Here is a 113,368-nt window from a genome sequence, read left to right as displayed (position 1 = left end):
GCTTCCGGGGCGGGGGCCGGGGCCGGGGTGAAGGCCGGGGGCGCCGGGCGCGGGGGTGCGGGGGTGCTGACCGCCGAGCAGGAGGCGGCGATGCGGAAGGTGAGCGGCGTACTGCCCCAGCTGTCGTTCGGAACGCTGGTCACCGCCGCCGTGGTGCCGCTCGCCGCCGGGCTCTACCTGCTGACGACCACCGCCTGGTCGGTCGCCGAGCGGGCCTGGCTCCAGCGGGGCACGGCGCGCGGCTGAGGAGGGTGGCGTTCCAGTCCGTGAACAGGGTCTTGCAGATTGGCCGGACATCTTGGAGGATCGGCCAATCCTCCGATGGCCGCAACCCATCGTCCGGCCCGGGGCATGCCCATGGGCCGACCACCCTCGACCACGGGAGAATGCCCATGAAGCTGCTGCGTGTCGGACCCGTCGGGTCGGAGCGCCCCGCGCTGCTCGACCAGGACGGAACCCTGCGGGACCTGTCCGGCCTGATCACGGATGTGGACGGCGCGCTCCTCGCCGACGACTCCGTGCTGTCCCGGGTACGGGACGCGGCCGCGGTGCCCGGGGCACTCCCGGCGCTCGACGCCGAAGGGCTGCGCGTGGGCTCTCCGATCGGCCGCGTCGGCAAGGTCGTGGGCATCGGCCTGAACTACTTCGGGCACGCCGCCGAGATCGGCGCCGAGCCGCCGGCCGAGCCGATCCTGTTCCTCAAGGCGGCGGACACGGTAGTGGGCCCGGACGACACGGTCCTCATCCCGCGCGGCAGCGTGAAGACGGACTGGGAGGCCGAGCTCGGCGTCGTCATCGGCGCCACCGCCCGCTACCTGGCTTCCGCAGAGGAAGGCCTGGCGCACGTGGGCGGGTACACGGTGGTCAACGACGTCTCGGAGCGCGAGTTTCAGATAGAGCGCGGCGGCACCTGGGACAAGGGCAAGAACTGCGAGACCTTCACCCCGCTCGGCCCCTGGCTGGTCACGGCCGACGACATCCCGGACCCGCAGGCGCTCGGCGTCCGCCTCTGGGTCAACGGCGAGCTCAAGCAGGACGGGAACACCTCGGACCAGGTGTTCCCGGTCGGCGAGGTCGTGCGGTACCTGAGCCAGTTCATGACCCTGTACCCCGGCGACGTCATCGTCACGGGTACCCCGGCGGGCGTGGCCATGGGCCAGCCGGAGCCCAAACCGTACCTGCGCACCGGTGACGTGGTGGAGGTCGAGATCGACGGCCTCGGGCGTCAGCGCCAGGAGTTCAAGGGCGCGTAACGAGCCGGCGGCCGGGAAGGCAGGACGGCCGGGAGCGGGCGGACCCCCGGGGGGCGGCCCGCCCCTCCCGGCTGCCTGCGCTCCCGGTCGCCCCGCCGCCCCGGTGGCCCCTCGGCCGGCCTGCCCAAGTGGCCGGCGGCCGGCCGCGCCTCAGGTGCCGCGACGGAGTGCCGTCCCCGAGTGTCCGGCCAGAGTGCCCGGCCGGAGTGGCCGCCCGGGGTGCCGCGCTCTGAGTGCCGCGCCGGGAATGGCCGGCCGCTCTACGCCGCGTCGCCGGGGGCGAGTGTCACCGTGACGCCGTCGCGCGACGACCGGCGGGCCGCTTCCAGGACCGCCAGGCAGTGCGCCGCCTCACGTGCCGTCACCGGAGCCGGCCCGCCCTCGCGCAGTGCCGCGGCCACCGCCGCGTAGTACGCCGGGTAGTCGCCCGGCACGGTCGGCACCGGGGTCCCGCCGCCGGTCAGCGGGGATTCCCCCGCGCCCAGCCGGCCCCACAGGTGCTCGGGCTCCACGCCCCACTCCTGGCCGTCCCCGCCCGGCCGCAGCCCCTCGCGCAGCGCGGCCTCCTGCGGGTCGAGGCCGTACTTGACGTAGCCGGCACGCGAGCCGAGCACGCGGAAGCGCGGACCGAGCTGGGCGGTGGTCGCGCTGACGTACAGGTGCGAGCGGACCCCGCCGGCGTGCGTGATCGCGATGAAGGTGTCGTCGTCGGCCTCCGCGCCCGCGCGGCGCACGTCCGTCTCCGCGTAGACCCGTACGGCCGGGCCGAAGAGCACCAGCGCCTGGTCGACGACGTGGCTGCCGAGGTCGTACAGCAGTCCGCCGATCTCCTCCGGCGCCCCGGACTCCCGCCATCCGCCCTTGAGCTGCGGCCGCCAGCGCTCGAAGCGGGACTCGAAGCGCTGGACGTCGCCGAGTTCGCCGTCGGCCATGAGTCGGCGCACGGTGAGGAAGTCGTTGTCCCAGCGGCGGTTCTGGAAGACGGACAAGAAGGTGCCGGTCCGCTCGGCGAGCGCGGCGAGTTCCTCCGCCTCGGCGGCGGTGGCGGCCAGCGGCTTGTCCACGACGACGGGGACGCCGGCGGTGAGGGCGGCCGTGGCCAGCGGGACGTGCGTCTTGTTGGGGGAGGCGATGACGACGAGGTCGACGGGGTCCGCTCCGTCCGAGCCGTCCCAGAGCGCGGCGGCGGAGCCGACGATCCGGACGCCGGGATACTCCTCGCGCGCCTGGGCCTGGCGGCCGGGGTCGGAGGTGACGACCGCGTCGAGGGTGAGTCCTTCGGTGGCGGTCACGAGGGGGGCGTGGAAGACGGAACCGGCCAGTCCGTAGCCGACGAGTCCGACGCGGAGGGGGGAGGTGGCGTTCAGGGGCATGGGTCATACTTTGGCAACAGTGTTGCGTAAGTGCAAGGAGAGGCGGCGGGGTGAATCGGGGCAACGGGGTCAACCTGCCCGTGGTGCGGGGGCACAACGAGGCGCTGCTCCTGGGGTTGTTGCGGGGGGCCGGACCGGGCGGGCTGGGCCGCGCCGACCTCGCCGACGGTACCGGGCTCACCCCGCAGGCCGTCAGCAAGATCACGGCGCGGCTCGCGGCGGAGGGCCTGGTGGCGGAGGCCGGCCGGGGCGCGTCGACGGGCGGCAAGCCGCGGACCCTGCTGCGGCTGGTCCCGGCAGCGCGGTCAGCGGTGGGGGTGCACCTGGACCGCGACGAGCTGACGGCCGTACGGGTCGACCTGGCGGGGGGCGTTGTCGCGCGGTGGCGCGGGCCGCTGGACTTCGCGGCGGGGCCGGTGGCGGCGGTCGACGCCGTGCTACGGGCGGTCGCGCGGGTCCGCGAGGCGGGCGGGGCGGGGGCGCCGCTGCTCGGGGTGGGCGTCGCGGCGCCGGGTCCGCTGGACTGGCGGGACGGGGTACTGGGGCGGGTCACGGGGTTCCCGGAGTGGGAGGGGTTCCCGCTACGGCAGGTGCTGGCGGGGCGGCTGGGGGCGGGGGTGCCGGTGGTGGTGGACAAGGACACCAACGCGGGGGTTGCGGCGGCGGGCGGGAGCGGCGCGAGCTGCGTCTACGTGCACGTCGGGACCGGGGTGGGGGCGGGGCTTCGGCTGGACGGTGCGGTGTTCCGGGGGCCGCGCTCGCTGGCGGGGGAGTTCGGGCACCAGGTGCTGGAGCTGGACGGACCGCCGTGCCGGTGCGGGGGGCGGGGGTGCGTGGAGGCGCTGTGTCTGTCGGCGCTCGCGCGGGGGGATGTGGCGGGGGCGGCGCGCGTGCTGGGGGAGGGGGCGGCGAACGTGGTCGCGCTGCTGGACGTGGAGCGGGTGGTGCTGGGCGGGAGGGTGGTGGAGGCGGAGCCGGGGGCGTTCGTGGAGGGGGTCGGGGCGGTGCTGGTGAGGCGGGCCGGGGTGGCGGTGGCCGTGGCCGTGGCCGGGGTGGGGGTGGCGGAGGGGGCGGCGGAATTGGTGCTGGGGCCGGTGTTCGATCGGGGGGTTTGACGGGGCGCCCTGCGGCGCCGTCGCGCGGGGCGGTCTCGGCTGCGCCGGGCTTTGTGGGGCTCCGCTCCAGGCCCCGCGCCTCGAATTCCCCCGGCTGCCGCTGGGAGGTGCTCCCACGAGGTCGGATTCGGCTGGTGTGGGTGGTTGGGTGCGGCGCCGTTGCGTGGGGGTCCCGGCTGCTCCGGGCTTTGCGGGGCTCCGCTCCAGGCCCCGCGCCTCGAATTCCCCCGGCTGCCGCTGGGAGGTGCCCCCGCGAGGCCGGTTCCTGTACCCGCGCCTCAGACTCCCCGGTGCCGTTGCGCGGGGTGGTCCCGGGTTTGGGGCCGGGGGTGGGGCCGCGTCCGATCAGGCGTAAAGGCGGGGGCCGTCCGCGCGGATGGGCGGGGGGCGGGGTGGGCCGTGGGAGAGTGCGGGGGCGGGGTGATTGTCGCCTCGTCTGATCATCGTCATCACCGTTTCCGTCCGGCGAGCTGCGAAGGCCCTCCATGCGACTGCGCGAAGCCCTTGCCCCTCCCGCCCTGCTGGCCGCCGCGTTCCTCTCCCTCCTCGCGCCCGGCACCGCCAGCGCCGACATCGGCAACGGCGGCGGGGCGCGCCCCGCGCCCGCGCTGCCCTCCCGCGCGAAGGCCACCTGCGGGGACGCCAAGAGCAGCGCCTTCCCCATCGGAGCCCGCATCCGCGGCGGTCCGGCCGTGTACCGCACCGGCGACGGCGCCCAGACCTGGTACCTGGACCTGACCAACACCACCGCCGGCGAGTGCACCGCCATCCACCCCGTCGTGGTCTTCACCGACAAGGCCCGCACCCTGCGCCCCTCCCACCTCCGGATGGACTTCGAGACATCCGGCGGCCCCCGCCCCGTCACCCTGGAACGCAGCGACCGCGACGAGATCATCGCCGTGTTCGACGGAGGCGGCGGTGGCGGTGGCGGTGGCGGTGGCGTTGGCGGCGGCGGCGGTGAAGCCTTCTCCGGGTTCGCCATCGGCGCCGGCGGCTCCCGTACCGTCCGCGTCTCGCTCGCCTTCGCCCCCGACGCCCCGCACGGCGAGGTCCTCGCCGACGCCGCAGTCGTCCAGCGCAAGGGCGACGACGGGGACTGGGTCGGCGAGGCGGGCGGCTACCGGTTCTCCGTCGAGGGGCCCGAGGACGAAGCCGGCGAGGCGGGCTCGCTCGCGCACACCGGTCCCCGCCCCTGGGTGTCCGCCGCGGCCGCCGTCGCCACCCTCGCCACCGGCGGCGGCCTGCTGCTCGGCGCCCGCCGGCTGCGGGCCCGCGCCGCGGACTGACGTACACCTGTCCCGCGTACAGTCCGAGGGTGGAACATCCCAGTCAGAGCCAGCCCCACCGCCCCGGACAGGCCGTGCGGTCCGGCATCCCCGAGCACGGGCGCATCCCCAAGTACTACGCGGTCAAGGCCCGTGTCTCCGTCCTGGTCGAAGAACTCGGGGAGGGTGGCCTGCTGCCCACCGAGCGTGATCTCGCCGAGCAGTACGAGGTCTCCCGCGAGACCGTCCGCCAGGCCTTGCGCGAGCTGCTGCTGGAGGGCCGGCTGCGCCGCTCCGGCCGCGGGACCGTCGTCGCCGGGCCCAAGCTGGAGCAGCCGCTGTCCCTCGCGAGCTACACCGAGGGCGTACGCCGCCAAGGCCGCCGCCCGGGCCGTCACCTCATCGGCCTGGAGCGGTTCCCCTGCCCGCCCGAGCTGGCCCGCGGCATCGGCGCCGAGGCCGGTGAACCCGTCTGGCACCTGGAGCGCGTCCTGCTCGCCGACGACGAGCGCGTCGGCCTGGAGAGCACGTACCTGCGCGTCGCCCGCGCGCCCCGCCTCGACAGCGATTTCCAGCCGGACTCGTCCTTCTACGAGTACCTCCGCGACCGCCTCGGCATCTCGTTCGGCGACGCCGACGAGAAGCTGGAGACGGTCCTCGCCACCCCCCGCGAAGCCCTGCTGATCGGCACCCCGCCAGCTCTGCCCATGCTGCTCATCCACCGCTTCTCCCGGGACCAGGACGGCCGCCCGCTTGAGCGGGTGCGTTCGCTCTACCGTGGCGACCGGTTCAGCTTCACGACCCGGCTGCGTCCCGAGTAGCCTCCGTAATCCGCACCAGAGCGACCGAAAGGGACGTAGTGTTGTCACAGAAAGATAACGGGTCTAGTCCAAACGTCGAGGCATGTTCACCGCCCCTCCACCACGCCGACCCCTCCGGGCCACGGCCCGCGCCCACCGTGGACGGCGTGAGAGTCATAGTCGTCGGAGGCGGCGTGGTCGGCACCATGCACGCCTGGCAAGCAGTCGAACGCGGCCACGAGGTGGTCCAGATCGAACGGGAGGCGGAGGCCCGCGGCGCGTCCCTGCGCAATTTCGGCCAGATCTGGATCAGCGGACGGGCCGGGGGCGAGGAGCTCGACACCGCCCTGCGCGCCCGCGAACTCTGGGAGCGGATCGGCGCACGGGTGCCCGGCCTGGGCTTCCGCGCCATCGGCTCCCTCACCCCCGTCCGCAACCCCCGTGAACTCGCGGTCGCCGAAGCGGCCGTGGCCCGTCCCGACGCCGCCGCCCGCGGATACGAGCTGGTCACCGCCGAGGAGGCCCGGGCGATCAACCCGGCGCTGCGCGGCACCTTCGAGGCCGCCCTGTGGTGCGAGCGGGACGCGGCCGTGGAACCGCGCACCGCGCAGCCCCACCTGCGCGACGCCCTGCGCGCCACCGGCCGTTACACCTTCCTCCCCGGACGCGAGGTGCGCGAGGTCGTCGGGACCGGAGCGGTACGCGACGACCACGGTGATGTCTACCGCGGCGACGCCGTCGTCCTCGCCACCGGCGCCTGGCTGTCCGGCCTGGTCCGCGAGCTGGTCCCCGACCTGCCCGTACGCCGCGTCCGGCTCCAGATGATGCAGACCGCCCCGCTCGGCGAGCCGCTGACCACCTCGGTCGCGGACGCCGACAGTTTCCGCTACTACCCCGCGTACCGCTCGGAGGCCCTCGACGCCCTGAGCGCCGGACAGGCGCAGACGCCGGTCGCCGCCGCGCACAAGATGCAGCTGCTCATGGTCCAGCGCCACGACGGCGGACTGACCATCGGTGACACCCACGAGTACGAGCACCCGTTCGCGTTCGACACCGTCGAGGACCCGTACGAACACCTCACCGAGGTGGTCGAGTCCTTCCTGGGCCGCCCGCTGCCCAGGATCCGACGCCGGTGGGCGGGCGTGTACGCGCAGTGCACCGACACCACCCGCGTGGTCCACCGCCAGCAGGTCGCCGACGGCGTCTGGCTGGTGACCGGACCCGGCGGGCGCGGCATGACCTGCTCGCCCGCGATAGCCGAGACCACCGCGAACGAACTGGGCTGGTAAGCGACATGACAGACACGAACACCCACGTGACGGACACCGACACCCACGCGACGGACACCGGCACCGGCATGGCAGACACCGACACCGGCGTGGCAGACGCGAACACCCCCACCGGAGCCCGGGCCCGCAACCTGGTCGTCCTCGACATGGCCGGCACCACCGTCTCCGACGGCGGCCTCGTCGAGCGCGCCTTCGAACGTGCCGCCGAACGCCTCGGCGTCGAGCCCGGCAGCGCCGACCACACCGCCAAGCTCCAGTACGTCCGCGACACCATGGGCGAGTCGAAGATCTCCGTCTTCCGTCACCTCTTCGGTACGGAGGACCTCGCCGTGCGCGCCAACACCGCCTTCGAGGAGGCTTACGGGGAACTCGTCGACGGCGGCCTCATCGCCCCCGTCCCCGGCGCCCGCGAGACCATCGAGAAGCTCCGCGTCGACGGCCGCACCGTCGTGCTGACCACCGGCTTCGCCCGCGTCACCCAGGACGCCATCCTCGACGCACTCGGCTGGCGCGAGCTGGCCGACCTCACCCTCTGCCCGGCCGACGCCGGCGGCCGGGGCCGTCCCTACCCCGACATGGTGCTGGCCGCCTTCCTGCGCACGGGCGCGGTGGCCGACGTGCGGGACGCGGTGGTCGTGGGCGACACGGCGTACGACATGCTCAGCGGTGTCCGCGCCGGCGCCGGGATCGTGGCCGGCGTCCTCACCGGCGCCCACGGCCGCGAGGCACTGACCGCCAACGGCGCGACCCACGTCCTCGGCTCCGTCGCCGAACTCCCGGCCCTGCTGGCGGAGTCGGCGTGAGCGGCATCCGCTTCGACTCGGTCTCGGTCGCCTACCACGGCACGACCGTCCTGGACCGGCTCGACCTCACCGTCGAGCCGGGCGAGGTGATGGCGCTGCTGGGCCCCTCCGGCTCGGGCAAGACCACCGCCCTGCGCGCGGTCGCCGGCTTCGTGCGGCCCGTCGCCGGGCGGGTGCTGATCGGCGGCCGGGACGTCACCGGCCTGCCGCCGCACAAGCGCGGCATCGGCATGGTCGTCCAGCAGTACGCGCTGTTCCCGCACATGCGGGTCGAGCAGAACGTCGCTTTCGGCCTCAAGGCGCAGAAGGCGTCCAAGGCCGAGATACCCGGGCGGGTCGCCGAGGCCCTGGAGATGACGGGGATGGCCTCCTATGCCGCCCGCTACCCGCGCGAGCTCTCCGGCGGCCAGCAGCAGCGCGTGGCCATCGCCCGCGCCCTCGCCATCCGCCCCGGCGTCCTGCTGCTGGACGAGCCGCTGTCCGCGCTCGACGCGCAGCTGCGTTCCGGAATGCTCGCCGAACTGGCCCGGCTGCACCGCGAGTTGCCGGACGTCTCGATCCTCTACGTCACCCACGACCAGGTCGAGGCGCTGACCCTCGCCGACCGGATCGCGGTCATGGACCGGGCCCGGCTCCAGGACTGCGGCACCCCGCAGCAGCTGTACCGGGCGCCGGGTACGGAGTTCACCGCCGCGTTCGTCGGCAACGCCAACCTGCTCCCGGTGACCGTGGCCGAGGGCGGGGCGGTCTTCGAGGGGCACGCGCTGGAGCTGGACCGGGGCCTGGCCGCACCCGGCGCGGGGGCCACGCTGTGCGTACGGCCGCACCTGCTCGCCCTGGGCGAGGGGCCGAACGCGCTGCGCGGCAAGATCACCGAGGTGCAGTGGCGGGGTTCGACACACCGGCTGTACGTCGACGTCGACGGCCACCGGGTCAAGGCGGACCTGCCCGAGCTACGGGAGACCCCGGCGCTGGGCGACGAGGTGACCCTGCACTTCGAGCCCCGGGACGCGGTGCTGCTCTCGGCGGGAGTGTCCGGTGCCTGAGGCCACGGACAGCCGCCCCCAGCCCTCCCCGCAGCCGGCCCCGGCCCCGCAGCCGGCCCCGGCCCCGGCCCCGGCCCCGGCCCCGACCGTACCGACCCCGGCCCCGCCCCCGGCATCCGCCCCGACCCCGGCCGTACCCGTCCCCGCCCAGCCGTCCGGCGCGGACCGGGGGGCGGAGCGCCCCGGCACCCCCCGGCCCCGGCCCCGGCAGGCGCGCGCGGTGCCCGCCTGGGTGTGGTCGCTGCCGCCGCTCGCCGCGCTCGCGCCGGCCTTCCTGTACCCCCTCGCCCTGGTCGTCCGGCAGTCCTTCACCCCCGACAACGGCGGCGGCGCCCTCGACGCCTACTCCTCCGTCTTCGCCTCCACCGCCTTCCGCGAAGCGCTCGGCACCACCGTGTGGCTCGCCGCCGGCGCCACCGTCGGCTGCCTCCTCCTCGGCTTCGTCCTCGCGCTGGTCATCGCTTTCGTGCCCTTCCCCGGGGCCAAGGCGGTCGCCAAGTTCATCGACGTCTTCCTCTCCTTCCCCTCCTTCCTCATCACCCTCGCCCTCCTCTTCGTCTACGGCACCGCCGGCATGGCGAACGAACTGTGGCGCGATGCCTTCTCCACCCCGGACGGCCCGTTCCGCTTCCTCACCACCCCCTGGGGAGTCCTGCTGGCAGAGATCACCTACTTCACGCCGTTCGTGATGCGCCCACTGCTCGCCGCCTTCTCCCAACTGGACACCGCCCAGCTGGAGGTGGCCTCCTCGCTCGGCGCGAGGCCCGCCCGGATCATCCGCAAGGTGATCCTCCCCGAGGCCCTGCCGGCCCTCGCCGCCGGCGGCAGCCTCGTCCTCGTCATGTGTCTCAACGAGTTCGGGATCGTCCTGTTCACCGGCGCCAAGGACGTCACCACGCTCCCGATGCTCATCTACGGCAAGGCGATCCTCGAATCCGACTACGCGGGCGCCTGCGTGGTCGCCGTCGTCAACGTCGCCGTATCCGTCGGCCTGTTCGGCCTCTACCGGGTGGTGGGCAAGCGTGCTGGTGCATAGCAGGACCGGCCGCTGGGCGGCCTGGGCGCTGTTCGGCGCCCTCTTCCTCCCCCTCTTCGCGCTGCCGCTGCTCGTCGTGGTGGCCGCCTCCTTCGCGACCCACTGGTCCGGCGCCTTCCCCTCCGGCCCGACCACCCGGAACTACGCCTCCGCCGTCCAGGGTGAATCGCTCCAGGCCCTTACGGCCTCCCTGGTCACCGCTCTCGTCGCGAGCCTCGTCGCGCTCATGGTCGGCAGCTGGGCGGCACTGGCCGCCGCGAGCCTCAGGAAGCGCGGGAAGCGGACCATGGACGGCCTGTTCATGCTGCCGGTGGCCGTGCCGTCCGTCGTCGTGGGCCTGGCCGTGCTCGTCGCGTTCAGCAAGCCCCCGCTGCTGCTCAACGGCACGAGCTCCATCGTCGTCCTGGCGCACACGGTTCTTGTGACGGCGTTCGCCTACCAGTCCCTTTCGGCCGCCATCGTCCGTCTCGATCCCGCGTACGAGCAGGCGGCGGCCTCTCTGGGCGCCCGCCCCTCGTACGTCCTGTGGCGGGTCAAGTTCCCGTTGCTGCTGCCGTCCCTGACAGCGGCCGCCGGGCTCTGCTTCGCCCTGTCCATGGGCGAGCTGAGCGCCACGATGATGCTCTACCCGCCGGACTGGATGCCCCTCCCGGTCCGGATCTTCACCGCCACCGACCGGGGTTCGCTGTTCAGCGGCTCCGCGATCGCGGTGGTCCTCATGGGCGCCACCCTGCTGGTCCTGCTGGCCGTCTCCCGCGTCCGCACCAAGGCGTCCTACCGCTGAATCCCCGCCCCGGCCCCGCCCGACCCCGTCCCCGTCCCCGGCCCCAGCCCCCGCCCGACCCCGTCCCCCGCAGACTCCCTTTCCCCGTAAGGAAGTTCCATGCCCAGATCCCGCATGCCCCTGCGCACCGCCGCCGCCCTCACCGGCAGCCTCGCCCTCGCCGCCTCCCTCACGGCCTGCGGCGGCTCCGCCTCCTCCGCCGACTCCGACGACGGCGCGAAGACCGTCACCGTCTACAGCGCCGACGGCCTCAAGAGCGACAAGGGCGACGGCTGGTACGACAGGGTCTTCGCCGACTTCACCAAGAAGACCGGCATCGAGGTCAAGTACGTCGAAGGCGGTTCGGGCGAGATGGTGCAGCGCGCGCTCCGCGAGAAGACCAACACCCAGGCGGACGTCCTCGTCACCCTGCCGCCCTTCATCCAGCAGGCCGACGGCAAGGGTCTGCTCCAGGCGTACAAGCCGCAGGGCTCCGACAAGGTCAAGGGCGGCGACAAGGCCCCCGACGGCAAGTGGACCTCGGTCGTGAACAACTACTTCGGCTTCGTCTACGACAAGAAGGAGCTGCCCGAGGCCCCCAAGACGTGGGAGGAGCTGCTCGACGCCAGGTACAAGGGCAAGCTCCAGTACTCCACCCCGGGCGTCGCGGGCGACGGCACCGCCGTCCTCGTCAAAGCGATGCACGACTTCGGCGGCAAGGAGCCGGCGATGGAGTACCTGAGGAAGCTCCAGGCCAACAACGTCGGCCCCTCGTCCTCGACCAGCAAGCTCGCGCCCAAGACCGACAAGGGCGAGCTGCTCGTGGCCAACGGCGACGTGCAGATGAACTACGCGCAGTCCAAGTCCATGCCGAACCTCGGCATCTGGTTCCCGGCCAAGGACGGCGGCAAGCCCACCAGCTTCGCCCTGCCGTACGCGGCCGGTCTGGTCGACAAGGCCCCGCACACCGAGAACGCCAGGAAGCTCCTCGACTACCTGCTCAGCGAGGACGCCCAGAAGCTGGTCAGCGAGGTCGGCGGCGGCTTCCCGGCCCGTACCGACGTCAAGCCCACCGACGCCAACGCCGTGGAACTCGCCAAGCTCATGACGGGCGTCGAGGTCTTCGAGCCGGACTGGGCGGACATCGACAAGAACCTCTCCGCCTACGTCGACGCGTGGAAGTCGGCAACCGGCAGCTGACCGGTCCCTCCCGGTCACCCGCGACCGGCAAGGACTCCCTGTCCGGGCCGTGGACGCCCTCCGCGCCCACGGCCCGTGCCGGATAGGGTGGCGGTGACCAGCACCCGAGGTCAGAGGCCCCGCAGAGCGGAGAACAGTCCCGTGGCAGAGCGCAAGCCGATCGAATCCTGGCTCACCGACATGGACGGCGTCCTCATCCACGAAGGAACCCCGATCCCGGGCGCCGATGCGTTCATCAAGCGGCTGCGCGAGTCCGGCAAGCCCTTCCTGGTCCTGACCAACAACTCCATCTACACCCCGCGCGACCTGCACGCCCGCCTCAACCGGATGGGCCTGCACGTCCCCGTCGAGAACATCTGGACCTCGGCGCTCGCCACCGCCAAGTTCCTCGACGACCAGCGCCCGGAAGGCACGGCGTACGTCATCGGCGAAGCCGGTCTGACGACCGCCCTGCACGACATCGGCTACATCCTGACCGACCACGAGCCCGACTACGTGGTCCTCGGCGAGACCCGTACGTACAGCTTCGAGGCGATGACCAAGGCCGTCCGCCTGATCAACGGCGGCGCCCGCTTCATCTGCACCAACCCGGACGAGACCGGCCCCTCCGTCGAGGGCCCGCTGCCCGCCACCGGCGCCGTCGCCGCGCTGATCACCAAGGCGACCGGCAAGCAGCCCTACTTCGCGGGCAAGCCCAACCCGCTGATGATGCGGACCGGCCTGAACACCATCGGCGCGCACTCCGAGAGCAGCGCCATGATCGGCGACCGGATGGACACCGACGTACTGGCCGGCCTTGAGGCGGGCATGCAGACCTTCCTCGTACTGACCGGCCTGACCGCGATCGAGGACACCGAGAAGTTCCCCTACCGCCCCACCAAGACGGTCGACTCCATCGCCGATCTGATCGATCTGGTGTAAATCGATCCGGCGCGGCCCTCGGCCGCCCCTCGGCCGCCCCTCGGCCGGTGGTCCCTTGGTGCGTACGGCTGACTCGTACGGTCCAAGGGTGCGCCGCTCCGGATGCGGAGCGGCGCGCCGCGCGTGAATCTCCTTGTTGAGGAGGTTCACCATGCGCAGTGCTCTGATCGCTCTCCGTGCCACCGGGGTGGCCGTCGCCCTGACGGCCCTGACCGCCGTGACCGCACCCGCAGCCGTCGCCGAGGACTGGGGTCGCGGCGGCGTCTCGGTCAGGCCGGACCCCGCCGAGCCCGGTGACCTGGTCAAGCTGGAGGTGCGGGGCTGCGACGGGGGCTGGGCGTCCGCCAGGTCCTCCGTCTTCGTCTCCGAGGTCCACCTGTCCTCCGGCCACGACGACCGCCACGCCCTGTGGGGCGACGCGCTCATCGCCTCGCACGCCCAGCCCGGCTCGCACGAGATCCGCGTCAAGTGCGACGGGCGCGACGACCGGGTCAGCGGCTCCATCCGGATCCAGGAGCGGCGCCACCACCCCGATCCGCACCACTCGCCCGTCTGGCCGGTCCACGCGGGCGGCGGCGCGATGGCCGCCGACGTCGCCGCGAGGACGACGGAGCTGGCCGCGCCCACGAAGAAGAACCACGGCGGCGACGGCCCGGGGCTGCCCCAGACCGTGATCGGCGCCGTCCTCGCCGGCGTGGCCACCCTCGCCGTCGCGGGCAGGGCGCTGGCGCTGCGCCGCCGTCGCAGCGGCGAGTGAGGGCCCGCCGGTGAACGAGGAGCCCCGCGGCTCCGGCGGCTCCCGGTTGCTGATCTTCGCCGCGTGGACCGTGCTGGTGTTCGGGCTGTGGCTGTGGGGGCGGGAGATCACCGGAGTTCCCGCCGCGCCCGCGGGTCAGGCGGGCGGCAGCGGGGCCGTGGTTCCCGGCCTGCCCGCGGTGCACTCCCCGCTGGCGGCGGCCCCGCCCGCGCGGCTGGACGTGCCGTCCCTGGGCATCCAGGCGCCGGTGATCTCGCGCGGCCTGGACCGCGAGGGGGCGATCGAGCCGCCCCCGTACGAGAACCCGGGCACGGTCGGCTGGTGGAGCGGCGGCACGCAGCCGGGCAGGGCCGGGACCGCCCTGCTGGTCGGCCACGTGGACACGCGCTCGAAACCGGCGGTGTTCTACGGGCTGAGCACGGTGCAGCGGGGGGAAAAGGTCGGCGTGGTCCGGTCGGACGGCTCGGTGGCCGAGTTCACGATCGAGGACGTACGGGTCTACGAGCGCGCGGGCTTCGACCCGGGGAAGGCGTACGGCCCCAAGGTGCCCGGCCGCGCCGAGCTGCGGCTGGTGACCTGCGGCGGTACGTACGACAAGAAGGCCAAGCAGTACTCGGCGAACGTGGTGGTCGCCGCCTACCTGACGGGCGTGAAGGGCGGACCCGGTACGGCGGTGTGAGGGACCGCCGTCCGGTCCGGAACGAAGAAACCCCCGCAGCTTTCGCTGCGGGGGTTTCTCCCGTCTGTGCGCCGCCAGGGACTCGAACCCCGGACCCGCTGATTAAGAGTCAGCTGCTCTAACCAACTGAGCTAGCGGCGCTTGCTGACAGGGAAAACTCTACCCCACCTGCGGGGGTGCTCATGACCAGCCGCGCCCGCGTTGTCCGATTAACCCATGTTTGGGGGGTTTATCGTGCACGATATGTCTGGGCCGAGCCGAATCTGATGCCCCGCCAGATACGTGCGCGGCCGGACGAGTGGACGAGCAAGGGGAGTGGACGGACGCATGACGACGCAGCCTCCGGTGCATGTGCAGACGGCGCCATCGGTGCCGATGCCGATGCCGGTCTTCGAGGAGTACGAGCCCGCGGGCGACTGTGTCTGCCTGGGCTGTGTGCACCGGCGCCGCACCCTCGCCCGCGGGCGGGCCATAGCGCTTCGCGACGGCGGGCCCCTGGGCGCGCGCGGCGCCCGCCACGCGCTGGTGCTGGCCACCGCGGCGGGTGTGGTGCTGAGCGGTGGCGGCACGACCGCGCTGGCGACGGCTCGCCCCGCGCCGGGCCCGAGCCCGGTCCCGGTGACGCCGACGCCGCCGAGGCCCCCGTCGGACGGGCCCGGGTCTCCGCAGGGCGGACCGGCGCCACTGCACGGGCCGAAGGGATCACCGGCCAAGCCGCCGGGCCGGCCGGGGGCGCCCGCGACGGTGAGGCGGATCGACCGGTCGACGATCATCAACCGGGCGAAGGTGTGGCTGGAGGAGCAGGTCCCGTACAGCATGTCCGACTACTGGTCGGACGGCTATCGGCAGGACTGCTCGGGCTTCGTCTCCATGGCCTGGAACCTCGGCACGAACGAATGGACCGGCAGCCTCGACAAGTTCGCGAAGAAGATCACCAAGGAGGAGCTGCTGCCGGGGGACATGCTCCTCTTCCACAACCCCTCCGATCCCAACAACGGCTCGCACGTCACCCTCTTCGGCGGCTGGGTCGACGAGACCCGCACGAGCTACATCGCCTACGAGCAGACCCGCCCGACGACGCGCAAGCTGGCCACGCCCTACGGGTACTGGAGCAACGCGACGAAGTACCTCCCGTACCGCTTCACCGGTGTGACGGGCGGGATCCTGCCGGACGGCCCGGGCACCGACCCGAAGCCGACGGCTCCGTCCGCGTTCCCCGGGGCGAAGATGTTCGGGCCGGGTGCGAACAACGAGTACGTGGCGCGCCTGGGCCGGATGCTGATCGACCGGGGCGGGCGGCGCTTCTACCCCAAGGGTCCGAGCACCAAGTGGAGCGAGTCCGACCGGCTGGCGACGCAGGCCTTCCAGAAGGCGCAGGGCTGGACGGGCGCCGAAGCCGACGGCATCCCGGGTGCGCACACGTGGCGGCTGCTGGTCGAGGGGCAGGGCAACGACATCGTGCCGACACCGGATGCCGCGCCGGGGCCCGGCGGGCACCCCGCGTACCCCGGACCGGGGGCGTTCCGGCCGGGGCGGTCCGGCCCGGCGATCGCCGCGCTGAGCCGGCAGCTGATGGCGAAGGGGTTCGGCAAGTACTACACGTCCGGGCCGGGCTCCGTGTGGAGCGAGGCCGACCGGCGCAACGTCGAGGCCTTCCAGCGCGCGCAGGGCTGGCGCGGGGCGTTGGCCAACGGTTATCCGGGCCCGGAAACCTGGCGCCGGCTGTTCGCATGACGGAGGCAACGATGTACCCCACGCGCACCACGACCACGACGGGCACCTTCCCCGTCCCGCCGGCCACCCGCCCCGCCCGCCCCCCGCGCCCGGGCCGCTGGACCACCCACCGCCCGACACCGGTCCCGCTCCCGGGCCCCGCCCTGGGGGAGTGCCCGGGCCTGACCCCGGCCGGGGCCCGGGCGGAGGATCCGGCGGCGGCTTCGGCATCCGCCTCGGCCGCGGTGCCGGGGGAGTGCCCGAATCTGGGCCCGTTCCCGGCCCGGGCGGAGGATCCGGTGGCGGCTTCGGCAGCGGCCTCGGCCTCGGCCCCGACCTGGACGCCGGGCCCGGTGCCGGGGGAGTGCCCGGACCTGAGCCCTGCCCGGGCCCGGGCAGCGGACTCGGCTCCGGTCTGGTCCGCACCGTCGGCCCGGACGGCGGTTCCAGCCGGTCCGGCTGAGACGCCGCGCTCGGCCTCGGGGGCGGCCGCGCCCGACGGCTCGTCCGTGCAGCCGGGTCGGCCCTCTGCCGGGGCGGCGGCTGCGGCCTCGGCCGGGGCGCGGGGAGCGGCCCCCGTTGCGGCTCCTTACGCTCAGGCCCCGGCCTGGCCCGCGTCTCCGGACCGCGCGGTGACCCCGTTCCCGGCCCGGGCGGAGGTACCGGCGGTGGTTCCGGTCCCTGTCCCGGTCCCGGCTCCGGCGGACAGCCCGGGGCCGGCTCCGGCCCGGACGGCCTCGGCCGGGATGGCTTCGCCTCCGGCCCCGGCAGGGGCCCCGTCGCAGGACCCGGCCCAGATGGAAGCCACGGGTCCGACTGCGGCCCCCCTCAGCCCTTCCTCGCAGGCGGGCCCTTCTGCCGGGACGGTGACTCCGCCCCAGTCCGCGGGCCCGTTGGCGGCTCTGACGGCCGCTTCGGCGCCCTCCTCGGAATCGGCTCCGCCCAAGGCTTCGGCTACGGCCCCAGCTTGGTCTGCATCGCCAGCCCGATCCGAGGTACCGGCTGCGGTCGCCGCCCCGCGGGACTCGGGCGGGTCTTCTGCCGGGGCGGCTGCCTTCTCCGCGGCGGAGGCTGCGGCCGGATTCCCGAGGCGGTCCCAGGAGTCGGGCCCGTCGTCTGCCGGGGCGGCTGCCTCGGCATCGGTCCCGGCGGTGGCTTCGCATCAGTTCCCGGCTACGGGCGCAGCATCGGCGGCACCCCCGGCCCGGGGGGAGGCTGCGGCCACGACCGCGTCTCCGGCCCCTAGCGAGGCGGTGGCCCCCTCTCAGGCGCCGGCCCCGGTCCTGAACCCCGGCCCGACTCCGGACGCGGGTCCCGGAACCGGCCCGGCGCCGGTGCCGCAGGCGGTTGCGGTGCCTACTCGGGCGCAGTCCCGGGTCGGGGCCCCTGCCGTCGCGGGCGCTGGAACCGGCTCGGCGCCAGCGCCGGCGCCGGTGCCGCAGGCTGTCGCGGTCCCTGCTCGGACGCAGGCTTCGGCGCCGGCCCCGGCCGGGGCGACTGCCGTCGCGGGCGCTGGAACCGGCTCGGCCCCAGCGCCGGCGCCGATGTCGGTGCCGGTGCCGCAGGCGGTTGCGGTGACTGCTCGGGCGCAGTCCCCGGCCGGGGCCACTGCCTTCGCGAATCCCGGAACCGGCTCGGTGCCGGTGCCGCAGGCGGGCGCTGTGCCTGCTCGGACGCAGGCTTCGGCGTCGGCTCCGGTCGGGGCCACTGCCGTCGCGGGTCCCGAAACCGGCTCCGCGCCGGTCGCGCAGGCGGGCGCTGTGCCTGCTCGGACGCAGGCTTCGGCGCAGTCCCCGGTCGGGGCCACTGCCGTCGCGGGTCCCGAAACCGGCTCCGCGCCGGTCGTGCAGGCGGGCGCTGTGCCTGCTCGGACGCAGGCTTCGGCGTCGGCTCCGGTCGGGGCCACTGCCGTCGCGGGTCCCGGAATCGGCTCGGTGGCGGAGTCGGCCTCGGGTTCCGGCCGGATGCAAGCTCCTGCCCCCACCGGGACCCCGCACCCGGCCCCGGCGCCGCAGGACGGCGCAGCCCCCGAGCGGCACGAGCGGCACGACCGGCTCGGCGGGGAGGGGGGCCGCGGAGACGGTGGGGCAAGGTCGCATCCCGAGGGGATTCCGGCCGCCCGGGGGCAGGCCGCCGCCGGGCAACGGCACCGGCCCGTCGCCGATCTCGTGGCCCGGGCCGTCGCGCGGGTGATGGACCCCGGGGTCAAAGAGGGCCCCGCCCCCGAACCCGCCCCCGAACCCGTACGCGGGACCGCCGTCACCGAGGTCCCCGTACACCTGCCGTTCCTCGGCCAGGCCCTTCCGGCCCCGCACCCCCGCCGGCAGCCCCCCGCGCCCCCGGCCGCCAAGCCGGCCACCGCCGGCCGCCGCGTCCCCCGGGGCGACGACGGCCTCCGCGAGCACCGCGGCCCCGTCCTGCCCGGCTGGTGCGCCGTCGGCATCGGCGCGCTCGCCCTCACCGGCTGCACGGCAGTGCTCTGGCGGGCCGGCGCCACCCCCGACGTCCTCGCCGTCGCCTTCGGCATGCCCCCCCGCGCCTACCACGGCCTGCCCGCCACCTCCTGGCCCCCGCTCGCCTTCCTCGGCATCGTGGCCCTGCTCGCCCTCGGCGGACTCGGCCGCGCCAAAGCGGGGCACGCCTGGGTGCTCACCCTCTTCGGCCGCTACCGCGGCACCGTCCGGCGGACCGGCCTCACCTGGGTCAGCCCGCTCCTGCTGCGCCGCCGGGTCGACGTACGGCTGCGCCACTGGCGCAGCGAGCCCATGCCCGCCGTCGACGCCGGCGGCCTCGCCCTCCGGGTCGTCGTCCAGGTGGTCTGGCAGGTCAAGGACACCGCCCGGGCCACCTTCGCCGTGGCCGACCACACCGCGTACCTCGCCGAGCAGGTGGAATCGGCCATGGCCCGGGTCCTGTCCCGGCTCCCGGCCGACGCCTTCCACGAGGACGCCCCCACCCTGCGCGACGCCGAGGCGGTCGGTGACGCGCTGACCCGGATGGTGGCGGCCGAAACCGAGGCCGTCGGGATCGAGGTTTTCTCCGCCCAGCCCACCCGCATCGAGTACGCCCCCGAGGTCGCCGAGGCGATGCGCCGCCGCCGGGTCGCGGCGATCGACGCCAAACACCGGGACACCGTCCTGAGCTCGGTCGTGGACGCCGTCGACGACACCGTCCACCGGCTCACCTCGCGCGGGATCGTCGAACTGGACGACTACGAGCGCAAGGCCCTGGTGAAGGACCTGACCGTCGCCTTCTACACCGGGCGAGCCGACCAGTAACAAACACAGGACATCACCACGGAACGGGTGGCCGGTTGTGACCGGACCACCCGTTCCCCGTTTGGTATGGACATGGCCAACTCCCGTCAATAACCTGGAACTTGGTCTAGACCTGCACCCGCACAACCCGCACAACCCGCACGACCCGAACGCCATCCCCACCGCGTGCGCACGCTCTCCCGCCCGACTCCCCCCACGTCCAAGGAGCATCATGCGTCTCCTCCGCATGCCCAAACGGTCCGCCGCCGCGCTCGGTCTCGGCGTCCTGGCCACCGTCACCTTCGCCGGCGCCCCCACCGCCAGCGGCCACGGCTACACCGACACCCCCATCAGCCGCCAGAAGCTCTGCGCCAACAAGACCGTCCCCGACTGCGGCCCCATCCAGTGGGAGCCGCAGAGCGTCGAGGGCTACAAGGGCTTCCCCGCGGCCGGCCCCGCCGACGGCCAGATATGCTCCGGCGGCCACAGTGAGTTCGCCCAGCTCGACGACCCGCGCGGCGGCGCCTGGCCCGCCACCGCCGTGAGCAGCGGCCAGAGCTATTCCTTCCGGTGGCAGTTCACCGCCAACCACTCCACCACCGACTTCAAGTACTACGTCACCAAGAACGGCTGGGACCCCAAGAAGCCCCTCACCCGGGCCTCGCTCGACCCCCAGCCCTTCCTCACCGTCGCCTACAACGGCGCCCGCCCCGCCATGACCACCGTCCACCAGGGCACCATGCCGAGCGGGAAGACCGGCCGTCACATGATCCTCGCGGTCTGGACGGTCAACGACACCCCGATGGCCTTCTACGCCTGCTCCGACGTTCAATTCTGACGTCTCGTCAGCTAACCTCCGGCGGCATGCGGACGACACCCGAAACCGTCGCGGAGCTCATAGCGCGCCAATGGGGCGACCACCGGCCCGGGCTGAGGTACGAGAGCACCGTCCTCACCCACCACCAGAGCGCCCGGGCGACCGCCGCACGCGCCGCGCTGCTCGTCGACCTCTTGCCGCCGGGGGCGGAGCCGCACATCGGCGTGCTGCTCGACAACACCCCGGAGTTCCCGTTCTGGCTCGGCGCGGCGGCCCTCGCGGGGGCCGCCGTCGCCGGGATCAACCCCACCCGGCGCGGCCCCGAACTGGCCCGCGACATCCTGCACACCGAATGCCGGATCCTGGTCACCGAACCCGCCCACCTTCCCCTGCTGCGCGGCCTCGACCTGCCCGGCGTACGGATCCTCGTGACCGGGAGCGAGGAGTACGCCGCCCTCCTCGCCCCCTTCGCCACCGCCACCCCGGGCGAGGCGGTCCTCGGCTCCGGTCCTGGCCCCGGCTCCCGCCTCCTCCTCTACTTCACCTCCGGCTCCACCGGCGCCCCGAAGGCCGCCGTGTGCCGCCAGGGCCGGCTGGCCGCCGCCGGAGCCTCCCTGGCCCGCACCTTCCGGGTCACCCCGGACGACGTCCACTACATCTGCATGCCGCTCTTCCACGGCAACGCCGTCATCGCCGACTGGCTGCCCGCCCTCGCCGGGGGCGCCTCGGTCGCGCTGCGCCGCCGGTTTTCGGCCACCGCGTTCCTCGACGACGTACGGGCCCACGGGGCGACGTACTTCACCTACGTCGGCCGGGCCGTCCAGTACCTCCTCGCCACCGAGCCCCGCCCCGACGACCGTGACCACACCCTTCGCCTGGGCTTCGGCACCGAGGCCGGAGCGGTCGACGCGGCCCGCTTCGCCGAGCGGTTCGGGGTCCGGCTGGTGGAGGGCTACGGGGCGACCGAGGGCGGCGCCTCCGTCCAGCGGACCCCCGGCACCCCGGCGGGCGCCCTGGGCCGGGCCGCACCCGGGGACGACCTCGCCGTCATCGACCCGGAGACGGGCAAGGAGTGCCCGCCGGCCCGACTGGACGGGCGGGGCCGCCTCCTCAACGGGGAGGAGGCCATCGGCGAGCTGGTCAACCGGGGCCGCAGCCTCTTCGAGGGCTACTGGCGAAACCCCGAAGCCGAGGCGGCCCGCACCCGCGACGGCTGGTACTGGACCGGGGACCTCTTCTTCCGCGACCCGGAGGGCTTCCTCTACTTCGCGGGCCGCACCGACGACCGGCTGCGGGTCGACAGCGAGAACCTGGCGGCGGCGGTGATCGAGAACATCCTGGCACGCTGGCCCGAGGCCTCGGCGGCCGCCGTGTACGCGGTCCCCGACGAGGTCGCGGGGGACCAGGTGATGGCAGCCCTGGCCCTGCGCGGGGGCGCGGCCTTCGACCCGCGCGCGTTCGAGGCCTTCCTCGCGGCCCAGCCCGACCTCGGTACGAAGATGGCCCCGCGTTACGTCCGCGTCCTCGACGCACTGCCGGTGACGGCGACGAACAAGGTCCACCGGGTCGCCCTGCGCCGCGCGGGTTTCCTCGTGCCCGAACCGGTCTGGTGGCGCCCGCCCGGCGCCGACGGCTACCGCCGCCTCGACGAGGAAGGCCTGCGCGCGCTGCTCGCGGCGTACGAGACCCGGGGCCGCCGGGACCTCCTGGACCGCTGAGGCAACCGACCGGGGCGGCCGCCCGTCTTGAAGGAGAAAGGCGACAAGGGGGGTGGTGCGATGAAGGCGAGGACGACGACGGCCGCGGTCGGCCGGTCGGTGGTGGCCGGGGCGCTGTGCGTGCTGCTCGCGGCATGCGGCACGCGCGTGGCGGGCACCGCCTCCCCGTCCGCCGACCCGGCCCCGCCGACCTGCGCGCCCAACCTCCCCACGGAGGAGGAGACGGGCGGTCCGCCCAACCTCCCCACGGAGGAGGAGACGGCGACCACGCCGAACATCCCGACCGAGGAGGAGACGGGGACCACCCCGAACATCCCCACGGAAGAGGAAACGGGCCGCACCCCGGACATCCCCACCGAGGAGGACACGGCAGGCCCGCCGAACCCGCCGACCGACCAGGACGGCGGGACTCCCGGGCCGCCCACCGACGGCGCGCCGGCCTGCCAGGTGGTCGACGGCTGGTACGACATGACCCGCGACTTCAACGAGTACTACGCCCGCCACCGCACGGAGGAGGACACCTTCATGCCCGCGGGCAGCGTCACCCAGGTGCGGATCCGCAAGACGGCCCACAACACCGAGGCCTGGATCACGTTCTCCACCGGGGCGGTCGGCAAGGGCGAGGGTGAGGACGCCCGCCGCGTCGCCCGGGTCTTCGGCGCCTGGCGCCAGGAGGTCTTCGGGGACCGGGGCACGGTCGGGGTGCGGACCGAGCGCGAGGTCAAGGTCAGCACCACCTGGTGATCGCCTGAGGCGCCGGTAGTGGTTTTGAGCACCCCACGGGACCAGGTAGTATTTTCTCTGTCAGGCGCCGCTAGCTCAGTTGGTTAGAGCAGCTGACTCTTAATCAGCGGGTCCGGGGTTCGAGTCCCTGGCGGCGCACCTGTACTTCGGGCGGTTCCCGGTTCACCGGGAACCGCCCGAAGTGTTTTCCGGCCTCACGCCCCGGCCTTCACGCCCCCGGCCTCCACGTCCCGCCCGTCACAGGGTGAGCGACAGCAGCAGCGGCGCGGCCTTCCGGTTCAGCGCGTCCGCGGCGGCCCGCAGGCGGTGCGCGTGCTCGACCGGCATCGACAGGGCCAGGCAGCCGACGGAGGCCCCGGCGGTGATCGGGACCGCTGCGCAGACGGTGCCGACGGCGTATTCCTGGAGGTCGAGTACCGGGACGGTGGCCGGCTGGCTGTCGAGCTTCGAGAACAGGATCCGCTCGTTCACGATCGTCTTCGAGGTGAGCCGGGCGATCTTGTGCCGGGCCAGGTGGTCACGGCGCCCGTTCTGGTCGAGCTGGGTGAGCAGGCACTTGCCGACCGCGCTGGCGTGCGCCGCCGAGCGGAAGTCGACCCACTCGTGCACCTTCGGGGTGCGGGGGCTGTCCGCGAACTGCGTGATGCGGACCTCGCCGTCCACGTACCGGCTGATGTAGACCGCCGCGCCGACCGAGTCCCGCAGTCGGTCCAGGGTCTCCTGGAGCTTCTCCTGCAGCGCCTGTTTCCGGTCGCTCCCCGAGCCGAGCAGGACCAGTGAGTCCCCTATGGCGTAGGCGCCGTCGGACACCTGCAGGACGTACCCCTCCCGGCGCAGCATGAGGAGCATGGGCGCGAGGTGGGCCGCGGGCAGGCCGGTCTCACGTCCGATCTGTGCGTCCGTCACGCCACCGGTGTGGCGCGCGATCGTTTCGAGTACGCGAAGCGCGTACTGCACCGAGTGGAACGGCGCGGTCGGCTCGGGCTTCAGCGCCACGGTTTCCCCCTACCAGGTTGTTACCGCTTGCCCTACCACGATAGCCATCAAGAGGCCCATCCGGAGCGCCTGTTGATGAGATTGATGGCTCAATCAAGTCGCTTCGCCAGCAGGTATCCGAGTGGCATATGCCTATGGCAAGTCCTCGGTATGAACATCTTCCCGGTCTGCCGGGAATGCCCGGCCTCGGCCCATGGTTCGAATTCTTCGTACGGACGTGAAGGAGAGCGGCATGGGACGGGAGCGACGATGAGTGACGCCGGGGACGCGAGGGACGCGGGGAAGGGTGCAGACGCGGCCGGGAGCCCGAACGTGAGTACGGGGGAGGTGCCGGGCGCGCGGGCGGGCGCGGAAGCAGGCGCCGACCCCGCGGACCCCGTTCGCGGGCGGGCTCGGGGCCGGGCGCCGGTGCCGCTGTCGGTGCTGGACCTCGTCACCGTCGGGTCCGGCAGCACCGCGTACGAGTCGCTGCGCACCAGCGTGGCGATCTCCCGCCTGGCGGAGTCCCGCGGCTACCACCGCCACTGGGTCGCCGAGCACCACTCCATGCCCGGAGTGGCCAGCTCCTCCCCGGCGGTGATCCTGGCCCACCTCGCCGCCCACACCTCCCGGATCCGGCTCGGATCGGGCGGCGTCATGCTGCCCAACCACGCCCCGCTGACCGTCGCCGAGCAGTTCGGGACCCTGGAGGCCTTCGCCCCGGGCCGGATCGACCTCGGCCTCGGCCGCGCCCCCGGAACCGACCCCGGCACGGCGGCCGCATTGCGCGGGCCCGCGCGGGCGGAGGAGGCGCACGACGAGTTCCCGCGCCGCCTCGGGGAGTTGGTCCGCTTCCTGGACGACAGCTTCCCCGACGGGCACCCCTACGCACGGGTCCATGCCGTACCGGGGCCGGTGCAGGGTCCCGTCGGGCGGCCACCGGTGTGGCTGCTCGGCTCCTCCGGGTTCAGCGCCCGCCTCGCCGGCGAGCTGGGCCTGCCCTTCGCGTACGCCCACCACTTCTCGGCGGCCGGGACGCTGCCCGCGCTCGACCTGTACCGGCAGAGCTTCCGCCCCTCGGCGGTGCTGGACGCCCCGTACGCCGTCATCGGGGTCTCGGCGCTGGCCGCGGACACCGAGGAGGAGGCGCGGGCCCAGGTGTTGACGGGCGCGCTGTCGATGCTCCGGCTGCGCTCCGGCCGGCCCGGTCTCGTCCCGACGCCCGAGGAGGCGGCCGCGTACCCGTTCTCGCCGCTGGAGCGGGAGTTCGTGGACGGCTGGACGGCGAACATCGTGCACGGCACGCCCGATGAGGTGCGTTCCGGGCTCGACGCGCTGGTCGCGCGGACGGGGGCGGACGAGCTGATGCTGACGGCCAACGCCCACGGCGGAGCAGCCCGGTTGCGCTCCTACGCTCTCGTAGCAGATGCGTACGGGATGCCCGTGGAGGGCTCGCTTCCGGCTTGAGTCCGGGAGAACGGGGTTCGGCTGGTTCGTTGCCGAAACCTTGCGGGAGTGTGGCTTAGGGGAGTCTTAAACCGCTCGTCACCAGGGGTGGCGGGCGGTTTCCCGTATGCGCCCAGGGCTCTGACGAGCGAGTTTGACCGCCGAGTGGTCTAGTCCTTGTTTGGTCCAAACCATTGACTGGGGCATCGGGTGATCGCTATCACTTCTCTCACCCGAAGCTGACGCATCCCCTCCCACCCCCACGGAGTCAGTTCATGCACATCCGTAAACCCCTCATCGCGGCCGCCGCCACGGCCGCGCTGGCAGCCGGAGCGCTGGCCACCTTCGCGGGACTCGGCACCGCACAGGCCGCGGGCGCCGCCGGCACCACCGCGGCGGCCGCGGGCAACGTCAAGATCGCCTACTACGACCAGTGGAGCGTGTACGGGAACGCCTTCTACCCCAAGCACCTCGACACCCGCGGCATAGCGGGCAAGCTGGACGTCATCAACTACTCGTTCGGCAACATCCACCCCACCGACCTCACCTGTTTCGAGGCCAACAAGGCGGCGGGCGACGACAACAACGCCGGCGCCGGTGACGGGGCGGGCGACTCCTACGCCGACTACCAGAAGTCGTTCGGCGCGGCGGACAGCGTCAGCGGGGTCGCCGACAAGTGGGACCAGCCGATCGTCGGCGTCTTCAACCAGTTCAAGCAGCTCAAGGCGAAGTACCCGAACCTCAAGATCAACATTTCGATCGGCGGCTGGACGTACTCGAAGTACTTCAGCGACGCGGCGAAGACCGACGCCTCCCGCAAGAAGCTCGTCTCCTCCTGCATCGACCAGTACATCAAGGGCAATCTGCCGGTCGAGGGCGGCTACGGCGGCCCGGGCAGCGCGGCCGGGATCTTCGACGGGATCGACATCGACTGGGAGTACCCCGGTTCGGCGGGCGGCCACCTCGGCAACCACTACGCCCCCGAGGACAAGCAGAACTTCACGCTGCTGCTCAAGGAGTTCCGTACCCAGCTCGACGCCTACGGCCAGGCCAACGGCGGCAAGAAGTACCTGCTGACCTCGGCGCTCCCGGCCGGCCAGGACAAGATCAAGTACATCGAGACGGACAAGATCGGCGCGTACCTCGACTACGCGAACATCATGACCTACGACATGCACGGCGCCTGGGACGGCGACGGGCCGACGTACCACCAGTCCCCGCTCTACCCCTCGGCGGCCGACCCGACCGACCCCATCGCGCCGGGCACCGAGAAGTACAGCATCAAGAACGCCATCGACTCCTGGCTCGACGGCAACCCGGCCTACGGCATCGCGGGCGGCTTCCCCGCCAACAAGCTGACGCTCGGCTACGAGTTCTACTACCGCGGCTGGAAGGGCGTCCCCGCCGGAGCCGCGGGCGGCCTCGCCCAGACGGCGACCGGTCCCTCCGCCGCCCGGCCCACCAGCCAGCAGGCGGGCATCGCCAACTACAAGGAGCTCGGCGGGATCGTCGACAACCCGGCGGTCACCTTCTGGGACGACCAGGCGAAGGCCTCGTACTTCTACAAGGACGGCGAGTTCTTCACCGGCCTCAACCAGAAGTCGATCCAGGCCCGGGTCGACTACGGCAAGCAGCGCGGTCTGGCCGGCGCGATGATGTACTCCCTGCTCGGCCTGGACGACAAGACCACGCTGCTGAACCAGATCTCCACCGCCCTCGGCGGCTCCACCCAGCCCCCGGTCACCCCGACCGCGACCCCCACGCCCACCCCCACGCCCACCGCGACGGCGACGCCGACCCCCACCGCCACGCCCACGACGGGCTGCACCGCCCCCGCCTACGCCGCGGGCACGGTCTACACCGGCGGCAACGAGGTCTCGCACAAGGGCCACAAGTGGAAGGCCCAGTGGTGGACGCAGAACGAGGAGCCCGGCACCACCGGTGAATGGGGTGTCTGGAAGGACCTCGGCGCCTGCTGATCTCCCCCCACCCCGCGCCGAGCGGCCCTGCGTCCCGACCCCAGCCAGGGGTGCGGGGCGCAGGCGTGCGCGGCGCCGGTCCGTCAGGGGCCGGTGCCCTCGGGGCGGGTGCCGATCATCTCCGCGATGCGTTCCGGGGCCACCGCGCGGGAGTAGAGCCAGCCCTGGCCGGTGTCGCAGCCGACGCGGCGCAGGCGGGCCGCCTGGCCGGCCGTCTCCACGCACTCCGCCGTCACCGTCAGGCCCAGCCGGTGCGCCAGCTGCACCAGCGCCTCGACGATGGTCTCGTCGGCCGGGTTGGGGTGGGCGCCCTCCTCGTAGCGGAAACCGCGCACGAAGGAGCCGTCCAGCTTGAGCACCGACACCGGCAGCCGGCTGAGGTAGGCGAGGTTGGAGTACCCGGTGCCGAAGTCGTCGATGGCGATCCGTACGCCCATGTCGCTCAGCGCCTGGAGCGCCTGCAACGGCCGTCCCGCCGAACCCATGACCGCCGACTCCGTCAGCTCCAGCTGGAGCAGCTGCGGGGCGAGGCCCGTCTCGGCGAGGATCTCCGCGACGTCACCCACCAGGTCCGAGTCCCACACCTGCCGCACCGCGACGTTCACCGACACGAACACCGGCGAGTCGCTGGGCTGCTCGATCTGCCAGCGCCGCGCCTGCCGGCAGGCGGTCCGCAGCACCCATTGACCCAGCTGGACGATCGAGCCGTCTTCTTCCGCAATTCCGATGAACCGATTCGGCGTCAACGTCCCGAACTGCGGGTGGTTCCAGCGCACCAGCGCCTCCACCCCGCGCACCGCGCCGCTCTCCAAGTCCACCAGCGGCTGGTACTCCAGCTCGAACTCGCCCCGCTCCACGGCCGGCCGCAGCGTGGACGAGAGCGCCTGACGGGTCATGCGGTGCGCGTTGCGTTCCGGGTCGAACAGGGTCCAGCGGGCCTTGCCGTCCGCCTTCGCCCAGTACAGGGTCGTGTCCGCGGCCTGCATCAGGCCGGTCGCCGAGGTCCCGGCGGCGGCCCGTTCCACCACGCCGATGGACGCCGACACCGACAGCCGCTGCCCGGCCAGGTCGAACGGCTCCTGTACGGCGGTCAGTACGCTGCGGGCCAGCTCCGCGAGCTGCTCCGTGCCGGTGGAGTCCTCGACCAGCAGTGCGAACTCGTCGCCGCCGAGCCGGGCCACCAGGTGCCCGCTGGTGCGCCCGTAGCCGGACTGGTCGGCGCACTGCGTCAACCGGGCCGCGACCGCGGTCAGCAGCCGGTCGCCGACGCGGTGGCCGAGGGTGTCGTTGACCGCCTTGAAGCCGTCGAGGTCCAGGTAGCACAGGCCGATCCGGCCCGTGCCGCCGTCCTCGTACGAGGCGGCCTCCAGGGCGGCGGAGAGCCGCTCGAAGAACAGCGCCCGGTTGGGCAGCCGGGTGACGGGGTCGTGCATCTGGAGGTGGCGCAGCCGGGCCTGGAGGTCGCGGCGGTCGCTGATGTCGGCAACGGACAACAGGACGTCCCGGGTTCCGGGTACGGGCCCCAACGTCACCTCGGTCCACAGCGAGTGCCCGTCGGGGTGCTTGAGCCGGCGGGTGCAGCGCAGTCGCGCCTGGCGCCCGCGGAGCACCTCCTGGTACGCGTGCCAGGTCCGGGCCTCCGCCGCCAGGTCGACCAGCTCCGCCGCGGCCCGCTCGACGAGTTCGTGCGGGTCGGCGCCCAGCAGGGCGGCGAGGGCCTTGTTGGCGGCGACGACGTAGCCCTCGCGGTCGACCACGGCCATCGCGAGGTGCGCCGCGTCGAAGGCGGCCCGGAAGTCGCGTGCTCCCGGGGCGGGCCGGGTGGGCGAGGCCATCGACGCGACCTCCGGCTCGCTCGACATGCCCGGCAGGGCCGGCACTGCTGGGTGACGCTCCGTAATGGCCGATCGGATGCTGTCGGCCGCCGAACCGGTTCCCTCTGAGGTTCCGCTCACCGTTGGCTCCCGCAGTGCTCGTGAGTGTCCGTGCAGGAAAGTGTGCCGATCATAGAGGCTGCCGGACGGCCCTATCCAGCGGCGTCGCCGGGCGGACGGACCTACTTCGGTGGGATGACGCCGTGATGACGGTTCGTCGGCCTGACCACGGGTGATCGTTTCTGCGCGGCTGTGAGCATGCGGAGCCCGTCATTGATCTCCGGTGACCGGTCGTGACGGTCCGTAGGCAGTGCCGTGAAGTCCGGGGGTCACCGACTTGCCCTACTGCTCACTCATGTGGGGCACCGGAACAGGGCATAAGTAAGACAATCGCCTCAAGGTGGACGAGATGGTACGAATCCACCACCGGAGGTCGATGTGCCGCCCCAGCAGACACCCGGGGGAGTGGACCATCCCGGCATCCGAAGTGCCGCGGCGGTTCTCACCTCCATGGCCGCGGTCGCCGCCATGTCGCTCGTCGCCACCCCCGCGGCCGCCGCGTCCGGCGCGGGCCCCTGCGCCCTGACCCGCACGGCCGCCCACCACTCCCTCGGCCTGGACACCTGGAACCGCGCCTACCCCAGACCCGTCCGCACCCTGCACGCGGTCATGGTCTTCCTCTCCTTCCCCGACCACCGCGCCGCCGTCACCCCGCAGCAGCTGACGGCTGACTACTTCCCCGCCACCAGCGAGTTCTTCGAGCGCGCCTCCTACGGGCGCTTCCGGCTGGTTCCGCATCCGCAGAAGCAGTGGGTCGCGATGCCCAGGCCGTCCACCGCGTACGGGATGCAGCGCGACTGGGCGCCCGAGGCCCGCGCGGCCTACCTGCGGGACGCGGTCGCGGCCGCCGACCCCTCGGTCGATTTCAGCCAGTACGACGTCGTGTACTTCGTCGCCGACCCCAACGCGCCCGGAGTGGACTCGGACGCCACCAAGGTCGTCAACTTCGACCGGCCCCTCGTCGCCGACGGCACGCAGCTGCGGCGGATCGTGACCGTCTTCGAGCGGCACCCGCCGGACCGCAACGTCCTGGCGCACGAGACCGGGCACGTCTTCGACCTGCCCGACCTCTACCACCGGCCGACGGACGGCAAGGGCGACTGGGACACGTACGTCGGGGACTGGGACGTCATGGGCAGCCAGTTCGGGATGGCGCCGGACCTGTTCGCCTGGCACAAGTGGAAGCTGGGCTGGCTCGACGCCTCCCAGGTGGACTGCGTGCCCTCGGGCACCTCCCTGCACACCCTCCAGCCGATCGCCGAGGGGGTCCCGAGGGGCGGTTCCGGCGGGACCCGGCTCGCGGTGGTGCGCACCGGCCCGGGCAGCGCCATCGCCGTCGAGGCCCGCGGCTCCGCCGGCAACGACGCGGACACCTGCACCGAGGGCGTACTGGTCTACCGGGTCCGCAACGAGGCGGCCTCGGGCGGCGGCCCGATCGAGGTGATGGACGGCCACCCGCGCACGGAGGCCTGCTGGGACCGCTCGGTCTACCCGCCGCTGGCGGACGCCCCGCTGGAGGTGGGCGAGGCGTTCACGGTGCCGGGAGAACGGATCCGCATCGAGGTGGCGGACCGGACGCCCTCGGGCGCCTACACGGTCAAGATCACGACATAGGGACCCGGGAGCGGCCGTCCGGGCACACGAAGAAGGCCCCCACTCGCGTGGGGGCCTTCTTCCGTCTGTGCGCCGCCAGGGACTCGAACCCCGGACCCGCTGATTAAGAGTCAGCTGCTCTAACCAACTGAGCTAGCGGCGCCTGCTGACGTCGTAGACATTAGCATCCCGATCGGCGGAACGAAAAATCGATACCTGCAGGCGGGCGGCGTGCAAGAACGCCCACAGCAGCGTGTCGGGCCCGGGCAGCCGGGGCCGCCGGGAGTCCGGTGCCACCAGCCAGCGCGAGGGTCCGGCCACCGCGAGGAGCGGCGGAACGGTGACGGCGTCGCCCGGCCCGTGACAGATCGGGGCCGCCGCGTCCGCGCTCCACCCTCCCCCCGGCTTCGTCGGGGGTTCCCCCACCCAGGCGAGCAGGGCGGGCAGCCGCTGCGCCGTGCCGGGGGCGGCGAAGAGCAGCATCCGGCCGCGGTGCACGGCGGCGGGCCCGCAGCCGGGACCCTCGGCCCAGAGCAGGTCGAGCATCCGCCGGCCGAGCACGAGCGGGACGTTGACGACGTCGAAGGCGACCCCGCAGGGCAGCACCGCCGGGGCGGCGGGCCGCTCCTCCCACACCGTGAGGGCGCTGCGCGGGTGGGTGCACGCGGAGGCGAGCCAGGCGGCGCCCTCGTGGGTGACCTGGGTTGCGGGCTCGGGGCGGACGTCGAGGGCGGGAGCGGGGCAGCCGGTCAGGGTCGTCATGCCCCAGGTCTACCGCCGGTAGTGGCGCGACTCCCCCGGGTTACCGAAAATCCGGACACGGCGGAGGGAACCGGAGTATGGTGCGCCCCGCATATGCCACGGGCCGCGGCACCCGACAGCGCTTGCCGTGCCGCGACCCCGCCCGTCGCCCGGCCGGCAGCGCTCACCCGGGCCCTACGCCTCGTCCGGGCCGCCGCCGCGCTGGAGGCTCTCGCCGAACTCGATCATCTTCACGGCGTAGTCCTCGGTCCACTCCGCCCGTTCCGCGATCTCGGAGGCGGGCAGCCGGTCGAACCGGCGCGGATCGGCCAGCTGCGCCGCCGCCAGCGCCTGGAACTCGACGGCCCGGTCCTGCGCCGCCCGGAAGGCCAGCGTGAGCTCGGTGGCGCGGGTCAGCAGCTCCCGCGGGTCCTCTATCGACTCCAGGTCGAAGAAGTGCTCGGGGTCCGAGGCCGCCTCCGAGGGCTCGAAGAGCAACGGCGCGGGCCGCAGCCTCCGCTCGGTCCGCTCGGGCTCTGCCATGCCTGTCCTCCTGTGTGCTGCGCGCGAATCCTTCCGGGCCACCCTCCATTGTCCAACGTCCCGCAAGGGCGCACTCGCGCCCGCGCGCGCCTCAGGCGGAGACGGGTTCCGAGGCCAGGGCGGCGACCTCGTCCAGCATCCCGGCCAGCTCCTCGGCGAGGCCTTCCGGGGCCTGGAAGCCGTCCGGGCCGATGAGGGCGTTGATGCCGGGGACGGCCACCCGGCGCTCGGTGGGGAGCATGCCGAGGCGGGTCAGGACCGGCAGCAGCATCTCGGCGGCCGGGGCGCCGCCCGTCGGGCCCGCGCTGTAGCTGAACAGGGCGACCGGCTTGCCGCCCCACTCCTTGTAGAGGAAGTCGATGGCGTTCTTGAAGGGCGCGGTGAAGCCGCCGTTGTACATCGGCAGGACGAAGACGAACGCGTCGGCGGAGTCGACCAGGGCGCTCCACTCCAGGGTGTGCGGGTTCGTGTAGACGCCGCTGGAGGCGTACTCGGGCTCGTCGAGGAAGGGCAGGGCGATCTCGGCGAGGTCGACGGAGGTGACCTCGAAGCCGCCGTGGGCGCGCGCCCGTTCGCCGACCCATGCGGCGAGCGGGCGGCCCGAGGAGGTGGGGCGGGTGGCGGCGGAAATGACGTGCAGGCGGGTCATGGTCGAACTCCCGTGTGGCGTGGGTGTGCTGTCTCGGCGACAGTCTGGTCGCTGCCGCGCCCCGCACAAAGCCGCGTCCGCCTGCTGTGTCACACCCGCCGGGCAACCCTCAGGTGAGCGCCAGGGCCCTGACGCCCGAGAGCAGGGGGATCGGCTCGTAGTTCCCGTCGCCCGCGCCGCAGGACGGCTCGGCGCCGGCGGTGTCGGAGACGTTCGTGCCGGCCCTGAACCGCCCGTCGTCGCTGGGCGCCACCGTCGTGAAGTGGTCGTTGAAGCGGGTGAAGTAGTACACGCACTGCTCCAGGTTCAGGTACTTCCCGGCCCTCAGGTCCAACGCCTTGACGGCCGACAGCAGGGGGATGAGCCGGTAGCCCTCGGCGCCCGGTTCGCAGGACGGCTTGGTGTCGGCGGTGTCGGAGACGTTCGTGCCGGCCGAGAACCCGCTGGTGGTGTCCGGGATCACCGTGGTGAGGTGGTCGGTGCCGCTGTCGGAGTAGTAGACGCACTGGTGGAGGTTCAGGTAGCGCCCGGTCCTCAGGTCGAAGGTGGTGAACCACGACCTGTTGACGTTCTCCCGGTAGTTGCCGTCACCCCGACCGCACGACAGCGTGTGGTCGGCGGTGTCCGAGACGTTCGTCCCGGTCCTGAACCGCCCGTCGTCGCCCGGTCCCACCATCGTGATCGTGTTCGTGTTGGGGAGCAGCGCGAAGTACACGCACTGGTGCAGGTTCAGGTAGGCGCCCGCGAGCCGGTCCCGCTCCGCGCCGGAAGCCGGTGCCGTCACGAGAGTGAGCACGGCGGCGCCGACGGCGGTGGCGAGCCACCTCCTGGCGTGTCCCGTAAAGCGCACGACCGTCCCCTTTCCGCTGTTCCGTCCACGCGGACGCAGGGGTAGCAGAACACGTACCACGGCCGGGGGGCCGGCGGTTGCGCGCGCAGTTCACCCCAAGGGGTGCAGGGCCCCGGGCGCGGAATCCGTGGGTCAGGGCCGCCACGGGATGCGGTGGTCGGACCAGAAGTCCCAGGTCGACATCATCGCCTCCCAGCCGTCCGGGAACTTCACCGTCACGCCCAGCTGGACCGGTTCCGTCGACGGGTGGTCGTCCAGGAGGGCCGCGATGCCCGCGCGGGCCACGATCACACAGGCGTGGCGGTGGCGGGAGGCCAGGACGCACAGGCGGCCCGTCTCCAGGTGGAAGGCCGTGGCGTCGGGGCGGCCCGACAGGGGGTGCAGGACCACCGTCAGGTCGTACTCGCGGCCCTGGAGGCGGTTCGCGGTGTCCACGGTGACGCCCGTGACGCCGAGGCCGGCCAGGGCCGTACGGACGGCGGCCGCCTGGTCGCGGTGGGCGGTGCCGACGGCGATCCGGTCCGCCGTCAGCGGGGTCGGGCCGCCCGGGTGCTCGTCCTGCGTCACCGCGCCGCGGTCCAGGGCCCGGCGGACCACCAGCGCCACCGCCGCGACCGCCTCCGGATCGGTGCGCGGGGCGTGCCGCGCGGGCAGCTCCAGCAGGCCCCACCCCGACTCGGCGGCCTCGTCCAGCACCCGGTCCGGGCCCGACCCGTCGGAGGCGACCCCGTACGACAGCCGCCGCTCACCCGGGCCCGTACCGCTGCGGAACCGGCTGTAGGGGTAGAAGGCGCGCGAGACCAGCGGGGCCGCCGATGCCGGCAGCCGCCACGACACCGGCAGCCGGTGCTGCGGCAGCCCTGGGTTGTGCGCCAGCAGCGTGGACACCGCCGACGCCGAAGGGTCGTAGGACAGCCCCGCCCACTGCTCGGCGCCGACGACGCTGAACGGGTCCAACTGCCCCGGGTCGCCCACGAACAGCGCCCGCTCGAACAGCCCGGCCACGGCCAGCAGCGCGTCGGAGCGCATCTGGTAGGCCTCGTCCACGATGGCGTGCTCCCACGGCTCGGCGTCCTTCACGTACGCCCACTTCGCCGCCGTCGACACGGTGACCGGAAGCTCCGTGAGGTCCCCCGGCTTGGCAGAGAGGGTGACCGAGGGCAGCTCGCGCAGCGCGGGATCGTAGGCGTCGCCCTCACTGCTGTGCAGCCGGCCGACCTTCAACCCCGGATCCTTCTCGTGCAGCCGCAGCACCAGGTCGTCCACCTGGGCGTTGGTCTGCGCGACGATCATCAGCCGGCGCCCCGCGGCGGCGAGTTCCCGGGCGGCCCGCACCACCAGCGTGGACTTCCCGGCCCCGGGCGGGGAGTCCACGACCACACCCCGGTCGGTGCCGTGCAGGGTGTCGTGCAGGATGGCGGCGGTCGCCTGGGCGGCCGCGGCCCCCGGGTCGAAGGCGGTCAAAGGATGTCTCCGTCGGTGACCGGGTCGGGGAGGGGAAGCGCGGCGGTCGCCGATCCCGGGGGGCCGCCGTGGGTCCACGGGGTCTGCTCCGGGTCCGGCAGCTTCGGGCCGCCGCGCGCGTCGTGCTCGAACAGCGTCCAGCAGAGCCGGTCGCCCTTCTCCGGGACCGTGCCCGGCGCCGGTTCCCGGCCCGAGCCCATCTTGTCGAGCAGCCGCAGCACGATCCCCCCGGCCCCTTCGAAGCGTACGAACTCGGCGGCCTGCGGGCGCCCGTCCAGCGACCGGAACACCTTCGCGGCGGCCCCGTCGGCCAGTTGGGGCCGGTCCTCGGTGACCACCGTCACCAGTGGCCGCGGGCGCGGGCGCGCCGACTCGCTCCACTCCATGACCACTTCGGTGACCTCACCGGCGAACGCCTCGCCCGCCAGGCGCCGCCCCGCCATCACCAGGGGGTCGTCCAACGCCTCCTGGGCGTCGAGCCGCACCTGCTCCGTCTCCCGCGTGGCCAGCTTCTGCGCCGCCGTCACCGCGTCGTCGCGGCGCGGCTGCGGCGGCTCACCCGCCCGTACGCGGTCGCGGTGGGCGGTGTACGACCAGCGGTCGCGGGTCCAGCGTTCACCGGTCCGCTCACCAGCGGGCAGGGCGCGCAGCAGGTCCAGGGAGCGCCACACCGCGTCCCACGTGGGCCGCAGCTGCCCCTCGACCAGCTCGCGCAGCGTCCGTCCGGCCCGGTCGGCGGCGTCCCGGTCGTCCGCGGCGCGCGCGGCGTCGTAGCGGGCCATCGCCGGGGCCAGCAGCTTGTTGTCGAAGGCCGGGTCGGTGGCGGGCCCGGCGGGCGGGACCAGCAGCTGCCCGTCCCGGTCGCGGGCCAGTTCCGCGCGCAGGGCGGCTTCCGCGCCGGTCCCCGGGCCGTTTTCGCCGCCCGGCGGGGCGATCCAGGCGAGCAGGGCGCCCAGGTGCTGGTCCTCGACGCTGCTCTGACCGGTCGCCCAGTGCCGGGCCAGCAGCTCGGTCGCCGACAGCAGGAGTGCGGACCCGGGCACCCGGGAGCGTTCGGCGAGGTGGGTGAACCAGCGTCCCAGCAGCGGCACCTGAGTGGGCACCGGATACGGGTTCTCGGGATCCTCCTCCGCGGTGCGCCGGAACCGCATCGACCGCCCGAGCAGCCGCACGTACTCCACGCCCGCCCGGCTCGGCACGATCAGCTGCGGCGCGTCCACGCACAGCTCGGTCTCCACCTTGACCCGCTTGCCGGTCTCGGGGTCGGTCTCGGTGCGCTCGGCCGGCTCGACGTCGTCGGCGTACGCGTCGATGTACGGCATCACCTGCCGCGCCAGCTCCGCCAGGAACTCCCAGCGCAGGTCCCGGTCACGCGGCTGCGGTATGACCAGCAGGCACGGGTCGTGCCGGTCGGTGCCGACCAGCGCGCCGAGCGGCGCCCCCGCCTCGCCGGAGGTCGTCAGCGGTACGAGGACCAGCGGGCGCCCGCTCAGATGCCGGTGCCGTACGGTCGCCAGGGGCCGGGCCCGGCCCGAGCGGACCGCCTCCAGCCGCGCGAGGGTGTTCAGCAGGGGCATGCGGAGTCCTCCGACGGGGTGCGGGCGGGCGCGAGCGCCAGCGCCTCGGCGCGCAGCCGGGCGGCCTGACGCAGTGCGGCCGCGGTCGGGTCCTCGGCGGGCCCGGCTCCGGCGGCGGCCGCCAGGGCCTCCCCGACGGTGCCCAGCCCGCCCAGCTCGGCCCGCAGCGACCGGCCGAGTGCGCCCACCTCGTCGGCGGCGCGGGCCCGCTGCCGGCAGTGGAAGGCCAGCTCGCAGGCGGCCAGGCACTCGGGGGCGTAGGCGGCGGGCACCGCCGAGACGGCCCGGTCGAGTTCCTCGGCGGGGCGCGCGGGATCGAAGCACAGGTCCTCGGGCAGCAGGGCGGCCAGTTCCTCGACCCGGGTCAGCCGCTCCAGCTGGCGCCGGGTGACGGAGCGCTCCCGGCGCACGTCGACCGGCGCGGCGGTGGGCAGGTTGGAGAAGTCCTTGGGGCAGACCAGCAGCACCTCGTGGCCCACGGCGGCCCCGGGCAGCTTCCCGGCGGTGTTCTCCAGGGCCAGCACGTACACGGCCGCCTGACGTGCGGCGGCCCCCACCTTCGCCGGGTCGGCGCCCCCGTCGATCATCGGGAACGACTTGATCTCCACCACCGTCCAGCGTCCGTCGGGGTGCACCACGACGGCGTCCGGCTCCAGGTACGCGGGGGAGCCCGCCACCTCCAGGGCCAGCATCGGGTGGTCCAGCAGTGTCCAGGCGCCGGCGGAGGTCGCCTCGCGCAGCGCGAGGGCGGTGCGGGCGGCGCGTCCCTGGGGGCCGGCGGCGGTGAGGTCGGGGACGAGGGCGGCCGCGCCGGGCGGCTCGGCTCCGGCGCCGAGGTGTTCGTGGACCAGGCGCAGCAGCTCCGCTCCGCCGTCGCCCTTGACCTTGGCCTCGAAGGAGTTGCCCCGGACGATGGCGAACTGCGACTGCCCGAAGGCGGAGGGCGAACCGAGGGCCGTGGCGAGGGCGGTCTTGTCCACGCCGGCGCCGTCGAGCAGGGCCCGTCTGCCGCAACCCGGGTTGGCGGCGAGGGCGGCGAGCGCGCGGGCGTCGAGCGGACGGGGCGGCACGGCGGGGCCGCGCAGGTCGGCGAGCCGCTGCCGCAGGGGGGTCGTCTGCGGAGTCGTCTGCGGGGGGACGCTGGGCGGGTAGGAGCTCACGGGCGGAAGTGTCCCATCCGCCACTGACAATCGTGGCCCTACGCCTGAAATCCGGCTGCGTCGCCCGGGCGCGGCTGCCGGTGTGCGGGACGCGGCCCGGCGTCCCGGGCGATGCGGCCCGGCGTCCCGGGCGATGCGGCCCGGCGTCCCGGGCGACGCGGTCCGGTACCGCGTCGGCGATGATGGAGGGGCGCGACGGACGCATCCGTACCGGTACGGGCGTCATGTCCGCCGGTACGTCCATCCACCCCGACCGGGAGAAACGCACATGGCCCCCCGCATCCTGCTGGCCCGCCACGGCCAGACGGCGTGGTCCCAGCTCGGCAAGCACACCGGACGCACGGACGTGCCGCTGCTGGAGGAGGGCCGGCGGGGCGCGAAGCTGCTCGGCGAGCGGCTGGCGCGCGACCCGTGGGCGAGCCTGCGCGGCCTGGAGGTGCGCACCAGCCCGCTGGTCCGGGCCAGCGAGAGCTGCGACCTGGCGGGCTTCGGGGCGCAGGCCGAGGCGTGGGACACGTTGATGGAGTGGGACTACGGCGACTACGAGGGCATGACCCCGGCCGAGATCCAGGCGGTCCGGCCGGGCTGGCTCATCTGGCGCGACGGGGTGCCGGGCGGCGAATCCGTCGCCGACGTCGCGGCCCGCGCGGACGAGGTCGTCGCCTGGGCGCGCTCGGCGGAGCGGGACGTCCTCGTCTTCGCGCACGGCCACATCCTGCGCACCCTCGCCGCCCGCTGGCTCGGCTTCGAGGCCTCCTTCGGCGCCCGCATCCGCCTGGACCCCACTTCCCTGTCGGTCCTGGGCTGGGCTTATGGCGCCCCGGCGCTGGAACGCTGGAACGACACGGGCCACCTGGACGCCTAGGCCGTCAAGTGCCGTAAGGCATGACGCCGTCGAGCCCCGACTGCGAGGATCGGCGTACGGCGATCGCTTCCGTGGCGCTGCGGCGCCGAGTGGACGCCTCGAACAGGCCCTGCCCTCCTACGAGAAGCTGACGGGCGAGGCACCGGCCCGGTGCGCCTCCGCCGGGCCGGAGCCGGCGAGCGCCGGACCGTTCCTCCTGTTCGCGGGGCCGCCGCAGGTCGCGGCGCCGGCGGACACCCCCAACGGGCGCCGGGCCGTCCTGCGCCACCCCGACGGGGCGGTGTACGAGTACGTCGGCACCTGACCGGGCGCCGTCACGTCAGAGCGCCGCCTGGCGTGCGAGGAACTCGGCCACGTGCGGGGAGCGCTGGTGGGGCAGCAGGGTACGGGCGGTCGTCGCGAGCATGGAGCTGATCCGCGTCGACTGCACCGCGGCGAGCAGGTCCAGCACCCGGCCCCCCGCCCAGGCGGCCTCGTCGGGCGCCCCCGCGTTGGCCAGGTCCCCGGCGAGTTCGGCGGTGTAGAAGGCCACGTTCCGGGCGAAATGCGGATCCTGGAGGTCCGCCGCCCGCCGGGCGTGCCGGGCCGCGCGCGCGTGCTCCCCGAGCGCCGCCCAGCACCGGGACTCCAGGGACTCCAGTTCGGCCTCGCCGAAGAAGCTCATCCACTCCGGGTCGGCGGCCGCCTCACCCCGCGCGAACTCGGTGTGCGCCCGTGTCAGCGCCTCCTCGCAGGACTTGCGGTCGCCCAGCCCCGCCCAGCCGCCCGCCTCCCGCAGCGCGAGGAGCGAGAGCAGCCGCGGGGAGCCCAGCGAACGCGCTGCACGGCGGCCCGCCTGGGCGGCCCGTACCGACTCCCGGGCCCGCCTGCAGTCCCGGGCCAGGAACGCCATGTTGCTGAACGCGTGCGCCTCCAGGGCGGGGTTCCCCGCCACCCGGGCCGTGGCCAGGGCTTCCGCGTAGTGCGAGCGGGCGTCCTCGAAGCGGCCCGAATCGTGGGCCAGCCAGCCCACCGAGACGGCCAGTTCCCCGGCGCCCGCGTGCAGCCGGTCCTCGGTCGACTGGCGGGTGGCCCCCGCGTCGAGCAACGCGTAGGCGGCGCACAGCGGTTCGGCGGCCCGCCGGTACAGGGCATCGGCGCCGTGCCGGTCGTCGAGCAGCCGGATCTGCCGCACGGCGTCCTCGACGGCGGCGGCCTCCGCCGCCCCGGCGCGGGAGGGCGGCCGGCGGGAGTCGCCGAGCAGGGGGGTGAGTCCGAGCGTCGCGGCCGCCACGGTCGCGGAGCCGCCCGCCATGAACGCGCGACGCAGCACGTCACTCTCCTTGGAACGGGGGACGGGGTGGGAGGGGACGGGCGGCGCGGCCACGGCGCGCCGCCCCGAGCGGCCGCGCACCGACTCGCGCGGGGAGAACCCGAGGTCGGCCGGGGTGCGGCCGGGGAACATGTGCAGGAACACCCGCTCGTAGGCGTAGTTGGGGCAGCGGATCTCCCCCGATTCGACCCGGCCGATGTAACGGGCGTCGCAGCAAACCGTTTCGCCGATCTCGCGTGCCGCGCGGCGCACCAAGGCCGCGAACTCTGCGGGGGAGTGGGAGCCGCGCAGCCGCCGGAAGGCGGTATTGGGTGAGTGGGGGAACGCCGCCATGGACGTGGCCTCTCTGGACTTCGGGCTTTGTACACACTGGTGCCCGGCGGGCACGAACGTACCGTCGCCGGAGGACCGTTCATGCGATGTTTGCCTACAAAACGGATATCTCACCCGTGATCTGCCATGAACTGCCATCCTTTGCGGCATCGTTGCGCCGCACCCGTTGACGTTCCGCCGCGTTGAACCCATGCGGAGTGGCTCGTACGCGGATCGAGGAGGGGTTCCCTTGATGGAGGGCGGCATGGAGAGCACTGGAACGAACACCGCGCCCCGGCCGGGCGCGCCCCTGGCCGCTGGCCTGTCCCTGACCGCGGAGGCGTATCCGGCCGCGGACTCCCACCCGGCCGTGGGTGCGTACCCGGCCGCGGGGGGACCGGCCGACGCGCCCGACCTGGTGACCGTACCCACCCGCCAGGGCCTGGAGGCGGTCGACATCATCCGCCGGACCACCGGCCACACCGCCCCCGGAGTCGGGCCCGTCCTGCACGACGGCTCCGGCGACACCCTGGGCTTCCTCGTCCCGCCCGGCACCGCCGACGCCTGGGACCTGCCGGGCAGCGCCTGTACGCACACCAACGGGCGCGGCATGCGCTTCGGTGACCTCGCGGGCGGGAACCCCAACGGTGCGGACGGCGCCGACGCGGCCCCGCCCACGGCCGGGGCCGCGGCCTGGCTGCTGCCGCCGGAGGCCGTGGGGCCGGTCACCGACCCCGACGTGCTGCGCGCCGCGCTCGGCGAGGCCGCCCGGCTGATCGAAGCGGCGGACAACTGCCGCTGAGGCCCTGACCAGCCAAGACGCGACCCGGGGCCGGCGGGCCCGGCATACTGGGGCCATGGCTGGCAAGAGCAAGGGCAAGCGGCGCGGGGCCTGCGAGGCGGTCGTCGGGCAGGTGGACGGCGGCCGCGCGGAACTGGCACCCGACCGCGAGCGCGCCCAGGCGTGGACCCTGCTCATCGACGGGGCCCCGCAGTCCCACGTCGACCTGGCCGACCCCCTCCACCTCGACTTCGCCTACCAGCGGCGCATCGGCCACCTCATCGACCTCGTCGCGCCGGCCCGCCGCCCCTTGAACGTGGTGCACCTGGGCGGCGGGGCCCTGACCCTGGCCCGCTACACCGCGGCGAGCCGCCCCCGCTCGACCCAGCAGGTGGTGGAGATCGACGCCGCGCTGGTGGCCTTCGTACGGGAACACCTGCCGCTGGACCCCCAGACGCGGGTCCGGATCCGGGCGGTGGACGCGCGGGCGGGGCTGGCCAAGGTGCCGGACGGCTGGGCGGACATGGTCATCGCGGACGTGTTCAGCGGCTCCCGCACTCCCGCGCACCTGACCAGCACCGAGTTCCTGGACGACGTACGCCGGGCCCTGGCGCCCACCGGGTGGTACGTGGCGAACCTGACGGACGGCCCGCCGCTCACCCACCTGCGGGGCCAGATCGCCACCGCCGCCTCCCGCTTCGCCGAACTGGCGCTGGCGGCCGACCCGGTGGTGTGGCGGGGCAAACGCTTCGGCAACGCGGTCCTCGTCGCCGCCGACCGGGAGCTGCCGGTGGCGGAGTTCACCCGCCGGGTAGCGAGCGACCCCCACCCCGGCCGCGTGGAACACGGCCGCCCCCTCTCGGACTTCGCCGGCGGCGCCACCCCGGTGGCGGACGCCTCAGCCGTCCCCTCCCCGCAGCCCCCGCCGTCGGTGTTCCACTAGGGCGCGTTTCGAAAGTCCCGCCTGCCCCGCGACGCCCGGTACGCACGCTCGCCGCGTTGTCGGGATCGCCCGTGTACGGCCCGGTACGAGGGCGACCCTCCGCCTTGCGGTCGCACGCACCGGACGCCGCGGGGCCCGCCCTTCGGGCGGCCGGCGCTACTTTCGAAACACGCCCTAGTCCGGCCCCCCTTCGCCGGCCTCCCGCCGGCGCTCCGCGTCAGTGCTGTGGCCGCGATGTGCGGCGGCGGTCGCGCGCAGGCGGGTCTTGTCCGGCTTGCCCCGGGCGGTCAGCGGGAGGGAGGGGAGCCAGAAGAACGCCGTCGGGCGGTGGGCCGGGGCGAGGCGGGTGGCTGCCAGCGCGCAGGCGGAAGCGGCGGTCGCCTCGTCGGGGGTGTGGCCGGGGGCCGGGACGAGGAAGGCGCAGAGCTGTTCCCCGGTGACGGGGTGCGGCCGGCCGACCACCGCCGCCTCGGACACCGCCGGGTGGCGGGTCAGGGCCGCCTCGACCGGGCCGCAGTAGATGTTCTCCCCGTCCACCATCACCACGTCCTTGACCCGGTCGTCCAGGTACAGGTAGCCGTCCGCGTCGAAGTGGCCGAGGTCGCCCGTCCGCAGCCAGCCGTCGCGCAGCACCTCGGCCGTCAGGGCGGGCTGCTTCCAGTAGCCGGCCATCACCGTCCGGGAGCGCACCCACACCTCGCCGGTGGCCCCGGCCGCCGCGCGGACCTCCACCTCCACCCCGGGCGCGGGCCGCCCGACGGAGCCCAGCAGGGCCGGCCGCGCGGCCCGTGCGGCGTCGTGGTCGGCCTCCGACAGGCGGCAGATCACCCCGGCCTCGTTCATCCCGTACCCCTGGCGCCAGCGCACTCCCGGACCCCAGCGGGTCAGGGCCTGCCGCAGCCGTTCGGGGGCGATGGGGGAGTCCCCGTACGAGACGCGCTCCAAGCCGGGCACGCCGTCTGCGGTCACCGGGTCGTCCAGCAGCCGGTACACCATCGAGGTCGTCAGGTACGTGGACACGGGCCCGAGCAGCCGGCACGCGGCGGCGAACTCCCGCGGGACGAACGGGCCGTCCAGGACCTGCGACCGGCCGCCCGCCCGCAGCTGCTCCAGGCACCGGCCCCCCGAACGCTGCGCCAGGGAGGTCACCGACAGGTAGACCGTCTCCGCGCTGCGGGCGGAGTCCCGGGCGGCCATCGCCGCGAACGTGGACGCGACCCCCTTGGGCCGGCCCGTGGTGCCGCCCGTGTACGTCACCCGGGCCACGTCCTCCTCGCGCGCCCGCACCGGCACCGGCCGCGCCTCGCGGGCGGCGGCCCGCTCCAGCAGCGCCGCCAGGGTGACCCGCGGGGCCCCGCCCTGCGGCACCGGGGTGTCGTGGACCACCAGGACGGGCTCGCAGTCCCGCAGGAGGAAGTCCAGACCGTGGGTGGCGGGGCCCACGCTCACCTGGGTCAGCCGCGCCCCCAGCACGTGCGCGGCCAGCCGCACCAGCAGCGCCTCGTGCGGGTTCCCGGCCGTCACGCAGGCCAGTCCGGCCGCCCGCCGCACGCCGAGCTCCTCCAGGGCACCCGCCAGCCGGTACGCCCACGCCAGCACGTCGGCGTACGTCAGCAGCACCGGACCGGCGCCGACGGCGGGCCCGTCGGCGTACCGCTCGCAGGCCTCCACCAGCTCCGTGACGTACCGCGCTCCAGCACCCATGTCCGGCTCCCCGTCGTCCGCCCCGCCCCTGGTGACCGTATCCCTACCGGTCGTCGACCTGCACCCGCGGCGCCTCGTTGTACCAGGTGCAGAACACCGACACCTCGCGGCCGTTCAGGGTGAAGGTGACGCGGATCCAGTAGTCCTGCTTCCACACCTGCATGCGCCAGCCGCCCGCCGGGGTCGCGGAGACCAGCTCGGCCGAGGAGGCGCCGATGTCGAAGACCACCCGGCCGCCCGCGACCGTGTACCCCTTCACGTCCCCGGACTCCTCGTCCCCGGCCACCCTGCGGGGCGGCGGCGGGGACTTCGGCTTCCCGGCGGGCGGCGAGGGCGAGGCCGAAGCCGCCGACGCGGACGCGGACGGCGAAGGCGGCCCGGGCGCGGGAGCCGGCGTATCGGAGGGCGCCGCCGGAGACGCCTGCGAACCCTGCGCGGAGGGGGCCGGCGGCAGCGCGGCCAGCGGAACGGCGCGCGGGGGATCGTAGGCGGTTCCGGACATGACGGTGTGGACGCCCCACCACGACAGCGTCACCGCTGCCCCCGTGGCGAGCGTCCAGGCGAACGCGTGCAGAAGTCCCCGGTGCATCGGGGCACATACTGCACCACTCGTCCCAGGGGTGGTCCGACACCCCGCCCGGTCGGCCGAATGGACTACGGTGCCGCCATGGCAAGTGTGCTCGTGGTCGAGGACGACCAGTTCGTACGTTCCGCCCTCATCCGGCACCTGACCGACGCCTCCCACGCCGTGCGCAGCGTCGGCACCGCCCTGGAGGCGCTGCGCGAAGTCGCCCACCACCGCTTCGACGTGGTCATCCTGGACCTGGGCCTGCCCGACCTCGACGGGTCCGAGGCGCTCAAGATGCTGCGCGGCATCACCGACGTACCGGTCATCATCGCGACCGCCCGGGACGACGAGGCGGAGATCGTGCGCCTGCTCAACGACGGCGCCGACGACTACCTCACCAAACCCTTCTCGGTGGAGCACCTCTCCGCCCGGATGGCCGCCGTCCTGCGCCGCGCCCGCGCCGCCGGGGCCGAACCGCCCTCGCGGGTGCTGCGGGTGGGCGGGCTCGCCATCGACCCGCTGCGCCGCCAGGCCGAGCTGGACGGCGCGGTACTGGACCTGACCCGACGGGAGTTCGACCTGCTGGCCTTCCTCGCCGGGCGCCCCGGCGTCGTCGTGGCCCGGCGCGAACTGCTCGCCGAGGTGTGGCAGCAGGCGTACGGCGACGACCAGACCATCGACGTCCACCTGTCCTGGCTGCGCCGCAAGCTGGGCGAGACGGCCGCGAACCCCCGCTACCTGCACACCCTGCGCGGGGTCGGGGTCAAGCTGGAGCCGCCGCGGTGAGGCGGCGGCCGTGAGGTGGGCGCTGGTCAAGGTGTGCCTCGCCGTCACCGCGATGGTGGTCATCGCCTTCGCCGTCCCGCTGGGGCTGGTGGTCCGGGAGATGGCGAGCGACCGGGCGTTCTCCAATGCGGAGCGGCAGGCCGCGAGCATGGCGCCGACCCTGTCCATCACCACCGACCCGATGCAGCTGCGCAAGGCGGTCGAGTCCACGCAGATGGGCGCCGCCCAGCGGATGGCCGTCCACGTCCCGCCGATCGGCGGCCGGGTGGCGGTCGACATCGGGGCGGGCTGGGCGGGCCCGCACGCCGTGGAGGAGACCCGCCGGATGGGCCGGGCCACGACCGCATCGGTGGCGGGCGGCGGATCGGCGCTGCTCCAGCCGACCGCGCTCGGCTCCGGCGACATCGCGGTGATCGAGATCTACGTACCGGAGAGCGAGGTCAGCAACGGCGTTACCACCGCCTGGCTGGTCCTCGCCGGGGTCGGCCTCGCCCTGATCGTGGGCTCGGTGGCGGTCGCGGACCGGCTCGGCGCCCGCCTGGTACGGCCGGCGGAGCGGCTCGCGGACGCCGCGCACCGGCTCGGGCAGGGGCGGCTCGGGGTGCGGGTGCCGGAGCAGGGGCCGAAGGAACTGCGCTCGGCGGCCGTGGCGTTCAACGCGATGGCGGACCGGGTGGTGGAACTCCTCGCCAACGAGCGGGAACTGGCGGCCGACCTCTCGCACCGGCTGCGGACCCCGCTGACGGTGCTGCGGCTCAACGCGGCCTCCCTCGGGGACGGCCCGGCCGCCGAGCAGACCCGGGAGGCCGTGGAGCAGCTGGAGCGGGAGGTCGACACGATCATCCGTACCGCCCGTGAGCAGCGCGCCCCGGCCGTCGCCGGCGGCCCCGGCGCCGGGGCGGGCTGTGACGCCGGCGAGGTGATCCGGGACCGGATGGCGTTCTGGTCGGCGCTCGCGGAGGACGAGGGCCGCGAGGTCCGCCTCGCCGGGGTGGACCGGCCCGTCCGGATCCCGGTGGCCCGGCCCGAGCTGGCGGCCGCGCTGGACGCGCTGCTGGGCAACGTGTTCCGGCACACCCCGGAGGGGACCCCCTTCGCGGTCGACGTGCATGACGCGGGGGACGCCGTCATCGTGCTCGTCTCGGACGCCGGTCACGGGATCGCCGACCCGGAGGAGGCCTTGCGGCGCGGCAACGACGGCGGCCGGGACGGCTCGACGGGGCTCGGCCTGGACATCGTGCGGCGGGTCGCGGAGTCCACGGGCGGCGACGTCCGGCTGGGGCGCTCGGTGCTCGGCGGTACCGAGGTCCGGATGTGGATCGCGCTGGACGGCCGGACGCGGGGCGAGGACCGCCGCAGCCGCCGCAAGGGCCGCGGCACGCGGTAGTGGCGTCCGGTGGCGCCGCCGCCCGGACGGCCGCGGCCGGGTCGCCGCCCCCACCGGCCGCCCCGAGGGCGGCCGGGAAGGACCGACCCGCTGAGGCAGCCGTTCACTCCAGCCGGCCGCTGCGGGCCAGACCGGCGTACCAGCGGGCGCTGGAGCGCGGGGTGCGGGCCTGCGTCCCGTAGTCGACGTGGACGATGCCGAACCGCTTGCCGTAGCCGTAGGCCCACTCGAAGTTGTCCATCAGCGACCACAGGAAGTAGCCCTCGACCGGGGCGCCGTCCGCGATGGCGCGGTGGACCGCCGCGAGGTGTTCGCGCACGTACCGGATGCGCTGCGGGTCGTGCAGGTCGGGGGCGTAGGCCGCGCCGTTCTCGGTGACCATCAGCGGCAGCCCGGGTGCCTCGCGGGAGAAGCGGGTCAGCAGCTCGTGCAGGCCGCTCGGGTCGATGGACCAGTCCATGTCGGTCCGTTCGCCCGGCGGCTGGTGGAAGGCGACCGAATCCGCCCCCGGCCAGGGGGAGTGGCCGCTGGAGCCGTGACCGTCCGCGCGGGGGCCGCCCGGGGCGGTGGACGCGGAGACCACCGCCGGGGTGTAGTAGTTGACCCCGAGGAAGCCCAGCGGCTGCCGGATCAGCGCCTCGTCGCCGGGCCGCACGAACGCCCAGTCGGTCACCCCGGCGGTGTCCTCCAGCAGGTCCTGCGGGTAGGCGCCGTGCAGCAGGGGCCCGGTGAAGATCCGGTTCGCCAGGGCGTCGATCCGGCGTGCCGCGTCCGCGTCGGCCGTCGATCCGGTCAGCGGCCTCACCGCGCTCGGGTTGAGCGCTATGCCGGCCCTCGCCGAGGAGGGCAGGACGGCCACCGCCAGGCCGTGCGCGAGGTTCAGGTGGTGCGCGGCCCGCAGGGAGTCGGCGGGACTGGTGCGGCCCGGCGCGTGGACCCCGGAGGCGTAGCCCAGGAAGGCGCTGCACCAGGGCTCGTTGAGGGTCGTCCACAGCCCGACCCGGTCGCCCAGCACCCGCGCGACCTGCTCGGCGTACGCGGCGAAGGCGTAGGCGGTCCCGCGCTCCGGCCAGCCGCCCGCGTCCTCCAGTTCCTGCGGCAGGTCCCAGTGGTAGAGGGTCGGGCAGGGCTGGATCCCGTACGAGAGCAGCTCGTCCACGAGGGCGTCGTAGAAGCCGATCCCGCCGGAGCGCACCCGCGGCCACGACACCGAGAACCGGTAGGCCCCCAGGCCCAGTTCGGCCATCAGCGCCACGTCCTCGCGCCACAGCCGCAGGTGGTCCGTCGCCACGTCGCCGGTGTCACCGCCGCGCACCTTGCCCGGCGTGCGGCAGAACGTGTCCCAGATGCAGGGGCCGCGCAGCTCGGCGCCGCCCTCGATCTGGAACGCCGCAGTGGCCGCGCCCCACAAGAACCCCTCGGGGAACTCCATCGCGCTCAACCCTTCACCGCCCCCTGCATGATGCCGCCGACGATCTGGCGGCCGAAGACCAGGAACACCAGCAGCAGCGGGAGCGTGCCCAGCAGCGCACCCGCCATGATCACGGACTGGTCGGGGATGTAGCCGCGGCCCAGCCCCGTCAGGGCCACCTGCACCGTCGGGCTGCCGTTCTGCGTCAACGCGATGATCGGCCAGAAGAAGTCGTTCCAGGTCATCACGAAGGTCAGCATCCCCAGCACGGCCATCGCCGGGCGGGCGGCCGGGAAGACCACGTGCCACACGATCCGCAGCGAACTCGCCCCGTCCGTCCTCGCCGCCTCCACCAGCTCCACCGGCAGCGCCTGCGCCAGGTACTGCCGCATGAAGAACACCCCGAAGGCGGACACCAGCGCCGGCAGGACCACCGCCTGGAGCCGGTCCGTCCACGACAGCTCTGCGATCAGCATGTACAGCGGTACGACGCTCAGCTGTGGCGGGATCAGCATCGTCGACACCACCAGTGCCAGCAGGCCCTTGCTGCCCCGGAACCGCAGCCGGGCGAACGCGAAGCCCGCCAGGGTGGACAGCAGCACGGTCCCCGCCGCGACCGTGCCCGCGACCACCAGCGTGTTCAGCAGGGCGGTGCCCATGTGGGCGTCGGTCCAGGCGATCGACAGGTTGCGGCCCAGGTTCCCGCCGAACCAGAACGGCGGCGGGGTCTGCGCGAGCCGGGTGTTGGTGCGGGAGGCCGCGATCGCCGTCCACACCAGCGGGAAGAGGGAACCGGCCGTGAACAGCGCCAGGACGACGTACGTGGGCTTTCCCGCGCGCAGGACCTTCACCGCGGTCCTCCCCGCACCAGCCGGACCGCGCCCGCGACCAGCAGCAGCATCAGGAACATCGCCCACGCGATCGCCGACGCCCGCCCCAGGTGCAGGTTCACCCAGCCCTGTTCGTAGAGGTACAGGCCCAGCGTCTGGAACTGGTGGTCCGAGCCTCCCGTGGCGCCCGAACCGCCGTTGAACAGCAGCGGTTCACCGAACAGCTGGGTGGCGCCGATCGTGGACACCACACAGGTGAAGAAGATCGTCGGCCGTAGCGCAGGCACCGTCACGTGCCGGAACTGCTGCCACCGCGAGGCGCCGTCCAGCGCGGCGGACTCGTACAGGTCCCCGGGGACGGCCTGCATGGCCGCCAGGTAGATCAGCGCGTTGTAGCCGGTCCACCGCCACACCACGATCGTGGACACCGCCACCTGGGAGGCCAGGGTGCCGTTCTGCCAGTCGACGGGCCCGAACCCGACCGTGGACAGCGCCCAGTTGACCATGCCGTAGTCCCGGCCGAAGAGCAGCACGAAGACGAGCGTGGCGGCGGCCACCGAGGTCGCGTACGGGGTCAGCACCGCGACCCGGAAGAACGCCGAGCCCCGCAGCCGGTAGTTCAGCAGGTGCGCCAGGCACAGCGCGATCAGCAGCTGCGGCACCGTCGACAGCAGGCCGATGGTGACCGTGTTGCGCAGCGCGTTCCAGAAGAACGCGTCGTCCCACAGCCGGGTGAAGTTCCGCAGCCCCACCCACGTCATGGCGCCCGGGTCGGTCAGCTCCACCTGGTGCAGCGCCGCCCACCCCGTGTACAGCAGCGGGAACAGCCCGAAGGCGGTGAAGAAGAGGAAGAAGGGCGCCACGAAGGCGTACGGGCTCAGGCGCAGGTCCCACCGGTAGCGGCGCGAGCGCCACACCTGGCGCCGGCCGCCGGCGTCCCGCCCCGTGGCGGGGGAGGACGCGGGCGACAGCAGGACGGTCTCGTCGCTCACCGCCGCCTCACTGGTCCAGGGCGTTGTCGATCGCGGCCACCGCGGCGTCCCAGCCCTCCTGCGCAGACCGGCCCTTCTGGTCCACCTGGAGCATCCCGACGTCCGCCAGGTTCTGCGCGATGACCAGGTCCTTCGGCCCGAGCACCGTCACCGGTACGCCCTCGGCCGCCCGGGCGAAGATCTCCCCGATCGGGGCGTCGCCGAAGTACGCGTGGTGCGCGCCCGCCACCGTCGGCAGCCGGTACGCGGCGCTCGCGCTCGGGAAGCTCCCGCGCTTCTCGAACAGCTTCGCCTGCTGCGCCGGGGCAGTCAGCCAGGCGGCCAGCTTCGCCGCCTCCTGGGCGTGTTTGCCCGCCTTGGGCACCACCAGGAACGAGCCGCCCCAGTTGCTCGGCTTCGGGGCCGCCGCCACGTCCCACTTGTCCTTGCCCGCCGGGCCCGCCTTGTCCTGGATGTAGCCGAGCATCCAGGCCGGGCAGGACACGGTGGCGAAGTTTCCGTTGGAGAAGCCCTGGTCCCAGGCCGGGGTGAACTGCTGGAGCTTCGCGCTCAGCCCTTCGGAGGCGAACCGGGCGGCCAGGTCGAAGGCCCCGCGCACCGCCGGGTTCGTCTTGTAGGCGACCTTGCCCTGGTCGTCGTAGAACCGCTGGGCGCTGCCGCCGGTGACGGCCGCCATCACGCCGGACGCCGAGTCCACGAACGCCTTGCCGTCGCCCGCCTTCGCCTTGTAGGCCTTGCCCGTCTCCAGGTACTTGTTCCAGTCGCCCGCCCAGAGCGCGCCGACCGCCGCCCGGTCGGTGGGCAGCCCGGCCGCCGCGAAGAGGTCCTTGCGGTAGCAGATTCCCTGCGGGCCGATGTCGGTGCCGAGCGCGACGGTCGCACCGTTCTTCGCGGTGCCCTGCGCCCACTTCCACGGCAGGTACGCCGCCTTGTCCACGCCCGGCGCCCTGCCGAGGTCGACCAGCTTGTCGGCCTGCGTCGCGGTGATCTCCGCGATGTTGTTGACCTCGACGGCCTGGACGTCTGCGAGGCCGCTGCCCGTGCCGAGGTGGGTGAGGAGCTGCGGGTAGTAGTTCTCGTTGCGCTCGATGGAGGTCTGCTCGATCCGCACGCCCGGGTTCTGCGCCATGTACTCGTCGTACAGGCCGGCCTCCTTGAGCCCGAACGCGCCGAACACCCCGACGGTGAGGGTCGTCGTCGCCTTGCCGCTCCCCGCGCCACCCTGCCCCGGGGGGTCGGCGGGGTCCTGGGAGCAGCCCGCGAGGAGCAGGGCCGCCGCGGCGGCGACGGCGAGGGCTCCGAGGGGCGCGGGGGAGCTGGGACGGGATCGGGCTCGCATCAGGATCCTCCTGGAAGGACAGGACGTGCCGGGTGTCGTGTGCCACAGTGTGGGAGCGCTCCCATCGGCGTCAAGAGGCGGTCAAGAGGTAGATTCACAGCCGGGAGGAAGCCATGAGCGGGCAAGGGCGCAGCGGGGGACGGCCGACCCTCGAGGAGGTCGCGGTCCGGGCCGGTGTGGGACGCGGCACCGTCTCCCGGGTCATCAACGGATCCTCCAAGGTCAGCGAGCACACCAGGGCCGTCGTGGAGGCCGCCGTCGCCGAGCTGGGATACGTGCCCAACCGCGCCGCCCGGGCGCTTGCCGCCAACCGTACGGACGCCATCGCCCTCGTCATCCCCGAGCCCGAGGCCCGCTTCTTCGCCGAGCCCTACTTCTCCGACGTGGTGCGCGGTGTCGGCGCCACCCTCGCCGAGACCGACGTCCAGCTGGTGCTCACCCTGGCGGGAGGCGAACGGGAGCGCCGGCGCCTGGCCCAGTACCTGTCCGGACACCGGGTCGACGGGGTCCTGCTGGTCTCCGTACACGCCGGGGACCCGCTGCCGGAGCTCCTGGCAGAGCTGGGCATACCGGCGGTGATCAGCGGGCGCCGCTCGGCCGACGAGACCTTGCCCTGCGTGGACTCCGACAACCTGGCGGGCGCCGCCGGGGCCGTGCGCCACCTCCTGGGGCGCGGCCGCCGGGCGGTGGCCACCATCACCGGGCCGCTGGACGTGTACGGGGCCCAGTGCCGCCTCGACGGCTACCGCCAGGCCCTCGCCGCCGCCGGGCACCCCGTGGACGAGCTGCTGATCGCGCCCGGCGACTTCACCGAGGAGGGCGGCCGCCGGGCCATGCGGGAGCTGCTGGAGCGCCGCCCCGCCCTAGACGCGGTCTTCGCCGCCTCGGACGTCATGGCGGCGGGCGCCCGCCTGGAGCTGCGCGCGGCGGGGCGCCGGATACCGCAGGACGTGGCGCTGGTGGGCTTCGACGACTCGGTGGTGGCCCGGCACATGGACCCCCCGCTGACCAGCGTGCGCCAGCCGATCGAGGAGATGGGCCGGACCATGGCGCGGGTGCTGCTGGAGCGGATCGCGGGCGGCCCGGCGGACGCCGCCGTCGTCCTGCCGACCGAGCTGGTGGTCCGGGAGTCCTCCTGAGGCGGCCCCGGACGTGCCCGGACATGCGGAAGGCCCCGGCCGCTTCCGCGTACCGGGGCCTTCCCACAGGGTGAGTGACGGGACTTGAACCCGCGGCCACCTGGACCACAACCAGGTGCTCTACCAACTGAGCTACACCCACCATGTCCGGTCGCGTGAGCGACCGGCCGAAGAAAAGGGTACAGGGTCCGGGAGGGTGCTCGCTCCACCCTTTCCCCGCGCCCCCTCCGCCCGGCCGCCCGACCGGCTCCTACTCGCCGGCGACGACGTACTTCGCGGCGATGGTGCGCGCCGTGTCCGAGTCGGGCCCGGGCTGCGGGACGAAGACCGCCTCGCGGTAGTAGCGCAGCTCGGCGATGGACTCCTTGATGTCCGCCAGCGCCCGGTGGTTGCCGTTCTTCGGCGGACTGTTGAAGTAGGCCCGCGGGTACCAGCGGCGCGCCAGCTCCTTGACCGAGGACACGTCCACGATCCGGTAGTGCAGGTACGACTCCAGCGCGGCCATGTCCCGCAGCAGGAAACCGCGGTCGGTGCCGACCGAGTTCCCGCACAGCGGCGCCTTGCCGGGCTCCTTCACGTGCTCCCGCACGTACGCCAGGACCTGGGCCTCGGCGTCCGCGAGCGTGGTCCCGCCCGCCAGCTCGTCCAGCAGGCCGGAGGCGGTGTGCATCTGGCGCACCACGTCGGGCATGGTCTCCAGGGCCGCGTCCGGCGGGCGGATCACGATGTCCACGCCTTCGCCGAGCACGTTCAGCTCCGAGTCGGTGACCAGTGCGGCCACCTCGATAAGTGCGTCGTCCGTCAACGAGAGCCCGGTCATCTCGCAGTCGATCCACACCATGCGATCGTTCATGAACCCCACCTTAGGGGGTCCCGCGACGCGAAGGTCCCCCACATCGGGGACACCGATGTGGGGGACCTTCGTCACCTGCTCGCGGCAGGGCTACGCGTGCTCGCGCAGCACCCGGCCCGGCGAGTACAGCTCGGTGACCGTGGGACCGGCCGCGGCCAGGGCCGCCGCCGCCCGCTGCGGAGTGCGCTGGTGCGGCACCGGGCCACCGGAGAGCTCGGCCACGTGCGGTACGTCGGCCTGCGGCCGGCGCGCCCGGTAGGCGGAGCGGTAGGCAGCCGGGGAGGACCCCAGCTGGCGCCGGAAGTGACCGCGCAGCGCGACGGGCGAACGGAACCCGCAGCGCCCGGCGACCTCGTCGACCGAGTAGTCGGAGGTCTCCAGCAGCCGCTGCGCCTGGAGCACCCGCTGGGTGATCAGCCACTGGAGCGGCGCGCTGCCGGTGAGCGAGCGGAACCGGCGGTCGAAGGTGCGCCGGCTCATGTAGGCGCGGGCGGCCAGGGTCTCCACGTCGAACTGCTCGTGGAGGTGTTCCAGCGCCCAGGCGACGACCTCGGCCAGCGGGTCGGCGCCGATCTCCTCCGGCAGCGACCGGTCGAGGTAGCGTTCCTGGCCGCCGGTGCGGCGCGGCGGGACGACGAGCCGGCGGGCCAGTGCCCCGGCCGCCTCGCTGCCGTGGTCCGTGCGCACGATGTGCAGGCACAGGTCGATTCCGGCCGCGGTGCCCGCGGAGGTCAGTACGTCGCCGTCGTCGACGAACAGCTCGCGCGGGTCGACGTGGACGGACGGGTAACGCTTGGCCAGCGTCGGCGCGTACATCCAGTGCGTCGTCGCGGGCCGGCCGTCCAGCAGACCGGCGGCGGCGAGCACGAAGGCCCCCGTGCACAATCCGACGATCCGGGCCCCCTCCTCGTGCGCCAGACGCAGTGCGTCCAGTGCCTCGGGCGGCGGCGGTGAAGTGATGGACCGCCAGGCCGGAACGACGACCGTGCCCGCCCGGGCGATCGCCTCCAGCCCGTACGGAGCGGTCAGTTCGAGTCCGCCGGTGGTCCGCAGCGGACCGTCCTCACCGGCGCACACGAGTAGTCGGTAGCGTGGAACTCCCGCGTCCTGCCGGTCGATGCCGAACACGGAAAGTGGAATTGAGCTCTCGAAGATCGGTCCGCCGCTGAACAGCAGCACCGCGACGATCTCCCTGCGGCGACGCCCCGCGAGCTTCCGGCCCGCGTCCGCGACGACTGCGGTGGAATCCTGGCTCATGGCGCTAAGCCCCCCTTGGGTGTCGCGACTCCTTGGTCTGGTCGCACCTGCACGTTTCCCCTCGGCCTTGCACGTGGATCCCCCGCCGTAAATACATGATCGAATCTACTGCGTCCCGTGGTGTCGGCGTGACAAGTTCAGCACGCAGCGCTATGTCGACTTGGCAACTTGGCGAAAAGCATTCGATCAGTAAGGGTTCCACTCCGCTACCCGTTCAGGAAGCGCTCGGTCCGGCCATGGCCAGTACTCATGGGGTCGGCGGCGCACCGGCACTCCGTCGTCGCTGGTGGTAGGGGGGTTGGGGGGACATTCCGGCAAGGAACGGACCCTGCCGGGAAGTTGGCCGAAAACAACCGGGTGTGTACGTGCGAACCGGTCAGTCGTGCGGGGACATCGGTCCGGGAGCGTGACATCCACGGTGTGAACCGGCCCCGCTGCGCGAGTGCCGGCCACGGTGTGCGGACCGGGACGCCTCCTCGGTGCGGATCCGGGCCGCGGCCCGCTCCGCCTTCTCCGAGTGCCGCAGGAGCACCCGGCAGGCGGCGGTGACGGCCGCCAGGCCGAGCGTCGCGACGGCGGCCCCGCCGAAGGAGGCCCCGTAGACGACGAGGACCACGGGGACGAGCAGACAGCTGAACGCGGCCCAGCGCACCACTTCACCCGCCGGGTCGTCATGCGAGTGACGGGCGGAGCGCACGGACGGGTGAACGGCGGAAGGGGTGAAACGGTGTCCCGGTCCGGCGGACCGGGGGGACCGAGTCGGCGGAGCGGGCTGGACGGGGTGATCCGGATGGCCGGGCACGGCGTACTCCCTGCGGCTCTTCCTGGACGGTCGGACCCTTGTCCAACGGCGGGCGACGGGCTCGGTCACTGCGCGCACGGGTGGCGCGCCGCACTCTCGTCACTGGCTGTAGGGGACAGCCGCCATTGCCAATGCGCCGCCCCTCGGGCATGCTCCCTGGGACGCTCCTCAAGGGCGGCAAGCCCTGTGCAGGACAAGGGTGTCGCCGTACTCTGAGAGGTAAGGGCTTGGGAAGATGCTTCCCGGACAGAGCTCCGTCACAGTGCGTCGCCGAAATCTCCCCCGTCGCTTCCCCGAGGACCCTTCGCCGAGACACCCATGGCCGGTCACGAATACTCCGAACCCGCGGACCGCAAGCGCAAGCGCCTCGCCGACCCCGCGTCGGCCGACCTGCGCGCGGTGGAACAGACGCGCCTGGCTTGCGACCCTGCCTTCCGGCACGGCGTCGTGGTCGGCTTCGACGGCTCCACGTCCAGCGAGCGCGCCCTCGCGTACGCCATCGGGATGGCCCGCCGCTCCGGATCCGGTCTGATCATCGTCCATGTGGCCAACCGGCTGCCCACCACCGTGTGGGCCGGCTGCGAGCCGCCCGTCTTCGTGGACGTCCCGGACCACCGCACGGAAGTGCTGGGGCTGGAACTCGCCTGCGCGGATTACCTGGCCGAGGTGCCGTGGATCCTGGTCGAGCGGGGCGGTGACATCTGCCACGAGCTGGAGGAGGTCGGCCGCGAGTACTCGGCCGACGCCATCGTGGTCGGCTCCACGCACGGCATCGTCGGCCGGATCTTCGGCTCTGTGGCGGGCCGCCTGGCCAAACGGGCACAGCGACCCGTTGTTGTCATTCCGTAACACGCTGTCCGCCGGTTGTGCGGTTGTGAACCCCCTTGTAAGGGGTAGATAAATGCTGCTGGGACGCAGCAAACAACTGCAGATCGAAGGGAGCCCGCCGTGGACAATGGTGTCTCTGCGGGAAGCACGGCCTCGACTTCGACCCTCGGGCACATAGCCCTGGGTCTCACCCTTCTCGCATTCGGTATCGGCCACACCGGCATCATCAGCGGCGTGAGCGCGGCAGACTCCGTATCCCTCGCGATGTACGTGGGCGGTCTCGCCCTCTTCGTCCTCGGACTCCTCGAGTTCCGGGGCGGCAACGGCTTCAACGGCACCGCGTTCGCGGGCCTCGGGGCCTTCTGGTTCACCTGGGCCGGCGGAGCCGACGCCAAGGTGTCGGCGCACGCGGCCGGGCTGTTCCTGGTGCTCTTCGCCCTCCTCGCCCTCACCCTGACGCTGGGCGCGGCCGCCGGGCTGTTCGGGCAGGGCGTCTACGGCCTGCTCACCCTCTCCCTGGTGCTCCTCGCGGTGGGCACCTTCGCCGGCAGCGGCGGACTGGCCAAGGTGGCCGGCTGGGTGGCGGCGATCGGCGGCCTGCTGGCCTGGTACGGGGCCACCGCCGCCCTGGCCTCCTGGCCGATGGCGCTCGGCAGGGGCTCCCGGCGCGGCGCCGTCGCGGCCGGGTAGCGGACGCGCAGACGGGAACGGGCCCCGGGGGCGATCCCCGGGGCCCGCTGCGTGCGGTGTGCCTACTCGACCGTGACCGACTTGGCCAGGTTGCGCGGCTTGTCGATGTCGCGGCCCAGCGCCAGGGCGGTGTGGTACGCCAGCAACTGGAGCGGGATGCCCATCAGGATGGGGTCCAGCTCGTCCTCGTTCTTGGGCACGACGATCGTGTGGTCGGCCTTCTCCTGCTCGCGGTGGGCGACCGCCAGGATCCGGCCGCTGCGGGCCTTGATCTCCTCCAGCGCCGCGCGGTTCTTGTCCAGCAGGTCGTCGTCCGGGACGATCGCGACCGTCGGCATCGCCGGCTCGATGAGGGCGAGCGGACCGTGCTTGAGCTCGGAGGCGGGGTAGGCCTCGGCGTGGATGTAGGAGATCTCCTTGAGCTTGAGGGAGGCCTCCAGGGCCACCGGGTAACCGCGCACCCGGCCGATGAACATCATCGACTTGGCCTCGGCGTACTCGGCCGCCAGCTTCTTGATGTCCTCCTCGCCCTCCAGGATCTCCTGGATCTGGGCGGGCAGCTTGCGCAGGCCCTCGATGATGCGCTTGCCGTCGGTCACCGACAGGTCCCGGATCCGGCCCAGGTGCACGGCGAGCAGCGCGAACGCCACGACCGTGTTGGTGAAGCACTTGGTGGACACGACGCAGACCTCGGGGCCGGCGTGCACGTACACGCCGCCGTCCGCCTCGCGGGCGATGGCCGAGCCGACCACGTTGACCACGCCGAGGACGCGGGCGCCCTTGCGCTTGAGCTCCTGGACGGCCGCGAGGACGTCGTAGGTCTCCCCCGACTGGGAGACCGCGATGTACAGGGTGTCCGGGTCCACGACCGCGTTGCGGTAGCGGAACTCGGAGGCCGGCTCGGCGTCGGCGGGGATGCGGGCCATGCCCTCGATGAGGCCCGCGCCGATCAGACCCGCGTGGTACGAGGTGCCGCAGCCCAGGATCTTGACCCGGCGGATGCCGCGCGCCTCGCGCGGGTCCAGGTTCAGGCCGCCCAGGTGCACGGTGGAGAAGCGGTCGTCGATCCGGCCGCGCAGCACGCGGTCGACGGCCTCCGCCTGCTCGGAGATCTCCTTGTGCATGTACGTGTCGTGGCCGCCCATGTCGTAGGAGGCGGCCTCCCACTCCACGGTCTCCGGCGTGGCGGTGGTCGTCGTACCGGAGGTGGTGTAGGTACGGAAGTCGTCGGCCTTGAGCGTGGCCATCTCGCCGTCGTCCAGGGTGACGATCTGGCGGGTGTGGGCGACGAGCGCGGCGACGTCCGAGGCGACGAACATCTCCTTCTCGCCGATGCCGAGGACGACCGGGGAGCCGTTGCGGGCGACCACGATCCGGTCCGGGAAGTCGGCGTGCATGACGGCGATGCCGTAGGTGCCCTCGACGACCTTGAGCGCCTCGCGGACCTTCTCCTCGAGGGAGTCGGCCTGGGAGCGGGCGATCAGGTGGACGAGCACCTCGGTGTCGGTCTCGGAGAGGAAGACGACGCTGTCGGCCTCCAGCTTGGCGCGCAGCTCGGAGGCGTTGTCCACGATGCCGTTGTGGACGACCGCGACCTTGTTCTCCGCGTCGAGGTGCGGGTGGGAGTTGATGTCGCTCGGGGCGCCGTGGGTGGCCCAGCGGGTGTGGGCGATGCCGGTGGTGCCGGCGAACCGCTTGGGCACGCGGGATTCGAGCTCGCGGACCCGGCCCTTGGCCTTGACGACCTTGAGGGCCGAGGACTTCGGGCTGTTGACGACGATGCCCGCGGAGTCGTAACCGCGGTACTCCAGGCGCTGGAGACCCTCCAGCAGCAGCGGTGCGACGTCACGCTTGCCGATGTATCCCACAATTCCGCACATACGGTCTTGCCCCTCCTGAGGTTCCGGTGGATCGTGCTCGTACCCGGCCGGGCCGTCCGGCCCGGCCGCCTGGCCCCGTGGGGGCCGTGTCTCACCCGTAGACGATGCGGCGCAGCTGCCGGAGCGAGAGCTCCGGGGGCGCCACGGCGCGGTGCGGCAGTTCGGCGGCGATGCGTTCGAAGATCTCCGCGTTGACGGAACCGCCGGACTGCAGCTCGCGGTGGCGGCGGCGGACGAACGTCTCGGTCGTCTCGTCGAAGTAGGCGAGCACGTCGAGCACCACCCGGGCGGCTTCCCCTCGCTGGAGCGAGGTGCTGCGCACCAGGTGGTCGACGAGGTCGTCATGCGACGGGCGGCGGTCGAGCACCCGTAGATACTGACGGTCCACGGGCTGGAACGCAAAGATCCTGCCCGAAACCGGGCAGGATCAAGCTGGTCTGGACCAGGGGAATGTCTACTTCCGGTCAGGCTCGATTAGAAATGCCCCAAAATGGCCGCTTTTGCGGTCAGGAATTCCTCGGAGGTGAGGACGCCCTCCTTGTGCAGCTCGCCGAGCTCGCGCAGCCGGCGCAGGAGCACGTCGTGGTCGCCGGGGCCGGCGGGGGCCGGGATGGCCGGCGCCTGCGGCCGGCTCGCCGCCGGGTGGGGGAGGCGCACGGTCACGGCCGCCGCGACCAGCGCGGTCAGCAGCTCCTTCTTCCCGAAGCCGAAGAGTTCCGCCGCGTGGGGGTCGTACTTGGGCGCGGGCGCCGCCTGCGCACCCGCGAGAGTGAACCGGAGCCAGCCATTCGAGAGGCCCTTCGCCGGAACCCACTCCACCGCCCGGACGTCCGCGACCCGGAACCGGCTCGGGCCGGCCGAGTGCTTGGCGTCCTCCGCCGTCCAGTTCCAGTCCAGCGTGAGCGTGTCGCCGTCGAAGGACACCGTCGAGTCGCCCGCCTCGGCCGTGACCGGCACGGGCGGCCCGGGCAGCAGGTACGCGTCCGCCGGACCGGGATCGACCTGGTCGAGCAGCAGCGCGTTGCGCACCTCGTCCACGAAGTACTCCGCGACCGCGGCCCTGGCCGCCTCGACGGTCAGCTTGTACGGGTCGGCGGTGTCGGGCAGCCGGCCGCCCGTGCCCTGCGTCAGCGGGTCGGCGCCGTCGCGGGGCCGAAGACGCAGCCGGCCCGACTTGCGGCCCGGCTCATAGGAGACGCCGGCGATCGCGTGGAGCGGTACCGAAAGTTCCCCGAGGCTCTGGCGCAGCGGGCCGACGTCCTTGTCCCGGCCCGGCACGATGCGTACCGCGTCGCCGTCGAAGGTCCATGTGCCGTCCTTCTGGATGATTTCCGCCATCTTACGATTCTGTCACCGGTGTTGACCGCCCCGGTGGCCTATACCTGGGCGCATGAGAGTCCTGCGACGCACGCTCGGCACCCTCCTCGTCCTCGGCGGCGCCGCCCTGTCCTGCGCCGCCGCCCCCGGCTTCGACGCCGGACCGGCCGATGCCGGGCCGCCCGCCCGCCCGGTCGCCGCGCTGTCCCCGTACGAACGGCTGCTGCCCGCGCCGGCGTCCGTGCGGATGGCGGGCGCCGGGTACCGCTTCGGGGCGGCCACGGTGATCCGCGCCTCCGGCACGTCCGAGGAGGTCCGACGGGTCGGGGAACTGCTCGCGGAACAACTGCGCCGGTCGAGCGGGCTGCGGCTGCCGGTGGTCGACGCGCAGACCGGGGACGGGGTGCGGCTGCGCCTGGACGCGGCGGCGCCCGGGCTGGGCGCGGAGGGGTACCGGCTGGAGACCCGGGCGGACGGGGTCACGCTCACGGCCAGGACCCCCGCCGGACTGTTCCACGCGGGGCAGACGCTGCGGCAGCTGCTGCCGGTGCGCGGAACGGGGACGGTACCGGGCGGGACGGTCACCGACGCGCCGAGGTTCGCGTACCGGGGCGCGATGATCGACGTCGCGCGACACTACTTCACGGTCGAGCAGGTCAAGCGGTACGTGGACCAGCTCGCCCAGTACAAGGTGAACACGCTGCACGTGCACCTCACCGACGACCAGGGCTGGCGCCTGGAGTCCGCGTCCTGGCCCAGGCTCGCCGAGTACGGCGGCGGCAGCGAGGTGGGCGGCGGGCCGGGCGGCCACTGGACGAAGGACGAGTACCGGGACCTGGTGGCGTACGCGGGCGAGCGGTACGTGGACGTGGTGCCGGAGATCGACATGCCGGGCCATGTGAACGCGGCGCTGGCCTCGTACGCGGAACTGAACTGCGACGGCAAGGCGCGCGAGCGGTACACGGGGACGAAGGTCGGGTTCAGCTCCCTGTGCGTCGGCAAGGAGCGGACGTACGAGTTCATCGACGACGTGCTCGGCGAACTCGCCGAACTGACGCCCGGCCGCTACCTGCACATCGGCGGCGACGAGGCGCACTCGACCCCGGCGGCGGATTACGCGGCGTTCATGGACCGCGCCCAGGAGGTGGTGGGCCGCCACGGCAAGACGGTGGTGGCCTGGCACCAGCTGGCGGCGGCCCGGCCGGCACCCGGGGCGGTGCTCCAGTACTGGGGCCACGGCGGGACCCCGGCGAAGGAGAAGGAGCACCTCGCGGAGGTGGCGGGGGCGGGCCACCGGCTGATCCTGTCCCCGGCGGACCGGCTCTACCTGGACATGAAGTACGACACCACGACGAAGCCGGGCCTGGCGTGGGCCGGCTACGTCCCGGTGAAGCGGTCCTACGACTGGGACCCGGGCACCTTCCTCCCCGGGGTCCCGGAGCCGGCGGTCCTGGGCGTCGAGGCGCCGCTGTGGACGGAGACCATCGGGACCCGGGCCGACTGGGACTTCATGGCCTTCCCTCGGATGCTGGGCCTGGCGGAGCTGGGCTGGTCCCCGGCGGCGAAGCGGGACTGGGCGGGGTACAGCCGCCGCCTGGCGGCGCAGGGCCCGCGCCTGGCGGCGCAGGACATCGCGTTCTACCGCGCTCCGGACGTCCCCTGGCCGTAGCGGTCCTGCCCGGGGCAGGTGCGACGGTGGGCGTTCCCCGGAGGGAACCGTACCCGGGGAGCGTCCGACCGCCGGCGTCCGCCGGCGGTCGGACGGGGGTGTCAGCCCTGTTTGATCGCGGAGATGTCGAACTCCAGGTCGATCTTGTCTCCGACCAGCACGCCGCCGCCTTCCAGGGCCGCGTTCCAGGTCACGCCGAACTCCTTGCGGGAGATGGTCACCGACCCCTCCAGGCCGACCCGCAAGTTGCCGTAGGGGTCGACGGCATTGCCGGTGTACTCGAAGTCGATGGTGACCGGGCGGGTGGTGTCCTTGATGGTCAGGTCGCCGGTGACGCGGTATTCGGTGTCGGAGCGCCGCTCGACCGAGGTGGTGCGGAAGGTGATGTCGGGGTAGGTGGGGGCGTCCAGGAAGTCGTTGGTGCGCAGGTGCTGGTCGCGCTGTTCCACGCCGGTGTCGATGCTCTCGGTCTTGATCACCACCTGGGCGGTGGAGCGGGAGGGGTCGGTGCCGTCCAGGTGGGCGGTGCCCTCGAACTGGTGGAACGTGCCGCGGACCTTGGTCACCATGGCGTGACGGGCGACGAAGCCGATTCGGGTGTGGGCCGGGTCGAGGACGTAGTCCCCGGTGAGTTCTGCGACGCTGGCGGTCATGGCTGAGGTTCCTCCGAGAGACCGGGATCCCCGGGCGCGGTATGCCCGGATCGTTCCGGACCCACGCTAGGGCGCGACCGATTCCGGACCCGGCCGGACGCACGGGGCGACGGCCAAGTGCACTCCGACAGCGACCCCGGTCCCTCGGCCCGCCGCCGTCCGCGAGGCCTGGGGCGGGCGGGTGCCGAGGGACCGTATCGACACCCGCCCGTCCCGGTTCACCGTCGCGCGAAAGGGGCGACGGGGTTCTTGAGGGTGCCGATCAGCTGGAGGGCCGCCGAGGGGTCGGTGAGGTCGACCATCTGCTGGTTGTTGCGCAGCTGGAGGCGGTTCAGACAGGACAGCTGGAACTCCGGCGCGAAGAGGTCGTAACGGGCGAAGCGGTCCGCCAGCTCCGGCACGGACTCCTGGTAGGCGTGGGCGCAGTCGGCCACAGCCCGCCAGAAGGTCTCCTCCTCGCAGATCCCCTCCGCCGCCAGGATCGGACCCAGGAAGCGGAAGAAGCAGTCGAAGACGTCCGTGAAGACGGACAGGAGCTTCATGTCCTCGGGGACGTCCGCCCGGATCCGCTCGACGGCCGGCGGAAGGACCGCGTCCGGGTCCATGACCACGATCTCCTCGGCGATATCCTTGAAGATCGCCCGCTTCACCACACCGCCCTCGATGACGAGGATCGTGTTCTCGCCGTGCGGCATGTACGCGAGGTCGTACGCGTAGAAGCAGTGCAGGAGGGGGACGAGGTAGGCGCGCAGGTAGGAGGCCAGCCACTGCTCGGCCGGCAGCTTCGATTCCTCGATCAAGGCGCCTACGAAGGACTTTCCCTCGGCGTCGACATGGAGCAGGGACGCCATCGTGGCGAGGCGCTCTCCCTCCCGCAGCGACGCGACGGGCGATTCCCGCCACAGCGCCGCCAGCATCTTGCGGTACGGCGAGTACCGGTCCGTCGCGCGCTCGTACTGGCGGTGGTGGTAGCCGATCGCCGCCCGCTCGCGGATGATCGAGAAGTCCACCGACCGCAGGACGGCGTCGGACCCGATCAGCTGGTGGAGCCAGTCGTTGATCGCAGGGGTGGCCTCCATGTACGCCGCCGACAGGCCCCGCATGAAGCCCATGTTGAGCACCGAGATGGCGGTCTTCACGTAGTGCTTCTCGGGGGCGCTGGTGTTGAAGAACGTACGGATCGACTGCTGGGCCAGGTAGGCGTCCGAGCCCTCGCCCAGCAGGACCAGACGGCGGTTCGCGATCTCCGCCGCGAAGGTGACCGTCGTCTTGTTCCACCACTGCCAGGGGTGGACGGGGAAGAGGTGGTAGTCCGCCGGGTCGAGGCCCAGGGAGACGAGGCGGGCGGCGAAGGAAGCGACGGTCTCCTCGCCCAGTTCCTCGCGCATGAACGAGTCGTGGTCCAGGCCCGCGCCCGCCGTGAAGGTGGAGACGTCCTTGTGGGTCGCCACCCACACCAGGTGGACCGGGTTCGCCGCCTCCGGGGCGTACGCGAGGTATTCGTGCACGCCGAAACCGAGGCGGCCGTTGTTCGCCACGAAGCAGGGATGGCCCTCGGTCATGCCGGTCTCGACGTCCTGGAAGGAGGACTTGGCCAGGACGGAGGAGGAGACCTGCGGCTTCGTGTACTTGAACCCGGAGCCCGCCAGGGTGGAGGAGATCTCTTCCAGGTACACCGGCAGGACCTCCGCGCTCAGGCCGAGCGTCCCGCGCAGCTCGATGTGGAAGTCCAGGGCGTCGAGGGGGAGCTCGGCCCCGTCCCGGTGGCGGGTGATCGAGGACTCGTCCACCGCCCAGTGGTCCAGCGCGTACAGGGCGGCGCGGAACCGGTACTCCACGCTGCCGTCGTCGCTGGAGAGCGCGTACCGCTCGTCGCCGAGCGGCTCGGGGGTCAGCAGGCGCTCGTGGGAGAACTCCGCGAGGGCCTTGCGCACCAGGGCGCGGTTGGCCCGTGCCCACAGCTCGGGGGAGAGGTGGGAGACGGCGTCGGCGAGGCTCATATGGACCCCTCCCGGGTGGCCGCTTCGAACTGCTCGCGGGTGCAGAAGCTGAGCAGTGCTTCCTTCTCCGGCTTGCGCACCGGGCCCTCCGGCACGAAGCCGACGGCCGCGTTGAGGGCGTGGACGGCGGTGTTGCGGACGTCCGGCTCGACCACGACGCGCCGGGTGGCGGGGTCCTCGAAGAGGGCCGCCATGACGGTGGTGATGACCGCGCGGGTGAATCCGTGGACGGGGGTGTCGCTGGGGGCGACCAGGAAGTGCATGCCGACGTCGCCCGGCTGGGCGTCGTACAGGCCGGCCAGCTCCAGCCGGCTCGGGTCGTACTTCTCCATCAGGAAGGCGGGGCGCCCGTCGTGGAGGCCGATGAACGCCTCGTGGTGCTCGGCGGCGGCGATCCGCATGTACTCCCGCTCGACGTCCGGCAGGGAGGCGTCGCCCATCATCCAGAAGGCCGCTTTGGGGTGCGTGACCCAGCCGTGCAGCAGTTCCGCGTCGGAGAACGGGTCCAGGGGGCGCAGTGCGAAGTCACCGAGGGCCGGATCGGTACGGGTGAAGAGGAGTTCGGTGGTGCTCATACGAGGGTGCCTTCCGGGGCGGCGAACTGCTGGAACGCGATGGACTTCTCGACCTTGTAGTGCTCGCGGCCGAGGAGCTCTCCGATGATGTACGCGTTGCGGTACGCGGCCATGCCCAAGTCGGGCGAGGTGACGGAGTGGTTGTGGACGGTGCCGTTCTGCAGGAAGACACCGCGGCCCGTCACGTCGATGCTGTAGTTGCGGGCCGCGTCGGGCCGGCCGTGGCCGTCGAAGCGCAGCCGGTCGCGTACGGGGGCCAGGAACTCCGGCAGCGTGTAGCGGTAGCCGGTGGCGAGGACCAGGCCCTCGGTGGCCAGGGAGAAGTCACGTTCCTGCTCCTCCTGGCGCAGGCCGAGGGTGTACGTGCCCGTCGTGGTGTCGTACGCGGCCGAGTTCAGCGAGGTGTTGGTCAGCAAGGTGGTCGGGACCGGGCCCGGACTGCTGATCCTCTTCTGGTAGAGCAGGTCGAAGATGGCGTTGATCAGCTCGCCGTCGATGCCCTTGAACAGGTTCTTCTGCTGCGACTCCAGCCGGTAGCGGGTCTCCTCGGGCAGCGCGTGGAAGTAGTCCACGTACTCGGGGGAGGTCATCTCCAGCGTCAGCTTCGTGTACTCCAGCGGGAAGAACCGCGGGGAGCGGGTGACCCAGTTGAGCCGGTAGCCGTGGACGTCGATCTCGCTGAGGAGGTCGTAGTAGATCTCGGCGGCGCTCTGACCGGAGCCGACCAGGGTGATCGACTTCTTCTGCTGGAGCTGCGCCTTGCGGTCCATGTAGGCGCTGTTGTGGGTGAAATCGCCACCGAGGCCCTCGCAGGCCGGCGGGACGAACGGCGGGGTGCCGGTGCCGAGGACCAGGCGGCGGGCGAGATGGGTCTCGCCGCGGTCGGTGTGGACCTCGTACAGCCCGGCCCGCTCGTCGTAGGTGACCTCGGTGACGGAGGTCGAGTACAGGACGTTGTCGAGGCGGTCGGCGGCCCAGCGGCAGTAGTCGTCGTACTCGGCGCGCAGTGGGTAGAAGTTCTCCCGGATGTAGAAGGAGTACAGCCGGTCCTTGTCCTTGAGGTAGTTCAGGAAGGAGAAGGGCGACGTCGGGTCGGCGAGGGTGACGAGGTCCGACATGAACGGCGTCTGCAGGTGCGCGCCGTCCAGGAACATCCCGGCGTGCCACTCGAAGTGCGGCTTCGACTCGATGAAGAGACCGTCGAGCTCGCCGATCGGTGCGGTCAGGCAGGCGAGTCCCAGGTTGAAGGGGCCGAGACCGATACCGATGAAGTCACGGGGTTCACGAGTGGACGGCAAGGGATGCTCCCAGGTACTGCTCGGCGTGTACGGCGAGAAGGTCGAGGACGGCCGAGATGTCGGACGTCGTGGTCTGCGGGTTGAGGAGGGTGAATTTGAGGTACTGCCTGCCGTCGACCTTGGTACCGGCGACGACGGCCTCACCCGAGGCGAACAGGGCCTTGCGGGCGTGCAGGTTGGCCTCGTCCACCAGGTCCGGGCGCAGGTCGCCCCCGGGGACGTAGCGGAAGACGAGGGTGGAGATCGTGGGGCGTACGACGACCTCGAAGCGGGGGTCGGCGTCGAGGAGCTCCCAGCCCGCCGCGGCCAGGTCGACGACCTCGTCGAAGAGCGAGCCGATGCCGTCGGCGCCCATCACTCGCAGGGTCATCCAGAGCTTGAGGGCGTCGAAGCGGCGCGTCGTCTGGATGGACTTGTCGACCTGGTTCGGGATCCGCTCCTCGGCCATCCGGCGCGGGTTGAGGTAGTCCGCGTGGTACGTGGCGTGCCGGAGGGTGTCGCGTTCGCGGACCAGTACGGCGCTGGAACTGACCGGCTGGAAGAAGGACTTGTGGTAGTCGACGGTGACCGAGTCGGCGTGCTCGATGCCGTCGAGGAGGTGCCGGCGGGTGGGCGAGACCAGCAGTCCGCAGCCGTACGCGGCGTCCACGTGCATCCACGTGGAGTGCTCTGCGGCCAGGCGGGCGATCTCGGGGAGCGGGTCGATGGACCCGAAGTCGGTGGTGCCGGCGGTGGCGACGACGGCCATGGGGACGAGGCCGTCGCGGGTGCAGCTCTCCAGTTCCAGTGCCAGGGCGGAGGTGTCCATCCGGCGGCCCATGTCGACGGGGACGGAGATGACGGCCTCGTAGCCCATGCCCAGCATGGCGGCGGACTTGCGGACGCTGAAGTGGCTCGCCTCGGAGGCCAGGATGCGCAGCCGCGGGAGGACGTCGGCCTTGGTGAGGTCCCTTCCCTCGGCGTGGGCCCGCTGGAGGGCGATGCGGCAGGCCTCGTCGCGGGCCAGCAGCAGGGCGTGGAAGTTGGACTGGCTGCCGCCGGAGGTGAACACGCCGTCGGTGCGGGGGCCGAGGCCGATGCGGCCGGCGGTCCAGTCGATCAGACGGCGCTCGATGAGGGTGCCGCCGATGGACTGGTCCCAGGTGTCCAGCGAGGAGTTGACGGCCGAGAGTATCGCTTCGCCGAGCACGGCGGGGATGACGACGGGGCAGTTGAGGTGCCCGAGGTAGCGGGGGTGGTGGAAGTACACCGCGTCCCGCAGGTAGACCTCTTCGAGCTCGTCGAGCGCGGCAGCCGGGTCCTCCAGGGGCTTGTCGAGGTCGATGCTGTTGATGACCGGGGCGAGTTCACCGACGGCGATACCGGTGTGGGGCCGTTCCGTGGTGGCCAGTTTGGCGGCGACACGGTCGACGCCTTCGGTCACGGAACGCCGGTAGAGGTCCGCGGTCGTCTCATTGAGCAGATGCGAACGCATCAACTTTCCTCCGGACAGGGGCAGTGGGGGTGGGCGGCAGTGCTCGGAAATACGCTGCTTAGGTTAGCCTAACCTTACTTGTTCACCAAACGGAGAGGGCCCCGGCCGATCGGCCGGGGCCCTTCGAAATGAGCTCTGTACAGGGGAAGTTCGGGCTTACAGCTCCGCGCCGGGGTCCTCGCTGGGAGCCCGGCCCGAGTACGCCTCGGCGAGGAGTTCCTCCTCGCTCGCGCCGAGCCTCCAGTAGCCGGTGAAACGCACCCGGCGCCGGTCGACGCCGCGTTCCCGCACCAGGAGGCGGCGTACCGCGCGGATCGTGCCGGCCTCCCCGGCGATCCAGACGTACGGGGCTTCGCAGGCGGGCGGTGCGGCAGCCCGGACGACCTCCAGCAGGTGTTCGGTCCGCTCCCGGCCGGCGCCCGCGCCGCGCACCACCCAGGTGATGTCCGCGTCCGCGGGGGAGGGCAGGGTGAGCCGGTCGTCCTCGTGCGGGACCTCGAACCAGGCCTTGACGCGGCTGCCGGAGGGGAGCCGGCCCAAGATCGCGGCCGCTGCGGGCAGGGCGGTCTCGTCCGCGTACATCAGGACGAGGTCCGTGTCCGCCGGGGGCTGGAACCGCACGGACTTGTTCTGCGCGACGGCCGGCCCGATCGCGAGGATCCGGCGGCCGGTGACCGCCCGCCCGGCCCACGCGGAGGCGGGGCTCGTGTCCCCGTGGAGGACGAAGTCGATGTCGACCTCGTCCACGCCCTCGGGTGTACGCCGCTGCTCGCGCACGGTGTACGAACGCATCACCGGGCGCTCGGCTTCGGGCATGGCGCGCCAGGCGCCGAACCAGGTGTCCTCCTCGGTGGAGGGGAGCTCGGTGCGCTCCCGGTGCGGGGGCGGCAGGAAGAGCGAGAGGCTCTGGTCGTAGCCGCCCGAGCGGAAGCCGGTGAGGGACTCACCGCCGAAGGTGACGCGCAGGAACGAGTGGCCGAGGCGGCGCGTGCGGAGCACTTCGAGCTCGAAGAAGCGGAAGTCCGCGACGGGCTCGGTGGTCTCGGTGGCGTCCGTACCGGCGCCCGTGCGGGCGCGGGTGCCGGCGTCGGCGGTGGTGGTGGCGGTCATGCGGTGGGTTCCCCCCGGGGAGTCGGCCGGCGGCGCCGGAGCGGAGCTCGGGTCAGCTGACCTTCTTGGCGTTCTGGATCGCCTTCGCGAGGTCTTCCAGGATCTTGGCGCACTTGTCGTACGAGTAGATCGGCTCGGTCACGCGCGGAGTGACCTGGCCGGCCTTGACGGCGGGCAGCTCGGCCCAGGTCGGCTTCGCCTTGAGCTCCTCCGGCTGGAGGGTGCCGGTGCGGTTGTCGAGGAGGATGACGTCGGCCTTGTACTTGCCGGCGTTCTCCCAGCTCAGGCTCTCGAAGAAGCCGCCCTGGTCCAGCTTCTCCGGGATGACGAACTCGACGCCGAGGGACTCGAAGTACTTGAGGTCGGCGGAGGTCTTGGGGGTGGAGACGTAGAACAGGTCGGCGGCGCCGGAGCCGACCAGCACCTTGATGCCCGGGTTGGCCTTGGTGGCCTCGCGGACCTTGGCGGAGGCGGCCTCGAAGCGGGCCTTCGCGTCGACCGTGGCTTTGGAGTTCATGTCGGCGCCCAGGGACTTGGCGAGGTCGGCCGTGCGCTCCAGCGACTTGTCCAGGGTGGCGTCGCCGCCCACCGAGACCGCGGCGGCCGGGGCCAGCTTGAGGATCTTGTCCTTGGAGGCCTCGGGGACGTACCAGTAGCTGCCGTCCCAGGTGTTGGTGACGAGCAGGTCGGGCCTGAGGGCCGCGTACTTCTCGACGTTGAACTCGTCGTAGACGTTGCCCAGGATCTCGACCTTGGAGATGTCCATCGTGCCGGCCTGGACGTCGGGCTTGCCGTCGGCGGTCTTGGTCGGGCCGAAGACGCCCTTCACCTTGACGCCGTAGTCGGACAGCGCGGCCGCGGTGCCGGTGAACGCGACGATGTTCTTCGGCGTCGACTTGGCGGTGACTTCCTTGCCCAGGTCGTCCTTGAAGCTCCAGGGACCGGAAGCCGCGGCGCCCTTGCCCGATTCGCCCGCCCCGTCCTTGGCCTTGTCGGCGCCGCCGCAGGCGGAGAGCGCCGCGACGAGGCCGAGGGCGCCGCCCGCGGCGATGAGGCCGCGGCGGGTGAAGGGGGAGGTCCGGGACTTGGGCATGTCGATGTCCGCTTTCGTGCGTGGTGCGTGCCGGGCGGCCGCTCAGGCCGTTCCAAGGAAGGTTAGCCTAACCTTGCCAGGATGGGTAAGGGGGCCCTCACTTACGTCGGGCCCCCTGACCTGCACGCGTGCGCGAACGGACCGACTCTCAGCCCCCGAAGCCCAGTTCGCGTGCGATGAGCATGCGCTGCACCTCGCTCGTGCCCTCGCCGATCTCCAGGATCTTGGAGTCACGCCACATCCGTGCCACCGGGTACTCGTTCATGAACCCGTAGCCGCCGTGGATCTGAGTGGCCTCCCGGGCGTTGTCGACGGCGACCGTGGAGGAGTACAGCTTCGCGATCGCCGCCTCCTTCTTGAACGGCTCGCCCGCCACCAGCCGCGAAGCCGCGTCCCGCCAGCCCACGCGGGCCATGTGGGCGCGCATCTCCATGTCGGCCAGCTTGAACTGGATGGCCTGGTTGTCCCCGATCGGCCGGCCGAACGCCTGCCGCTCCTTCGCGTACTTCACCGACTCGTCCACACAGCCCTGCGCCAGGCCGGTGGCGAGCGCCGAGATGGCCACGCGCCCCTCGTCCAGGATGCGCAGGAACTGGGCGTAGCCGCGGCCCTCCTCGCCCACCAGGTTGGCGAGCGGCACCCGTACGTTGTCGAAGGCCAGCTCACGGGTGTCGGAGGAGTTCCAGCCGACCTTGGAGTACGGCGCCGCGACCGTGAAGCCCGGGGTGCCGGACGGGACGATGATCGAGGAGATCTCCGGGCGGCCGTCCGCCTTGCGCCCGGTGACGGCGGTGACGGTGACCAGGCCGGTGATGTCCGTACCGGAGTTGGTGATGAAGCACTTCGAGCCGTTGATCACCCACTCGTCGCCGTCCTTGACGGCGGTGGTGCGGCTGCCGCCCGCGTCCGAGCCCGCACCCGGCTCCGTCAGGCCGAAGGCGCCGAGGATCTCACCGGAGCACATCCGCGGCAGCCACTCCTGCTTCTGCTCCTCGGTGCCGAACAGGAAGATCGGCATGGCGCCGAGGGAGACCCCGGCCTCCAGGGTGATGGCGACAGAGGAGTCGACGCGGGCCAGCTCCTCCAGGGCGATGCCGAGGGCGAGGTAGTCACCGCCCATGCCGCCGTACTCCTCGGGGAAGGGCAGGCCGAACAGGCCCATCCGGCCCATCTCGCGGACGATCTCGTACGGGAACTCGTGCCGCTCGTACAGGTCGCCGATCTTGGGGGCGATGACGTCGTGGGCGAACTCCTCGACGGTGCGGCGGAGTTCCTCGTGCTCGGGGGTGAGCCGGTGGTCGAGGGGCATGTCTTCGTTACTCCTTGTGGGAGAGGGCGCGGACGGTACGGGAGGGGCTGGGCCGGCCCAACTGCTCGGCCATCCACACGCTCGTGGCGGTGAGGGCGGCCAGATCGACCCCGGTCTCGATGCCGAGACCGTCGAGCATCCACACCAGGTCCTCGGTGGCGAGGTTGCCGGTGGCGCTCTTCGCGTACGGGCAGCCGCCGAGGCCGCCGGCGGAGGCGTCGACCGTGGTCACGCCGTGCAGGAGCGCGGCGAGGGTGTTGGAGAGCGCCTGGCCGTAGGTGTCGTGGAAGTGCACGCCGATCCGGTCGGTGGCGACGCCCTCGTCGTTGAGGGCGCACAGGAGTGCCCGGACGTGGCCGGGCGTGGCGACACCGATGGTGTCGCCGAGGCTGAGCTCGTCGCAGCCGAGGTCGAGCAGCGCCTTGGCGGTGCGGACGACCTGGGGGAGCGGGACGGCCCCCTCCCAGGGGTCGCCGAAGCACATGGAGAGGTACCCCCGTACGTGGGCGCGGTGTTCCTTGGCGCGGGCCACGACGGGCTCGAACATGGCGAGGGACTCGGCGACGGTGCGGTTGAGGTTGCGGGCGGCGAAGGTCTCGGTGGCCGAACCGAAGACGGCGATGCGGGTGGCGCCGAGGGCGAGCGCGCGGTCGAGGCCGCGCTCGTTGGGGACGAGGACGGGGAGGGCCGCGTCGACGTCGGCGAGGAGGGGGAACAGCTCCTCGGCGTCGGCGAGCTGGGGCACCCACTTGGGGTGGACGAAGCTGGTGGCCTCGATGGTGGTCAGCCCCGCCGCGGCCAGACGGTGGATGAACTCGGCCTTGACGGGGGTCGGGACGGCGCTCTGCTCGTTCTGCAGTCCGTCGCGGGCGCCGACCTCGTGGACGCGGACGCGGGCCGGCAGTCCGGGAGCCGGGACGGTCATGGGCAGCCCGTTCACGACGCCTCCTCCTCTTCCTCGTCCGGGGTGACGACGGCCAGGACCTGGTCCATGGCGACGGTGGTGCCGGGGGATACGTCGAGTTCGGTGACGGTGCCGGCGTGCGGGGCGGAGATGACGTGCTCCATCTTCATCGCCTCGACGACGAGCAGGCTCTGACCGGCGGTGACGTGGTCGCCGACGGCGACCTTGACGACGGTGACGGTGCCGGGCATCGGGGCCGCGAGGGTGTCCGCACCGGCGTGGCCCCGGCCGGTGAGGGCGGCGGCGACGGGGTCGTGGGCCTGGACGTGCCAGGAGTCGCCGTCACGGCCGAGCCAGGTCCCCTCCGGGGAGGCGGCGTGGGCGAAGCGGTGGGTGACCCCGTCGAGTTCGACGGTGACGGTGCCGGCGGTGCGGGCCACGATCCGGCCGCGGGCCGGAGCACCGGGGCTCAGCCCCGGACCCCGCGCCTGATTCCGGTCGGCGCCGCTGTTGTGTGCGGGGACGAGGAGCAGCTCCGTCCCGGAGCCGTACGGGCGGGCGCGGACCGCGACCGGCTCCTGGCCCGGGAGGCGGAAGTGGTGGACCGTCCAGGCCGGGGTGCCGCCGAGGCGCCAGCCGTCGGCCGCCCCGAACGGGTCGACCCAGGCGCCGGCGCCGCCGGCTCCCGCCGGACCGTTCGGCGCGGCGTGCGGGTATACCGGGACGGAGCCGGCCAGCAGCGCGGCCGCCGCGTAGACCTCCGGCGGGGTGCCGTCCGGCAGGAGGGACGGCAGGTCCCGTTCCACCAGGCCCGTGTCCAGGTTGCCCGACACCACATCGGGGTGCGCCAACAGCCTCCGCAGGAAACCGGCATTGGTCTGGACACCCAGGATCACGGTCTCCGCCAGCGCCCCCCGCAACACCCGCAACGCCGCCGCCCGATCCGGGCCGTACGCGATCACCTTCGACAGCATCGGGTCGTACGTGGAGCCGGTGTCCACCCCCGCCACCAGCCCGGAGTCCGTCCGCACCGCTCCGCCCGCCGGCTCCGACAGCGCCAGCACCGTACCGCCCGACGGCAGGAACCCCCGCGCCGGGTCCTCCGCGCAGACGCGGGCCTCGATCGCGTGGCCCGTCAGGGTGACGTCGCCCTGGCCGAAGCCGAGCGGCTCGCCGGCGGCGACCCGCAGCTGCTGCTCCACCAGGTCCAGCCCGGTGATCAGCTCCGTCACCGGGTGCTCCACCTGGAGCCGGGTGTTCATCTCCATGAAGTAGTACGAGGACGGGTCCCCGCCCGGCACGATGAACTCCACCGTGCCCGCGCCGACGTACCCGCAGGAGCGGGCCGCCTCCACCGCCGCCGCACCCATCGACGCCCGCAGCTGCGGCGTCAGCAGGACCGAGGGGGCCTCCTCGATGACCTTCTGGTGGCGCCGCTGCAGCGAGCACTCCCGCTCGCCCAGGTGCACCACGTTGCCGTGCGCGTCCGCCAGCACCTGGATCTCGATGTGCCGCGGCCGGTCCACCCACCGCTCGACGAGCAGCGTGTCGTCCCCGAACGAGGACCGCGCCTCGCGGCGGGCCGCCGCGATCTCCTCGCCGAGCAGGTCCGCGTCCCGTACCAGGCGCATGCCCTTGCCGCCGCCGCCCGCCGACGGCTTGAGCAGCACGGGCATGCCGATCTTCTCTGCGGCGGAGGCCAGTTCGGCGTCGCTCAGGCCGCTCCCCGATGAGCCGGGGACGACCGGGACCCCGGCCGCCTTCACCGTCTCCTTCGCCCGGATCTTGTCGCCCATCAGCGAGATCGCGCTCGCGGGCGGCCCGATGAACACCAGACCCGCCTTCTCGCAGGCCGCCGCGAACCCGGCGTTCTCCGCGAGGAAGCCGTACCCCGGGTGGACCGCCTCGGCGCCGGTGCGGCGGGCCGCGTCGAGCAGCCGCTCCACCGACAGGTAGCTTTCGGCGGCCGCCGCCGGGCCGATCCGGACGGCCGTGTCGGCCTCCCGGACGTGACGCGCGTCCGCGTCCGCGTCGCTGAAGACGGCCACGGAGCGGATCCCGAGCTGTCGCAGCGTCCGGATGACCCGTACCGCGATCTCGCCCCGGTTGGCGACCAGAACAGTGCTGAACATCAGTGAGGTCCTCACGTCACATACGGAAGATGCCGAAGCCGCGCTGTGCTTCGTCCTTTTGTCCCAGCGGGGCGTTCGCGCACGCGGTCAGGGCCAGCCCCAGCACCTGCCGGGTCTCCAGGGGGTCGATGACCCCGTCGTCCCACAGCCGGGCGGTGGCGTAGTAGGCATTGCCCTGTTCCTCGTACTGCGCGCGGACCGGGGCCTTGAAGGCCTCCTCGTCCTCGGCCGGCCACTCCTGGCCCGCGCCCTCGATCTGGTCGCGCTTGACGGTCGCGAGGACGGACGCGGCCTGTTCGCCGCCCATCACGGAAATCTTGGCGTTGGGCCACATCCACAGGAAGCGCGGCGAGTACGCCCGGCCGCACATCGAGTAGTTGCCGGCCCCGTACGAGCCGCCGACGACCACGGTCAGCTTCGGGACCCGGGTGCAGGCCACCGCCGTGACCATCTTCGCGCCGTGCTTGGCGATGCCGCCCGCCTCGTAGTCGCGGCCGACCATGAAGCCCGAGATGTTCTGGAGGAACAGGAGCGGGATGCCGCGCTGGTCGCACAGCTCGATGAAGTGGGCGCCCTTCTGCGCGGATTCGGAGAAGAGGATGCCGTTGTTGGCGACGATGCCGACGGGGTGGCCGTGGATCCGGGCGAAGCCGGTGACCAGCGTCTGCCCGAACTCCGCCTTGAACTCCTGGAAGCGGGAGCCGTCCACGATCCGGGCGATGACCTCGCGGGCGTCGTAGGGGGTGCGGGAGTCGACGGGGACCGCGCCGTACAGCCCGTACGGGTCCACCTTCGGCTCTTCCGGCGCCTCGACCGACCAGGGCAGGGCCCCGCGCGCGGGCAGGGTCGCCACGATGGTGCGCACGATCCGCAGCGCGTGCGCGTCGTCCTCCGCGAGGTGGTCGGTGACGCCGGAGGTCCGGGAGTGGACCTCGCCGCCGCCGAGCTCCTCCGCCGTGACGACCTCGCCGGTGGCGGCCTTCACCAGCGGCGGGCCGCCCAGGAAGATGGTGCCCTGGCCGCGGACGATGACGGCCTCGTCGCTCATGGCCGGTACGTACGCGCCGCCCGCGGTGCAGGAGCCGAGGACGGCGGCGATCTGCGGGATGCCGGCGCCGGACATGCGGGCCTGGTTGTAGAAGATGCGGCCGAAGTGGTCCCGGTCGGGGAAGACCTCGTCCTGCATGGGGAGGAAGGCGCCGCCCGAGTCGACCAGGTAGAGGCAGGGGAGACGGTTCTCCAGCGCCACCTCCTGCGCGCGCAGGTGCTTCTTGACGGTCATCGGGTAGTACGTGCCGCCCTTGACGGTGGCGTCGTTCGCGACGATGACGCACTCGCGGCCGCTGACCCGGCCGATGCCCGCGATGACGCCGGCGGCCGGGGCCGCGCCCCCGTACATGCCCTCGGCGGCCAGCGGGGCCAGCTCCAGGAAGGGGGAACCCGGGTCGAGGAGGGTGTCCACGCGGTCGCGCGGGAGCAGCTTGCCCCGGGCGGTGTGGCGGGCGCGGGCCTTGTCGCCGCCGCCGAGGCGGGCCGCTTCCAGCCGGGCGCGCAGGCCCTCGGCGAGTTCCCGGTGGGCGGCCTCGTTGGTCCGCCAGGCCTCGGACGCCGGGTCCGCGGCGCTCGTCAGCACTGGTGCCTGCTGCATCGGTCGAGCTCCCTTGCTCGGTCCACGTAAACCGGTCACGCTGTTAATGAGCGTTAACGCTTGTGGGGCCTAGGTTAACGAGCGCTAACGGCCCTGTCTAGAATGGATTCCCATGAGCACCAGAGCGGCCGCCCCCACCCGTCGCGAGCAGATCCTCAGTGAGGCCGCCCGCCTCTTCGCCGAGCGCGGGTTCCACGGCGTCGGCGTGGACGAGATAGGGGCCGCGGTGGGCATCAGCGGACCCGGCCTGTACCGCCACTTCGCGGGCAAGGACGCGATGCTCGCCGAGCTGCTCGTCGGGATCAGCGAACGCCTCCTGACCGGGGGCCGGCGCCGGGCCGAGGAGGCGGCCGGGGATCCGGCGGCGGTGCTGGCCTCCCTCGTGGAGGGCCACATCGACTTCGCGCTCGACGACCGCGCGCTGATCACCCTCCACGACCGCGAGCTCGACCGGCTGCGCGACGCCGACCGCAAGCTCGTGCGCCAGCTCCAGCGGCAGTACGTCGAGCTGTGGGTGGAGGTCGTGCGGCAGCTCCACCCACAGGTGGGCGAATCGGAGGTGCGGGTCTGCGTGCACGCCGTGTTCGGCCTGCTGAACTCCACCCCGCACCTGGCGGCCCTCGGCCGGGAGGCGACCGAGTCGCTGCTGAGGAGGCTGGCCGACGGGGCCTTCGGGGCGCTGTCGGGGTGACACGCGGTGTCCGCTGGTCGGAATGGAACAGACGGCTCCGGCGGGGCGGCGGCACAATGAACCGTATGCCGAAGCCGATACAGACGCCCGCCGGGACGCCCGCCCAGCCCGTGGCAACGCCGAGCCGTACCGAACTCATCGACCACCTGGTCCGTACGCGGATCGCGGGTGACGTGGCGACGGCGCGCGAGAACAACCTCTCCCACTACCGCAAGCTCGCCAACGGCGACCGGCACTACTGGCTCGGCCTGGAACTCGGCGACCGCTGGACGGACGAGCAGGACGTCCTGGCCGTCATGGCCGAGCGGTGCGGGGTGGTGGACGACGCGGAGCACCGGTACGGCCAGGACACCATCGACCCGGAACTGACCGTCGCCGCCCTGGACCGGATGGCGGCGCGGCTGCGCAAGGCGGCGCTGGACCGCCAGCGGGTCCTGCTGGCCACCGGTCACCCGGGCGGCCTCCTGGACGTGCACCGGGCGACGGCGGCCGCGCTGCGCGACGCGGGCTGCGAGATCGTGGTGGTCCCGCCGGGGCTGACGGCCGACGAGGGCTCGGTGTGGCAGTTCGCGGACGTGGCCGTACTGGAGCGCGGGGCCACGCTGTGGCACACCCACTCCCCGGCTCCGATGGCGGCGATCCTGGACGGCCTGGAGGCCGCGGGGCGCCCCCTGCCGGACCTGGTCGTGGCCGACCACGGCTGGGCGGGCTGCGCGGCGCAGCGGGGGCTGGACGCGGTGGGGTACGCGGACTGCAACGACCCCGCGCTGTTCCTCGGTGAGGCGGAGGGCACCCTCCAGGTGGCGGTACCGCTGGACGACCACGTCCGCGACCCGCGCTACTACGACCCGATGGTGGCGTACCTGCTGGCGGCGGCGGGCCTGCGCTGACGGTACCCGGGCCCCGCGGGGCCGGGGCCGGGCCGTCCGGTGCTGTGGCCGGGAAGGTTTGCCGGGCGTCGCGGCCCGGTGGACATTCCCGGTCGCGGCACTAGCCGAGCCAGCCGGTCATCTCGGTCTGGACGGCCGAGCCGTCGAGGTCCGTGAGCTTGACGGCGACGAAGTCGCGGGCCCAGTCGGAGGTCTGGATCCGGAACGGCATCCGGTCGGCGGTCAGGGCGTCGACCACGGGCGCCGCCGCCTGCTCCGAGGTCTGGGCGTTGTCGCTGCCGAAGGACTTGAGGGCGTGGTCGACGTAGCCCCGGAGCGCCGGGGCGTACGGCCCGGCCTGGGCGAGCATGGCCGGTACGTCGAGCCGTACGTTGTTCACGAACTCGCTGGTGACGGCGCCCGGTTCGACCACGGCCACCTGGACTCCGGTGCTCGCGGCGACCGGGGCGAGGGACTCCATGAAGCCCTCGACGGCGAACTTGGCCGCGCAGTACGACTCGTTGAAGGGCTGCCCGACCACGCCGCCGATGCTCGTGACCGTGATGACCCGGCCGCCCGACGCGCGCAGGTGGGGGAGCGCGACGCGGGTGAGCTCGACGACGCCGAAGAAGTTGACCTCCATGACCGACCGGACCTGCTCCATGCCGTGCTGCTCGATGGTGCCGACGAAGCCGGCGCCCGCGTTGTTCACGATCGCGTCGAGGTGCCCGTGCTCGGCGACGACCTCTGACACGCAGGTGGCCACCGAAGCGGCGTCGGTCACGTCCAGCCGCTTGACCTGGACCCGGTCGGCGACGCCGGCCTCACGGGCGGCCTCCAGCAGGGCGTCCGCCCGGCCCGTGTCGCGCATCGTCGCCACGGCGTGCCAGCCGGCCCGGGCGGCGCCGACCGCGGCGGCCAGGCCGATGCCGGAGGAGGTGCCGGTGATGAGGACGGTCTTGGCCATGAGGAACTCCTGATTGAGCGCGGGATCGTAAGTGCGTGTGCACACACACATTAGCTTTGTGTGCGTGTGCACGCAACCTTCCTCCCGGTAGGCTTGCCCCATGGCGCAGAACAACCTCACCCCGGGTGACTTCACCCCCCGCGACCACGCCTTCTACGGCCTCGTATGGGCGGGCTCCACGCTCAGCGCCCGCGTGGACCAGGCGCTCGCGCGCCGCCACGACCTGCCGCTGTCGTGGTTCGAGGTGATGCTGTGGCTGCGCGCGCAGAAGGAACCGGTCGCCGCCTCCGAGCTGGGCGCCGTGACCCTGCTCAGCCGCAGCCAGGTCTCCCGGGTGGTGGACTCCCTCCAAACCCGCGGCCTGGTCGAGCGGATACCGTCCCCGACCGACGCCCGTTCGGTCCGGATCGCGCTCACCGAAGCGGGCCACCGTGCCTTCGAGGAGGCCGACGCAACCCGCCGCGAGGTCCTCGCCGAGGTCTTCGACGACCTGCTGGACGATGCGGACATCGCCGCCCTGGCAGGGATCTGGGCCAAGCTCAAGTCCCGTCCGGCAGCCCGCGACCGGCTCAAGGGCTGACGAAGCAGAATTCGTTGCCCTCCGGGTCGAGCATGGCCTGGAAGCAGCCCTGGTCGTCGGTCACCACTGCGCCCAGGCGGCGTGCGCCCAGCCCCACCGCCTCCCGGGCGGCGGCCTCGACGTCGTCGACCGCCACGTCGAGGTGCAGGCGGTTCTTGACGGCCTTGGTCTCGGGAACAGGCTGGAAGGCGAGCCGCACGGAGCCGGACAGCTCGACGTGCGACCAGCCGCGGCCACGGTCGACCGGTTCCCCGCCGAGGAGGCGGGCCCAGAAGCGGACCAGTTCCCTCGGCTCGTGACAGTCCACGACGACCTGCCGCAAGTGTCCGCGCATGGTGCCCGAGTGTATGGACCGGCTGGCGGACCCGCCCACGGATCCACCTACGACGGCCGGGCGGACGGTCCGGCCGGGGGCGGCGTCGGGTCCAGGTACACGCGGCGGATCGACGGCCAGCGCTCGCGCAGCTGCGACTCCGCGTCCTCGCACGCCGCCTCCACCTGCCGGGCCGAAGCCAGGTCATGGAAGTCGATCTTCGCCGCGATGAGCACCTCGTGCGGCCCCTGCACCAGCGTGGTCAGCTCCAGCACGGCCTCGATGTGCGGCACCGAGAGCAGTTCCTCGCGCACCTCCGCGCGGGTCGTCGCCGGCAGGGGCCGCCCGATGAGGTACTGCGCGTTCGAGCGGCCCAGCTCCCACGCCACCCACACGAGCAGCAGCCCGATCAGCAACGACGCCACGCCGTCGTACGTCCCCGAACCCGTCAGCTGCGCCCCCAGCAGCCCGCCGGCCGCCAGGACCAGACCGATGAGCGCGGCCGCGTTCTCCAGCAGGACGGCCTTCACCGCCGTGTCCGGGGTGTGCTTGACGTACCGCCGAAGAGGCGCCCGCATCCGCGCCGCCTCGCCGCGCACCTGCCGCCAGGCCACGAGCAGCGAGTACCCCTCCAGCAGGAAGGCGACCGCGAGGATGACGTACGACACCGTCGGATCGCCCGGGTCCTCGCCGTGCAGCAGCGTGTGGATGCCGTCGTACACCGCGAAGACCGCGCCGCCGACGAAGGTCGCGATCGAGGCGAGCAGCGCCCAGATGTAACGCTCCGGCCCGTACCCCAGCGGGTGCGCCTCGTCGGCCGGCCGTGCGCTGCGTTTCAGCGCCGTCAGCAGAAGTACCTCGGTGACGGTGTCGGCCACCGAGTGCGCGGCCTCCGACAGCATCGCGCTGGATCCGCTGATGATCCCGCCGACCACCTTGGCGGCGGCGATCCCCAGGTTGGTGACGACCGCGACGACGACCGTCCCGACGCTCTCGGACTCCGCCGCTTCGGTCGCTGCTCGCGGTGCGCCCGACGCTCCGGGTGGTGGTGAGGCCATGCGGCGACGGTAGACGCGACTACCGCCGCGGGACGCGTACGACACCCTCCTGGATGACCGTCACGGCCAGCCGGCCGTCCTGGGTCCAGATCCGGGCCTGGCCCAGGCCCCGCCCCGCCGCCGCCGAGGGCGACTCCTGGTCGTACAGCAGCCACTCGTCGGCGCGGAAGGGCCGGTGGAACCACATCGCGTGGTCCAGGGAGGCGCCCACGACGTCGCCGACGGCCCAGCCGCCCCGGCCGTGCGCGAGCAGCACCGCGTCGAGGAGCGTCATGTCGGAGACGTACGTGGCCAGGCAGGTGTGCAGCAGCGGGTCGTCGGAGTCGAGCTTGTCGGCCGTACGGAACCACACCTGCGAGCGCGGCTCCCGCGGCTGCCCGACCGAGCCCCACGGGGGAGTCGTCGCGTACCGCAGGTCCACCGCGCCGCGGGCGTCGATCAGCCGCTCCACCGTGCCCGGGTCGCGGAAGACCTCCCGGTAGAGGGGGAGCGACTCGGCGGCCGTCGGCAGGGTCTCCGGGTCGGGCGCGTCCGGCATCACGGCCTGGTGGTCGAGCCCGTCCTCGTACGTCTGGAAGGACGCGGAGAGGTGGAAGATCGGCTGCCCGTGCTGGACGGCGACGACCCGGCGGGTGGTGAAGGAGCGCCCGTCGCGGATCCGGTCGACCGAGTACACGATGGGCGCGCCGGGGTCACCGGCGCGCAGGAAGTAGGAGTGCAGCGAGTGCGCGGTGCGGTCCGCGGGCACGGTACGGCCGGCCGCGACCAGCGCCTGGGCCGCGACCTGACCGCCGAAGACCCGCGGTACCAGCGACGTACGGCTGGTACCGCGGAAGATGTCCTCCTCGATCTGCTCCAGGTCGAGCAGATCGAGGAGTGTCGTCAGTGCCTCGTTCATGGACTGGGACTGAGTCCCTACAGGCCCATGGACTTGGCGATGATGGACTTCATGACCTCGCTGGTGCCGCCGTAGATGCGGTTCACGCGGTTGTCGGCGTACAGACGGGCGATCGGGTACTCGTTCATGTAGCCGTACCCGCCGTGCAGCTGGAGGCACTTGTCGATGACGCGGTGCGCGACCTCGGTGCAGAACAGCTTCGCGGAGGCGGCCTCGGCGGCCGTCAGCTCGCCGGCGTCCAGGGCCTCCAGCGCGCGGTCGGCGACGGCCTCGGCCGCGTCGACCTCGGCCTGGCAGGCGGCCAGTTCGAACTTGGTGTTCTGGAAGTGCGCGACCGGCTTGCCGAAGACGGTGCGCTCCGTCACGTACTGCTGGGCGAAGCGTATGGCGGCCTTGGCCTGCGCGTAGGCGCCGAAGGCGATGCCCCAACGCTCGGAGGGCAGGTTGGCGCCGAGGTAGTAGAAGCCCTTGTTCTCCTCGCCGAGCAGGTCCTCGACCGGCACCTTGACGTCGACGAACGCGAGCTCGGCGGTGTCGGAGGTGCGCAGGCCCAGCTTGTCCAGCTTGCGGCCGACGGAGTAGCCCTCGGACTTGGTGTCCACGGCGAAGAGGGAGATGCCGAAGCGGCGGTCGTCCTCGCGCGGGGCGGAGGTGCGGGCGCAGACGATCACGCGGTCGGCGTGCACGCCACCGGTGATGAAGGTCTTGGCGCCGTTCAGGACGTAGTGGGTGCCGTCCTCGGAGAGCTTGGCGGTGGTCTTCATGCCCGCGACGTCGGAGCCGGTGCCGGGCTCGGTCATCGCGAGGGCCCACATCTCCTCGCCGGTGACGAACTTCGGCAGGTAGCGCTTCTTCTGCTCGTCGCCGGCCAGCATCTTGATGTAGGGCAGGGCGAGCAGCACGTGCACGCCGGAGCCGCCGAAGTTGACGCCCGCGCGCGAGGTCTCCTCGTACAGGACGGCCTCGAACTTGTGGGTGTCCAGGCCCGCGCCGCCGAACTCCTCGGGCACGTTGATGCCGAAGACGCCGAGATCACCGAGCTTGTAGTAGAACTCGCGGGGCGCCTGGCCGGCGGCGAACCACTCGTCGTAGACGGGGACGACCTCGGCCTCGATGAAGGCGCGGATGGTCTCGCGGAACGCCTCGTGGTCCTCGTTGAAAACGGTACGGCGCACGGCCGGCCTCCCTCTGCGGCTAACCCGCCGCCGCTCTCGCGGAGGTGGTTGCGCGCCGTCGTGGTTGCTCGATTGATGGCTTACGTCTAAGCGCTTGCTCAGATTAAGTTACCGGCGAGTTGTCCCCGCTGTCCAGGGTACGTAGCGCGAACCACAGTTCCATGCGCGTGTCCGGGTCATCGAGGTCACGGCCGAGGAGGGCGGCGCAGCGGGCGATGCGCTGGCGGACCGTGTTGCGGTGGACGCCGAGGGCGGCGGCGCTGCGGTCCCAGCTGCCGTGGTGGGCCAGCCAGCCGCGCAGGGTGGCCGCCTGGGCCGGGGTGAGCGGCGCGAGCAGGGCCTCGGCGTGAGCGCGGGCCTCCGCCGGGTCCAGGAGGCCGGGCAGGCCGGCGTCGGAGTGCCGGACCAGCGGGGTCCGGGCCGCCTCGGCGCGTTCCAGGGCGCGGCGGGCCTGGGTGTCGGCCGCCGGCAGTGCCGCGGGCCCGGCGGGCGCGCTGACCCCGAGGCGCCACCCCGGCTGCGGGGCGGGGTCCCGGTCGGTGAGGAGGCGCAGCGCCGGGCCGTGCGCGTCCAGGAGCACGGTGCCCAGCGCGCCCGCGAGGGCCTGCGGGTCCCCCGCGCCGCGGGCGTGGACCACCTGCCAGGGCCCGGCGGCCAGGGCTTGGGCCGGGTCCCCGTCCAGCAGCAGCCGGGTCAGCGCGGCGGCCTCGGCGGCGGCCGGGCGGTGCGTGGTGAGCAGGCCCAGCAGGACGGCCGCGATGGCGGTGATGGCGTGGTCCCCGGGGGTGCGCTCCGGGACGGCGACGCCGAGGACGGGGGCGGGAGCGGGCCCCGGGCGGGGGGCGGGGCCCGGATCGGCCCTCGGGGCGGGGTTCGGGTCCGGGGTGCCGCTCGGAGCGGGGGCGCCGGGGCCGCCGGGGGCGCCGGGGCCGGGGGTGCCGGCCGGGCGGAGGGTGCCGCTGGGCGCGGGGCCGCCGGGGCCGGGGGTGCTCGGGCCCGGGGTGCCGCTCGGGGTCCGGGTGCCGCCCAGGGCGTACGCGGACAGCTGCCACCCCGCCGCGGAGTCCGTCGCCGTCGCCGGGCCACCCGGGGCGGCGACCCGCGCGAGCAGCGCCTCCAGCGCGGCCGCCGCCCCGGGCGGCACCTCGCGGCCCGCTTCCCCGGCCCCGGCGCCGCCGCCCGGGCCGCCGCGCAGCAGGACGACCCGGCCGCCCAGGCTCGCCGCGAGCCGGCGCAGCACCGCCGGGACCGGCTCCGGCCGGGCGGCGGCCGCGGCGAGGGCCTGCTGCGCCTCGGTGACCCGGCGCAACTCACGCGTGCGGGCTTCCGCCATCAGTCGCCACACGGTACGGGCGACCGCGGTGAACGGGGTCCCCGGCGGGACCTCCAGCAGCGGCAGCCCGTGCCGCGCACACGCCGCCACCAGAGCCGGCGGCACCTCCTCGTACACCGGCGCCACCCCGAAGCCGAGCGCCGCCGCGCCCGCCGCGACGAGCCGGGCCACGTACCCGTCGGCGTCCGGCCCCAGCTGCGCTCCGGCGGTGAGCAGCAGTTCCCCGCCCAGCAGGTACGGCGACGGGTCGGCCATCTCCGAGGCGTGCACGGCGTGGACGTCGGCGTGCCCGGCGGCCGCCCCGGCCACGTGCAGCCCGCGCAGTCCCAGCTCCCGGTCGGCGAGCAGGGCGGAGAGCGCGACACCCGGAGTCGGCGGCTGTTCCGGCATGGCTACTCCGTACATAGGGGGAACGCCTGATGGATGAAACGTACACTTCGCGACCCCGGGGTGTCCCCTTACGCTCGAAGGACCGCACACCCCCTCCGGAAGGCACCCCCATGAGCACGCAGCCGCGCGGACCCGTCGACTCCTCCCGCATCCCGCGCTACGCGGGCCCGGCGACCTTCGCCCGGCTGCCGCGCCTGGACGAGGTCGGCTCGGCCGACGTGGCCGTCGTCGGCGTCCCGTTCGACTCCGGTGTCTCCTACCGCCCGGGTGCCCGCTTCGGCGGCAACGCCATCCGCGAGGCCTCGCGCCTGCTGCGCCCGTACAACCCGGCCCAGGACGCCTCCCCGTTCGCGCTCGCCCAGGTCGCGGACGCCGGTGACATCGCCGTGAACCCCTTCAACATCAACGAGGCCGTCGAGACGGTCGAGGCCGCCGCCGACGAGCTGCTCGGCGCCGGGTCCCGCCTGATGACCCTGGGCGGAGACCACACCATCGCGCTGCCGCTGCTCCGCTCGGTCGCCAAGAAGCACGGCCCGGTCGCACTGCTGCACTTCGACGCCCACCTCGACACCTGGGACACCTACTTCGGCGCCGAGTACACGCACGGCACCCCGTTCCGCCGCGCCGTGGAGGAGGGCATCCTCGACACCGAGGCGCTCAGCCACGTCGGTACGCGCGGCCCGCTCTACGGCAAGCAGGACCTGGACGACGACGCCAAGATGGGCTTCGGCATCGTCACCTCGGCGGACGTCTACCGGCGCGGCGCCGACGAGGTCGCGGACCAGCTGCGCCAGCGCATCGGCGACCGCCCGCTGTACATCTCCATCGACATCGACGTCCTGGACCCGGCGCACGCGCCCGGCACCGGCACGCCGGAGGCGGGCGGCATGACCTCCCGCGAGCTGCTGGAGATCATCCGGGGCCTGTCGTCCTGCAACCTGGTCTCCGCCGACGTGGTCGAGGTCGCCCCGGCGTACGATCACGCCGAGATCACCTCGGTCGCGGCCTCGCACACCGCGTACGAGCTGACCACGATCATGTCGCGACAGATCGCGCAGGCGAAGGGCAAGTAACCGACGTGACGCACGACCACGACCTGGTACTCCGTCCCACCGAAGCCCAGACGGCGGCCGCGCTCGCGCCGCCGCCCGGGCGGACGGGCGGGGACCTGGTCGTGGAAACGCTGCGCTCCCTCGGCGCTACCACCGTGTTCGGCCTGCCCGGGCAGCACGCCCTGGCCGTCTTCGACGCGGTGGGCCGCTCCGACCTGCGGCTGGTGGCGCTGCGTACGGAGAACAACGCCGGGTTCGCGGCCGACGCGTACGGCCGGCTCACCGGCGAGGCCGTCCCGCTGCTGCTGTCCACCGGCCCGGGCGCGCTGATGGCCCTGCCGGCGCTGGCCGAAGCCGCGGCGGCCTCGGCACCGGTCCTCGCGATCTCCTCCCAGGTCCCGTCCCCGGGTCTGGGCGGAGGCCGTCGGGGCCACCTGCACGAGCTGCGCGACCAGTCCGCCTCCTTCCGGGACGTGGTCAAGTCGGTCCACACCGCGCGCACCCCGTCGCAGATCCCGTCCGTCATCGCGGAGGCCTGGGAGTCGGCGCTCACCACCCCGCACGGCCCGGTCTGGGTGGAGATCCCGGAGGACGTCCTCCGCGCGGAGACGTTGGTCCCGCAGGTCACGGGCGTGGACGCGACCCCGCACGAGCTGGTCCCGCGCCCGGAGCTGACGGCCGTCGCCGCCCACTGGCTCTCGAACGCCTCCCGCCCGGTGATCATCGCGGGCGGCGGTGTGATCCGTGCGGACGCCGCAGGCAAGCTCAAGCAGCTCGCGGAACGCCTGGACGCGCCCGTGGTCACCACCTTCGGCGGCAAGGGCGCCTTCCCCTGGACCCACCCGCTGTCCCTCCAGTCCTGGCTGGAGGACCGCCACATGACGGACTTCCTGGAGGACGCGGACGTACTGCTGATCGTCGGCTCCGGCCTCGGCGAGCTGTCCTCGAACTACCACACGTTCTTCCCCGAGGGCCGGGTCATCCAGATCGAGGCGGACCTCGGGAAGCTGGAGTCCAACCACGCGGGCCTCGGCATCCACGCGGACGCCCGGCTGGCGCTCCAGGCCCTGCTGGAGACGGTGTCCGAACGCGAGGACCCCTCGGCGCCCGCCCGCGTCCGGATGGTCCTGGACGAGATCGGCGCCCGCCTCGCCGAGCAGGACGTGGCGCTGGAGCAGGAGTTGCTGGCCTCCATCAGGTCGGCCCTGCCGCCGCGTTCGCCGTCGTTCTGGGACATGACGATCCTGTCCTACTGGGCCTGGTCCGCCTTCGACGCGAAGCACCCCAACACCATGCACTCGGCGCAGGGCGCGGGCGGCCTGGGCTACGCCTTCCCGGCGGCCCTCGGCGCGTGCGTCGCCGAACCGGGCACCCCGGTGCTGGCCGTCTCGGGCGACGGCGGCGCGATGTACTCGATCGCGGAACTGGCCACCGCGAAGCAGCACGGGCTGGACGTGACCTGGTTGATCGTGGACGACGGCGGCTACGGGATCCTGCGCGAGTACGGCTGCGCGACGGGTACGGACCTGACCGGCCCGGACTTCGTGGCCCTGGCCGCCTCGTTCGGTGTCCCGGCCGCGACCACCTCGGCGGCCACCCTCCGCGAAGACCTGACCACGGCCCTCACCTCCCCGGGCCCCTCGGTCCTGGTCCTCCCGACGACGTTGAAGATGTTCGCCCCGACCCACCTGTGAACCCCCGGTCTCTCTGCTGCGGGGGCTCACCATGAGGCTGACCCCTCCTGCGAGGAGGGTCCGACCTCCGCCCAGACTGCCTTCCCGATGCCATGCGGCCTGGGCAGGCACCCCCAGCGCTCGGCCAGCGCCGCGACGATCGCGAGCCCGCGGCCCCGCTCGTCGCACTCCGTGGTGACCTGCGGCGCGAGGTCGACGACGGCTCCGGCGTCGGACACCTCGACGCGCACCCCGCCCTTCCGCCGGGCGAGCCGGACTCCGATGCCTCTCCCCTGCGGCGCGCCGGAGTGCCTCAGGGCGTTCGTCACCAGCTCGGAGACCACCAATTCGGCGGCGTCGGCGGTGTCCGGGTCCACGCGCCACACCCTCAGCCGCTCGCGCAGCAGGGCCCGGGCCCTGCCCGGGGCCCGGTGGCCGCGCGGCACGATCCAGAAGTACTCGTCGGCATGAGCAATCGCCATGGCACCACCTCTCTAGAGATGACCAGTGAAGCGCTCCGGCGAGTCTGCCGTCAAGCGGATCTCTAGAGATGTGTTCAGGCGGCCTGTCGGACCAACGTGCTGTCTCCGCCGTGCGAGGGCATGCCTAGGATGACTAGAGATGATCAGGGAGGACCGCATGCCGAGAGACGGCGCTGTACGGCAGCCCAAATACCAGCACATCGCTGCCGCGCTGAAGGCGGCCATCGAGTCCGGCGAATACGGTCCGGGGGACCGGCTGCCCGGCGAGAACGACCTGATGGTCACTTACGGAGTCGCGCGGATGACCGCGCGGCAAGCGCTCGGCGTGCTCCGGTCCGAGGGCCTGATCGAAGCGCGGAAGGGCGCGGGCGTCTTCGTCCGGGAGTTCCGGCTCATCCGGCGACGCGGCATCCAGCGGCTGGGCACCGACGTGTGGGGTGGGGGTCGGTCGATCTGGGCGGCCGACACCGAGGACCGCGAACCGGAGGTCGAGCTGCTCGGCGTCACCGAAGAGGCGGCGCCCGAGGCCGTCGCCGGGGTGCTCGGGCTCACGGAAGGCACGGCGGCATGCGTGCGTCGGCGGAGGTTCCTGCTCGACGGGAAGGCCGTCATGCTCGCGACCTCGTACCTGGATGCCGACCTCGTCGCCGGCACCCCCGTCACCGAGCCCGACACCGGCCCGGGCGGGATCTACGCCCGGCTCGCCGAGCTCGGCGTCGGCCCCACCCGGTTCCGCGAGGAGGTCCGCTCACGGATGCCGAGCCCGGATGAGGCCGCGCGGCTCGGTCTCGGGGCCGGAACCCCCGTCGTACTGGTCTGCCGTACCGCCTTCGCCGCCGACGGGCGGGTCGTGGAGGTCAACGAGATGGTCCTCGACGCCTCCGCCTACGTCCTGGAGTACGAGTTCGACGCGCCGTAGCGGTATCCGGCCGGCTGCGCCGCGGCGGGCAGGCCCCCGGCCGCCGGCCGGTCGGGATGCTCCGGGCGGCGTACGCTCGGCGGTAGGACCCGACGAGACCGCGGGAGGGCCGATGACCGCGCTCGGTGACCTGATCGAGATCGACGAGCGGACCGTCCTGGTCCTCGGACAGGAACTGGATCTCGAACACGATCAGCCCGACGTCGCCAACGCCCTCGTCCACCGGGCCGGCGACACCCTGGTCATCGTCGACACCGGTGTCACGCCCGCCTTCCGCGCCGCACTGCGCGAGGCGGCGGACCGGGTCGGGCGCTGGTCGAGGGCGCTGGTGCTGACCACGCACGGTCATGTCGACCACGTCGCCAACAACGACCTGGCCGACGAGCTGGACGTGCCGGCCGAGCACTACGTCCCCGCCCGGGACCTCGACCAAATGCGGGACCCCGTGTCGTACTGGACGCGGTCCTTCGAGCGCATCGCCGCCATGGCGCCGCTGCCCGCGCCCGCGCTGGCGGCCCGGGTGGTGTCACTCTTCCGGCCCATGCGCCCCTTCGGCGCCACGACCCGGACCTACGAGGAACGTCCGCCGGAGCGGATCCGGATCGGGCCGGTGCGGTTCACCGGCTGGACCTTCGCCGACGGCGCGGTCCGCGTGCTGCGCAGCGAGGGCCACACCGCCGGGCACGTCATCGTGCACCTGAGGGACAACGGCGTCCTCCACCTCTCCGACGAGGGCAACGGAGCCTGCGGCGCGATGGCCGACGCCGACCAGCTCAAGATCCAGAGCGCGCTCGGTTCCGTCGCCCTCCTCTTCGAGCAGTCGGAAGCCGCACTCCTCACCGACGGCCATACCTTCGCCGTACGCGGCGGCGCCGAGGCGGTGTCCCACCTGGACGGCCTGCTGGAGCAGGCCACCGCCCTCCAGCGGGCGGCCCTGCGCCTGACCGGGGACAGCCCGCAGGTCCGGCCCGGCGAGTTCACCACCCGTTACGCGGACGCCTTCGCCGAACTGGGCGTCACCGGCGCCAACCCGAACGCCCTCTTCGCGGCCATGATGGCGGTCAACCAGCTCCGCGAACTAGGGCTCCGGCCGCAGTCCGACGGCGTCGACGCGCCCTGGTCCCGGCCCTCGACCGCGAACCCCGCCCCCGCCTAGACGCGGTCCCCCCAACGGCCCACGCCGCCCGGCGCCCCCGCGCGGAGCCCTGTTCGATTGTTGCAGCGGGATGAAATCCGCCGGTCGGGGCGTTGCCGCTTCCGGCAGGACAGGATCGACGGGGAGGCTCGACGTGGCGGCGGCGGAGACGGAAGCAGGCTCAGAACAGGGCTGGGGCAGGCGGCTGGCCGCGTACACCTGGCGGTACAAGGCGAACGTGCTGCTCGCGCTCGGGTCCTCGCTGGCCGGCATGGCCGTCATGGCGCTCGTCCCGCTCGTCACCCGCACCATCATCGACGACGTCATCGGTGACAAGAGCAAGCCCATGGGCCCCTGGGCCGCCATGCTCATCGGTGCCGCCCTCCTGGTGTACGTGCTCACCTACATACGCAGGTACTACGGCGGGCGCCTCGCCCTCGACGTCCAGCACGACCTGCGCACCGAGATGTACGCCACCATCACCCGCCTCGACGGCCGCCGCCAGGACGAGCTGTCCACCGGCCAGGTCGTCGGCCGGGCCACCAGCGACCTCCAGCTGATCCAGGGCCTGCTCTTCATGCTCCCGATGACCATCGGGAACTTCCTGCTCTTCGGGATATCCCTCGGCATCATGCTGGCGCTGTCCCCGCTGCTGACCCTCGTCGCCCTCCTCATGGCCCCCGCGCTCTGGTACATCGCCAAGCGCAGCCGCAAGAAGCTGTTCCCCGCCACCTGGTACGCGCAGAGCCAGGCCGCCGCCGTCGCGGGCGTCGTCGACGGGGCCGTGACCGGCGTCCGCGTCGTGAAGGGCTTCGGGCAGGAGGAGCAGGAGACCGGCAAGCTCCGCGAAGCCGGCCGCCGCCTGTTCGGGGGGCGGATGCGGGCCATCCGGCTCAACTCGAAGTACACCCCCGCCCTCCAGGCCGTGCCCGCGCTCGGACAGGTCGCGATGCTGGCCCTCGGCGGCTGGATGGCCACCCGCGGCCAGGTCACCCTCGGCACCTTCGTCGCCTTCTCGACCTACCTCGCCCAGCTCGTCGGCCCCGTCCGCATGCTCGCCATGGTGCTCACCGTCGGACAGCAGGCCCGCGCCGGCGTCGAGCGCGTCTTCGAGCTGATCGACACCGAGCCGGTGATCGCGGAGGGCACGACGGAACTGCCCGCCGACGCGCCCGCCACCGTCGAGTTCGAGGACGTCCGCTTCGGCTACGACCCCGAGCGGCCCGTCCTCGACGGGTTCTCGCTGCGGATCGAGGAGGGCGAGACCGTCGCCCTCGTCGGCTCCTCCGGCAGCGGCAAGTCCACCGTCTCGCTGCTCTTGCCCCGCTTCTACGACGCGGACCGGGGCGCCGTCCGCGTCGGCGGGCACGACGTGCGCGAGCTGACGTACGCCTCCCTGCGCGGCGCGATCGGCCTGGTGCCCGAGGACTCGTTCCTCTTCTCCGACTCGATCCGCGCCAACATCGCCTACGGACACCCCGGGGCCGACGAGGAGCAGATACGGGCCGCCGCCCGCGCCGCCCAGGCCGAGGGGTTCATCGAGGCCCTGCCCGCCGGCTACGACACCACGGTCGGCGAGCAGGGCCTGACCCTGTCCGGCGGCCAGCGCCAGCGCATCGCGCTCGCCCGCGCCCTCCTCACCGACCCCCGGCTGCTCCTGTTGGACGACGCCACCTCCGCCGTCGACGCGCGCGTCGAGCACGAGATCCACGAGGCCCTGCGCGCCGTCATGGCCGGTCGCACCACCCTCCTCATCGCGCACCGCCGCTCCACCCTCGCGCTGGCCGACCGGATCGCCGTACTCGACCACGGGCGGCTCAGCGACATCGGCACCCACGAAGAGCTCGAACGCCGTTCGCCCCTCTACCGCAGGCTGCTGACCGACCCCGAAGCCCTCGGCGCCGCCTCGCCGCGCGTCCCCGAGGCCGCCGCGATGGCCGAGTTCGAGCGCGACCTCGAACGGGACATCGAGATCGAGGCGGAGATCGACTCGGAGCCGGTCAATGCCAAGCGCCGCGTCTCCGGCGGGATCACCCCCGAGCTCTGGCGCCGCCAGGACGAAGCGGAGGACAACCCCGCGAACGTCGCCGGCAGCCCCGCCACCCCGGAGCTGCTCGCACAGGTCGCCGCGCTGCCGCCCGCCGACGACCTGCCCAACGTCGACGAGGACCGGGCCGCGGCCGCCGAGGACAGCTACGGCCTGCGCCGGCTGCTCCGCGGGTTCTGGGCACCGCTCGCCATCAGTCTCGGCCTCGTCGCCGTCGACGCGGGCTCCGGGCTGCTGCTGCCGATCCTGATCCGGCACGGCATCGACAAGGGCGTCGAACAGGCCGCGCTCGGAGCGGTCTGGGTGGCCGCGGGGCTGGCCCTGGCCGTCGTCATCGGGCAGTGGGCCGCGCAGTTCGCCGAGACCCGGATGACCGGCAGGACCGGTGAGCGCGTGCTGTACGCGCTGCGCGTCAAGATCTTCGCCCAGCTCCAGCGCCTCGGGCTCGACTACTACGAGCGCGAACTCACCGGCAAGATCATGACCCGGATGACCACCGACGTGGACGCGCTCTCCAGCTTCCTCCAGACCGGTCTGGTCACCGCCGTCGTCTCCGTCTTCACCTTCTTCGGCATCCTGATCGCCCTGCTCGTCCTGGACGTGGAACTGGCGCTGATCGTCTTCGCCACCCTGCCCCTGCTGGTCGTCGGCACCATCGTCTTCCGCCGCAAGTCCGTCGCCGCGTACGAACTCGCCCGCGACCGGGTCAGCGGCGTCAACGCCGACCTCCAGGAGTCCGTGGCCGGGCTGCGCATCGTCCAGGCCTTCCGCCGCGAGGGCGACGGCGCCGTCCGCTTCGCCGGGCGCAGCGACTCCTACCGCCAGGCCCGGGTCCGCGGCCAGTGGCTGATATCCGTCTACTTCCCCTTCGTACAGCTGCTGTCCTCGGGCGCCGCGGCCGCCGTGCTGATCGTCGGCGCGGGCCGGGTGGAAGCCATGACGCTCACCACGGGCGCGCTCGTCGCGTACCTGCTCTACATCGACCTGTTCTTCGCGCCCGTCCAGCAGCTCTCCCAGGTCTTCGACGGGTACCAGCAGGCGACCGTCTCCCTCGGCCGGATCCAGGACCTGCTGCGCGAGCCGACCACCACCCCCCGGCCCGCCGATCCGCGACCGGTGGCGGAGCTGCGCGGCGAGGTCGCCTTCGAGGACGTGCGCTTCGCCTACGGCACGGCCGAGGAGCGCGGCGAGAAGGGCGAGGCCCTGGCCGGAATAAGCCTGCGGATACCGGCCGGACAGACCGTCGCGTTCGTCGGTGAGACCGGCGCCGGAAAGTCCACGCTGGTCAAGCTGGTGGCCCGGTTCTACGACCCCACCTCCGGCCGGGTCACCGCCGACGGCGCGGACCTGCGGGAGCTGGACCTGACGGCCTACCGCCACAGGCTGGGCGTCGTCCCCCAGGAGGCCTACCTCTTCCCGGGGACGGTCCGTGACGCCATCGCCTACGGGCGGCCCGAGGCGAGCGACGCCGAAGTGGAGGCCGCCGCCCGCGCGGTCGGCGCCCACGACATGGTCGCCACCCTCGACGGCGGCTACCTGCACACCGTCGCCGAGCGGGGACGCAACCTCTCGGCGGGCCAGCGCCAGCTGATCGCGCTGGCCCGCGCCGAACTCGTGGACCCGGACGTCCTGCTGCTGGACGAGGCGACGGCCGCCCTCGACCTGGCCACCGAGGCGCAGGTCAACCTGGCCACCGACCGGCTCGCGGGCAAGCGCACCACCCTCGTCGTCGCCCACCGCCTGACGACCGCCGCCCGCGCCGACCGGGTGGTGGTCCTCGACCGCGGCGTGGTCGTGGAAGACGGTACGCACGCCGAACTGCTGGCGCGCGGCGGCCGGTACGCCGAGCTGTGGCGGACCTTCGCGGGAGAGGACGAGCGGGCCGCCGCCTGAGCCGACGCGTGCGGGCCGGCCGGAGTCGGCCCGAGGCCGCCGGCCGGATCCCGGCCGCCCGGTGCAACCTTCGGGGAGGCAGGGGCGTCGTACGGGCGTACGTGCCGCGTACGAACGAGCGAAGGGCCGGGATGCCGACGCAGGGGTGGAAGCGGGTGCGCGGGCGGGGGCCGAAGCCGCACCGGGAGGGGCCCGGCCGGGCGCGGGCGCTCGGCCTGGGGGCGTTCGCGGCGGCGCTGTGGCTCGTCGGCGGCGCACTGCTCACCGCGCCCCCGGCGCGGGCCGCCACCGCAGGCGGCGACCGCTGTACGGGCCGGCTGGCCAAGGCGGTGCCGTTCCCGGCGGGCGAGGGCGAGCTGCGCGTGTACAAGAGCCGCGCCCGGGTCTGCGCCGTGACCGTCGCCTCACGCCCGGGCGAGCGCCGCCGGATGGCGGTGAGCGTTCAGCCGCGTGGCGGTGTCCCCGTCGCCGATGCGGGGCGCTTCACCCGTTACGCGGGCCCGGTCACCGTCGGCGCGATCAGCCGGTGCGTGTATGTAAGGGGGAACGTAGCGGCCGGATCGGCCGATTCCGGCTGGATCCTGTGCTGACGACTTCCCCGCGGCCCAACTTGGTCTGTTCAGAGGCGCGTTGGCCCCGCTAGGTTCACGGCGACCGAAGTGAACGCAAGGGGAGGGCGAATGCGCAAGACGCTCGGATGGCTGCTGTCGCTCGTGGTGCTCATCGGCACCACGGGTGCGGCCGGCGCCACCGCACAAGCGGCCGACGCCACGGAACAAGCGGCCACCGCCGCACGGCCGGCCGCCGCCGCGGACATCAAGGACCAGATCCTCGGCATCCCGGGGATGAGCCTGATCGAGGAGAAGCCGTACCCGGGATACCGCTTCTTCGTGCTCGCCTACGAGCAGCCGATCGACCACCGTCAGCCCTCCAAGGGGACCTTCAAGCAGCGCCTGACCCTGCTGCACAAGGACACCTCCCGGCCCACGGTCTTCTACACCTCCGGCTACAACGTCAACACCAGCCCGCGCCGCAGCGAGCCGACGGCCATCGTCGACGGCAACCAGGTGTCCTTGGAGTATCGATTCTTCACACCCTCCCGGCCCGACCCCGCCAACTGGTCGGACCTGGACATCTGGCAGGCCGCCAGCGACCAGCACCGCCTCTTCACCGCCCTCAAGAAGATCTACAGCAAGAACTGGATCGCCACGGGCGGCAGCAAGGGCGGTATGACGGCGACGTACTACGAGCGCTTCTACCCGCGTGACATGGACGGCGTCGTCGCCTACGTCGCGCCGAACGACGTCAACAACAAGGAGGACTCGGCCTACGACCGGTTCCTCGCCAAGGTCGGCACCAAGGAGTGCCGCGACAAGCTGAACGCCGTCCAGCGCGAGGCGCTCGTCCGCCGCGAGCCGCTGGAGGCCAAGTACGCGGCCGCCGCCGCCGAGAACGGCTGGACCTTCACCACCGTCGGCGACCTCGACAAGGCGTACGAGGCCGTCGTGCTGGACTACACGTGGGCCTTCTGGCAGTACAGCCTGCTCGCCGACTGCGCCGGCATCCCGGCCGCGGCGACCGCCTCCGACCAGGAGATCTGGGACACCGTCGACACCATCTCCGGCTTCTCGGCCTACACCGACCAGGGCCTGCAGACGTACACGCCGTACTACTACCAGGCCGGAACCCAGCTCGGTTCGCCCGACATCAAGCAGCCGCACCTCAAGGGGCTGACCCGCTACGGCTACCAGCCGCCGCGCGACTTCGTGCCGCGTGACATCCCGATGACCTTCCAGCCGGGCGTCATGGCCGACGTCGACGCCTGGGTGCGGGCCCACGCCGAGCGGATGCTGTTCGTGTACGGGCAGAACGACCCGTGGGGCGCCGAACCGTTCCACCTCGGCTACGGGGTGAAGGACAGCTACGTGATGATCGCCCCGGGTGCCAACCACGGGGCCAACGTCGCCAAGCTCCAGGACGGCGAGCGGAACCTCGCGACCGCGAGGATCCTCCAGTGGGCCGGGGTGGCGCCGGCCGCCGCCCTCACCGACGCGGGGCGGGCGACGCCGCTGGCGAAGCCGGACCCGCAGCTCGACCGCCAGGACCTGCCGCGCGAGGCGCAGCTGCGTCCGTAGCCCCCGGGCCCGTGGCTCCGGAGCAGCAGGGCCGCGGGCCCGGCGTACGACTCGGCGAAGCCTCAGTCGTACGCCAGCCCGTGGCCCAGCGGGTAGCGGCCCGGCACCGGGACCGGGAGGCGGCCGGCGGGCCGCCGCTCACCGGTGATCACCCGGGCCGCCGCCCGCATCTCCACGTCCGTCCAGGAGTACGTGGCCAGTTCCGCGGCGCACTCCGGCAGCCGGGCGGCGTCGTACGGGTTGCGGATCGCGACCGCCACCACCGGCACCCCGGTGGCCAGCAGGTCCGCCACCAGCTTCCGCTGCGGGCTCTCGCCCTCCGGGACGTTGTACGTGCACACCACCACCGCTGCGTGGCCGGACGCCGCCGTCACCGCTCCCTCGGCCGCGACCGCCGAGGCCCGGCAGCCCAGGGCCGTCAGCTCCCGCGCCAGTACCTCCGCAGGGGGCCCGGTGGTACCGCTGGGGGAGGGCGGGGCGGCGCCCGTCACCAGCACCCGGGGCGCGGCAGCCGTGTCCAGCGGCAGTACCCCGGCGGGGTTGGCCAGCAGGGTCGTCGTGCCGGCCGCGATCTCGTCCGCGGCCGCCAGGTGGCCGGACACCCCGACGACGTCCGCCAGTTCGGGCCCCGCGGTGTAGGGGGCGGCGAACAGGCCCCGGCGCGCCTTGAGTTCGAGGATCCGCAGCACCGATTCCTCGATCCGAGCCACGGTCAGCTCGCCCGACTCGACGGCCCCCAGCACGCTGCGGTACGCCAGCGCCAGGTCCGGCGGGTTCAGCAGCTGGTCGCAGCCCGCCTTGAGGGCCAGCACGGGTACCCGGTCGTTGCCGTACTTCTGGCGGACGCCGGCCATGTCCAGGGCGTCGGTGACCACCACGCCGCCGAAGCCGAGGCGGTCGCGCAGGATGCCGGTCACGATCGGCCGTGAGAGGGTCGCCGGGTCCCCCGAGGGGTCGAGCGCGGGGAAGACGATGTGCGCCGTCATGACCGCGTCCACACCCGCCGCGACGGCCGCCCGGAACGGCGGCTCGTCCAGCTCCTCCCACTGGGCGCGGGTGTGCCGCATCACCGGCAGTCCGACGTGGCTGTCGGTCTCGGTGTCGCCGTGTCCGGGGAAGTGCTTGGCGGTGGCGGCCACCCCCGCGCCCTGGTAGCCGCGCACCTGGGCGGCGACCAGCGCCGCCACCGCCTTCGGGTCGGCGCCGAAGGACCGTACGCCGATCACCGGGTTCGCCGGGTTCACGTTCACGTCCGCGACCGGCGCGTAGTCCTGCCGGATGCCCATCGCGGCCAGTTCCGCGCCGGAGATCCGCGCGGCCCGGCGTGCCTCGGCGGTCGAACCCGTCGCGCGGTGGGCGGCGCCGAGCGCCATCGCCCCCGGCAGCAGGGTCGCGGGCTTGCCGATGCGGGCGACGGCGCCGTGCTCCTGGTCCGTGGACAGCAGCAGCGGGATGCCGGCGCCCGAGCCGGCCGCCGCCTGCTGGAGGCCCTGGGACAGGGCGGCGATCTGCTGCGGGGTGCGGGTGTTGTGGGCCCACGCGAAGTAGATGACCCCGCCCAGGTGGTAGCGGGCGACGAGTTCGGCGGCGGTGCGCACCCCGAACTGTGCGAGGTTCACCTCCGCGTCCGCCGCGTCGGGCTCGCTCGCCGAGTGCCCGTACGCCCGGGACACGAACAGCTGCCCGACCTTCTCGGGGAGGCTCATCCCGGCCACCAGCCGGCGCAGCTCCGCCCGGTCGGGGTAGCGCCCCGGCCGGCCGCCGGGCCCGGAGTCGGAGGGGCGCGGGTCATCGGGGGCGCCGTCGGGGGAGCCGTTCGGGGCGCTGCGGACGTCCGAGGCGGAGGAGGCCGCTCCGGTGGCCGTGACGGCGGCCAGGGCGGCCGCGGTGAGCAGGGTCCGGCGGGAGGCGTGGTTCGGCACGCGCCGGACCCTACTGCCGGGCTGCCTCCCCGGAGCCACGGACACTCGCGCTGTCCCCCGGAAGTGGCCCTTCGGGAGCAGTCGCCGCACCCAGGGCCCGGGCCGTCCAGTGCGCCCGGAGGGTACGGACCGCCGCGGTGATCGCCGGGCGGCGGGCCGCGCCCGTGCGCCACAGCGCGTACAGCCGGCGGACCGGCCCCGGCTCCAGCGGTACGGCCACTGCCCCCGGGGGCAGCGCGCCCGTGCCCAGGCGCGGTACGACCGCCACCCCCAGGCCCGCCGCCACCAGGGCGACGATGGTGTGGTTCTCCTCGGCGACGTGCGCGATGTCGGGCTCGTGCCCCGCCGTGCGCAGCGTCCGCACCAGCCAGTCGTGGCAGACCCGCCCCGGAGGCTGGCACACCCACCGCTCGCCGCCCAGATCCGTCCGGCGGATCACGGCCCGCGCGGTGAACGGGTGTCCGGCCGGTACGACCAGGTCGCAGTGGTCGTCCCCGATCACCGCCTGCTCGATGCCCTCGGGAGCCGGGAGGGGGGCGATGTCCCAATCGTGCGCCACCGCCAGATCGGTGACCCCGCGCGCCACGAGGTCCACCGACAGGTGCGGGTCGACCTCCGTCAGGCGGACGTCCAGCGCCGGATGCCGCGCGGCCAGCTCCGCCAGTACGCCCGGCAGCAGCCCGCGCGCCGCCGAGGCGAAGGCGGCCACCGTCAGCAGCCCGCTCGGCTGCCCGCGCCGCTCCTCCAGCGTCGTCTCGGCCCGCTCCACGATCGCCAGCAACTCCCTGGCGGTGTCGGCGAGGTGGCGGGCCTCCTCGGTGAGCGCGACCCCGCGCCCGCGCCGCTCCAGCAGCGTGGTGCGGGTCTCGCGCTCCAGTTTGGCGATCTGCTGCGAAACGGCCGAGGGGGTGTAACCGAGGGCGGCCGCCGCGCCCGCGACCGAACCGTGTACGGAGACGGCGTGCAGGGCGCGCAGCCGGGACAGGTCGAGCATGCCGCGATGGTAGCGCCGTCCGGCCATGACACGTAAGCGTTGCTTCATCCATCACGGAAGAGATCCGCGCTGGTGCTACATGGTCCGGCCGTCGATGCTCTGAGCATGCGTCCTGTACACACCGCTCTCGCCGTACTCGTCACCGCCGTCTGGGGCTTCAACTTCGTCGTCATCGAGATCGGCCTCGGCCACTTCCCGCCGCTGCTCCTGTCCGCCCTGCGGTTCCTCGTCGCCGCCCTGCCCGCCGTGTTCTTCGTCGGCAGGCCCAAGGTGGCCTGGAAGTGGATCGTCGGCGTCGCGGTGGCCCTGGGCATCGCCAAGTTCGGCCTGCTGTTCACCGGCATGGCCGCCGGGATGCCCGCCGGGCTGTCCTCGCTCGTCCTCCAGGTCCAGGCCGTCTTCACCGCCGTCCTCGCCGCCCTCGTGCTCCGTGAGCGGCCCGGCCCGCTGCGGGTGCTCGGCATGGGGGTGGCGCTCGCCGGGATCGCGGTCGCCGCCGTGGACGAGGGCGCCTCCGGGCCGGTCGCCAGCTTCGCGCTCGTCGTGGCGGCGGCCGCCTGCTGGGGCGTGTCCAACGTGCTGACCCGCAAGGCCGCCCCGCCCGACGCGCTGAACTTCATGGTGTGGGTGTGCACCGTCCCGGTGCTGCCGCTGATCGCACTGTCGCTGCTGCTGGAGGGCCCCGAACGGGACCTGGCCGCGCTGCGCGCCCTGGACTGGTCCGGGGTCGCCGTCATCGGGTACGTCGCCTGGGTCTCGACGGTGTTCGGCTTCGGCGCCTGGGGCTACCTGCTGCGCCGCTACCCGGCGTCCGCCGTGGCGCCGTTCTCGCTGCTGGTCCCGGTGTTCGGCATGTCCTCCGCCGCGCTGGTGCTCGGCGAGGGCGTCTCGGGCCTGCGCTGGCTGGCCGCCGCGCTGCTCGTCGGCGGGGTGGGCCTGACGTCGCTGGCCCCCGCGCGCACGAAGTCCCGTACGGCGGTGGCAGGACCGGCGGCCGCCGCCGCTGCCGCCGCTCCCGCCGCCGCTCCCGCCGCCGCTCCGTAAGGGCGGCTGCGCAGGTGGGGCGGCTACTTCTTCCCGCCGCCCAGGATCTGGCCGAGCACGTCGCCGAGGCCGCCGCCCGCCGAGGGGGCCGCGCCCGGTGCCGGGGCCGTGCCCGGTGAAGGGGCTCCGGCACCCTTGCCGGCCGCGCGCTTGGCGAAGACCGCCACCACCACCGGGATCAGCATCTCGACGACCCGGCTGACGGTGGCCACCGGGATGCCCGTCTTCTTCGAGACGGCGTTCGCGACGGGCCCGCTGACCTTGGCCAGCACCCCGGCCATCATCGAGCCGCCGAGCAGACCGCCGAGGCCGCCGCCCAGGGTGGACACACCCTGCAACGGGGCGCCCGCCCCGCCCGCCCCGCCCGCCCCGCCCACCTCGGCGACGGCCCGGCGTACCTCCTGGCCTTCGTCGTCATCGACGTCGGCCTTCTGCCGGAGGTCGCCGGTCATGGCGCCGACCGTGGTGCCGACCGCCTCGCGCGCGCCGCCCGCGTCGGTGCCGAGCAGACCGGCGATCTCGGCCAGCCCGTCGTCGCCGAGCTCGTGCAGCACGTCGTCCTGGAAGGAGGGTTCACTCATGCCGGAAACGCTACGTGCGACCCGGTTTGACGGCACCTCGGACGCGCCGGGCATCGTACGCCCGTACGACTTGAGTAATGGTGGAGTAAAGACCTGCCCCCGGCTGCAACCCCCGGCGGCGCCGGCGGGTCGTAAGGAGCGTCGGCGCTTCCGGGAGGGGATCTGGGGGGATCGGGAAGTCCGGCACGGGAGGGGTAACCGTGAGGGGGTCCGGCCGGAAGGCCGGGCCCCCTTCGGTTTGTCCACAGGCGCGGCGCCCTGTCGGCGGCGGCCGGTACTTTCTTGGCATGACGAGCAACGGGGCAGTGCAACTTGCCGTGGTGGAGGGGGTGCTGGAACGCATCACCTACGCCAACGAGGAGAGCGGCTACACCGTCGCCCGGGTCGACACCGGCCGGGGTGCCGGCGACCTGCTGACCGTCGTCGGATCCCTGCTCGGCGCACAGCCCGGCGAGTCGCTGCGCATGGAGGGCCGCTGGGGCTCCCACCCCCAGTACGGCAAGCAGTTCAGCGTCGAGAACTACTCCACGATCCTGCCCGCCACCATCCAGGGCATCCGGCGTTACCTCGGCTCCGGCCTCATCAAGGGCATCGGCCCGAAGATCGCCGAGCGCATCGTCGACCACTTCGGAACCGACACCCTCGATGTGATCGAGGGCGAACCGAAGCGGCTGATCGAGGTCCCCGGCCTGGGACCCAAGCGGACCAAGCTGATCGGCGCCGCCTGGGAGGAGCAGAAGGCCATCAAGGAGGTCATGGTCTTCCTCCAGGGCGTCGGCGTCTCCACCTCCATCGCGGTCCGCATCTACAAGAAGTACGGGGACGCCTCCATCTCCGTGGTCCGCAACCAGCCCTACCGGCTCGCCGCCGACGTCTGGGGCATCGGCTTCCTCACCGCCGACCGCATCGCCCAGGCCGTCGGCATCCCGCACGACAGCCCCGAACGGGTCAAGGCCGGGCTCCAGTACGCCCTGTCCCAGTCCACCGACCAGGGCCACTGCTTCCTCCCGGAGGAACGGCTGATCGCCGACGGGGTCAAGCTGCTCCAGGTGGACACCGGGCTGGTCATCGAGTGCCTGGCGGAACTGGCCGCCGACCCGGAGGGGGTCGTCCGCGAGTCCGTGCCCGATCCGCAGGGCGGCCCGCCGCTCACCGCCGTGTACCTGGTCCCCTTCCACCGGGCCGAGCTGTCGCTGGTCGGCCAGGTCCGGCGGTTGCTGAACGCCGAGGAGGACCGGATGCCCGGCTTCCAGGACGTGGACTGGGACAAGGCGCTGGACTGGCTGGCCGGCCGCACCGGTGCCAAACTCGCCCCGGAGCAGCGCGACGCGGTGCAACTGGCCCTCACCCGCCGGGTCGCCGTCCTCACGGGCGGCCCCGGCTGCGGCAAGTCCTTCACCGTGCGCTCGATCGTGGAACTGGCCCGGGCCAAGAAGGCCAAGGTGGTGCTGGCCGCGCCCACGGGCCGGGCCGCGAAGCGGCTCTCGGAGCTGACCGGCGCCGACGCCTCGACCGTGCACCGGCTGCTGGAGCTCAAGCCCGGCGGGGACGCGGCCTACGACCGGGACCGGCCCTTGGAGGCGGATCTCGTCGTGGTGGACGAAGCCTCGATGCTGGATCTGCTGCTGGCGAACAAACTGGTGAAGGCGGTGGCCCCGGGCGCGCACCTGCTGCTGGTCGGGGACGTGGACCAGCTGCCGTCCGTGGGCGCGGGCGAGGTGCTCCGGGACCTGCTCGCCGAGGACGGACCGGTGCCCGCCGTGCGGCTGACGAGGATCTTCCGCCAGGCCCAGCAGTCGGGCGTGGTCACCAACGCCCACCGGATCAACACCGGTGTGCCGCCCATCACCGACGGGCTGCCGGACTTCTTCCTCTTCCCCGAGGAGGACACCGAGGAGGCCGGCCGGCTCACCGTGGACGTGGCCGCACGGCGGATTCCGGCCAGATTCGGCCTCGACCCGCGCCGCGACATCCAGGTGCTCGCGCCGATGCACCGGGGCCCCGCCGGGGCCGGCCATCTCAACGGCCTGCTCCAGCAGGCGGTCACCCCCGCCCGCCCCGGCCTGCCCGAGAAGCGGTTCGGCGGCCGCGTCTTCCGGGTGGGCGACAAGGTGACCCAGATCCGGAACAACTACGAGAAGGGCGCCAACGGGGTCTTCAACGGCACCGTCGGTGTGGTCACCGGCCTTGACCTGGACGAACAGCGTCTGACGGTGCGCACGGAGGAGGACGAGGAGGTCGCTTACGAGTTCTCCGAGCTCGACGAGCTGGCCCACGCCTACGCCGTCACCATCCACCGCTCCCAGGGGAGCGAATATCCGGCCGTCGTGATCCCCGTCACGACCGGTGCTTGGATGATGCTCCAGCGGAACCTGCTCTACACGGCCGTGACCAGGGCGAAGAAACTGGTCGTTCTGGTCGGGTCACGCAGGGCGCTCGGCCAGGCGGTGCGTACCGTTTCCGCAGGCAGGAGGTACACGGCGGTCGCCCCCAGGCTGTCCGGCCGGATACCGGTGGGAAACATCACCTAAATGATCGATCATTTTGGGTTCCGCGTGGTGCGCCCAGGGGGCAGGATGTTCAGGTTGGCGGCACTCAGTGCCGTCGAATGCACCAAAGGCCGACCCCGAGTGCACTCTCCTGCGCCAAATGGGGGAAGGTAGAGGCAGTCAGGGCACCTCGAAGAAGAGGCACTACGTCGGTGAGGGATGACGTGAGCGACAACTCTGTAGTACTCCGGTACGCGGACGGTGAATACACCTACCCGGTGGTCGACAGCACCGTCGGTGACCAGGGCTTCGACATCTCGAAGCTGCGGGCCCAGACCGGGCTCGTCACCTTGGACAGTGGCTACGGCAACACCGCCGCCTACAAGTCCGCGATTACCTACCTCGACGGCGAGCAGGGGATCCTGCGCTACCGCGGCTACCCGATCGAGCAGCTGGCCGAGCGTTCGACCTTCATCGAGGTCGCCTACCTGCTGATCAACGGGGAGCTGCCGACCGTCGACCAGCTCGCGTCGTTCCGCAACGAGATCACCCAGCACACGCTGCTGCACGAGGACGTCAAGCGGTTCTACGACGGCTTCCCGCGCGACGCGCACCCGATGGCCATGCTGTCCTCCGTGGTCAGCGCGCTGTCGACGTTCTACCAGGACAGCCACAACCCGTTCGACGAGAAGCAGCGCCACCTCTCGACGATCCGCCTGCTGGCCAAGCTCCCGACGATCGCGGCGTACGCGTACAAGAAGTCCGTCGGCCACCCGGTGGTCTACCCGCGCAACGACCTCGGCTACGTCGAGAACTTCCTGCGCATGACCTTCTCCGTGCCGGCCCAGGAGTACGACCTGGACCCGGTCGTGGTCTCCGCGCTCGACAAGCTGCTCATCCTGCACGCGGACCACGAGCAGAACTGCTCGACCTCCACCGTGCGTCTGGTCGGCTCCTCGCAGGCGAACATGTTCGCCTCGATCTCCGCCGGCATCTCGGCCCTGTGGGGCCCCCTGCACGGCGGCGCCAACCAGTCGGTGCTGGAGATGCTGGAAGGCATCAAGAACGACGGCGGCGACGTCGACGCCTTCATCCGCAAGGTGAAGAACAAGGAAGACGGCGTCCGCCTCATGGGCTTCGGACACCGCGTCTACAAGAGCTTCGACCCCCGGGCGAAGATCATCAAGGCGGCGGCGCACGACGTCCTCTCGGCACTCGGCAAGAGCGACGAGCTGCTCGACATCGCGCTCAAGCTGGAAGAGCACGCGCTGGCCGACGAGTACTTCGTCTCGCGCAACCTCTACCCGAACGTGGACTTCTACACCGGTCTCATCTACCGGGCCATGGGCTTCCCGACCGAGATGTTCACCGTGCTCTTCGCGCTCGGCCGCCTTCCCGGCTGGATCGCCCAGTGGCACGAGATGATCAAGGAGCCCGGCTCCCGCATCGGCCGCCCGCGCCAGATCTACACCGGCGAGGTCCTGCGCGACTTCGTCCCGGTCGAGGCCCGCTGACCCGAGGCGCACGCAGCCGCAGAGCTCACGAAAAGCGCCCCGCCGCCGATCCCCCCACGGGTCGACGGTCGGGGCGCTTTCCTTTCCCCGGAACGGATTCCCCCCACGGGACCCGAGCCGGGGTGTCGGCGAGGAGTGCGGTTCCGATGCACTCCAACGGGGTTTCTGCCGGGACCCGTACGGGTCGGGAGGGCCGCTCAAAGCTCCCCGGGGTGCACGTGTCCCGGCCGGCTGATGCCCGGGACGTCCCCCAAGACCTCCCGCGAACGTCCCCCAAGACGTTCCTGGCATCACCCCATTAGACCCGGGCATCTGCCCGATGGTTACGTTCGAATCACTGTGATCTGCGTCTCCCGTGAAGGAGTTGTGTGCGCGGTGCGAAGGGGATCCTCTAGCGGAAGGACCGCAACCGCAGGCTGTTGGTCACCACGAACACAGAAGAAAAGGCCATCGCCGCACCGGCGATCATCGGGTTGAGCAGCCCTGACGCCGCCAGCGGCAGCGCGGCCAGGTTGTATCCGAACGCCCAGAAGAGGTTGCCCTTGATGGTGGCCAGGGTCCGGCGGGACAGGCGGATCGCGTCCGCGGCCACCCGAAGGTCGCCCCGTACGAGGGTCAGATCGCCCGCCTCGATGGCCGCGTCCGTGCCGGTGCCCATCGCCAGCCCCAGGTCCGCCTGGGCGAGGGCGGCCGCGTCGTTGACGCCGTCCCCGACCATGGCGACCGTCCGGCCCTCGGCCTGGAGGCGGCGCACGACCTCCACCTTCTCGTGCGGGAGCACCTCGGCGATCACCTCGTCGATGCCCACCTCGCGGGCCACGGTGTGCGCCGCGGCCCGGTTGTCACCCGTCAGCAGGACCGGGGTGAGGCCGAGTGCCCGCAGCCGCGCCACCGCCTCGGCGCTGGTCCCCTTCACCGCGTCGGCCACGCTCAGCACTCCGCGCACCTCCCCGTCCCAGGCGACCAGCACCGCGGTGCCGCCCGCGGCCTCGGCGGCCGCCATGGCCCCCGCCAGGGCGGCCGGCACGGCGGCGACGCCGCGCTCCGCCAGCAGCCGCTCCCGGCCCACCAGGACCGAGCGCCCCTCCACCACGCCCCGTACGCCCAGCCCGGCGAGGTTCTCGAAGCCCTCGGGGACCGGCAGCGTCCCCGCCCGCTCGGCGGCGCCCACCGCGACGGCCCGGGCGATGGGGTGCTCGGAGGCGTGCTCCAGGGAACCGGCCAGGCGCAGCAGCTCCGACTCGTCCACTCCCGGGGCCGGGTGCACCCCCGACAGGGTCATCGTGCCAGTGGTGACGGTGCCGGTCTTGTCCAGGACGACGGTGTCCACCCGGCGGGTCGACTCCAGCACCTCCGGTCCCTTGATCAGGATGCCGAGCTGCGCGCCCCGGCCGGTGCCGACCATCAGCGCGGTCGGCGTGGCCAGTCCCAGGGCGCAGGGGCAGGCGATGATCAGGACGGCCACGGCAGCGGTGAACGCCGCCGTGGGGTCGTCGGTGATCAGCAGCCAGGTCACCCAGGTCCCGAGGGAGAGCAGCAGGACGACGGGGACGAAGACGGCGGAGATCCGGTCGGCGAGGCGCTGCACCTGCGCCTTGCCGTTCTGCGCCTCCTCGACCAGCCGCGCGATCCGGGCCAGCCGGGTGTCCGTCCCGACCCGGGTCGCCTCGACGACGAGCCGCCCGGACGTGTTGACGGTCGCACCGGTCACGGCGTCGCCGACGCCGACGTCGAGGGGGACGGACTCGCCGGTCAGCAGGGACACGTCCACGGCGGAGGCGCCCTCCGTCACCGTGCCGTCGGTGGCGATCTTCTCGCCGGGCCGGACCACGAACCGGTCCCCGACGGCGAGCGCGCCCACCGGGACCCGCACCTCGCGGCCGGCCCGCAGGACGGTGACGTCCTTGGCTCCCAGCTCCAGCAGCGCCCTGAGGGCCGCGCCCGCCTTCCGCTTGGAGCGGGCCTCCAGGTAGCGGCCCAGCAGGATGAAGGTCACGACGCCGGAGGCGACCTCCAGGTAGAGGGCGTCGCCCGCCGACGAGGCGGTGAGGGCGAATTCGTGCCGCATCCCGGTCATACCGGCGTGGCCGAAGAACAGCGCCCACAGCGACCAGCCGAACGCGGCGAGCGTGCCCAGCGAGACCAGGGTGTCCATGGTGGCGGCGCCGTGCTTCACGTTCGTCCAGGCGGCCCGGTGGAAGGGCAGCGCGCCCCATACGGCGACGGGCGCGGCCAGGGTCAGCGACAGCCACTGCCAGTTGTCGAACTGGAGGGCCGGGACCATGGCCAGCACGACGACCGGCAGCGCCAGCACGGCGCTCACCAGCAGCCGTTGACGCAGCGCGGCGAGCTCCGGGCCGTCCGCGACCGCGTCCGCCGGGGCGCCGACGGGGGCTTCCGCGGCGGCTTCCGCGGCGGCCGGTTCCGGCGCGGGCGGCGGCGGGGGCTCCTCGGCGGTGTAGCCGGTCTTGACGACGGTCGCGATCAGGTCGGCCACCCGTACCTCACCGGAGTACGAGACCTTGGCCTTCTCGGTGGCGTAGTTCACCGTGGCGCTGACCCCGTCCATACGGTTCAGCTTCTTCTCGATGCGGGCGGCGCAGGAGGCGCACGTCATCCCGCCGATGGCAAGCTCGACTTCGGCCGCGCCGGCCACCGCCACCGGTCCCTCGTGCACTGCGCTGCCGCTCATTTCCGGGTCATCTCCGGTTCGTCTCCGGCTCAGGTGAAAGGCCGGGCCGTACGGGGCCGGCAGGGGCCGTCCCGTACGACCCGGCAGGGTCCTTCTACTGTTCCACGGACCTCAGGACCGGTCCGCCAGCTCGTACCCGGCCTCGTCCACAGCGGCGCGCACGGCGTCCTCCTGGAGCGGGGCGGCCGAGACCACCGTGACCTCACCGGTCGCGGCGACGGCCTTGACCGAAGTCACACCCGGCAGCGCCGAGATCTCGGCGGTCACCGCGCCCTCGCAGTGCCCGCAGGTCATGCCGGTCACCTGGTAGACGGTGGTGGTCCGGGTGTCCGTCTCGGTGCTCATGTCGTTCTCCTCTGTGCGGGCGGGTCGGTCGCGGGCCGGCGGCGTCTTCACACCATCCTCCCCGGTCACCGCCAAGTGTACCCCTAGGGGGTATTCCACCCACCGTTGTTCAGCCGTCGCGGCGACCTCGGTTGCCCGGGCGGCGGGCCACCCAGGCGCGGATCGTATCGTCGTACCAATAGGGCTTCCCGTGCTCCACATGGTCGGGAGCCGGCAGCAGTCCGTGCTTGCGGTAGGAGCGCACGGTGTCCGGCTGGACCCGGATGTGGGCAGCGATCTCCTTGTACGACCACAGCTGTCGGTCGCTCATGCACGACACCTCCTTGTCCACGCCACTGGGGCCGGCCGGGAGGCCGTCGGGGGAGCCGGGGCGTGGGCGGACGATCACTCGGGTTGTGCCCGGAGAACGACGCTCGGTGACGTCAGGCGAGTGCCTGTCGACCGTCTGTGACGGAAGGCCCGCGAAACGCGGACATGCGTGACACGGCAGCGACTTCCGTGACGGAAGTGGCACCCGTGTCCGGCGGCCGGGGCGCCGGCCCGCTATCGGTAGAGCGCGGGCCGTTCCACCAGCTCAACGGGCGTCCGGACACCGCTGCGGGCGGCGGTGATCCCCGCCTCGGAGACGACCGCGGCCGCGTAGCCGTCCCATACGTCGGGCCCGTCGATCCGCCCCCGCGCGGCCGCCGCCACCCACCGCCGCACCTGCCGGTCGTAGGCGTCGGCGAACCGGGTCAGGAAGTCCTGGGCGATCTCCCCGCCCCACCGGCCCGCCGACTGGACGACCATCGCCTGGGCGTCCCCGATCCGGGCGCTGCCCGACTCCCCGACCGCCTCGCACTGCACCTGGTAGCCGAAACCGCAGTTGACGAAGATCTCCACGTCGACGATGGCCCCGCCGGAGGTCTCCAGCAGCACGAAACGGGGATCGCCCAGTCCCTCGGGCGCGGCCGCGGAAGGGGTGGGGGACAGGACCGTCACCGCGGTGATCTCCTGCCCCAGCAGCCAGCGGGCGGCGTCGACTTCATGCACCACGGAATCGCTGATCAGCATGTCGCTGGTGAAGAATGAGGGGGAGGCCGCGTTGCGGTGGCGGCAGTGCAGGAACAGCGGCCGGCCGATCCCGCCCCCGTCCAGCAGCTCTTTCAGCCGCTCGTACTCGGCGTCGAAGCGCCGCATGAAGCCCACCTGGACCAGCCTGCGGCCCAGCCTCCGCTCGGCCTCCAGCACCCGCAGGGCTCCCGCCGGATCCGGCGTCAGCGGCTTCTCGCACAGCACCGGCAGCTCCCGCGCCAGGGCGTGCAGGAGAGCCTCCTCGTGGGCGGGCCCGGGCGAGGCGACCAGTACGGCGTCGACCCCGGGCGCGGCGACCGCCGCCACGGCGTCGCTGTGCGCGCTCACCCCGTCCAGGCCCGCCACGGCCTCCTTGGCGCGGTCCCCGTCCGGATCCGCAACGGCCACCACCCGCGCCCCGCCGACCGTCCGGCCGATCCGGCGGACGTGGTCGGCGCCCATCCTCCCGGCGCCGATGACGGCGATGCCGAGCGTGCTGGTCATGTGCAAATCCCCCTCGGGGTGTAGGCGGGTCAGCGGGCGCCGCAGGAGCGCAGGTAGGAGCGTGTCCGGAGGGCGATCGGCAGCGGCCGGTCCGGCGGGCACGGGTACATGTCCTGCTCGACGATGGCGAACAGGTCCACTCCGAGCCCCTGCGCGGCGGCCAGTACGGGCTCCAGCGCGGGCACCCCCGACGGCGGCTCGCACATCACCCCGCGCGCCACGGCCGGCCCGAACGGCACCTGCCCGGCGACGACTTCGGCCAGGATCCGCGGGTCCACCTGCTTGAGGTGCAGGTAGCCGATCCGCTCGCCGAACGTTTCGAGGGCCTGGACGCTGTCCCCGCCGCAGTACGCGTAGTGCCCGGTGTCCAGGCACAGCGAGACCAGTTCCGGGTCGGTGGCGTCGAGGAACCGGGCGACGTTCTCCGGGGTGTCGATGTGGGTGTCCGCGTGGGGGTGGACCACGATCCGCAGCCCGTACCGCTCGCGCACCTCCCGGCCCAGCCGCTCGGTCTGCGTGGTCAGTTCGCGCCAGCCAGACGCCGTCAGGGCCGGGTCCTCCAGCACCTCGCCGGTCTTGTCGTCGCGCCAGAACGAGGGGATGACCACGAGGTGCGCCGCCCCCATCGCCCGGGTGAGTTCCGCGATCCGCGACACGTGCTCCCAGGTCTGCTCCCACACGCCCGGCCCGTGATGGAGTCCGGTGAAGACGGTGCCCGCCGACACGCGCAGGCCGCGCTTGGCGGTCTCGTCGGCGAGACGGCCCGGATCGGTGGGCAGGTAGCCGTACGGGCCGAGCTCGATCCACTCGTACCCGGCGTCCGCGACCTCGTCCAGGAAACGCTCCCACGGCGTCTGGCGGGGATCGTCGGGAAACCAGACGCCCCACGAGTCCGGAGCGGAACCGACGCGGATACGGGTCAGCGCGGGTGGGGAGGACGGGGGAGTGGAAGGCGGGGTAGCGGAGGACGGCGAGGACGTCATGGCGGCCACCTTAGGGTGCGAGGCTCGAAAGGGGACGGGGAAGAGCAGTGGGAGAGGAAGTGGGAGCAGTGGCACCGGACAGCGGGGACGGGGACGGGTTCGACCCGGAGCGGACCACCGGGGACGGGGACGCGTTCGACCTGATCACGATGGGGCGCATCGGTGTGGATCTCTACCCGCTGAGAACCGGCGTACCGCTCGCCGAAGCGGACACCTTCGGCAAGTTCCTCGGCGGCTCCCCGACGAACGTCGCGGTCGCGGCGGCCCGCCTCGGCCGGCGGGTGGCCGTGATCACCCGGACCGGAGCCGACCCCTTCGGCGCGTACCTGCGCGCGGAGCTGCGCGGTTTCGGCGTCGACGACCGATGGGTGCGCGAGGTGGCCGCCTACCCGACGCCCGTCACCTTCTGCGAGGTCTTTCCGCCGGACGACTTCCCGCTGTACTTCTACCGCTTCCCCAAGGCACCCGACCTGGAGATCGCGGCCGATGAGATCGACGCCGGCGCGGTCCGGGCCGCCCGGGTGTTCTGGGTGACGGGTACGGGCCTGAGCGCGGAGCCGAGCCGGAGCGCCACCCTGGCCGCGCTCGAAGCCCGCTCGAAGTCCGGGACCACTGTCTTCGACCTCGACTGGCGGCCCATGCTGTGGAGCGACGAGCCGGGGCCCTGGTACGAGCGGGCGCTCGCCGGGGCGACGGTCGCCGTGGGCAACGCCGAGGAGTGCGCGATCGCCACGGGGGAACGGGAGCCGTACGCGGCGGCGCGGGCGCTGCTGGCCGCCGGGGTGGAACTGGCCGTCGTCAAACGCGGCCCGGCCGGTGTCCTCGCCGTCCACCGCGACGGGACGGCGGTCGAGGTGCCGCCGGTGCCGGTGGAGGTCGTCAACGGGCTCGGCGCGGGCGACGCCTTCGGTGGTGCGCTGTGCCACGGGCTGCTCGCGGGCTGGGACACGGAGCGGGTGCTGCGCTTCGCCAACGCGGCGGGCGCGATCGTCGCGTCCCGCCTGGCCTGCTCGACGGCGATGCCGTACGCGAAGGAGGTCGAGGAGGTGCTGGAACGGTGACGGTGACCGCCTCCCACGCGATGGCCTCCACGGCCCTGCGCGTGCTGGACCTCGCCCCCGGCGAGAGCCACGAGCACTCCTGCGGCGACCACGAATGGATCGTCCTGCCGCTGGCCGGCGCCTGCGCCGTCGCCTGCCGTACGCCCGGTCCACAGCTGTTCGAACTCCGGGGCCGGGAGGGCGTGTTCGCCTCGGTGACCGATTTCGCCTACCTCCCGCGCGACGGCCGCGCCTCGATCACCTCCCCGGGCGGCGGCCGGTTCGCGCTCGTCGGGGCGCGGTGCGAGCGGACGCTGCCCGCCCGGTACGGGCCGGCGCGGCAGGTGCCGGTCGAGCTGCGCGGCGCCGGACAGTGCTCCCGCCAGGTCAACAACTTCGCCGCCGCCGACGCCTTCGCGTGCGACCGGCTCATCGCGGTCGAGGTGCTCACCCCCGGCGGCAACTGGTCCTCGTACCCGCCCCACAAGCACGACGAGCACCGACCCGGCGAGGAGTCCCGGCTGGAGGAGATCTACTACTTCGAGATCGCCCCGCACGGGGACACGCCCGGCTGCGGATACCAGCGTGTCACCCCCTCCCCGGCCGGGAAGACCGACATCCTCACCGAGGTGAGGACCGGGGACGCCGTGCTCATCCCGGACGGCTGGCACGGGCCGTCCATCGCCACCCCCGGGCACGACATGTACTACCTCAACGTGATGGCCGGCCCCGAGGGCCCGCGGGAGTGGCTGATCCGCGACCACCCCGACCACGGCTGGATCCGGTCCGCCTGGGCCGGCGCGGAGGTCGACCCCCGGCTGCCCTTCTACCGAGCGGAGGACCACCGCCGATGACCACGATCAGACTCACCGTGGCGCAGGCCCTCGTACGCTTCCTCGCCCGCCAGTACACCGAGCGCGACGGGCGCAGGCAGCGGCTGGTCACCGCCACCTGGGGGATCTTCGGGCACGGCAACGTCGCCGGGATCGGGCAGGCCCTGCTGGAGAGCGGCCCGCAGGAGATGCCCTTCCTCCAGGGGCGCAACGAGCAGGCCATGGTGCACGCGGCCGTCGGATACGCGCGGCAGTCGGGGCGGCTGTCGGCGCAGGCCGTGACGACCTCCATCGGGCCCGGCGCGACCAACCTCGTCACCGGGGCCGCCCTCGCGACCGTCAACCGGCTGCCGGTGCTGCTGCTGCCGGGGGACGCCTTCGCCACCCGGCCCGCCGATCCGGTGCTCCAGCAGCTGGAGGTGGCCCACGCCGGTGACGTCTCCGTCAACGACACCCTGCGGCCCGTGTCCCGGTTCTTCGACCGGATCACCCGCCCGGAGGCGCTGATCCCCGCCGCGCTCCAGGCGGTGCGGGTGCTCACCGACCCCGTCCAGACCGGCGCCGTGACCCTCGCGCTGCCGCAGGACGTGCAGGCCGAGGCGTGCGCGTGGCCCGAGGAGTTCTTCGCCGAGCGGGTGTGGCGGGTGCGCCGGCCGAGGCCCGACCGGGACGAACTGGCCGCCGCCGCCGAAGCGGTACGGGCCTGCGCGCGCCCCCTGCTCATCGCCGGGGGCGGCATCCGGCACAGCGCCGCCCAGGCCGCCCTCGCGGAGTTCGCGACCGCGACCGGGATCCCGGTCGCCTCCACCCAGGCGGGCAAGGGCGCGATCCCGTTCGACCACCCCGCCGAGGTGGGCGGCATCGGGCACACCGGCACGGCCACCGCCGACGCCCTCGCCCGCGACGCCGACCTGGTGATCGCGGCGGGCACCCGGCTGACCGACTTCACCACCGCCTCCGCGACCCTGTTCCGGAACCCAGCCGTCCGATTCCTTGGGCTGAACCTCGACCCGTACGACGCCCACAAGCTCGCCGCCCGGCCGGTGGTCTGCGATGCGCGGGTGGGCCTGGAAGAACTCCGGGCCGCGGTCTGCGGGTACCGCGTGGACCCCTCGTACGAGGCGGCGTACAAAGAGGACAAGCGCGCCTGGGAGCGGCTGGTCGAGCGGGCCTACGCGAGTCCCGACGAGGACGCCGCCCCGACGCAGGCACAGGTGCTCGGCCTGCTCGACGCCGTCGTCGACGCCTCCGACATCCTGATCAACGCGGCCGGCTCGCTCCCCGGGGACCTGCACAAGCTGTGGCGCCCCCGGTCCGCCGACCAGTACCACGTCGAGTACGGCTACTCCTGCATGGGTTACGAGATCCCCGCCGCCATCGGGACGGCGCTGGCCGCGCCCGGGCGGCCCGTGTGGGCGCTGGTCGGCGACGGCACGTACCTGATGAACCCCACCGAGATCGTCACCGCCGTACAGGAGGGCGTCCCGGTCAAGATCGTCATCCTCGACAACCACGGCTACGCCTCGATCGGCGGCCTTTCGGGGGCGGTGGGCGGCGAGGGCTTCGGGACCGCGTACCGCTTCCGGGCGGCCGACGGGGCGTACACCGGTGCGCCGCTCCCGGTGGACCTCGCGGCGAACGCCGCCTCCCTCGGGATGGCCGTCATCCGCGCCGACACCGTACGTGACCTGCGAAAAGCCCTGGTGGAGGCGCGGGCGTCGGACCGCCCCACATGTGTCTACACGCAGACCCGAACACCCGACACAGTGTCGGGCCCACCCCCGGCACAGGCATGGTGGGATGTTCCCGTGGCCGAGACCACGACCCGTGCGGCGGCGGCCTCGGCCCGCGAAGAGTACGACCGGCAAGCCGCGCAGCGACGTCGCCATCTGTGAAGGAGCAAGGCACATGAAGACCGTCAACCACTGGATCGGTGGCAAGACCGTCGAGGGCGCGTCGGGCAACTACGGCCCGGTCACCGACCCGGCCACCGGCGAGGTCACCACGCAGGTCGCGCTCGCTTCCGCCGAGGAGGTCGACGCGGCCGTACAGGTCGCCACCGAGGCCTTCCAGAGCTGGGGCCAGTCCTCGCTCGCCGCCCGCACGAAGGTGCTGTTCGCCTACCGCGCCCTGCTGGACGCCAACCGCGACGCGATCGCCGAGCTGATCACCGCCGAGCACGGCAAGGTGCACTCGGACGCGCTGGGCGAGGTCGCGCGCGGCCTGGAGATCGTCGAGCTGGCCTGCGGGATCACCACCCAGCTCAAGGGCGAGCTGTCGACCTCGGTGTCCAACCGCGTCGACGTCGCCTCGATCCGCCAGCCGCTGGGCGTGGTCGCGGGCATCACCCCGTTCAACTTCCCGGCGATGGTGCCGATGTGGATGTTCCCGCTGGCCGTCGCCTGCGGGAACACCTTCATCCTCAAGCCGAGCGAGAAGGACC

97 protein-coding genes and 4 tRNA genes (2 of these 101 only partly in view) are annotated in these 113,368 nt (G+C 73.0%); 49 read left to right on the top strand and 52 right to left on the bottom strand.

The genetic code is table 11. The annotated features are described in order from the left end of the window. Positions 1-246, top strand: the 3' end of a protein-coding gene (locus IE207_RS04355) for a membrane protein insertase YidC (RefSeq protein ID WP_190182611.1). Its footprint begins 471 nt before the window's first position; only the last 246 of its 717 coding nucleotides appear in the window; its start codon lies off the left edge, out of view; its stop codon occupies positions 244-246. Between the two features lie 146 nt (positions 247-392). Continuing rightward, a complete protein-coding gene (locus IE207_RS04350; protein WP_190182610.1) occupies positions 393-1,253 on the top strand; it encodes a fumarylacetoacetate hydrolase family protein in 861 nt (286 codons plus the stop codon). 260 nt (positions 1,254-1,513) lie between these two features. On the opposite strand, the gene IE207_RS04345 is transcribed toward IE207_RS04350, so the two are convergent. Further along, on the bottom strand, positions 1,514-2,626 hold the full coding sequence (locus tag IE207_RS04345) for a Gfo/Idh/MocA family oxidoreductase (RefSeq protein WP_190182609.1): 1,113 nt from the start codon (positions 2,624-2,626) through the stop codon (positions 1,514-1,516). Positions 2,627-2,676: 50 nt separating this feature from the next. Here IE207_RS04345 and IE207_RS04340 point away from each other — a divergent pair, with 50 nt between their 5' ends. The 12 genes from IE207_RS04340 to IE207_RS04285 all read left to right on the top strand — a co-directional run bounded on the left by IE207_RS04340 (position 2,677) and on the right by IE207_RS04285 (position 14,300). Further along, on the top strand, positions 2,677-3,741 hold the full coding sequence (locus tag IE207_RS04340; RefSeq protein ID WP_190182608.1) for an ROK family transcriptional regulator: 1,065 nt from the start codon (positions 2,677-2,679) through the stop codon (positions 3,739-3,741). A 485-nt stretch (positions 3,742-4,226) separates the two neighbouring features. Then, the gene (locus IE207_RS04335) at positions 4,227-5,027 is read left to right on the top strand and encodes a hypothetical protein (protein WP_190182607.1); all 801 of its coding nucleotides are present in this window, start codon (positions 4,227-4,229) and stop codon (positions 5,025-5,027) included. A 29-nt stretch (positions 5,028-5,056) separates the two neighbouring features. Beyond that, positions 5,057-5,827 (top strand): GntR family transcriptional regulator, encoded by a 771-nt coding sequence (locus IE207_RS04330; protein WP_190182606.1) that lies wholly within the window; start codon positions 5,057-5,059, stop codon positions 5,825-5,827. Positions 5,828-5,973: 146 nt separating this feature from the next. Further along, positions 5,974-7,095, top strand: a complete 1,122-nt coding sequence (locus IE207_RS04325; protein WP_190182605.1) for a TIGR03364 family FAD-dependent oxidoreductase — start codon at positions 5,974-5,976, stop codon at positions 7,093-7,095. Positions 7,096-7,163: 68 nt separating this feature from the next. After that, entirely contained in the window at positions 7,164-7,898 is a 735-nt protein-coding gene (locus IE207_RS04320) for a phosphonatase-like hydrolase (RefSeq protein WP_190182792.1), read from the top strand. Then, positions 7,895-8,944, top strand: a complete 1,050-nt coding sequence (locus IE207_RS04315) for an ABC transporter ATP-binding protein (RefSeq protein WP_190182604.1) — start codon at positions 7,895-7,897, stop codon at positions 8,942-8,944. The genes IE207_RS04320 and IE207_RS04315 overlap by 4 nt, the downstream gene beginning before the upstream one ends. Continuing rightward, positions 8,937-9,980: a 2-aminoethylphosphonate ABC transporter permease subunit gene (locus IE207_RS04310; RefSeq protein ID WP_190182603.1), complete on the top strand. Its 1,044-nt coding sequence runs from the start codon at positions 8,937-8,939 to the stop codon at positions 9,978-9,980. Before IE207_RS04315 ends, IE207_RS04310 begins: the two co-directional genes overlap by 8 nt. Further along, positions 9,967-10,764 (top strand): ABC transporter permease, encoded by a 798-nt coding sequence (locus tag IE207_RS04305; RefSeq protein ID WP_190182602.1) that lies wholly within the window; start codon positions 9,967-9,969, stop codon positions 10,762-10,764. Before IE207_RS04310 ends, IE207_RS04305 begins: the two co-directional genes overlap by 14 nt. Positions 10,765-10,863: 99 nt before the next feature. After that, on the top strand, positions 10,864-11,943 hold the full coding sequence (locus tag IE207_RS04300; RefSeq protein WP_190182601.1) for a 2-aminoethylphosphonate ABC transporter substrate-binding protein: 1,080 nt from the start codon (positions 10,864-10,866) through the stop codon (positions 11,941-11,943). A 141-nt stretch (positions 11,944-12,084) separates the two neighbouring features. After that, entirely contained in the window at positions 12,085-12,864 is a 780-nt protein-coding gene (locus IE207_RS04295; protein WP_190182600.1) for an HAD-IIA family hydrolase, read from the top strand. A 151-nt stretch (positions 12,865-13,015) separates the two neighbouring features. Further along, a complete protein-coding gene (locus tag IE207_RS04290) occupies positions 13,016-13,621 on the top strand; it encodes a hypothetical protein (protein ID WP_190182599.1) in 606 nt (201 codons plus the stop codon). Positions 13,622-13,631: 10 nt separating this feature from the next. After that, positions 13,632-14,300 (top strand): class F sortase, encoded by a 669-nt coding sequence (locus IE207_RS04285; protein ID WP_190182598.1) that lies wholly within the window; start codon positions 13,632-13,634, stop codon positions 14,298-14,300. Between the two features lie 67 nt (positions 14,301-14,367). Here IE207_RS04285 and IE207_RS04280 read toward each other — a convergent pair. Further along, a tRNA-Lys gene (locus IE207_RS04280) sits at positions 14,368-14,441 on the bottom strand. A gap of 234 nt (positions 14,442-14,675) precedes the next feature. On the opposite strand from IE207_RS04280, the gene IE207_RS04275 reads away from it, so the two are divergent. The 6 genes from IE207_RS04275 to IE207_RS04250 all read left to right on the top strand — a co-directional run bounded on the left by IE207_RS04275 (position 14,676) and on the right by IE207_RS04250 (position 22,687). Next, positions 14,676-16,034, top strand: a complete 1,359-nt coding sequence (locus tag IE207_RS04275; protein ID WP_190182791.1) for a peptidoglycan-binding protein — start codon at positions 14,676-14,678, stop codon at positions 16,032-16,034. 1,943 nt (positions 16,035-17,977) lie between these two features. Further along, positions 17,978-19,291 (top strand): SPFH domain-containing protein, encoded by a 1,314-nt coding sequence (locus IE207_RS04270; protein ID WP_229873301.1) that lies wholly within the window; start codon positions 17,978-17,980, stop codon positions 19,289-19,291. A gap of 211 nt (positions 19,292-19,502) precedes the next feature. Continuing rightward, on the top strand, positions 19,503-20,108 hold the full coding sequence (locus IE207_RS04265; protein ID WP_229873299.1) for a lytic polysaccharide monooxygenase auxiliary activity family 9 protein: 606 nt from the start codon (positions 19,503-19,505) through the stop codon (positions 20,106-20,108). Between the two features lie 26 nt (positions 20,109-20,134). Further along, positions 20,135-21,805, top strand: a complete 1,671-nt coding sequence (locus IE207_RS04260; protein ID WP_190182597.1) for an AMP-binding protein — start codon at positions 20,135-20,137, stop codon at positions 21,803-21,805. A 60-nt stretch (positions 21,806-21,865) separates the two neighbouring features. Then, positions 21,866-22,549: a hypothetical protein gene (locus tag IE207_RS04255; RefSeq protein ID WP_190182596.1), complete on the top strand. Its 684-nt coding sequence runs from the start codon at positions 21,866-21,868 to the stop codon at positions 22,547-22,549. A gap of 64 nt (positions 22,550-22,613) precedes the next feature. Further along, positions 22,614-22,687: transfer RNA gene (locus IE207_RS04250), tRNA-Lys, on the top strand. A gap of 99 nt (positions 22,688-22,786) precedes the next feature. On the opposite strand, the gene IE207_RS04245 is transcribed toward IE207_RS04250, so the two are convergent. After that, complete coding sequence (locus tag IE207_RS04245) at positions 22,787-23,545, bottom strand: IclR family transcriptional regulator (RefSeq protein ID WP_190182595.1); 759 nt, start codon at positions 23,543-23,545, stop codon at positions 22,787-22,789. A gap of 312 nt (positions 23,546-23,857) precedes the next feature. On the opposite strand from IE207_RS04245, the gene IE207_RS04240 reads away from it, so the two are divergent. Beyond that, positions 23,858-24,991: an LLM class flavin-dependent oxidoreductase gene (locus IE207_RS04240; RefSeq protein ID WP_229873297.1), complete on the top strand. Its 1,134-nt coding sequence runs from the start codon at positions 23,858-23,860 to the stop codon at positions 24,989-24,991. A 254-nt stretch (positions 24,992-25,245) separates the two neighbouring features. After that, a complete protein-coding gene (locus IE207_RS04235; RefSeq protein WP_190182593.1) occupies positions 25,246-26,949 on the top strand; it encodes a glycosyl hydrolase family 18 protein in 1,704 nt (567 codons plus the stop codon). An 83-nt stretch (positions 26,950-27,032) separates the two neighbouring features. On the opposite strand, the gene IE207_RS04230 is transcribed toward IE207_RS04235, so the two are convergent. Then, the gene (locus IE207_RS04230; RefSeq protein ID WP_190182788.1) at positions 27,033-28,940 is read right to left on the bottom strand and encodes a putative bifunctional diguanylate cyclase/phosphodiesterase; all 1,908 of its coding nucleotides are present in this window, start codon (positions 28,938-28,940) and stop codon (positions 27,033-27,035) included. Between the two features lie 321 nt (positions 28,941-29,261). Between IE207_RS04230 and IE207_RS04225 the strand changes: the two genes are divergently transcribed. After that, positions 29,262-30,497, top strand: coding sequence for a M6 family metalloprotease domain-containing protein (locus IE207_RS04225; RefSeq protein WP_190182592.1), 1,236 nt, complete (start codon positions 29,262-29,264; stop codon positions 30,495-30,497). Between the two features lie 68 nt (positions 30,498-30,565). Here the strand turns inward: IE207_RS04225 and IE207_RS04220 are convergent. The 8 genes from IE207_RS04220 to IE207_RS04185 form a co-directional block, all read right to left on the bottom strand. Then, positions 30,566-30,639 (bottom strand) — tRNA-Lys (locus tag IE207_RS04220). Beyond that, on the bottom strand, positions 30,630-31,238 hold the full coding sequence (locus IE207_RS04215; RefSeq protein ID WP_190182591.1) for a bifunctional DNA primase/polymerase: 609 nt from the start codon (positions 31,236-31,238) through the stop codon (positions 30,630-30,632). Before IE207_RS04215 ends, IE207_RS04220 begins: the two co-directional genes overlap by 10 nt. Positions 31,239-31,412: 174 nt before the next feature. Then, entirely contained in the window at positions 31,413-31,760 is a 348-nt protein-coding gene (locus IE207_RS04210; protein WP_190182590.1) for a DUF8844 domain-containing protein, read from the bottom strand. A 91-nt stretch (positions 31,761-31,851) separates the two neighbouring features. Beyond that, on the bottom strand, positions 31,852-32,409 hold the full coding sequence (locus IE207_RS04205) for an NADPH-dependent FMN reductase (RefSeq protein ID WP_190182589.1): 558 nt from the start codon (positions 32,407-32,409) through the stop codon (positions 31,852-31,854). A gap of 109 nt (positions 32,410-32,518) precedes the next feature. Then, complete coding sequence (locus tag IE207_RS04200) at positions 32,519-33,259, bottom strand: hypothetical protein (protein WP_190182588.1); 741 nt, start codon at positions 33,257-33,259, stop codon at positions 32,519-32,521. Positions 33,260-33,391: 132 nt separating this feature from the next. Continuing rightward, on the bottom strand, positions 33,392-34,723 hold the full coding sequence (locus IE207_RS04195) for an AAA domain-containing protein (protein WP_190182587.1): 1,332 nt from the start codon (positions 34,721-34,723) through the stop codon (positions 33,392-33,394). After that, the gene (locus IE207_RS04190; protein ID WP_190182586.1) at positions 34,720-36,300 is read right to left on the bottom strand and encodes a hypothetical protein; all 1,581 of its coding nucleotides are present in this window, start codon (positions 36,298-36,300) and stop codon (positions 34,720-34,722) included. Before IE207_RS04190 ends, IE207_RS04195 begins: the two co-directional genes overlap by 4 nt. Continuing rightward, positions 36,288-37,460: a hypothetical protein gene (locus IE207_RS04185; protein ID WP_190182585.1), complete on the bottom strand. Its 1,173-nt coding sequence runs from the start codon at positions 37,458-37,460 to the stop codon at positions 36,288-36,290. Before IE207_RS04185 ends, IE207_RS04190 begins: the two co-directional genes overlap by 13 nt. Positions 37,461-37,728: 268 nt before the next feature. Between IE207_RS04185 and IE207_RS04180 the strand changes: the two genes are divergently transcribed. Next, positions 37,729-38,325: a histidine phosphatase family protein gene (locus IE207_RS04180; RefSeq protein ID WP_190182584.1), complete on the top strand. Its 597-nt coding sequence runs from the start codon at positions 37,729-37,731 to the stop codon at positions 38,323-38,325. Positions 38,326-38,644: 319 nt separating this feature from the next. Here IE207_RS04180 and IE207_RS04175 read toward each other — a convergent pair whose 3' ends face one another. Further along, a complete protein-coding gene (locus IE207_RS04175; RefSeq protein ID WP_190182583.1) occupies positions 38,645-39,970 on the bottom strand; it encodes an NsdA family TPR-like regulatory protein in 1,326 nt (441 codons plus the stop codon). Positions 39,971-40,214: 244 nt separating this feature from the next. On the opposite strand from IE207_RS04175, the gene IE207_RS04170 reads away from it, so the two are divergent. Together IE207_RS04170 and IE207_RS04165 are read left to right on the top strand one after the other, a co-directional pair. Then, positions 40,215-40,751: a hypothetical protein gene (locus IE207_RS04170; protein ID WP_190182582.1), complete on the top strand. Its 537-nt coding sequence runs from the start codon at positions 40,215-40,217 to the stop codon at positions 40,749-40,751. Between the two features lie 55 nt (positions 40,752-40,806). After that, complete coding sequence (locus IE207_RS04165) at positions 40,807-41,673, top strand: spermidine synthase (protein WP_190182581.1); 867 nt, start codon at positions 40,807-40,809, stop codon at positions 41,671-41,673. A gap of 174 nt (positions 41,674-41,847) precedes the next feature. Here IE207_RS04165 and IE207_RS04160 read toward each other — a convergent pair whose 3' ends face one another. Next, complete coding sequence (locus IE207_RS04160) at positions 41,848-43,377, bottom strand: class I adenylate-forming enzyme family protein (protein WP_190182580.1); 1,530 nt, start codon at positions 43,375-43,377, stop codon at positions 41,848-41,850. A gap of 43 nt (positions 43,378-43,420) precedes the next feature. After that, a complete protein-coding gene (locus IE207_RS04155; protein ID WP_190182579.1) occupies positions 43,421-43,966 on the bottom strand; it encodes a hypothetical protein in 546 nt (181 codons plus the stop codon). Between the two features lie 78 nt (positions 43,967-44,044). On the opposite strand from IE207_RS04155, the gene IE207_RS04150 reads away from it, so the two are divergent. Both IE207_RS04150 and IE207_RS04145 read left to right on the top strand, forming a co-directional pair. Next, positions 44,045-44,731 carry a response regulator transcription factor gene (locus IE207_RS04150; protein WP_190182578.1) on the top strand — a complete coding sequence of 229 codons (687 nt, stop codon included), beginning with the start codon at positions 44,045-44,047 and terminating at the stop codon, positions 44,729-44,731. Positions 44,732-44,741: 10 nt separating this feature from the next. Then, positions 44,742-46,118 (top strand): sensor histidine kinase, encoded by a 1,377-nt coding sequence (locus IE207_RS04145; RefSeq protein ID WP_190182577.1) that lies wholly within the window; start codon positions 44,742-44,744, stop codon positions 46,116-46,118. 103 nt (positions 46,119-46,221) lie between these two features. On the opposite strand, the gene IE207_RS04140 is transcribed toward IE207_RS04145, so the two are convergent. From IE207_RS04140 to IE207_RS04125, 4 genes are read right to left on the bottom strand one after another with little or no spacing between them, the layout of a single operon-like run. Continuing rightward, positions 46,222-47,550: a GH1 family beta-glucosidase gene (locus IE207_RS04140; protein ID WP_190182576.1), complete on the bottom strand. Its 1,329-nt coding sequence runs from the start codon at positions 47,548-47,550 to the stop codon at positions 46,222-46,224. A 5-nt stretch (positions 47,551-47,555) separates the two neighbouring features. Beyond that, positions 47,556-48,380 (bottom strand): carbohydrate ABC transporter permease, encoded by an 825-nt coding sequence (locus IE207_RS04135; protein WP_229873292.1) that lies wholly within the window; start codon positions 48,378-48,380, stop codon positions 47,556-47,558. Beyond that, positions 48,377-49,333 carry a carbohydrate ABC transporter permease gene (locus IE207_RS04130; protein WP_373304667.1) on the bottom strand — a complete coding sequence of 319 codons (957 nt, stop codon included), beginning with the start codon at positions 49,331-49,333 and terminating at the stop codon, positions 48,377-48,379. The genes IE207_RS04135 and IE207_RS04130 overlap by 4 nt, the downstream gene beginning before the upstream one ends. A 25-nt stretch (positions 49,334-49,358) precedes the next feature. Beyond that, positions 49,359-50,690 (bottom strand): ABC transporter substrate-binding protein, encoded by a 1,332-nt coding sequence (locus IE207_RS04125; RefSeq protein ID WP_190182573.1) that lies wholly within the window; start codon positions 50,688-50,690, stop codon positions 49,359-49,361. A 113-nt stretch (positions 50,691-50,803) separates the two neighbouring features. Here IE207_RS04125 and IE207_RS04120 point away from each other — a divergent pair, with 113 nt between their 5' ends. Then, entirely contained in the window at positions 50,804-51,829 is a 1,026-nt protein-coding gene (locus IE207_RS04120) for a LacI family DNA-binding transcriptional regulator (RefSeq protein ID WP_190182572.1), read from the top strand. 69 nt (positions 51,830-51,898) lie between these two features. Here the strand turns inward: IE207_RS04120 and IE207_RS04115 are convergent. The 4 genes from IE207_RS04115 to IE207_RS04100 all read right to left on the bottom strand — a co-directional run bounded on the left by IE207_RS04115 (position 51,899) and on the right by IE207_RS04100 (position 54,636). Further along, positions 51,899-51,971 (bottom strand) — tRNA-His (locus IE207_RS04115). 108 nt (positions 51,972-52,079) lie between these two features. Further along, the gene (gene orn / locus IE207_RS04110; RefSeq protein WP_190182571.1) at positions 52,080-52,682 is read right to left on the bottom strand and encodes an oligoribonuclease; all 603 of its coding nucleotides are present in this window, start codon (positions 52,680-52,682) and stop codon (positions 52,080-52,082) included. A gap of 90 nt (positions 52,683-52,772) precedes the next feature. Beyond that, the gene (locus IE207_RS04105) at positions 52,773-53,939 is read right to left on the bottom strand and encodes a helix-turn-helix domain-containing protein (RefSeq protein ID WP_136214349.1); all 1,167 of its coding nucleotides are present in this window, start codon (positions 53,937-53,939) and stop codon (positions 52,773-52,775) included. Between the two features lie 376 nt (positions 53,940-54,315). Then, positions 54,316-54,636 carry a hypothetical protein gene (locus IE207_RS04100; protein WP_190182570.1) on the bottom strand — a complete coding sequence of 107 codons (321 nt, stop codon included), beginning with the start codon at positions 54,634-54,636 and terminating at the stop codon, positions 54,316-54,318. A 423-nt stretch (positions 54,637-55,059) separates the two neighbouring features. Here IE207_RS04100 and IE207_RS04095 point away from each other — a divergent pair, with 423 nt between their 5' ends. Both IE207_RS04095 and IE207_RS04090 read left to right on the top strand, forming a co-directional pair. After that, the gene (locus IE207_RS04095) at positions 55,060-55,590 is read left to right on the top strand and encodes a universal stress protein (protein WP_190182569.1); all 531 of its coding nucleotides are present in this window, start codon (positions 55,060-55,062) and stop codon (positions 55,588-55,590) included. Positions 55,591-55,689: 99 nt separating this feature from the next. Next, a complete protein-coding gene (locus IE207_RS04090) occupies positions 55,690-56,259 on the top strand; it encodes an acetate uptake transporter (RefSeq protein ID WP_190182568.1) in 570 nt (189 codons plus the stop codon). Between the two features lie 62 nt (positions 56,260-56,321). Here the strand turns inward: IE207_RS04090 and glmS are convergent, their stop codons facing one another. The 3 genes from glmS to IE207_RS04075 form a co-directional block, all read right to left on the bottom strand. Further along, the gene (gene glmS / locus IE207_RS04085) at positions 56,322-58,139 is read right to left on the bottom strand and encodes a glutamine--fructose-6-phosphate transaminase (isomerizing) (protein WP_190182567.1); all 1,818 of its coding nucleotides are present in this window, start codon (positions 58,137-58,139) and stop codon (positions 56,322-56,324) included. 91 nt (positions 58,140-58,230) lie between these two features. Next, positions 58,231-58,506, bottom strand: a complete 276-nt coding sequence (locus IE207_RS04080) for a hypothetical protein (protein WP_190182787.1) — start codon at positions 58,504-58,506, stop codon at positions 58,231-58,233. A 107-nt stretch (positions 58,507-58,613) separates the two neighbouring features. After that, positions 58,614-59,477 (bottom strand): DUF4429 domain-containing protein, encoded by an 864-nt coding sequence (locus tag IE207_RS04075; protein WP_190182566.1) that lies wholly within the window; start codon positions 59,475-59,477, stop codon positions 58,614-58,616. 52 nt (positions 59,478-59,529) lie between these two features. Between IE207_RS04075 and IE207_RS04070 the strand changes: the two genes are divergently transcribed. Next, positions 59,530-61,125, top strand: coding sequence for a beta-N-acetylhexosaminidase (locus tag IE207_RS04070; RefSeq protein WP_190182565.1), 1,596 nt, complete (start codon positions 59,530-59,532; stop codon positions 61,123-61,125). A gap of 101 nt (positions 61,126-61,226) precedes the next feature. Here IE207_RS04070 and IE207_RS04065 read toward each other — a convergent pair whose 3' ends face one another. The 11 genes from IE207_RS04065 to IE207_RS04015 all read right to left on the bottom strand — a co-directional run bounded on the left by IE207_RS04065 (position 61,227) and on the right by IE207_RS04015 (position 75,321). Continuing rightward, complete coding sequence (locus IE207_RS04065; protein ID WP_190182564.1) at positions 61,227-61,778, bottom strand: YceI family protein; 552 nt, start codon at positions 61,776-61,778, stop codon at positions 61,227-61,229. Positions 61,779-61,996: 218 nt separating this feature from the next. Continuing rightward, positions 61,997-63,778: an IucA/IucC family protein gene (locus IE207_RS04060; RefSeq protein WP_190182563.1), complete on the bottom strand. Its 1,782-nt coding sequence runs from the start codon at positions 63,776-63,778 to the stop codon at positions 61,997-61,999. Then, positions 63,775-64,353, bottom strand: a complete 579-nt coding sequence (locus IE207_RS04055; protein WP_190182562.1) for a GNAT family N-acetyltransferase — start codon at positions 64,351-64,353, stop codon at positions 63,775-63,777. The genes IE207_RS04060 and IE207_RS04055 overlap by 4 nt, the downstream gene beginning before the upstream one ends. Then, complete coding sequence (locus IE207_RS04050; RefSeq protein WP_190182561.1) at positions 64,350-65,651, bottom strand: lysine N(6)-hydroxylase/L-ornithine N(5)-oxygenase family protein; 1,302 nt, start codon at positions 65,649-65,651, stop codon at positions 64,350-64,352. Before IE207_RS04050 ends, IE207_RS04055 begins: the two co-directional genes overlap by 4 nt. Further along, the gene (locus IE207_RS04045) at positions 65,635-67,125 is read right to left on the bottom strand and encodes a pyridoxal phosphate-dependent decarboxylase family protein (RefSeq protein ID WP_190182560.1); all 1,491 of its coding nucleotides are present in this window, start codon (positions 67,123-67,125) and stop codon (positions 65,635-65,637) included. The genes IE207_RS04050 and IE207_RS04045 overlap by 17 nt, the downstream gene beginning before the upstream one ends. 156 nt (positions 67,126-67,281) lie before the next feature. Then, positions 67,282-68,235: a siderophore-interacting protein gene (locus tag IE207_RS04040; RefSeq protein WP_190182559.1), complete on the bottom strand. Its 954-nt coding sequence runs from the start codon at positions 68,233-68,235 to the stop codon at positions 67,282-67,284. Between the two features lie 52 nt (positions 68,236-68,287). Further along, complete coding sequence (locus tag IE207_RS04035; protein ID WP_190182558.1) at positions 68,288-69,328, bottom strand: ABC transporter substrate-binding protein; 1,041 nt, start codon at positions 69,326-69,328, stop codon at positions 68,288-68,290. Between the two features lie 148 nt (positions 69,329-69,476). Beyond that, the gene (locus tag IE207_RS04030; RefSeq protein WP_190182557.1) at positions 69,477-70,637 is read right to left on the bottom strand and encodes an acyl-CoA dehydrogenase family protein; all 1,161 of its coding nucleotides are present in this window, start codon (positions 70,635-70,637) and stop codon (positions 69,477-69,479) included. Between the two features lie 7 nt (positions 70,638-70,644). After that, positions 70,645-71,562, bottom strand: a complete 918-nt coding sequence (locus IE207_RS04025) for a hydroxymethylglutaryl-CoA lyase (protein ID WP_190182786.1) — start codon at positions 71,560-71,562, stop codon at positions 70,645-70,647. A gap of 11 nt (positions 71,563-71,573) precedes the next feature. Next, the gene (locus IE207_RS04020) at positions 71,574-73,673 is read right to left on the bottom strand and encodes an acetyl-CoA carboxylase biotin carboxylase subunit (protein WP_190182556.1); all 2,100 of its coding nucleotides are present in this window, start codon (positions 73,671-73,673) and stop codon (positions 71,574-71,576) included. 16 nt (positions 73,674-73,689) lie between these two features. Beyond that, positions 73,690-75,321: a carboxyl transferase domain-containing protein gene (locus IE207_RS04015; RefSeq protein WP_190182555.1), complete on the bottom strand. Its 1,632-nt coding sequence runs from the start codon at positions 75,319-75,321 to the stop codon at positions 73,690-73,692. 112 nt (positions 75,322-75,433) lie between these two features. Here IE207_RS04015 and IE207_RS04010 point away from each other — a divergent pair, with 112 nt between their 5' ends. Continuing rightward, the gene (locus IE207_RS04010) at positions 75,434-76,012 is read left to right on the top strand and encodes an SACE_7040 family transcriptional regulator (RefSeq protein WP_190182554.1); all 579 of its coding nucleotides are present in this window, start codon (positions 75,434-75,436) and stop codon (positions 76,010-76,012) included. Between the two features lie 56 nt (positions 76,013-76,068). Next, positions 76,069-76,902 (top strand): phosphatase, encoded by an 834-nt coding sequence (locus tag IE207_RS04005; RefSeq protein ID WP_373304661.1) that lies wholly within the window; start codon positions 76,069-76,071, stop codon positions 76,900-76,902. Between the two features lie 100 nt (positions 76,903-77,002). On the opposite strand, the gene IE207_RS04000 is transcribed toward IE207_RS04005, so the two are convergent. Continuing rightward, on the bottom strand, positions 77,003-77,848 hold the full coding sequence (locus tag IE207_RS04000) for an SDR family NAD(P)-dependent oxidoreductase (protein ID WP_190182552.1): 846 nt from the start codon (positions 77,846-77,848) through the stop codon (positions 77,003-77,005). A 100-nt stretch (positions 77,849-77,948) separates the two neighbouring features. On the opposite strand from IE207_RS04000, the gene IE207_RS03995 reads away from it, so the two are divergent. Continuing rightward, positions 77,949-78,428 carry a MarR family winged helix-turn-helix transcriptional regulator gene (locus tag IE207_RS03995; protein ID WP_190182551.1) on the top strand — a complete coding sequence of 160 codons (480 nt, stop codon included), beginning with the start codon at positions 77,949-77,951 and terminating at the stop codon, positions 78,426-78,428. Here the strand turns inward: IE207_RS03995 and IE207_RS03990 are convergent. The 5 genes from IE207_RS03990 to IE207_RS03970 all read right to left on the bottom strand — a co-directional run bounded on the left by IE207_RS03990 (position 78,418) and on the right by IE207_RS03970 (position 83,595). Beyond that, the gene (locus IE207_RS03990; RefSeq protein WP_190182550.1) at positions 78,418-78,762 is read right to left on the bottom strand and encodes a VOC family protein; all 345 of its coding nucleotides are present in this window, start codon (positions 78,760-78,762) and stop codon (positions 78,418-78,420) included. The genes IE207_RS03995 and IE207_RS03990 overlap by 11 nt on opposite strands. Before the next feature lie 47 nt (positions 78,763-78,809). Continuing rightward, positions 78,810-79,799 (bottom strand): cation diffusion facilitator family transporter, encoded by a 990-nt coding sequence (locus IE207_RS03985; RefSeq protein ID WP_190182549.1) that lies wholly within the window; start codon positions 79,797-79,799, stop codon positions 78,810-78,812. Between the two features lie 19 nt (positions 79,800-79,818). Further along, entirely contained in the window at positions 79,819-80,697 is an 879-nt protein-coding gene (locus IE207_RS03980; RefSeq protein WP_190182548.1) for an acyl-CoA thioesterase, read from the bottom strand. Positions 80,698-80,714: 17 nt separating this feature from the next. After that, entirely contained in the window at positions 80,715-81,872 is a 1,158-nt protein-coding gene (locus IE207_RS03975) for an acyl-CoA dehydrogenase family protein (protein WP_190182547.1), read from the bottom strand. 103 nt (positions 81,873-81,975) lie between these two features. Then, entirely contained in the window at positions 81,976-83,595 is a 1,620-nt protein-coding gene (locus IE207_RS03970) for a helix-turn-helix domain-containing protein (protein WP_190182546.1), read from the bottom strand. A 110-nt stretch (positions 83,596-83,705) separates the two neighbouring features. On the opposite strand from IE207_RS03970, the gene speB reads away from it, so the two are divergent. Together speB and IE207_RS03960 are read left to right on the top strand one after the other, a co-directional pair. After that, positions 83,706-84,668: an agmatinase gene (speB, locus tag IE207_RS03965; protein WP_030013156.1), complete on the top strand. Its 963-nt coding sequence runs from the start codon at positions 83,706-83,708 to the stop codon at positions 84,666-84,668. A gap of 5 nt (positions 84,669-84,673) precedes the next feature. Further along, on the top strand, positions 84,674-86,341 hold the full coding sequence (locus tag IE207_RS03960; RefSeq protein ID WP_190182545.1) for a thiamine pyrophosphate-binding protein: 1,668 nt from the start codon (positions 84,674-84,676) through the stop codon (positions 86,339-86,341). 26 nt (positions 86,342-86,367) lie between these two features. Here the strand turns inward: IE207_RS03960 and IE207_RS03955 are convergent, their stop codons facing one another. Further along, positions 86,368-86,802: an ATP-binding protein gene (locus IE207_RS03955; protein WP_190182544.1), complete on the bottom strand. Its 435-nt coding sequence runs from the start codon at positions 86,800-86,802 to the stop codon at positions 86,368-86,370. Between the two features lie 157 nt (positions 86,803-86,959). On the opposite strand from IE207_RS03955, the gene IE207_RS03950 reads away from it, so the two are divergent. The 5 genes from IE207_RS03950 (at position 86,960) to IE207_RS03930 (ending at position 94,931) form a co-directional block, all read left to right on the top strand. Then, positions 86,960-87,721: a GntR family transcriptional regulator gene (locus IE207_RS03950; protein ID WP_190182543.1), complete on the top strand. Its 762-nt coding sequence runs from the start codon at positions 86,960-86,962 to the stop codon at positions 87,719-87,721. A gap of 112 nt (positions 87,722-87,833) precedes the next feature. After that, positions 87,834-88,877 (top strand): MBL fold metallo-hydrolase, encoded by a 1,044-nt coding sequence (locus IE207_RS03945; RefSeq protein WP_190182542.1) that lies wholly within the window; start codon positions 87,834-87,836, stop codon positions 88,875-88,877. Between the two features lie 133 nt (positions 88,878-89,010). Further along, positions 89,011-92,796 carry an ABC transporter ATP-binding protein gene (locus IE207_RS03940; RefSeq protein WP_190182541.1) on the top strand — a complete coding sequence of 1,262 codons (3,786 nt, stop codon included), beginning with the start codon at positions 89,011-89,013 and terminating at the stop codon, positions 92,794-92,796. A gap of 131 nt (positions 92,797-92,927) precedes the next feature. Further along, positions 92,928-93,386 (top strand): hypothetical protein, encoded by a 459-nt coding sequence (locus IE207_RS03935; protein WP_190182540.1) that lies wholly within the window; start codon positions 92,928-92,930, stop codon positions 93,384-93,386. A gap of 90 nt (positions 93,387-93,476) precedes the next feature. After that, positions 93,477-94,931 carry a S28 family serine protease gene (locus IE207_RS03930; protein WP_190182539.1) on the top strand — a complete coding sequence of 485 codons (1,455 nt, stop codon included), beginning with the start codon at positions 93,477-93,479 and terminating at the stop codon, positions 94,929-94,931. A 62-nt stretch (positions 94,932-94,993) separates the two neighbouring features. Here the strand turns inward: IE207_RS03930 and IE207_RS03925 are convergent, their stop codons facing one another. Both IE207_RS03925 and IE207_RS03920 read right to left on the bottom strand, forming a co-directional pair. Further along, positions 94,994-96,853, bottom strand: coding sequence for a glycoside hydrolase family 3 protein (locus IE207_RS03925; RefSeq protein ID WP_190182538.1), 1,860 nt, complete (start codon positions 96,851-96,853; stop codon positions 94,994-94,996). Between the two features lie 10 nt (positions 96,854-96,863). Continuing rightward, the gene (locus IE207_RS03920) at positions 96,864-97,847 is read right to left on the bottom strand and encodes a LysR family transcriptional regulator (protein ID WP_229873290.1); all 984 of its coding nucleotides are present in this window, start codon (positions 97,845-97,847) and stop codon (positions 96,864-96,866) included. A 105-nt stretch (positions 97,848-97,952) separates the two neighbouring features. On the opposite strand from IE207_RS03920, the gene IE207_RS03915 reads away from it, so the two are divergent. Further along, positions 97,953-98,891 carry an EamA family transporter gene (locus IE207_RS03915; RefSeq protein ID WP_190182537.1) on the top strand — a complete coding sequence of 313 codons (939 nt, stop codon included), beginning with the start codon at positions 97,953-97,955 and terminating at the stop codon, positions 98,889-98,891. Between the two features lie 23 nt (positions 98,892-98,914). On the opposite strand, the gene IE207_RS03910 is transcribed toward IE207_RS03915, so the two are convergent. Beyond that, positions 98,915-99,472: a DUF937 domain-containing protein gene (locus IE207_RS03910; protein ID WP_190182536.1), complete on the bottom strand. Its 558-nt coding sequence runs from the start codon at positions 99,470-99,472 to the stop codon at positions 98,915-98,917. A gap of 287 nt (positions 99,473-99,759) precedes the next feature. Here IE207_RS03910 and recD2 point away from each other — a divergent pair, with 287 nt between their 5' ends. Both recD2 and IE207_RS03900 read left to right on the top strand, forming a co-directional pair. Then, complete coding sequence (recD2, locus tag IE207_RS03905) at positions 99,760-102,003, top strand: SF1B family DNA helicase RecD2 (RefSeq protein WP_190182535.1); 2,244 nt, start codon at positions 99,760-99,762, stop codon at positions 102,001-102,003. Positions 102,004-102,185: 182 nt separating this feature from the next. Further along, the gene (locus tag IE207_RS03900) at positions 102,186-103,475 is read left to right on the top strand and encodes a citrate synthase (RefSeq protein WP_190182534.1); all 1,290 of its coding nucleotides are present in this window, start codon (positions 102,186-102,188) and stop codon (positions 103,473-103,475) included. Between the two features lie 391 nt (positions 103,476-103,866). On the opposite strand, the gene IE207_RS03895 is transcribed toward IE207_RS03900, so the two are convergent. The 5 genes from IE207_RS03895 to IE207_RS03875 all read right to left on the bottom strand — a co-directional run bounded on the left by IE207_RS03895 (position 103,867) and on the right by IE207_RS03875 (position 109,052). Beyond that, a complete protein-coding gene (locus tag IE207_RS03895) occupies positions 103,867-106,167 on the bottom strand; it encodes a heavy metal translocating P-type ATPase (RefSeq protein ID WP_190182533.1) in 2,301 nt (766 codons plus the stop codon). A gap of 111 nt (positions 106,168-106,278) precedes the next feature. Next, positions 106,279-106,512 carry a heavy-metal-associated domain-containing protein gene (locus IE207_RS03890; RefSeq protein WP_190182532.1) on the bottom strand — a complete coding sequence of 78 codons (234 nt, stop codon included), beginning with the start codon at positions 106,510-106,512 and terminating at the stop codon, positions 106,279-106,281. Positions 106,513-106,621: 109 nt separating this feature from the next. Further along, positions 106,622-106,822 (bottom strand): helix-turn-helix transcriptional regulator, encoded by a 201-nt coding sequence (locus tag IE207_RS03885; RefSeq protein ID WP_136216457.1) that lies wholly within the window; start codon positions 106,820-106,822, stop codon positions 106,622-106,624. Between the two features lie 233 nt (positions 106,823-107,055). Continuing rightward, entirely contained in the window at positions 107,056-108,069 is a 1,014-nt protein-coding gene (locus IE207_RS03880) for a Gfo/Idh/MocA family protein (RefSeq protein WP_190182531.1), read from the bottom strand. Between the two features lie 29 nt (positions 108,070-108,098). Continuing rightward, complete coding sequence (locus IE207_RS03875) at positions 108,099-109,052, bottom strand: sugar phosphate isomerase/epimerase family protein (protein WP_190182530.1); 954 nt, start codon at positions 109,050-109,052, stop codon at positions 108,099-108,101. Positions 109,053-109,201: 149 nt separating this feature from the next. On the opposite strand from IE207_RS03875, the gene iolC reads away from it, so the two are divergent. The 4 genes in view from iolC to IE207_RS03855 are tightly spaced (at most 20 nt apart) and all read left to right on the top strand, a layout consistent with a single transcriptional unit that may run on beyond the window. After that, on the top strand, positions 109,202-110,113 hold the full coding sequence (iolC, locus tag IE207_RS03870; protein ID WP_190182785.1) for a 5-dehydro-2-deoxygluconokinase: 912 nt from the start codon (positions 109,202-109,204) through the stop codon (positions 110,111-110,113). 20 nt (positions 110,114-110,133) lie between these two features. Continuing rightward, on the top strand, positions 110,134-110,946 hold the full coding sequence (iolB, locus tag IE207_RS03865) for a 5-deoxy-glucuronate isomerase (protein WP_229873358.1): 813 nt from the start codon (positions 110,134-110,136) through the stop codon (positions 110,944-110,946). Continuing rightward, positions 110,943-112,820, top strand: coding sequence for a 3D-(3,5/4)-trihydroxycyclohexane-1,2-dione acylhydrolase (decyclizing) (gene iolD, locus IE207_RS03860; RefSeq protein ID WP_190182528.1), 1,878 nt, complete (start codon positions 110,943-110,945; stop codon positions 112,818-112,820). Before iolB ends, iolD begins: the two co-directional genes overlap by 4 nt. A 13-nt stretch (positions 112,821-112,833) precedes the next feature. Then, on the top strand, positions 112,834-113,368 hold the 5' portion of the coding sequence (locus IE207_RS03855; protein WP_190182527.1) for a CoA-acylating methylmalonate-semialdehyde dehydrogenase. Its footprint extends 965 nt past the window's final position; only the first 535 of its 1,500 coding nucleotides appear in the window; its start codon is at positions 112,834-112,836; its stop codon lies beyond the right edge, outside the window.

It is taken from the genome of Streptomyces cirratus (assembly GCF_014650775.1).
GTDB lineage: Bacteria > Actinomycetota > Actinomycetes > Streptomycetales > Streptomycetaceae > Streptomyces > Streptomyces cirratus.
This window is presented reverse-complemented; position numbering and strand designations above follow the sequence as displayed.

What these genes read in the sequence shown, in the direction of transcription:
- IE207_RS04350 (WP_190182610.1), top strand. Translation starts at nt 393, where the DNA reads ATGAAGCTGCTGCGTGTCGGACCCGTCGGGTCGGAGCGCCCCGCGCTG.
- IE207_RS04345 (WP_190182609.1), bottom strand. Translation starts at nt 2,626, where the DNA reads ATGCCCCTGAACGCCACCTCCCCCCTCCGCGTCGGACTCGTCGGCTAC.
- IE207_RS04335 (WP_190182607.1), top strand. Translation starts at nt 4,227, where the DNA reads ATGCGACTGCGCGAAGCCCTTGCCCCTCCCGCCCTGCTGGCCGCCGCG.
- IE207_RS04320 (WP_190182792.1), top strand. Translation starts at nt 7,164, where the DNA reads ATGGCAGACACCGACACCGGCGTGGCAGACGCGAACACCCCCACCGGA.
- IE207_RS04300 (WP_190182601.1), top strand. Translation starts at nt 10,864, where the DNA reads ATGCCCAGATCCCGCATGCCCCTGCGCACCGCCGCCGCCCTCACCGGC.
- IE207_RS04290 (WP_190182599.1), top strand. Translation starts at nt 13,016, where the DNA reads ATGCGCAGTGCTCTGATCGCTCTCCGTGCCACCGGGGTGGCCGTCGCC.
- IE207_RS04275 (WP_190182791.1), top strand. Translation starts at nt 14,676, where the DNA reads ATGCCGATGCCGGTCTTCGAGGAGTACGAGCCCGCGGGCGACTGTGTC.
- IE207_RS04270 (WP_229873301.1), top strand. Translation starts at nt 17,978, where the DNA reads ATGCAAGCTCCTGCCCCCACCGGGACCCCGCACCCGGCCCCGGCGCCG.
- IE207_RS04265 (WP_229873299.1), top strand. Translation starts at nt 19,503, where the DNA reads ATGCGTCTCCTCCGCATGCCCAAACGGTCCGCCGCCGCGCTCGGTCTC.
- IE207_RS04260 (WP_190182597.1), top strand. Translation starts at nt 20,135, where the DNA reads ATGCGGACGACACCCGAAACCGTCGCGGAGCTCATAGCGCGCCAATGG.
- IE207_RS04255 (WP_190182596.1), top strand. Translation starts at nt 21,866, where the DNA reads ATGAAGGCGAGGACGACGACGGCCGCGGTCGGCCGGTCGGTGGTGGCC.
- IE207_RS04235 (WP_190182593.1), top strand. Translation starts at nt 25,246, where the DNA reads ATGCACATCCGTAAACCCCTCATCGCGGCCGCCGCCACGGCCGCGCTG.
- IE207_RS04215 (WP_190182591.1), bottom strand. Translation starts at nt 31,238, where the DNA reads ATGACGACCCTGACCGGCTGCCCCGCTCCCGCCCTCGACGTCCGCCCC.
- IE207_RS04210 (WP_190182590.1), bottom strand. Translation starts at nt 31,760, where the DNA reads ATGGCAGAGCCCGAGCGGACCGAGCGGAGGCTGCGGCCCGCGCCGTTG.
- IE207_RS04205 (WP_190182589.1), bottom strand. Translation starts at nt 32,409, where the DNA reads ATGACCCGCCTGCACGTCATTTCCGCCGCCACCCGCCCCACCTCCTCG.
- IE207_RS04190 (WP_190182586.1), bottom strand. Translation starts at nt 36,300, where the DNA reads ATGCCCCTGCTGAACACCCTCGCGCGGCTGGAGGCGGTCCGCTCGGGC.
- IE207_RS04180 (WP_190182584.1), top strand. Translation starts at nt 37,729, where the DNA reads ATGGCCCCCCGCATCCTGCTGGCCCGCCACGGCCAGACGGCGTGGTCC.
- IE207_RS04175 (WP_190182583.1), bottom strand. Translation starts at nt 39,970, where the DNA reads ATGGCGGCGTTCCCCCACTCACCCAATACCGCCTTCCGGCGGCTGCGC.
- IE207_RS04170 (WP_190182582.1), top strand. Translation starts at nt 40,215, where the DNA reads ATGGAGAGCACTGGAACGAACACCGCGCCCCGGCCGGGCGCGCCCCTG.
- IE207_RS04165 (WP_190182581.1), top strand. Translation starts at nt 40,807, where the DNA reads ATGGCTGGCAAGAGCAAGGGCAAGCGGCGCGGGGCCTGCGAGGCGGTC.
- IE207_RS04160 (WP_190182580.1), bottom strand. Translation starts at nt 43,377, where the DNA reads ATGGGTGCTGGAGCGCGGTACGTCACGGAGCTGGTGGAGGCCTGCGAG.
- IE207_RS04155 (WP_190182579.1), bottom strand. Translation starts at nt 43,966, where the DNA reads ATGCACCGGGGACTTCTGCACGCGTTCGCCTGGACGCTCGCCACGGGG.
- IE207_RS04150 (WP_190182578.1), top strand. Translation starts at nt 44,045, where the DNA reads ATGGCAAGTGTGCTCGTGGTCGAGGACGACCAGTTCGTACGTTCCGCC.
- IE207_RS04140 (WP_190182576.1), bottom strand. Translation starts at nt 47,550, where the DNA reads ATGGAGTTCCCCGAGGGGTTCTTGTGGGGCGCGGCCACTGCGGCGTTC.
- IE207_RS04125 (WP_190182573.1), bottom strand. Translation starts at nt 50,690, where the DNA reads ATGCGAGCCCGATCCCGTCCCAGCTCCCCCGCGCCCCTCGGAGCCCTC.
- IE207_RS04120 (WP_190182572.1), top strand. Translation starts at nt 50,804, where the DNA reads ATGAGCGGGCAAGGGCGCAGCGGGGGACGGCCGACCCTCGAGGAGGTC.
- orn (WP_190182571.1), bottom strand. Translation starts at nt 52,682, where the DNA reads ATGAACGATCGCATGGTGTGGATCGACTGCGAGATGACCGGGCTCTCG.
- IE207_RS04105 (WP_136214349.1), bottom strand. Translation starts at nt 53,939, where the DNA reads ATGAGCCAGGATTCCACCGCAGTCGTCGCGGACGCGGGCCGGAAGCTC.
- IE207_RS04095 (WP_190182569.1), top strand. Translation starts at nt 55,060, where the DNA reads ATGGCCGGTCACGAATACTCCGAACCCGCGGACCGCAAGCGCAAGCGC.
- glmS (WP_190182567.1), bottom strand. Translation starts at nt 58,139, where the DNA reads ATGTGCGGAATTGTGGGATACATCGGCAAGCGTGACGTCGCACCGCTG.
- IE207_RS04075 (WP_190182566.1), bottom strand. Translation starts at nt 59,477, where the DNA reads ATGGCGGAAATCATCCAGAAGGACGGCACATGGACCTTCGACGGCGAC.
- IE207_RS04070 (WP_190182565.1), top strand. Translation starts at nt 59,530, where the DNA reads ATGAGAGTCCTGCGACGCACGCTCGGCACCCTCCTCGTCCTCGGCGGC.
- IE207_RS04065 (WP_190182564.1), bottom strand. Translation starts at nt 61,778, where the DNA reads ATGACCGCCAGCGTCGCAGAACTCACCGGGGACTACGTCCTCGACCCG.
- IE207_RS04060 (WP_190182563.1), bottom strand. Translation starts at nt 63,778, where the DNA reads ATGAGCCTCGCCGACGCCGTCTCCCACCTCTCCCCCGAGCTGTGGGCA.
- IE207_RS04055 (WP_190182562.1), bottom strand. Translation starts at nt 64,353, where the DNA reads ATGAGCACCACCGAACTCCTCTTCACCCGTACCGATCCGGCCCTCGGT.
- IE207_RS04045 (WP_190182560.1), bottom strand. Translation starts at nt 67,125, where the DNA reads ATGCGTTCGCATCTGCTCAATGAGACGACCGCGGACCTCTACCGGCGT.
- IE207_RS04040 (WP_190182559.1), bottom strand. Translation starts at nt 68,235, where the DNA reads ATGACCGCCACCACCACCGCCGACGCCGGCACCCGCGCCCGCACGGGC.
- IE207_RS04035 (WP_190182558.1), bottom strand. Translation starts at nt 69,328, where the DNA reads ATGCCCAAGTCCCGGACCTCCCCCTTCACCCGCCGCGGCCTCATCGCC.
- IE207_RS04030 (WP_190182557.1), bottom strand. Translation starts at nt 70,637, where the DNA reads ATGCCCCTCGACCACCGGCTCACCCCCGAGCACGAGGAACTCCGCCGC.
- IE207_RS04025 (WP_190182786.1), bottom strand. Translation starts at nt 71,562, where the DNA reads ATGACCGTCCCGGCTCCCGGACTGCCGGCCCGCGTCCGCGTCCACGAG.
- IE207_RS04020 (WP_190182556.1), bottom strand. Translation starts at nt 73,673, where the DNA reads ATGTTCAGCACTGTTCTGGTCGCCAACCGGGGCGAGATCGCGGTACGG.
- IE207_RS04015 (WP_190182555.1), bottom strand. Translation starts at nt 75,321, where the DNA reads ATGCAGCAGGCACCAGTGCTGACGAGCGCCGCGGACCCGGCGTCCGAG.
- IE207_RS04010 (WP_190182554.1), top strand. Translation starts at nt 75,434, where the DNA reads ATGAGCACCAGAGCGGCCGCCCCCACCCGTCGCGAGCAGATCCTCAGT.
- IE207_RS04005 (WP_373304661.1), top strand. Translation starts at nt 76,069, where the DNA reads ATGAACCGTATGCCGAAGCCGATACAGACGCCCGCCGGGACGCCCGCC.
- IE207_RS04000 (WP_190182552.1), bottom strand. Translation starts at nt 77,848, where the DNA reads ATGGCCAAGACCGTCCTCATCACCGGCACCTCCTCCGGCATCGGCCTG.
- IE207_RS03995 (WP_190182551.1), top strand. Translation starts at nt 77,949, where the DNA reads ATGGCGCAGAACAACCTCACCCCGGGTGACTTCACCCCCCGCGACCAC.
- IE207_RS03990 (WP_190182550.1), bottom strand. Translation starts at nt 78,762, where the DNA reads ATGCGCGGACACTTGCGGCAGGTCGTCGTGGACTGTCACGAGCCGAGG.
- IE207_RS03985 (WP_190182549.1), bottom strand. Translation starts at nt 79,799, where the DNA reads ATGGCCTCACCACCACCCGGAGCGTCGGGCGCACCGCGAGCAGCGACC.
- IE207_RS03980 (WP_190182548.1), bottom strand. Translation starts at nt 80,697, where the DNA reads ATGAACGAGGCACTGACGACACTCCTCGATCTGCTCGACCTGGAGCAG.
- IE207_RS03970 (WP_190182546.1), bottom strand. Translation starts at nt 83,595, where the DNA reads ATGCCGGAACAGCCGCCGACTCCGGGTGTCGCGCTCTCCGCCCTGCTC.
- speB (WP_030013156.1), top strand. Translation starts at nt 83,706, where the DNA reads ATGAGCACGCAGCCGCGCGGACCCGTCGACTCCTCCCGCATCCCGCGC.
- IE207_RS03955 (WP_190182544.1), bottom strand. Translation starts at nt 86,802, where the DNA reads ATGGCGATTGCTCATGCCGACGAGTACTTCTGGATCGTGCCGCGCGGC.
- IE207_RS03950 (WP_190182543.1), top strand. Translation starts at nt 86,960, where the DNA reads ATGCCGAGAGACGGCGCTGTACGGCAGCCCAAATACCAGCACATCGCT.
- IE207_RS03945 (WP_190182542.1), top strand. Translation starts at nt 87,834, where the DNA reads ATGACCGCGCTCGGTGACCTGATCGAGATCGACGAGCGGACCGTCCTG.
- IE207_RS03935 (WP_190182540.1), top strand. Translation starts at nt 92,928, where the DNA reads ATGCCGACGCAGGGGTGGAAGCGGGTGCGCGGGCGGGGGCCGAAGCCG.
- IE207_RS03930 (WP_190182539.1), top strand. Translation starts at nt 93,477, where the DNA reads ATGCGCAAGACGCTCGGATGGCTGCTGTCGCTCGTGGTGCTCATCGGC.
- IE207_RS03920 (WP_229873290.1), bottom strand. Translation starts at nt 97,847, where the DNA reads ATGCTCGACCTGTCCCGGCTGCGCGCCCTGCACGCCGTCTCCGTACAC.
- IE207_RS03915 (WP_190182537.1), top strand. Translation starts at nt 97,953, where the DNA reads ATGCGTCCTGTACACACCGCTCTCGCCGTACTCGTCACCGCCGTCTGG.
- IE207_RS03910 (WP_190182536.1), bottom strand. Translation starts at nt 99,472, where the DNA reads ATGAGTGAACCCTCCTTCCAGGACGACGTGCTGCACGAGCTCGGCGAC.
- recD2 (WP_190182535.1), top strand. Translation starts at nt 99,760, where the DNA reads ATGACGAGCAACGGGGCAGTGCAACTTGCCGTGGTGGAGGGGGTGCTG.
- IE207_RS03895 (WP_190182533.1), bottom strand. Translation starts at nt 106,167, where the DNA reads ATGAGCGGCAGCGCAGTGCACGAGGGACCGGTGGCGGTGGCCGGCGCG.
- IE207_RS03890 (WP_190182532.1), bottom strand. Translation starts at nt 106,512, where the DNA reads ATGAGCACCGAGACGGACACCCGGACCACCACCGTCTACCAGGTGACC.
- IE207_RS03885 (WP_136216457.1), bottom strand. Translation starts at nt 106,822, where the DNA reads ATGAGCGACCGACAGCTGTGGTCGTACAAGGAGATCGCTGCCCACATC.
- IE207_RS03880 (WP_190182531.1), bottom strand. Translation starts at nt 108,069, where the DNA reads ATGACCAGCACGCTCGGCATCGCCGTCATCGGCGCCGGGAGGATGGGC.
- IE207_RS03875 (WP_190182530.1), bottom strand. Translation starts at nt 109,052, where the DNA reads ATGACGTCCTCGCCGTCCTCCGCTACCCCGCCTTCCACTCCCCCGTCC.
- iolC (WP_190182785.1), top strand. Translation starts at nt 109,202, where the DNA reads ATGGGGCGCATCGGTGTGGATCTCTACCCGCTGAGAACCGGCGTACCG.
- iolB (WP_229873358.1), top strand. Translation starts at nt 110,134, where the DNA reads ATGGCCTCCACGGCCCTGCGCGTGCTGGACCTCGCCCCCGGCGAGAGC.
- iolD (WP_190182528.1), top strand. Translation starts at nt 110,943, where the DNA reads ATGACCACGATCAGACTCACCGTGGCGCAGGCCCTCGTACGCTTCCTC.